Here is a 115,343-nt window from a genome sequence, read left to right on the forward strand (position 1 = left end):
TTCTCGTTGATCTCGCGCGTCGCCGGCGAGCCGCAGATTGGGCAAGTATGCGGGAACTCGTAGGGCACCGCATCAGCAGGTCGCTTGTCGATGACGACGCTGACGATCTGCGGAATGACATCGCCCGCTCGCTGGATGACGACCGTATCGCCGATGCGCACGTCGATGCCGTCGCGGATCGGCTGGCCGGTCGAGTCCAGGCCCTTGATGTAGTCCTCATTGTGCAGCGTGACGTTCTCGACCACGACGCCGCCGACCGTGACCGGCGCCAGCCGCGCAACCGGCGCCAGCGTGCCGGTGCGGCCGACCTGAATGTCGATCTTCTGCACGGTCGTCATCGCCTGTTCGGCCGGAAATTTATGCGCGACCGCCCAGCGCGGCTCGCCGGTGACGAAGCCCCAGCGGCGCTGCAATTCCAGCTGGTCGACCTTGTAGACGACACCGTCAATATCGTAGCCGAGCGCCGAGCGCTGCTCCTCGATCCGATGATAATGCGCGATCAACTCCTCGGCCGATTTCGCCCGCACCATCAGCGGACTGATCTTGAACCCCCACTCGGCGAATTTCTGCACCGAATCATATTGGGTCGGAGCGGGATCCGCCGTCGTGTAACCCCAGGCATAGGCAAAGAATTTGAGGTTGCGGCTGGCGGTGACAGAGGCGTCCTTCTGGCGCAGCGACCCGGCCGCCGTGTTGCGCGGATTGACGTAGTCCTGGCCGCCGGCCGCCGCCGAGCGCTGCTTCAAAGCCTCGAATTCCGCATAGGTCATATAGACCTCGCCGCGGATCTCGATGATTTCGGGCCAGCCCGAGCCTTTGAGCTTCGCTGGAATATCCGCAATCGTCTTCAGATTGGCGGTGATGTCTTCGCCGACGGCGCCGTTGCCACGCGTTGCGCCCTGCACGAACACACCGTTTTCGTAGCGCAGCGACGCCGACAGCCCGTCGATCTTCGGCTCGGCCGTGAAGGCGATATCGAGTTCTTTGTCGCGATCGAAGAACCGCCGCCCGCGTTCGATGAAATCCGTGACGTCATCGTCGGTATAGGCCTTGGCAAGGCTGAGCATCGGCACGGCATGGCGCACCTTGGTAAAGCCTTCCGCGGGCGCCGCTCCGACCCTGAGCGATGGCGAATCCTCGCGCACCAGCGCTGGAAAGCGCTCCTCGATGGCAAGGTTGCGCCGTGCCAGCGCATCATACTCCGCATCGGTGATAACAGGCGCATCTTCGGTATGGTAACGCCGGTCGTGCTCGGCGATCTCTTCCGCCAGCCGTTTCAGCTCGGCTTCGGCCTCGCTTTCGCTGAGCGAATCGACAGGTTTTTCAGCCATGCTTTCCTTCCCCGAACGGTGGTCCGCCACAATAGATCAGGATTTTGGGAAAAGCATTCCTGAACAGCGGGATGCAGCCATATCCTGACTCGATCCCTGACATCCGTTGTTCTTATGCCGCCGTGGTATTTTCACGCAGCAGCCGTTCCGCGGCGGCGCGCGCCTCGTCGGTGATGGTGGCGCCGGCCAGCATGCGTGCGATCTCTTCCTGCCGCGCCGGCCGGTCCATCTCGGCAATGCCGGTGGCGACACGGTCGGTGGTGCCGGATTTGGAGATCAGGAAATGCGTCGCCGCGCGTGCTGCCACCTGTGGCGCATGCGTCACCGACAGCACCTGGACGCGCTTCGACAGCCGCGCCAGCCGCTGGCCGATGGCGTCGGCGACAGCGCCCCCCACGCCGGTATCGATTTCGTCGAACACCAGCGTCGGCGCCGAGCCGCGGTCGGCCAGCGCAACCTTCAGCGCCAGAAGGAAGCGCGAAAGCTCGCCGCCGGACGCCACCTTCATCATCGGTCCGGGCCGCGTGCCGGGATTGGTGCGCACCCAGAACTCGATCTGGTCGATGCCCTCTTCCATGCGGCTCTCGGCCTCGCTTTTCATTTCGACTATAAAGGCGGCGCGTTCGAGCTTCAGCGCCGGCAATTCCGCCATGACCGCCTTGGCCAGGCCGACCGCCGCCGCATGGCGAAGCGAAGACAGCTGCGCGGCGGCAATGTCGTAAGTCTCGCATGCGGCAGTGGCCTGCTTTTCCAGCCCATGCAGGCGTTCCTCGCCGGCATCGAGATCGGCGAGGTCGGCCGACATCGTGTCGCGCAGCTGCGCCAAATCGTCGACGGCGACGCTGTGCTTGCGCGAGGCCGCACGCAGCGAAAACAGCCGCTCCTCCGCCTTTTCCAGCTTCTGCGGATCATATTCGGTGGCGCGCAGTGCGGCCTCGACGCCCGATTGCGCCGCGTCGAGCGACAGCATCGCCTCGTCGAGCGATTTGACGACATCGTCGAGCAGGCCGGGCGCCTCCGTCACCTTGCGCTGCAGCCGCCGCAGCAGGCTGGCCAGTTGCGGCAAGGGCGAGGACGGGCCGGACAGCACATCCTGCGCATCATGGATTTCGGAAGCGATCTTCTCCGCTCGCATCATCGACGCCCTCAGTTCGGCGAGGTCGGTCTCTTCGCCGGGCTGCGGATCGAGCTTCGTCAGCTCCGCCACCGCAGCACGCAAATAGTCGGCTTCGCGCGCAGCCGCCGCCACCTTGGCGCGGTGGCGCGACAGCTCCTGCTCGCAGGCGCGCCAGTGCCGCCATGCCTCGCCCGTCGAGCGGACGGCGCCGAGATGACCGCCGAAAGCGTCGAGAACCTCGCGGTGCGCTCCGGGATCGACCAGCGCGCGCTCGTCATGCTGGCCGTGGATCTCGACCAGCGCGCGCCCGACGTCGCGCATCAGGGTGACGCTCGAAGGCTGATCGTTGACGAAAACACGGGTGCGGCCGTCCGCCGTCTGCAGCCGGCGCAGGATGATGTCGCCATCATCCTCGATCGCATTGTCGGCAAGCAGCGTACGGGCCGGATGATTGCGCGGCACGTCGAAGACGGCGATGACCTGGCCCTGTGCCGCGCCATGGCGCACCAGCGACGCGTCGCCGCGCGCTCCGAGCGCCAGCGACAAGGCATCGAGCAGGATGGACTTGCCGGCACCGGTTTCGCCGGTCAGCACCGAAAGACCCGGCTGGAAGTCGATATCCAGCTTCTCGATCAGGACGATATCGCGGATCGACAGTCTGGAAAGCATCAGAACCCAAATCTAGAACGGCACGCGACCATTTGGAGTCGCAGCGCCGCACTATCTTTTTGTTTGAGCACCGGATCAATCCGAAAAAGCGCACGCTTCGGTCCGAATGCTCCAGGCAGGTTCCGCAAAAGTGTCGTGCGGTTTTGCGACTGGAACCCGCGACAAGCAACGAAACCAGGCAGACGGCGCGTTGGTGAAGCCCGCAACGTCTGCTTGGGGGGTCAGGCGCCGGTGATCATCTTCCCGGCCTTGGATATCCACGACCCGGCATTTTCGCGCGGTGCAAGCCCATTGCTCTGCAAGAGCTTGTAGGAATCCTTGTACCACGGGCTGTCAGGGTAATTGGTGCCGAGCACGGCGGCGGCGGTCTGCGCCTCCGAGGTCAGGCCCATCGCGTAATAGCTTTCGGTCAGGCGGGCGAGCGCCTCCTCGACATGGCGCGTGTTGGAATAGTTCTCGACCACGGTGCGGAAGCGCTTGACGGCGGCGATGTATTCGCGGCGCTCGAGATAGTAGCGGCCGATCTGCATTTCCTTGCCGGCCAACTGATCGGTGGCGAAGCGGATCTTTTCCTTGGCATCGTCGACATATTCCGATGTCGGCCAGCGCGTGACCAGGTCCTGCATCGTCTGAACGGTCTGACGCGCTTCCTTCTGGTCCTGCGTCACGTCCTTGATCTGGCGGTAGTAGCTCAAGCCGATGATGTACTGCGCATAGGCGGCATCATCGGTCGACGGGTAAAGCGTGAGATAGCGCTTGGCCGAGCCGATAGCCTCGTCGTAATTGCCCTGGCGATAGTCGGCGAACGCGCCCATCACCATCGATTTGCGGGCCCACTCCGAATAGGGATGCTGGCGGTCGACGGCGTCGAACTTCTTGCTCGCCTCCTGCAGGCGCCCGGCATTGAGATTGGCAAGGCCCTGATTGTAGAGAACATCGGCCGGCTCGGTCTGGTCGACATAGGTCGACAGGTCGATATCTTTCTCCGACGACATGCAGGCCGACAGGAAGAGCGATGGAACAACTACTGAAAGCGCCAGGAAAACGGCCCTCTGCGGTGCTTTCAATTGACCAACTCGCTTGAAGAACATGATGGGGTCTCGCCCTTTCGGCGCTATTTCAATGCCAGTTGCATGCCATTGTTTCAAAACTGATCCCCACTTTTGAACGACATGCACTAATCGACGGCAGCAGCCATAAACCATAACCGCCTTGCCCGGCAACGCTATCTCCGGCCAATCGCACATTTTTGTGGCGGCCGGACGCTGCTTGGACATCAATGCAATTTCACTGGCGGGTGGTGCATTCCTGCAACATGCGCTATCGCCCATGGAACCTGAAAAACCTGGGAAATCAGATCATCCAAGGCGCGTAGAGTGGCGCGTTGACGGCGTTCATCTCGGCGCTGCGGCCACGCTCACGGCGCGTCGTCTCGACGATCTCGAACGCCGTGCGGTCCGACAGCAGGCGGCGCAGGGCCGCGGCATTCATCCTGTGGCCGCCGCGATAGGAGCGGAAGCAGCCGATGAAGCGGGCACCGGCCAGCGCCAGGTCGCCCATGGCGTCCAGCGTTTTATGGCGCACGAATTCGTTGGGATAGCGCAGGCCGCCCATATTGATGACGCGGTTGTCGTCGCCGATGACCAGCGAGTTCTCCAGCGAGGAGCCGAGTGCGTAGCCTGCAGCCCACAGCCGCTCGACATCCTTCATGAAGCCGAAGGTGCGGGCGCGCGCGATGTCGCGACGGAAAATATCGGCATTGAGGTCGGAGGCAAACAGCTGGCGGCCGATCGCCGGACTTTCGAAGTCGATCTCGATCTCGAAACGGGTCCCGTCATAGGGCCGAAATTCCGCCCACGAGGCGCCGTTCTCGATGCGGACCGGCTTGATGACCCTGATATAGCGGCGCTTGACCGAAAGCGTCTCGATGCCCGCCTGGTCGATGGCTTCGACGAACGCCATGGCGCTGCCATCGAAGATCGGAACCTCGGAACCGTCGATCTCGACAGCGACATTGTCGATGCCGAGCCCAAACAGCGCTGCCATGATGTGCTCGACCGTGGCGATATGCTCGCCGGCGGGATCACCAAGCATGGTGCACAGGTCGGTGGCGCCGACTTCCGAGACCAGGGCACGAAACTCGCGGCCCTGCTCCGCACCGTTGAAAAGCTGGAAAACGATGCCGCTGTCGGCATCCGTCGGCACGAAGCTGATGGACACTTCCTTGCCGCTGTGGACGCCGGTGCCGGTAAGCGACGCGCGCGTCTTCAATGTCGTCTGATAGTCGTGCAAGACAATCCCCATAAGCCCGTAATGCCTAGGTCCGCTTCTCCAGCCCGAGGGCGCGGCTCTTGTGTGAATCGGCTGGCAGGGCGACTTCCCCCGAAATCCCGGCAAACCGATGATGGTAGGCAGCGAAGATAATGTCCCGTCAGGGAGACTCCAAATCACGGTTTCTTACTCTGTGTAACCGCAAAATGGAATGAGTGCGACTTGGTAAGTCGTTGAAATCACATCATTTAAAACATTAACAGGCAAGCGATTCCTCGCTTGCCTGTTAACAAATGTTACAGTCCGTTTACCAATCAGTTGGCCTGGCGGCGCAGGAACGCCGGAATCTCCAGCTGATCGTCTTCCTGAGTCGTCCTCACCTGCGGCGTCAGGCGGCCCTGGTCGTCGAGCTGGCCACGGCGCGGCGCATAGAGCTGCGCATCCTGGCTGGCGAGACGGCGCACTTCGGGCGCTGCCTGGCGCAGCTTGGGCTCGCGCGGCTGCGCCGGCTGCAGTCGTGCAGGCTCCTCCTCGCGGCGGGTCAGACCATTGGTCAGGCGCTTCAGCAGGCCCATCGGTCCGCTGTTGTTCTCGTGATCGACCGGGCGGCTCTTGGCATCCACCTCGGCCTTGACGACCGGCGGAAAGTCCTCGACGCGCGGCATACGCTGAGGCGCCATCGCAACCGGCTGCGGGGCTTCGCGCAGCATCTCGCGCGGCTGCGGGGCCGGCTGCATCTGCTGGACCACGGGATGCGGCATAGGCTGTGCTGGCGGCGCCTGGAAGATCTTGCTCTGCGGGCGGAAATCTTCAGCGTGGGCGACCGGAGCCGGGCGCGCCTGCGCCATTGCCGCGGCATTTGCTTCGGCCAATTGAATGGCTTCCGCGACCGGGTCGACAGTGCGTGGCTCGTATGCCGCCTGCTGAACAGGCGCCGGACGAACCTCCGCGATCTGAGCCGCCGGGCGGCTGACCGGCTTCGGCGGCGCCGTGCGGATCGAGATCGGCGCGGCGGCGATTTCAGCCGCCGACTTGTCGATGCCGGTGGCAACCACCGAGACGCGGATGACGCCTTCGAGTTCCTCGTCGAAGGTGGCGCCCAGGATGATGTTGGCGTCCTGGTCGACTTCCTCGCGGATACGGGTCGCGGCTTCGTCGACTTCGAACAGCGTCAGGTCGCGGCCGCCGGTGATCGAGATCAGCAGGCCCTTGGCGCCCTTCATGGAGGTCTCGTCGAGCAGCGGATTGGCGATCGCGGCTTCGGCGGCGGCCATCGCACGGCCCTCGCCCGAAGCCTCGCCGGTGCCCATCATCGCCTTGCCCATCTCGCGCATGACGGAACGGACGTCGGCGAAGTCGAGATTGATCAGGCCTTCCTTGACCATCAGGTCGGTGATGCAGGCGACACCGGAATAGAGCACCTGGTCGGCCATGGCGAAGGCGTCGGCGAAGGTGGTCTTGTCATTGGCCAGCCGGAACAGGTTCTGGTTGGGGATGACGATCAGCGTATCGACGCATTTCTGCAATTCCTCGATGCCGAAATCCGCGGTCTTCATGCGGCGCTGGCCTTCGAAGTGGAACGGTTTGGTGACGACGCCGACGGTGAGGATGCCCTTTTCGCGCGCTGCGCGGGCAACGACGGGAGCAGCACCCGTACCGGTGCCGCCGCCCATGCCGGCGGTGACGAAGCACATATGGGTGTTGGTCAGGTGATCGAGGATTTCATCGATGCACTCTTCCGCCGCCGCACGGCCGACTTCCGGCTGCGAGCCGGCGCCAAGGCCTTCGGTGACATGCGCGCCGAGCTGGATCAGGCGGCCTGCCTTCGACATGGTCAGCGCCTGCGCGTCGGTGTTGGCCACCACGAACTCGACACCGCGCAGACCGGCGGTGATCATGTTGTTGACGGCATTGCCGCCGCCGCCGCCGACACCGAACACGGTGATGCGCGGCTTAAGCTCGGTGATGTCCGGCTTTTGCAGATTGATGGTCATTGTCTCCGTCCTTTGCCTTTCACGCCGCTTCGCCGCCGCGGCCGCCTATGGGGCTGTCCCCGTCAATTTTAGAAACTGTCTCTCAACCACTGACTCATGCGATGCAGTTTTCCGCCCGTTCCGGTCATTTTGAGACCGGAAATTCCTTTCGCCGGATGGCTCTCGAAGCTCGCCATCTGCGGATAGATCAGAAGCCCCACCGCGGCCGAGAAGGCCGGCCCCTTCGCCGCTTCCGGCAGGCCGGCCACGCCGAGCGGGCGGCCGATGCGCACATTGCGTCCCAGGATGCGGCGCGCCGCCTCCGGCAGGCCGGCAAGCTGGCTGGCACCGCCGGTAAGAACCACACGCTTGCCCACTGCATTGCCATAGCCGGACTTGTTCAGCCGGTCGCGCAGCAGTTCGAGCGTCTCGTCGATGCGGGCGCGCACGATGCGCGTCATCACCGAGCGCGGGATCTGCAAGGGCACGTCGCCATCGTCGCCGATCGGCTGGATCGAGACCAGGTCGCGGTCGTCGGCGCTTCCCGGCAGCGCCGAGCCATGCATCACCTTCAGCCGTTCGGCGGCATCGAGCGAGGTCGACAGCCCCTTGGCCATGTCCATCGTGACGTGGTTGCCGCCGATGGCGATGGCGTCGCCATGGACGAACTTGCCTTCCGAAAACACCGAGATCGTCGTCGTGCCGCCGCCCATGTCGATGCAGGCCGCACCCATTTCCAGCTCGTCGTCGACCAGGGCCGCCAGACCGCTGGCATAGGGCGTCGCCACCATGCGCTCGACCGACAGATGCGAACGGTTGATGGACAGCTCCAGATTGCGCATCGGCGCGGCGTCGCCGGTCAGCACATGCATGTCGACGCCGAGTGCGTCGCCAACCATGCCGCGCGGATCGCGCACGCCGCGTTCGGCATCCAGCGAGAAGCCGACGGGAAGCGAATGGATCACCTCGCGCTCGGCCTTCAGCGCCTGCTTGGCGCCGGCACCGAGAACGCGCTTGATGTCGGCCTCGTCGGCCTCGTGGCCGCCAAGATTGATGGTGGCGGAGAAGGCTTCGCTCTTCAGCCGGCCGGCGGTCATGTTGACGATCAGCGAATCGACCGTCAGCCCGGCCATGCGCTCGGCCGCGTCGACGGAAAGGCGGATGGCATGCTCGGCGCGGTCGAGATCGACCACGACGCCCGACTTCACGCCTTGCGACTTCTGATGGCCGATGCCGATCACCTGGATCCGGTGCGAGCGGCCGCGCAGCAGCTTGCCGTCATCACACGGCTTGAGCTTGGCCACCATGCAGCAGACCTTGCTCGAACCGACATCCAGCACCGTCAGGGTGCCAGACCGGCGCGATGCGGCATCGCCAGGACCGCCAAGCCAGCTCATATCTTCGTCTCCGGCTTGCGCTTCAGGCTCTTGGGTTTCTCGTTGAGGGCGGCTTCGCGCTGCGTCGCCGCTTCCGCCGTCAACTGCACGACCAGCCGGTCCGTCAGGCGCATGTCGACGGCGGCGATGTCGCGCGACAGCAAGCCGGTGTCATGATCCATCTTCACGAGTTCGGCGAGCGCCTGATCCTCGTCGTCCTCGGGAAGCTTGATGGTGATGCCATTGTCCAGCTTCAGGTCCCAGCGCCGTTCGCCGACACGGATATAGCCTTTGATCCGGCTCGCGAGCTCAGGATATTTTTCGACCTTGGCCAGGAAATCGGGCGCACTCGCCGGCGCGCCGGTGCCGATCAGCAGCGGCAGCAGCACCTGCTTGCCGCCCGAGAACGGCGCGATCACGGCGCCATCCTTCTCGATGACGGACAGCTCGTCTCCCTGCTGCCAGAGCGCGAAGGCTTGGCGCTCCTCGACGCGCACTTCCAGCGTGTGCGGATAGACCTTGCGCACCGCCGCGACCTCGATCCACGGCAGACCGGAGATACGCTCGCGCGCCGCCTCGGCATTAAAGCCGATCAGCGACGTCCAGCCGTCAAGTTCAAGCCTGTCGAGTATATCGATTTCCGAGGTCTGGCGATTGCCGACCACCTTGACCTGATCGACGGCAAATCCGGTGCGGGCGGTGATGCTCTGCACGATACCGTCGACATGACCGCCGAGATAGGCGCCATAGGCACTGCTCGATAAAATCAGCACGGCCGACATCATGGCCGCGGAAAAGCGCGGCGCCTGGAATTCCCCGACACCGAGGCGCGCCAGAATGCGCACCGGACGGCGCAGCATGCGCGGCAGAACGAAATGGTCCAACGACAACGACAGGCCGAACAGCGCCGGCCCGGCCGCGCCCCTCTCCCTACCTTGTCCCCATTTCAACGCAGACACGAAGCGTCCTCCACCATCCAACTCAACAAATCGCCAAACGAGTGCCCGGCCTGGGCGGCGATTTCAGGCACCAAGGACGTCGGCGTCATACCCGGCTGGGTGTTAACCTCGAGCCAGACAATCTCGCCGTTTTCGGAATGCCGATCGTCATAACGGAAGTCCGAACGGGAAACGCCGCGACAGCCGATCGCTTGGTGAGCCTTGAGCGCCAGTGTTTGTATTTTTTGGTAAATATTCGGTGAAACTTTTGCGGGGCATTCGTGCTTTGATCCCCCGGCGACATATTTTGAATCATAGTCGTAGAAAGAATGGCCGGTCGGGATGATCTCGCAGACCCCCAGCGCCACATCGCCCATCACCGCGCAGGTCAGCTCCCTGCCGTGGATGTAGCGCTCAACCATGACGGTATCGCCATATTTCCACTCCGACGAGCCAAGAACCTGCGGCGGATGCGACTGGCCTTCATGCACGATGACGACACCAAAGCTCGAGCCCTCATTGACCGGCTTGACCACATAGGGCGGCTTCATCGGATGCTTGTTCTGGATGGCGAAGCGGCTGGCGACCTTCGATTCGGCGACCACGATGCCGACCGACTTGGCAACCCGCTTGGCTTGCTCCTTGTTCATGGCCAGAGCCGAGGCGAGCACGCCGGAATGGGTATAGGGAATGCCGAGATATTCCAGGATGCCCTGAATGGTGCCATCCTCACCAAAAGGGCCGTGCAGCGCATTGAAGGCGACATCAGGTTTGAGCTCGGCAAGCACGGAGCCGACATCGCGGCCAACATCCACGCGGGTGACCTGGTAGCCTTCCCTCTCAAGCTCATCGGCGCAAGCCTTTCCGGAGGACAGGGACACGGGCCGCTCGGACGAAAAACCACCCAGCAGGACGGCCACATGCTTGTTTTTCATTCCCCGGCATCCCCTCTCTCACGGCGGACCAAAACCAGATTTTCCGCAACATTGAGTCAGAGTCTCCCGGCAGGTTGCCCCCCAGACGGAAAACGCTGAAAACGCGTCGAACGACTCAAATCAGGAAACGCTTTCGAGCAGAGAATCAGAGAGTTGATTCACTGGCAAGTGCTTACGATTCCGAGAGATTCACTTTCTGAGAAAATGGATGCGAAAAGCGTGCCGTTGAGTCTTTGCGGCAACGGTCGCGGACCGTTTCGGCCTCGTTGAAGTTCATGCATCACATGAACTTCAACACGCGCCACGCTGCGCTTTAAAGAAGCTGTCCCAGAAACTCCTGAACCGCATGCCCCGGCCGGAAATTGCCGATGCGCTTGATTTCCCATTGCAGCCGGATACCGGAATTCTCCAGCACCCGCGTGCGCACCGTCTCGCCGAGATATTCAAGGTCGTAGCCGGTCGCGGTTCCGGTGTTGATCATGAAATTGCAATGCATCGGAGACATCTGCGCGCCGCCGATCATCAGGCCGCGGCAGCCCGCTCTGTCGATCTCCTTCCAGGCTGACGTGCCTTCCGGATTCTTGAAGGTCGAGCCGCCGGTCTTCTCGCGGATCGGCTGCACGGTCTCGCGGTGGTTCTGCACGGCCTCCATCGCCGCCTTGATCGCCGCTCGGTCCTCGGCAAAGCCCTCGAACACGGCCGAGGTGAAGATCAGCCCGGCAGGCGCCGCCGAATGGCGATAGGCGTAACCCATATCGGCATTGCTCAGCGTCTGCACATTGCCCTTGCGGTCGAGCGCGCGCACTTCGACGACGCGCTCGCGCGTCTCGACACCATTGGCGCCGGCATTCATCCGCAGCGCACCGCCGATTGCACCCGGAATGCCGTGGTAGAAATGAAAGCCGCCAATGCCGGCCTCGAGTGCCACCGCTGCGACGCGCTTGTCGGGGGTCGCGGCTCCCGCCTTGATCCTGATTGGCGAAATCACCTCGGCCTCGCCGAAGCCCTTGGCCGAAAGGCGGATGACAAAGCCCTCAATGCCACCATCCCGAACCAGAAGGTTCGAGCCGACGCCGACGACGGTCAGTGGTATCTCCTCGGGAACGGCTTTGAGGAACGCCGCAAGATCTTCCTCGTCGGCCGGCTGGAACAGCACCTCAGCCAGACCCCCGGCACGGAACCAGGTGATCTTGTCCATCTCGGCGTTCGGCGTCAGGCGGCCGCGCAAGCCGGCAAGCCGGTCCCCCAGTCTGTCGATCAGGGCCTGGCCGTGCATCATGACACGGTCCCGCCAAGCTCCTTGGGCAACGCATAGGCCCATTGGGTGATGTTGCCGGCGCCAAGGAAGACGACGAAATCGCCTGATTTGGCCAGATCGCGGATGATGGGCGCAATCGCCGCCGGGCCCTCGATGTAGCGCGCGTCGCGATGACCGCCGGCGCGGATGCGCGACACCAGCGCGTCCGAGCTGACGCCATCGATCGGCTCTTCGCCGGCCGCGTAGACCGGCGCCACCATCACCGTGTCGGCGTCGTTGAAGCAGGTGGAAAACTCGTTGAACAGATCATGCAGCCGGGTGAAGCGATGCGGCTGGGCAATGGCGATGACGCGACCCTGGGTGGCGCTGCGCGCCGCCTTCAGTACCGCCGAGATCTCGACCGGATGGTGGCCGTAATCGTCGAATATTTCGACGCCGTCCCACGAACCGGTATGGGTGAAGCGGCGCTTGACGCCGGCGAAGGACGACAGGCCCTTCTTGATCGCCTCGGCCGACAGGCCGAGCTCATGCGCGACAGCGATCGCTGCCGTCGCGTTGGAGACGTTGTGGCGGCCGGGCATCGGCAGGCGCAGGCCTGCTATGACAGTCTGGCCGCCTGTCTTGCGGTCGCGGATCATCACGTCGAATTCCGAAATGGCACCTGCCATGCGGTGATTGGTGAAGCGCACGTCGGCCTGCGCATTCTCGCCATAGGTGATGACCCGGCGGTCCTCGATGCGGCTGACCAGGGCCTGCACTTCGGGGTGATCGGTGCACATCACGCCAAAACCATAGAACGGCACGTTCTCGACGAACTGGCGGAACGCCTCGCGCACCTTGTCGAAGCTGCCATAGTGATCGAGATGCTCGGGATCGATGTTGGTGACGACCGCGATCTCGGCCGGCAGTTTCAGGAAAGTGCCGTCGCTTTCGTCGGCCTCGACCACCATCCACTCGCCGTCGCCCATGCGCGCGTTGGTGCCATAGGCATTGATGATGCCGCCATTGATGACGGTCGGATCGAGCCCACCGGCATCGAGCAAGGTCGCCACCATCGAGGTCGTCGTCGTCTTGCCATGCGTGCCGCCGATCGCCACCGCCTGGCGAAAGCGCATCAGCTCGGCCAGCATTTCGGCCCGGCGCACGATCGGCAGCAGCTTTTCGCGCGCGGCCTTGAGTTCCGGGTTGGATTTCTTGATCGCCGTCGAGACGACGACAACCTCGGCATCGCCGAGATTCTCGGCCTTATGGCCGACGAAGCATTCGATGCCCTTGTCGCGCAGCCGCTGCACATTGGCGCTTTCGGCCTGGTCGGACCCTTGCACCTTGTAGCCGAGATTGTGCAGCACTTCGGCAATGCCGCTCATGCCGATGCCGCCAATGCCGATGAAATGCACAAGGCCGATGGTCTGCGGCATCTTCATGCTTGCGTCCCCTTCCTGAAATCCGAAACGGTTTTTTTGGACGCAATAGCCTCTGTAAGATCAGCGAGCAACCGTGCCGCGTCCGGCCTGCCGGCCGATTTCGCACCCGCCGCCATCGCCGTCAGCCGATCGGGGTCGTCCATCAGCTCGCCAATGAGCGCTGCGATGCGTTCGGGCGAGAGCGACGATTGCGGATGCACTTCGCCGCCGCCGGCAGCGGCAAGGGCCGCGGCGTTCGCCGCCTGGTCGTGATCGAGCGCATAGGGGTAAGGCACCAGCAACGCCGGCCGGCCGATGACGGCGATCTCCGAGACGGTCGAGGCGCCGGAACGCGAGATCACCAGGTGCGCAGCCGCCATGCGCTGCGCCATGTCGGTGAAGAAGGGCGAGACCTCGACGGTGACGCCAAGCGCGGCATAGGCCGCCTTGACCCGTGCCACGTCATCCGCGCGCGCTTGTTGGGTAATCACCAGCCGCTTGCGCTGGGCATCGGAAAGCAGCGCGATAGCCCCGGGCACGGCATCGGAAAAGAACTGGGCGCCCTGGCTGCCGCCGAACACCAGCAGGCGGAACGGCTGCTCCCCGGTCGACGCCGCATAAGCCGTCCTGGCCGCTTCCAGCACGGCCGGCCTGACCGGATTGCCTGTCGGCACCGTCTTGACCCCGGCAGCACTGCTGTCCTGCGGCAGGAAGCCGCCGGCGATGGCGTCGACACGGCCGGCCAGCGCCCGGTTGGCGCGCCCCATCACCGCGTTCTGCTCATGGATCAGTGTCGGCACCTTGCGCCGTGTCGCCGCGTAGAGCGGCGGCAAGGTCGGATAGCCACCGAAGCCGACGACCGCATCCGGCTTGATCCTGGCAATGACGGCGGAAGCCTGGCGCACGCCGCGCCAGATTTTCCAGAAGGCGCCAAGCAGGGCAAAAGGATTTTTCGAACCCATCGTCGCCGACTGGATCGGATGGATGGCGGCGGCCGGGAAATGGCCGGCGAAACGCTCGGCACGGTCGTCGGTCGCCAGATGCACCGACCAGCCACGCTCGTTCAGCTCATGCGCCAGCGCCTCGGCCGGGAAAAGATGCCCACCGGTGCCGCCCGCCGCGAGAAGGATGACGCCTCTGGCCATATCACTCCGCCGGCACGGCGCGCTGCGACAAGCCAAAGCCCATCTGCTTGCGTTTTTCCGGCCGCTTGCGTGTCAACGCCAGCACCATGCCCATCGAGATGGCGATGGCGATCTGCGAGGAGCCGCCATAAGAGATGAACGGCAACGTCATACCCTTGGCCGGCACAAGCTGGAGGTTGACGCACATGTTGATGACCGCCTGCAGGCCGAACACGGTGACGAGGCCGCCGACCGCATAGCGGGTGAAATCGTCATGCTCCTTCAGCGCCGTGTTGAGGCCGCGCAGCACAATGAAGGCGAAGATTGACATGATGAAGAAGCACATGATCAGCCCGAACTCTTCGCCCGCGACCGAGAAGACGAAGTCGGCATGGCTATCGGGAATGACCCGCTTGACGGTGCCCTCGCCCGGTCCGACACCGAACCAGCCGCCATTGATCAGCGCTTCGCGCCCCATGTCGACCTGGAACGTGTCGCCCTCGCCGGTGAGGAACTTGTCGATGCGCAAGGCAACGTGCGGGAACACCGTATAGGCGGCAAAGACGCCGCCGACGCCGGCCGCGCCGAGCGCAACGATCCACAGCCAGGGCAGCCCGGCCATGAAGAACATGATGCCCCAGGTGCCGGTCGTCAGCATGGTCTGGCCGAGGTCCGGTTGCGCCACCAGCAGCGACACGACCAGCACCAGCAGCAGCATGGCGAAAAGATTGCCCGGAATGTCGGGCTGGCGCTTGTGTTCGGCGAAAAGCCAGGCGCACATGATGACGAAGGCCGGCTTCAGGAATTCCGACGGCTGGATCGACAGGCCGGCAAGCGACACCCAGCGGCGCGCGCCCTTCACCTCGACGCCGATGTAGAGCACCGCCACCATCAGCACCAGCATCAGGCACAGCATGATCAGCGCCATGCGCCGGATCTGCCTGGAATCGAGGAAGGAGACGGCCAGCATCACGCCGAGCGCCGGCACGGTGAAGATGATCTGCCTGGTGGCGAAGTGGAAACTGTCGAGGCCGATGCGTTCGGCCACCGCCGGGCTGGCGGCGAAGGACAAGACGATGCCAAGCCCCATCAGCGACAGGAACGCCGCCAGGAACCAGCGATCGATCGTCCACCACCAGGTCGCAACCGGACTTTTGTCGAGACGGCTCTGCATTATCGTGCCCCTCCGATGGGTTTCACACCCTCGATAGCATTCGCAGCTTGCCTGAAGGCTTCGCCGCGGACTTCGAAATTCTTGAACTGGTCGAAGCTGGCGCAGGCCGGCGACAGCAGCACTACCGCCTCGCCGCTGTCGTCCTTGGCCGCATCATGCGCGGCGTGCTCGACCGCCGCGGCCAGCGTGCCGGAAATCTCGTAAGGCACCGCCTCCCCCAGCGTCGCCGAAAAGGCCGGCGCGGCCTCGCCGATAAGATAGGCCTTGGCGATGCGCGGAAAGAAGCCGCGCAACGGCTCGATGCCGCCTTCCTTGGGCAGGCCGCCGGCGATCCAGTAGATGCGCGTAAAGCTGGATAGCGCGGGTGCTGCCGCATCGGCGTTGGTCGCCTTGGAATCGTTGATGAACAGCACATGGTCCTTGCGGCCGACTTGCTCCATGCGATGCGCGAGGCCGGGAAAGCTTTCCAGCCCGGACTGGATTTCGCCAAGCTCAAGCCCGACCTTGAGGCAAGCGGCGACCGCCGCCAGAGCGTTCTGGGCATTGTGCTGGCCACGCAACGAGCCGATGCCTTCGAGGAAGGCGACACGGCTGTAACGGCCGTGCACCGCTTCCATCAAATTGCCGCCATCGGCGAAATAGCCATCGGTCAGCGGCAGCCGCTTGGAAATGCGGATGACAGGCCGGCCCGCCCGCTCCAGCCGCTCGGCGATCTGCGCGCACCAGGAATCGTCGATGCCGACGATCGCCGTCTCGCTGCCGGCCACCAGCCGCTCCTTGATCGCGGCGTAGTGCTGCATGGTGCCGTGGCGGTCGAGATGATCGGGCGTCAGGTTGAGCAGGATGCCCGCCGTCGGATTGATCGAGGGCGCGAGGTCGATCTGGTAAGACGAGCATTCGACCACATAGTGCCGATCGGGCTCGGGCGGATCGAGCGTCATCACCGCGCGGCCGATATTGCCGCCCATCTGGGTGTCGCGTCCCGCGGCCTTCAGGATATGCGCGGTCAGCGCGGTGGTCGTCGACTTGCCGTTGGTGCCGGTGATGGCGATGAAAGGCGATGTCGGCGCGCTCAGCATCCGCTCGCGGCAGAAAAGCTCGACGTCGCCGATGATCTCGACGCCTGAACCGCGCGCCAGCTCCACCGTCCAATGCGGCTTGGGATGCGTCAGCGGCACGCCTGGCGACAGCACGAAAGCCGAGAATTTCGTCCAGTCGGCGCCGCGCAAATCAGCGGTCGCGATACCGGCAACGGCGGCCTTGGCCACGCTGTCGGGATTGTCGTCCCAGGCCAGCACGTCCGCGCCGCCCTCGATCAGCGCGCGCGCCGTCGCAATCCCCGAGCCACCGAGCCCGAAGAGCGAAACGCGCTTGCCTGAAAAGGATGCGGCGGGGATCAAAGGGCTTCCTATCTCAGCTTGAGGGTCGACAGGCCGACCAGCGCCAGGATGACGGCGATGATCCAGAAGCGGATCACCACCTGGCTTTCGGTCCAGCCGAGCTTTTCGAAATGATGGTGGATCGGCGCCATCAGGAACACCCGCTTGCCGGTCATCTTGAAGTAGCCGACCTGGATGATGACCGACAGGATTTCGACGACAAACAATCCGCCGACGATGACCAGCACGATCTCGTGCTTGGTGGCGACGGCGACCGTGCCGATCAGGCCGCCCATGGCCAGCGAGCCGGTGTCGCCCATGAAGATCGCCGCAGGCGGCGCGTTGAACCAGAGGAAGCCGAGGCCGGCGCCGATGACCGCGCCGAGCACGACCGCCAGTTCACCGGTGCCGGGCACGAAATGGATCTGCAGATATTCAGCGAACACCGCATTGCCCGAGAGATAGGCGATGACGCCGAAGGAGGCCGCCGCGATCATGATCGGCACGATCGCCAGTCCGTCCAGGCCGTCGGTGAGGTTCACAGCATTGCCTGCTCCGACGATGACGAAGCAGGAGAACGGGATGAAGAACCAGCCGAGATTGACGATGAATTCCTTGGCGAAGGGAAATGTCAGCGAAGAAGAGAACGGCGCCTGGCCATTGTGCATGATCACCCAGGCGGCGATGCCGGCAATGACAAATTCAAGCGCAAGGCGTGCCTTGCCGGAAAAGCCGAGATGCGACTGTTTGGTCACCTTCAGATAGTCGTCGTAGAAGCCGATCGAGCCGAAGCCCAGCGTCACCAGCAGCACCACCCAGACATAGATGCTCGACAGGTTGGCCCACAGAAGCGACGAGCCGATGATGCCCGACAGGATCATCAGTCCGCCCATGGTCGGCGTGCCGGCCTTCTTGAAATGCGTCTGCGGTCCGTCGGCTCGGATCGGCTGGCCCTTGCCTTGCCGCAGCCGCAGCGAATTGATGATGGTCGGCCCGAAGATGAAGACGATCAGCGCCGACGTGATCAGCGCCCCGCCGGTGCGGAAGGTGATGTAGCGGAAGACGTTGAAGACCGAGACCTTGTCCGCAAAATCGACGAGCAGTGTGAACATGCGCTTTTCGTCCCCCGACCTAGGTCTGTTTTCTGGCTGTCGATTCAGCCGGGAATTTGCCCAGCAGCGCATCGACCAGTTTTGCAAAACCGATGCCCTTCGACGATTTGATCATCACCACGTCGCCCGGCTTCAGCGCGGCAAGCAGCACCGGCTTCAGTTCCTCGACACCGGCGCGGTATTCCGTCTTGATCTCAGCCGGCAGCGCTTCGGCCAGCACCCGCATTTCCGGGCCGCCGAGAAAGACGGTCTGCGTGCCCGTGCCTACGATGAGATCGGCAAGGGCTGCATGCAGCTTGGCCGAGTGGTCGCCAAGTTCGAGCATATCGCCGAGCACGGCGATGCGGCGGCCCTCGCCCGTCACCGGCGTCGCGTTGAGCAATGCCATGGCAGCAGCCATCGACGCCGGATTGGCGTTGTAGCTTTCGTCGATCAGCGTGATCAGTCCGCCTGGGTGGTTCGAAGTCGAGCCACCGGGGTGACTCGAAATCGAGCCACCGGGGTGGCGCAGCACATGGCGCTTGCCGCGTCCGCGTTCGGCGGAGAGATCGGCCAGTGCTGAAGCCACCTTGTCGAGATCGGCGCCGACCAGATGCGCCGCACCCAGCACCGCCAGCACGTTCTGCACCATATGGCGGCCGGGCGCGCCGATCCGCGCCAGCACTTCGTGACCGCCGATCCGGGCGGCGATGTCGGAATGATCCGCATGCAGTTCGCATTTGGTGAGCTTGAAGGTAGAGCGTGCATTCTCGCCGAAGCCGTAGACGTGCTCGACACCGGCGGCATGCGCCATCTTGTCAAGCAGCTTGAAGCGCGCATCGTCGCGGTTGAGGACGGCGGCCCCCTCAGGCTCCAGCCCCTCGAAAATCTCGGCCTTGGCCTTGGCGATCTCGTCCAGATTGCGGAAGAAGCCAAGGTGGGCGGCCGCGATCATGGTGACGATGGCGACATGCGGCCTCACCATCTTGACCAGCGGACGGATCTCGTCGGGATGGTTCATGCCGATCTCGAATACGGCGTAGTCGCAATCATCAGGCATGCGCGCCAAGGTCAGCGGCACGCCCCAGTGATTGTTGAAGGACTGCGCCGAGGCATGCACCTTGCCGACGGCTTGCAGCACATGGCGCAGCGCTTCCTTGGTCGTGGTCTTGCCGGCCGAACCGGTCACAGCGATGATTTTCGCGCTCGAGCGGGCGCGCGACGCAACGCCAAGCTTTTCCAGTGCGACCAGCACATCCTCGACGACGATGATCGGCGCTGTCAGCCGGCCGAGCGACGGCAGCTTGCCTTCGGCCACCACCAGCACGCCGGCGCCAGCCTTGATGGCTGATGTTGCGAAGTCATGGCCGTCCATCGCCTCGCCCTTGATGGCGAAGAAGGCGTCACCCGGCTGCAGGCTGCGGCTGTCGATCGAAATGCCTGAAATGCCTTCCGGCATCGGCCCGAGCGGCCGCCCGTCCATGGCGGCAACCAGCGCCTCGGAGGTCCACAGCAAGCTCATGCGGCACGCTCCGTGAGTGCCGCGCGGACTTCCTCGTGATCGGAGAAATGCAAGGTCTCGGAGCCGATCGTCTGGCCCTCCTCATGGCCCTTGCCGGCCACGATCAGCGTGTCGCCGGCATGCAGCATGGCGACCGCGTCGTGGATCGCCTGGCGCCGGTCGCCGATCTCGATGGCACCGGGGGCAGCGGCCAAAATAGCGGCGCGGATCGTTTCCGGCACTTCCGAGCGCGGATTGTCGTCGGTGACGATGACGACATCTGCAAGCCGCGTCGCAATCTCGCCCATGATCGGTCGCTTGCCGCGGTCGCGGTCGCCGCCACAGCCGAAGACGACGATGACGCGGCCGGTGGTGAATGGGCGCACCGAGGACAGCACGTTTTCGAGCGCATCGGGCTTGTGGGCATAATCGACATAGACGGGCGCGCCATTGGCGGTGGTGCCGACGAGGTCGAGCCGGCCCGGCGCGCCCTTCAGTTTCTCCAACGCCATCAAGGCCTTGGCGACAGGTGTTCCCGTGGAAATGGCAAGACCCGCCGAAACCAGCGCGTTCGAAATCTGGAAATCACCGGCCAGCGGCAGGTCGATCTCGTAGAGCACGCCATCGGCCTCGACCTCGGCCCGCTGGCGATGGCGCTCGTGCTCGACCCGCTTCAGCCTGAGGAAATCGCCATGGCGGCCAACCGTCAGCACATTGAGCCCGGCAGCCTGTGCTGCCTGAATCGTCGGTGCCGACCACGGATCGTCGGCGAAGATGACGGCCGGCGCACCCTTCGGCAGCAGGGCGTCGAACAGGCGCAATTTGGCGCGGTGATAGTCCTCGATGGTCGGATGATAGTCCATATGGTCGCGGCCGAGATTGGTGAAGCCGCCGGCCGCCAGCCTCACGCCGTCGAGACGGCGCTGGTCGAGCCCATGGCTGGAGGCTTCCATCGAGGCGTGGGTGACGCCGGCATCCGCCAATTCCCGCAGCAATTGATGCAAGGCGACCGGATCGGGCGTCGTCAGCGAGCCATAGTCGTTGCGCCCAGGCGCCACCACGCCGGTGGTGCCGATAGAAGCGGCGGCATAACCGGCCTGCTCCCAGATCTGCCTGGTGAAGGCGGCGACCGAGGTCTTGCCGCTGGTGCCGGTCACCGCGACCATGATCTCAGGCTGATTGCCGAAATAGCGTGCCGCACTCAGCGCCAGCGCCAGGCGCGGATCGTCGACCGCCAGCACCGGCACAGGAAGCCCGGCGATGGTGCTGCCCTTGCCCGCCACGATCGCGGCCGCACCGCGCGCGGCGGCATCGGCGGCATAAACGGCACCGTCGGCCTTGGTTCCCGCGAGCGCAAAGAAGACAACACCCGCTTTTACCTGGCGGGAATCCGAAGAAATCCCTGTAACCTCCAGATCGACGGAAGCTATTCCCTCGACGGGCAGGATACCGGCTAGATCTCTGAGCTTCATCGAGTCCCGTTCACCGCAACAAAATAGCGCGCTGTTGCCGGCGCGCCCTAAGAATCACTGATAGGAAACCAGCGTTGCACCATTTTCATGGCTGAAATCTGGCTTCACGCCAAGCATGGCAGCTGAACGCCTGATGATATTGCCGGCCATAACCCCGGCATTCGCGGCCGCGACATCCGTCATGCCGGGCTTTTCCGGGTGCGGGGCATCGGCAATGGTAAACACCAGATACTGTGGATCGTCCATCGGGAAGGCGGCAACGAAGGTGTTGAAATTCAAGTCCTTCGAGTAGCGGCCATTGACGACCTTCTCCGCCGTTCCGGTCTTGCCGCCAACGCGGTAGCCGGGGACTCTGGCGTTTCGGGCAGAGCCCTTCTCAGCATTGAGCGAATAGAGGTAGCGCATGCCTTCGACGGTCTTTTCGCTCACCACTTTCTTGGCTGTGGCCATCGCTTCCGCCTGCGTACGCACCAAAAAGGTAGGGTTCATCAGGAAGCCGCCATTCATCAACGCCGCGCAGCCCACAGCCGCTTGCAGCGGCGTCGTCGACACACCGTGGCCGAAGGCGATGGTGAATGAATTGACCTGTTTCCAGACCTTCGGTTCAGTCGGACGGGCAGTCTCCGGCAATTCGGTCTGCATCCTGTCCAGAAGGCCAAGGCGATGCAGGAATTCGCGATGCCCTTCGATGCCGACCATCTCGGCTTCCCTGGCCGATCCGATGTTGGACGAATAGAGGAACACCTCCGGCAAGGACAGCACACGGTTCTTGCCGTGGAAATCGTGAATGGCCTGATGGCCGACCCGGATTGGATGCGAAGCATCGAAGCGGCTCGCCATCGTCGCCTTGCCGGAATCGAGCGCCATGGCTGAGGTGAAGCTCTTGAAGGTCGAGCCCATCTCGTAGAGGCCCGCCGACATGCGATTCAGCCGGTCCTTGTCCTGTGCATTGTAGGGATTGTTCGGATCGAAATCCGGCACCGAGGCCATCGCCACCACTTCGCCGGTCTTGACGTTGAGCACGACGGCGCCGGCGCCCATGGCACGATAGCGCTCCAGGCCGGCGGCGATCTCGTCGCGCACGACATGCTGCACGCGCAGATCGATCGAAAGCTTTACCGGCTTGAGATCCTTGGCAATGGCAAGGCCCGATGCCTGCAGATCGCTCAAGCCTTGCTCGTCGACATATTTCTCCATGCCGGAGATGCCCTGGTTGTCGATGTTGGTGAGGCCGACAATGTAGGACGAGGTCTCGCCGCTCGGATAGAAGCGGCGCTTTTCGGTACGGAAGCCGAAACCGGGAATGCCGAGCTGCATGATGTCGGACTGTTGCTTGGGCGTCAGCTGCCGCTGCAGCCAGACGAAACCGGCGCCGCTCTTCAGCTTGTGGTAGGTCTGCTCATAGTCGATGTCCGGAAGCACCGTCGACAGCTTCTCGATCGCCTCGTCGGCGTCGACAATGCGGCGCGGCTCTGCAAACAGCGACGCCGTCTTGATGTCCGTGGCCAGCACTTCGCCGTTGCGGTCGACGATGTCGGGCCGCGATGCCGTCACCCGGCTCTGCGGACCGCCCGACATGTCGGGGGTCTGGAAGCCGAGATAGACCAGCCGCCCTGATATGGTCGAGAAGATACCGAAGAACACCGCCATCGTCATGACGATGCGCGTCCTGCCCTTGCCGCCGGTCGCCTTGCGGGCGCCCTCGACCACGATCGATCCATCTTCACTCGTCCTGGCGCGACGCTTCAGCAGTTTGCCGATCATCGGGCGATGCCTCCGGTCACGACGGGATCCTTACTGTCCGAAGGCGCTTGACCGGAATTGTCGGCCATACCACCCTGGCGTCCGTTCAGGATGTCCTGGATGTCCAGGGATTTGGCCGGCAGGTCGCCGATGCCGCCTATCTGGCGGGCGCTGACCGGCTCGAGTTCGAGCTGCGACTTGTAGAGTTCGGCGAGCTTCTGCAGCCGCGACGGCTGGGTAAGCAGGCTCCAGTCGGCCTTCAGCAGGTCGATCGTGTCCTCCTCATAGCGTATCTGCGCATGGATCTTCTGCACCGAAGCCAATTGTTCCTCGGCCTCGCGCTTGGCCTTGTAGGTAAGGGCCGCGACCGCAACCATGACGGCGATCAGGACAATGTCGCTGGTACGAAACACGTGTTACCTCTCCCCCGGCCGGTCGATACCGGGAAGCTTTGGAAGGCCGAAAATCGAAAAATCACTGCCGCGCACCGAGGCCTCGGTGCGGATCGCCGCGCGCAGCCTGGCCGAACGGGCGCGCGGATTGGCCGCCACCTCGGCGTCGCCGGCCGTCACGCCGCCGCCCGCCTTGCGGAACGTCGCGATGCGCGCATGCGCCTCGGGCAGGTGACGCGAGCCGGTCGCAACATCGGCCCGGTCGGCGATGAAGCGCTTGACGATGCGGTCTTCCAGCGAATGGAACGTCACCACGGCGAGCCGACCGCCCGGCTTCAGCGCGCGTTCGGCCGCGAACAGGGCCTTGGCCAGTTCGCCAAGCTCGTCGTTGACGAAAATGCGCAGCGCCTGGAAGACGCGCGTCGCCGGATGGATCTTGTCCTTCGGCGCCCGGCCGATATGCGTCTCGATAGCATCGGCGAGTTCCAGCGTGCGCTCGAACGGGCGCTTTTCGCGGCGAGCCTCGATCATGCGGGCGATGCGCCCGGCATGACGCTCCTCGCCGAGGAATCCGAAGATACGGGCAAGGTCGCCTGGCTTGAAGGAATTGACGACGTCGGCGGCGCTGAGGCCCGATTGCGCCATGCGCATGTCGAGCGGCCCGTCGGCGCGGAACGAAAACCCGCGCTCGGCCTGGTCGAGCTGCATCGAGGACACACCGATGTCGAGCACGATCCCGTCGGCGCTCTCGACATGCTCGTCCAGCGTCGAGAACGGCGCCTGCACCAGCCGCAGCCGGCCGCCCGACTGCGCTTCCAGATCGCGCCCGGCCGCGATCGCATCCGGATCGCGGTCGATCGCCACCACGGAGGCGCCCGGCGCCAGAATGGCCCTGGTGTAGCCGCCAGCGCCGAACGTGCCGTCGATGATGATGTCGCCTTCAGCCGGCGCCAGCGCTTCGAGCACTTCGGCAAGGAGGACCGGAATGTGGCGGGCCGATCCGCCAACGGCGTGCCCACCTACGGCGTGAGGAAGGTCATCGCCGTGGCCTGCCGTCATTCCGGTCGCTCCCCAGGCTTCGTCCCCTGCCGAAGCTGCAAAAGCCGTACCCGCGCCTGCGCCCCATAGGCGGCAAGCCGTCCCGGCTCCCAGATCTGAAAGAAGTTGCCGCGCCCGACAAAGGCCACTTCCGCCGAAATGCCGGTGTGTTCGCGAAGGAAATCGCTCATCGTGATGCGGCCGTCCTGGTCGAGTTTCAAGAAGGCTCCGTCGCCATGGCAGAAGAACGACATATCGTCCGCCGTCTGCAGGAAGGGATCCTCGAGCGCTATGCGCTGCTCGTAGCGGTCGAGCAGGTCGAGCCCGCCGACATCCATCGCCGGCAGGTCCAGGCAGCGCAGCGCATAGAGTTCCGAATAGCCGCGCTTCTGCACGACGGCACGGAAATGCGCGGGAACGGACACCCGCCCCTTCGCATCGATCCTGCTCACCGAGTTTGACAGAAACCGGTCCATTAAACGCTACAGCCGCTTGCGCCGCCGCACCCCTCTCCATCTTGTCGAACGCGCCGCCGCAGCGCGCTCCCTGCCCCGTATCAGCCTCGTCCGCACGGGCAAAAACCGGCAAACGCACAGCCGCCGCGGCTGCCCGATTGGCGTACGCTTTACCCTGACACGGAACGAAGGCTTTGATGTCTAGATGGGATATCATGGGGCACTATGGGCGTCAACGGGAATGGACTTCACAAACACGCGCGCCGCGACCAATGAGAGCAGCCTCGACGACACGTCTCGTCTTTATGGTCTATTAAGCCTAACGAAGCGTTTAGAGCCGTCTGGCCCAACCGGACGCGCCTTGCCGCGAACCGCTGCCGGGCATAGCGTCTCGCCGCATCTCGTCGGTCGCAAACAGGGTTGGAAATTCGATGTCTGAAACAGCAAAGTCACGCGCTGCAGCGCTTCCCCATCTGCGTCGCAGCGGGTTTGCCATGGGCGATTCCATTCCCCTGCCCCTGACCATGGCCGCCATTTTTCATGCGCCCGGCGACGCCACCGGTTTCAACCAGTACGGGCGTTTCAGCAACCCGACCTGGGACGCGGTCGAACATATGCTGGCTCATCTGGAGGACGCGCCTTGCGTCGGGTTCCCTTCAGGAATGGCGGCAATCTCGGCGGCGTTCTTTGCCGTGCTCAAAACTGGCGACCGTATCCTGCTGCCTTCCGACGGTTATCACACGACGCGGGCTTTGGCCGATCGTTTCCTCAAGCCGCTCGGCATCACCTACGACGTCAGGCCGACCTCGACTTTCCTCGATGGCGGCTTCGATGGCTGTCGGCTGGCGTTTGTCGAAACCCCTGCCAATCCGGGGCTGGATATCTGCGATATCGCCGCCGTTGCCGATGCTGTTCACAAAGCCGGCGCGATCCTTGTCGTCGACAACACGACCATGACACCCTTCGGCCAACGGCCGCTCGACCATGGCGCCGATATCGTCGTTGCCGCCGACACCAAGGCACCCAATGGCCACTCCGACGTGCTGTTCGGCCATGTGGCCAGCCGCAATGCCGATATCATAGCCGCCGTGACCGGCTGGCGCGAAGTTTCCGGCAGCATTCCCGGACCGTTCGAAGCCTGGCTGGTGCATCGCGGCCTGGAGACACTGGATGTGCGCTTCGATCGCATGTGTTCCTCGGCGGAAGTCATCGCGCGGCGGCTGCAGGGCCACCGGGCAATCAGCGGCCTGCGTTATCCCGGACTGGAAGGCGATCCGTCGCACAACCTTGCCCGCGCCCAGATGGAGCGCTTCGGCTTTCTCATTTCTTTCGAGCTCGCCTCGGAGAACAAGGCCGAGGATTTCATCAACAATTGCGACCTGATGCAGGCCGCGACATCCTTCGGCGGCGTCCACACCTCCGCCGAGCGGCGCTTGAAGCGAGGCGATGCTGTCCCTGCCGGCTTCGTTCGCCTCTCGGTCGGCTGCGAGCCGGTGGAAGAGCTTTGGAAGGCGATCGAGGCGTCACTGGACAAGATCAGCGGCTGACCGGACCGATCCCGGGCCGAGATCGTCGGCTTCTATGTTGCGATGGCCGTGCAGTACACGAATGATCTCGATCGCGTCGTCACCTACACGATACAAGGTGAGATAGTCGCCAACGAGCAGATGACGGATGCCGGGCGCGATGTCATCGCGCGGCGCGCCGGAGAAGGGATAGGTCTCCAGTTGCTGCCACCGTGCCTCGATGCGATCGAGCAACCTATCCGCTGCGACCTCGCTATCGCGTGCAACATGAAGCCAGATCGCGATCAAATCGTCTTCTGCGCGCGCGTTCCGGACGATGGGCAGCGAATTCATGCTGCGTCGTCAGATCGCAAGCGTCTCCGCGCCTCGGCCTTGATTTCATCCATCGACGCAAATCGTCCAGGCCCGCTGTCTATCCCCTCCTGCACCAGCTTGCGCAACTCATCGAGCGTATAGCCGAAGAGGTCGCGGCGGTCCTTCCATTGCCGCAGCGCATCGCGGATCACTTCGCTGGCCGACGCATATTCGCCAGCGGCGACGACATCGTCCACCGCCTGCGCCAGTTCCGGCGACAGCGTGATGCTGCGTTTGTCAACCTGTCCCATGAGAGACTCCCGATACCATTTCTCGATCATGGTACGATTTAATCGCACCAGTTTCAAGCAATGGCCGTCCTCACTCGTATGGATGAATGGCCGAACAAGCTTGAATCAACAGGCGCGCCCGAGGGCGCAACCTGCTGATCTCAAGAGCCTTCTCTTGATATCGGGAGAGAATTGCCAGCTGGCCTGTAAGCCGGGTTCTGTATGGCCCCCGCCCCTTGCGGGACGAGAACGTGGCGGCCATTCATCTTGGGCGCATGTTGCCATGCGCCTCGCGCAACCTACCCGGACGGTGAGCCGGAAACAGCCCTCGAGGGTTTCCCCTCGCACCGCCCCTATTCGGTCTTGCTCCCGGTGGGGTTTACCGTGCCGCTCCTGTTGCCAGTCGCGCGGTGGGCTCTTACCCCACCCTTTCACCCTTGCCCCGAATCCGGCAAGCCGGATCGTGGCGGTTTGCTTTCTGTGGCACTTTCCCTGGGGTCGCCCCCGCCGGCCATTAACCGGCACCGTGTTTCCATGGAGCCCGGACTTTCCTCACCCGCGGCCTTTCGGCGTTTGCGGGTGCGGCCGCCCAGCCAGCTGGCAGAGCGTATAAAGGGGTTCACGCCCGAAAACGCAAACGAAAAAGCAGATTTATGCGGGCGATCCAAGCGCAGCCATCTGCACCTTGACCTTGCCGCAATAGGCTGCCGACACCGGGTTCATCCGCGTTGCGGCGTGGCCGGCATTGTATTTGAGGATCGTGCCGCAGGTCGTGCCGCCGCCGAGGCTGCGCGCCATGGCAAGGTATTTCATGCCGTATTTGATGTTGGTGTCGGGATCGAACAGGCCCTTGGCGGAGCCGCTATAGCCCATCATCCGAGCTGTGGCCGGCTTGATCTGCATCAGGCCGATCTCGCCGGCGCTGCCGACGATGTTGGGCCGGTAGTTGCTTTCGATCTTGATGACCGCCGTGGCGAGCGACACCGGCACGCCTTCGATCGCCGCATAGCGGGCAACGATAGCGGAATACTGCCCACTGCTGGCCACCGCCGCCGTCGATGCCGCCGCGTTCTGGACTCCGATCGACGCTGTTCTCGTCATGTCGATGGTCTTTCGGCCACGCTTCGTCTGCTTTCTGGCGGACTTCTTCGGCTTGGACCAGCTTGCTTTTTCCATTTTCGCGGAAGCCCGCTTCGTCTCCGCTTTGGCGGAAGCCCGCTTTGTTGCCTTGGCGTCGTGGCCTGCCTTGCCGCTTTTCGCGGATACCACGGGAAACCCTTGATCGGCCCGCGGGCTGAATGATGCTGCATGCGCCGCACTGAAGGCAAAAGTCATTACACCGGCAGCAAGAGCTGCCGTTAAAACGGTAAATTTCTGCATGTGATCCTGTTCTGTCTGAACCGCGCGAAGATGTTCGCGCAGCAACGCCTAACCAACGTCGGAACAACCCGGGGGGCTTGGGGTCCGACATCTACACGTCAGCCGTTTGACGCCCGAATTGGTGTCAAACAAGGCCAGGCAAGTCACTTTGAGTGACAGCTTGTAACTTAAGGATGGGAAAGAATTGCTTGAGAGAGGCCTCCCAAGGGGTCAGCGCCTCACGGAAGCAAGCAGCCTTTGCAGCGTCCGCAGCGTCGAGCCGTCGGCAACGCCGTCCACCTTGCGCGGCCGGAAATGCCGTTGGAAGGCTTCGACCACCGCCTCCGTCTGCCGGTCGAAAACGCCGGATATTTCAACGCCATAGCCGTAGAGGGCCAGCATCGACTGCAACGCCTCGACATCGCCGCCGGTATCGCCGGTTGTCAGAGTGGCGCCTCGCCTGACGGGTGCGGCCGCAACGAGATGGCCGACACCGACCTCGAACAGCGTCCGCCACGGAAACTTCTCGCCGGGATCGATTTTGCGCCCCGGCGCAACATCGGAATGCGCGAGTACCCGCTCGGCGGCGATCGAATGCCGACCGGCGATCCCCCGGCACAGCCCGATCACCGCATCGATCTGCCGCCGGGGAAAACCGGGATAGCCCAGCGAATGCCCCGGATTGACGATCTCTATGCCGACCGAACAGGAATTGATGTCGGCCCGTCCGAACCACGAACTCTTGCCGGCATGCCAGGCGCGGTCGCTTTCCCTGACCATCTGCACGATATGGCCATTCTCGTGGACGAGATAATGTGACGAGACCTCGCTGGCCGGGTCGCAAAGCCAGGCCTCGGCCCCGGCGCCGGTCGCCATACCGGTGTAGTGCAGCACGATCATGTCAGGCCTGGGCGTCTCGCGCCGCGGGCCGAAATTCGGCGATACCCTGACTTCGGCACGTGGCTCGTCGGGCAGAAAGCCGCTCATGCGTGGCGCAGGCCCCGCTCGATCATCTCATAGGCGGCATTGATCGCGGCCACCCTGGAGGTCGCGATCTTGATGAATTCCTGAGGCAGGCCGCGCGCGATCAGCCGGTCGGGATGATTGTCGGAAACCAGCTTGCGATAGCGTTTCCTGACCTCTTCGAACGGCTTGCCGCGCTCGATGCCGAGCACGACATAGGGATCCCCGGCGCCGAGATTGACGTGCCGCGCCATGATGGCCTCGTAATGCGCTTCGTCGATGCGGAAAATCTCGGCGATGCGGTGCAGGAAGAGCCCTTCGTGCTCGTGCACCAGCCCGTCGGCCTTGGCGATGTGGAACAGACCGTCGAGTATGTCTTCCAGCATCACGCAATTGGAATGCCCGGAACCGCACATCTGCGCCATCCGCTCGGCATAGGTCTCGAAACCGGCCACGTCGCGCTGGGCGAGATCGAACAGCCGCGCCACATTGCGCGTCTCCTTCGGCGGCACTTCGAATATTTCCTGGAAGGCGCGCACCTCGTCCTGGGTGACGATGCCGTCGGCCTTGGCCATCTTGGCCGACAGCGCGATCATCGCCACCGAAAAGGCGACACGCCGGCGCAAATCCGCATCGCCGGCGAAAACCGTGCGCACCGCCTCGACCACGTCGGCGACACCCGACGAGGCTGAGGATGAAACGCGGGTGATGAATTCGCCGAGGCGATCCCAAATCGACATGCCTGCTTCTTAGAGCCACCGCCCCCTCCTATCAAGCCGGGACAGTGCCGCAGGCCTTGCGCGACAAATCGATCCGACGCGCAAGAGGGGATTAGCCACGGCGCTCGGACAATGTGAGGAAGGCCGGCGCGAGCCGGCCTTTCTCATTCATCACACGAAGTACTGCTTGCTCGCTACTGCGCGGGCGCTGGTGTTGCCGGAGCCGGCTCGGCAGGCTTCTCGGGTGTGATGCTCTTCGTGGTCGAATTATCCGTTGCCGGAGGCGTCGCGGCCGGCGGCGTGGCTTCCGGGGTGGCCGGCTTCATCGGTTCCTCGGCGGCCGGCGGATTGGTGCTCTGGGTGGTGGTATTATCCGTACCGCTGTCACTGCAGGCGGCGACGCCAAGCAAGGCCAAACCGGAAACGGACGCGAGAATGAGCTTTTTCATTTTGTCTCTCCTTCAACACACGCTCACGTTGCCGTGAGCGGTCGAAGGACAAATGCGCCAGACGACCATGAGTTTCGTAACGTTGCGTTTCGAGATGTAACATCGTCTGGTCCATTTGCGATTGCCGCTCAGGCCGTGGCGCACTAACAGAATGTGCCGAACCACCGATCGAACGGAAAAGCGCCAGGGGCTGTCATGACCGAAAAATGGGATTTCTGGATCGACCGCGGCGGCACATTCACCGATGTCATCGGCCGAGATCCGGAAGGCGGGCTGCACCCGCGCAAGCTTCTCTCCGAAAACCCCGAAGCCTATAACGATGCTGCCATCCAGGGCATTCGCGATCTTCTTGGCTTGTCGTCCGGAGACACGATCCCAAGCGGCCTGATCGGCGACATCAAGATGGGCACCACGGTCGCCACCAATGCGCTGCTGGAGCGCAAGGGCGACCGCGTGCTTTTGCTCATCACCAAGGGCTTTCGTGATGCGCTGAAGATCGCCTATCAGGCGCGTCCGGACATCTTCGCCAAGGAGATCATCCTTCCCGAACAGCTGTACGAGCGGGTCATCGAAATCAACGAGCGTGTGCGCGCCGATGGCGGCGTCGAACAATTGCTCGACATCGCCGCCTGCCGGCCGGCGATCGAACAGGCCAGGGCCGATGGCATCGATGCGGTCGCCATCGTCTTCATGCACGCCTGGAAATACCCTGACCACGAGAAGGCTGTGGCGAAAGTCTGCCGCAAACTTGGTTTCGCCCAAGTCTCGGTCAGCCATGAGGTCTCGCCATTGATCAAGCTGGTCGGCCGCGGCGACACCGCGGTGGTCGATGCCTATCTGTCGCCAATCCTGTCGCGCTACGTGCAAAGGGTGGCGGGAGAGTTGGGCGCGGCGCCGATCTCCCCCCTCGTGGGGGAGATCGGCCAATCGCCCCGCCTCATGTTCATGATGTCGTCGGGCGGTCTCACCGCCGCCGACATGTTCCAGGGCAAGGACGCACTGCTGTCGGGGCCCGCCGGTGGCGTCGTCGGCATGGTCGAGACAGCCAGGCTCGCCGGCTTCGACAAGGTCATCGGCTTCGACATGGGCGGCACCTCCACCGACGTCGCCCACTATGACGGCGAATACGAACGCGCCTTCGACACCGAGGTGGCCGGCGTGCGCATCCGCGCGCCGATGATGCGCATCCACACCGTCGCCGCCGGCGGCGGCTCGATCCTGCATTACGAGGCCGGCCGCTTCCGGGCCGGGCCGGATTCCGCTGGCGCCAATCCCGGCCCGGCCGCCTACCGGCGCGGCGGCCCGCTCGCCGTCACCGACGCCAACGTCATGCTGGGCAAGCTGCAGCCCGATTTCTTCCCGGCGATTTTTGGGCCCGGCCAGGACCAGCCGCTCGATGTCGAGACGGTGCGCGAAAAATTCTCCGCGCTCGCCGCTGAAATCGGCGATGGCCGGTCGCCCGAGACTGTCGCCGAAGGGTTCGTCACCATCGCCGTGGAGAACATGGCCAATGCCGTCAAGAAGATCTCCGTCCAGCGCGGCTACGACGTCACCGAATATCTCTTGAACTGTTTTGGCGGCGCCGGCGGCCAGCACGCTTGCCTGGTCGCCGATGCGCTCGGCATGGAAGCGGTGCTGATCCATCCCTTCTCAGGTCTGCTGTCGGCCTATGGTATCGGCCTGTCCTCGGTCTTTGCCTCGCGCCAGCAGGCGCTGCTGAAGCCGCTTGCCGAAGAGTCCAGAACAGAGATCGGCAGCCTCATTGCCATCTTGAGAGAAGCCGTCATCGCCGAACTCGCGGCGCAAGGCATCGGCGAGGATACGGTCGCCACGAAGCCGGTGCTGCACATTCGCTATGACGGCACCGACACGACCCTGCCGGTGAATTTCGAGGCGGATTCGATTTTCCAGGCCAGGCGCGATTTTGAAATCGCCCACAAGGCACAGTTCGGTTTCGTCTATGACGACAAGCCGATGATCGTCGAGACCGTCGGCGTCGAGGGCACCGATACCGGCGGCACCGGCCGCGACGAAACTGAATCGCAAACCGAAGACCTTGCCGTAAGCCCTTCGCAAACCCGCGAAATCTTCACCGAGGGAGAGTGGCGTACGTCACCCATCTTCCGCCGCGAGGCGCTGAAGCCGGGAAACAGGGTTGCCGGACCTGCCTTGATTATCGAGCCGAACCAGACAATCGTCATCGAGCCGGGCTGGCAGGCCGAAATCACCGCCAGGAACCATGTGCTCCTGCGCCGTGTCGAGAAAAAGCGCCGGCAGGCAGCGCTCGGCACCGAGGCCGATCCGGTCATGCTGGAGGTCTTCAACAACCTCTTCATGTCGATCGCAGAGCAGATGGGCGTGACGCTGCAGAACACCGCCTATTCCGTCAACATCAAGGAACGGCTGGATTTCTCCTGCGCCGTCTTCGACCGCCATGGCGCGCTGGTCGCCAATGCGCCGCACATGCCGGTGCATCTGGGCTCGATGGACCGGTCGGTCGAAACCATCATCCGGCTGAATTCCGGCGACATCCACCCCGGCGACGTCTTTGCCCTCAACGCGCCCTACAATGGCGGCACGCATCTGCCCGACATCACTGTCGTGACGCCGGTCTTCGACGATGCCCAGGATAAAATCCTGTTCTGGGCCGCCTCGCGCGGCCATCATGCCGATATCGGCGGCACGGCACCCGGCTCGATGACACCGCTCGCCACCACGGTCGACGAGGAAGGCGTGCTGTTCGACAATTTCCGCATCGTCGACCGCGGAAAATTCCGCGAGAAGGAGCTGGAAACGCTGCTCACCGACCACCGCTATCCGGCCCGCAATCCGCACCAGAACATCGCCGACCTCAAGGCGCAGATCGCCGCCAACGAGAAGGGCGTAGCCGAACTGCGCAAGATGGTCACGCATTTCGGCCTCGATGTCGTCGAGGCCTATATGGGCCATGTTCAGGACAATGCCGCCGAAAGCGTGCGCCGCGTGCTGGAGCGGCTGCCCGATAGTTCGCAGTACGAATACCCGACCGACACCGGCCAGATCATCAAGGTGAAGATCACGGTCGACCGGCAAAAGCGCGAGGCGACCGTCGACTTCACCGGCACCTCGCCGGTGATGAAGAACAATTTCAACGCGCCCGAGCCGGTCGCCCGAGCCGCCGTGCTCTATGCCTTCCGCGTCATGGTCGAGGACATGATCCCGATGAATGCCGGGTGCCTGCGGCCAATCAACATCATCATTCCCGATGGCTGCATGCTGAAACCCGCCTACCCCGCCGCCGTCGTTGCCGGCAATGTCGAGACCTCGCAGCATGTCACCAACGCACTGTTCGGCGCCATGGGCGCCATGGCCAACGCGCAAGGCACGATGAACAACCTGACCTTCGGCAACAAGACGTATCAATATTACGAGACGATCTGCTCCGGCTCGCCGGCCGGCCGGATGAACTCCGGCCGCGGCTTTGCCGGCACTTCCGGCGTCCACACCCACATGACCAATTCGCGCCTCACCGACCCGGAAGTGCTGGAGCTGCGCTTTCCCGTGCTGCTCGAGGATTTCCACATTCGGGAAGATTCCGGCGGCAAGGGCAAATGGAGCGCCGGCGACGGCACCAAACGCACCATCCGCTTCCTCGAAAAAATGGAATGCGCGATCCTGTCCTCGCACCGCAACCGGCCTCCCAAGGGGCTGGACGGAGGCAGCGATGGCGAGGTCGGCTCGACCAAAATCCGCCGCAAGGACGGCACGATCGACCTGCTGAAAGCCTGCGACCAAACTGTGCTGCAGGCCGGAGACGCCATCATCCTGACGACGCCGACGCCGGGGGGATTTGGCCGGCAATGATGGAGGCTTGCTAGACGCCCTTCAACGGCCAACGGCGCTAGGCTGGAAGGCGTGTGCATCACCAATCGGGCTCGAAGCAACGACGCTTCGAGAGAATGCTCTATAGCTATTCTCTACACAGTCGCCAGCGCACTTGAAACTCGGTCGTCGGCTCAAGAGTTCTCTGAAACTCGGGAATTGCACGAAATGCGAGTGCATCCTCCACACGCAGAGCGTCTTCCACTATTGGGCGAAGCTCCGTATGTCGTGGCGAGTCAATGGCAAGCGCTGGATGCTTATCGTTTGATTGGAGGTTTCTCGCGTGAAAACTCGCTTCGTATCGTCGCCAAATCAGCCAGTCTTCTTTCACGGCATCCAACTGTTCATCGGTGATCGGAGAAAGCAAGAAGCTTGCACTCCAATCGTCGGCCTCATCGTCCCACTCACATTTGTATGCATGTGCCTTACCACGATATTCAGCGACGCCTTTGCGCGGCCCATCGTAGTAGTCGTGAACGGTGTAAACCGTTTCCCATTCATAAATTGGTTCGTTCTCCATCCACCAGATGTAAGGCGACTTCAGGAGTGTCTGCAAGACTCGTTCGCCACCTCGATCTGCTGCACCCACCGCTCTTGAGTGCGCTGGTTGCTTAAGGGCCACTTCCAAACCAAAACGTGATTTGAAAGCATGCAAATTGTTATCAAATGAAGTTGCGCGGAGGTGTCAAACGATCTTGCACGCCACAGCTTCGATGAGCCGCTAGCCGGCTGCTGTCATCCATCTGTCATCGCTGAGCGCTACCCGCTTGCGGCAAAGCAAATGGGGAATCACTTTGCCATGACGGACGTTTCCGCAGATCTGGTTTTTCGCCGCGGCAAGGAAGTTGGAAAGGCCGTCTACCAGAACCGCCCGCTGTCGAAGGCCGGCATTTCGGAGCGGCTGTTCGCCTTCCTGTTTTCCGGCCTCGTTTATCCGCAGATCTGGGAAGACCCCGATGTCGACATGGAGGCGATGCAGCTTGGCCAGGGTCACCGCGTCGTCACCATCGCCTCGGGCGGCTGCAACATCCTGGCCTACCTCACCCGTTCGCCGGCACGGGTCGACGCCGTCGACCTCAACGCCGCGCACATCGCGCTGAACCGCATGAAGCTGGAGGCGGTGCGTCATTTGCCTTCGCAGGGCGACCTGTTCCGCTTCTTCGGCGCCGCCGACACCAGTCACAATTCGGCAGCCTATGACCGTTTCATCGCACCGCATCTCGATCCGGTCAGCCGTCACTATTGGGAGCGTCGCAGTTGGCGCGGTCGCCGGCGTATCGGTGTTTTCGACCGCAATTTCTACCAGACCGGCCTGCTTGGCCTGTTCATCGCCATGGGCCATCGCGCGGCAAAATTCTTCGGCGTCGACCCTGCCGGCATCATGCAGGCCAAAAGCGTCGGCGAGCAGCGCCGTTTCTTCCAAGATGAGCTGGCGCCGGTTTTCGACAAGAAGCTTTTGAAATGGGCGACATCGCGCAAGGCCTCGCTGTTCGGCCTCGGCATTCCGCCAGCGCAGTACGATTCGCTGATCACTTCCGGTGACGGCACCATGGCCAGTGTGCTGAAAGCCCGGCTGGAAAAGCTCGCTTGCGATTTTCCGCTGCAGAATAATTACTTCGCCTGGCAGGCCTTCGCCCGGCGCTATCCGAACCCCGGTGAGGCCGCCCTGCCCGCCTATCTCGAAAAACAGAATTACCAGACCATCCGCGGCAATGTCGACCGCGTCGCCATCCACCACGCCAATCTGATCGAATTCCTCGCCGGCAAGGACGCCGGCTCGGTCGACCGCTTCGTCCTGCTCGATGCGCAGGACTGGATGACCGACGATCAGCTCAACGCCCTGTGGGCAGAAATCACCCGCACCGCATCGGCCGGCGCCCGCGTCATCTTCCGCACCGCCGCCGAGCCCAGCCTGCTGCCGGGCCGCGTCTCCAGCTCGTTGCTCGACCAGTGGGACTATCAGGACGAGGCATCGCGGGAATTTTCGGCCCGCGACCGCTCGGCCATCTATGGCGGCTTCCACCTCTATGTGAAGCGCGCCTGATGAGCACCACCGAGCTGCCGGCCAGCCCCGAATTCAAGGCTAACCATGCCGAACTGATGGACGGCGTCTACCGCTGGCAGCGCCACATCTACGACCTGACCCGCAAATACTACCTTCTCGGCCGCGACCGGCTGATATCAGGGCTCGACGTGCCTGTCGGTGGCGCCGTGCTTGAACTCGGCTGCGGCACCGGCCGCAACATCATCCTGGCTGCCCGCCGCTATCCCGACGCCCGCTTCTACGGCCTCGATATTTCGGCCGAAATGCTGGAGACGGCCAGCGCTGCGATTGCCCGCGAGGGCCTGTTCGATCGTGTCACGCTCGCCCAGGGCGACGCCACGGCATTCGATGCCAAGGCGCTGTTCGGACGCAATGACTTCGATCGCGTCTTCGTATCCTATTCGCTGTCGATGATCCCCGGCTGGGAAAAGACGGTGTCGGCAGCGCTTGCCGCGCTGTCCCCGAATGGTTCGCTGCACATCGTCGATTTCGGCCAGCAGGAAGGCTTGCCGCGCTGGTTCCGCGCGCTGCTGCGCGGCTGGCTCAAAAAATTCCACGTCGCGCCGCGTGAATCGCTGCGCGAAGTGCTGGAATCGGAATCTCGGCGAACCGGCGCAAGCTTCCGTTTCCGCACGCTTTATCGCGGCTATGCCTGGCTGGCCGTCATCGGGCCGCGCACCCTCACCTCCCCCTTGATGGGGGAGGTCGCGCCGAAGGCGCGGGTGGGGGTGAAGCGCTAGGCACCCCACCCCGGCGCTACGCGCCGACCCTCCCCATCAAGGGGAGGGTAAAGAAGTTAATGCAGCGCCTTGACAAGCGCGCCCACCATCGTCTGCGGCCGGTAGCCGAGCTTGGCCGGCGTTAGTCCCAGCCGCACCACCACCAGCTGCTCCGAGGGAATGATGGCGACCGTCTGCCCGTCATGGCCTTCCATCCAGTAGGTGTCCTTTGGCAGGCCTGCCGCCACGCCGGCGCCGGGGTTTTCCTCGTCGCCAGGAGCCTCGATCCACAACTGGCCCTTGCCGTAGACCTTCGAGGCCGATGCCGGCTCCCGCATCCAGTCGACGAAGCCTGCCGGCAGGATCTGGTTGCCGTTCCACACCCCGCCTTGCAGCAGGAATTGGCCGAAGCGCGCCCAGTCATGCGCGGTTGCATAGAGATAGGACGAGCCGACGAAGGTGCCCTGCTCATCCGTTTCAAGCACCGCGCTGTGCATGCCGAGCGGCTCGAACAGGGCCGTGCGCGGCCACATCAGCGCCTTGGCCTTGTCGCCGACCGCGTCCTGCCAGAGGCGCGACAGCATCACCGCCGTGCCGCTCGAATAGGAAAACACTTTGCCCACCTCGGCCGCCAGCGGCTTGGATTCGGCAAAGTCCGCCATGTCTGGCTCGAGATAGAGCATGCGCGTGACGTCGGCGACGTCGCCATAATCCTCGTTGAACTCCAGCCCGCTCGACATCGCCATCATGTTGGCAAGGCTGATCGCCGCGCGGCCATCCGCCTTCCACGGTGCGAACAGGCCTTTGTTGTCGACCGCCATCTTGCCGTCCTTGACCAGCGTGCCGAGGATGGCGGCATTCACCGTCTTGGTCATCGACCAGCCGAGTAGCGGCGTCTTGGCGGAAAAGCCGGCGCCATAGCGCTCGGCGACGACCCGGCCGTTCTTGACCACCACCACCGCGCGCATGCCGGTGCCGGTCAGCGCCGCATCGTCCAGCAGCTTGGCAACAACCGGATCCTGTGATGCCTCGACCCGCTCGCCTTCCGGCCACAGGTCGCCCATGGTGGCTGCCGACGGCTCCGCCTGGATCGCGGTCCGCCGCGCCTTGCCGACATCGCCGTCCGGAACCGAAGCGCAGCCAAGCCCGTCGCGGGCGACAGCGACGCTCTTGCCGAGGAAACCGAACAGGCCGGCAGACACCGTTCCCCTGTTCTTGTCCACCGAAACCCGCATCAACCGCAGCAGGGGATGCCCGGGCGCCTGCACGTCGACGGCGAGCACCTCATTGGGATCGCGGCCGGCAATGAAGACGTTCGAACAGACGATCTTGGCCGAGTAGCCCGAGCCGACCCTGATCAACTCCGGCGGCGCGATATAAAGCCAGGCAAAAAGCGCGGCGACCGCCAGAACGATCAGGCCAAGCAGCCATTTGACGATCTTGACCACGATCCGCATTTATTTCCCTCCGGGCCCTGCGCGACCCTTATGTCATCGATTTGCCGCCATTGCTTCCGCAAATCACAAAGCTTGTCGAGCGCCATCAACGGATTATCAATCATGATCGGCGATCACAGGATATGCTGAGCGATGCTGTGGGGCGATCGCTCGGAGGGGCCCAATCACAAGCCGGCCATCAGGTATAGACCCATCAGCGACCGGCTGAATCCGGCTCGGGAATTGCGATGCGCCGTCTTGCGGGCCTCATTCTGCTAGCGCTGCTTGGCGGTTGCTCGACGGTGGACGATCTCTCGCCGCTGTCGCCGTCCGCTTCGAGCAGCCCGACGGTTGCCGTGCGCGCGCCGCGCTTCGCCGATTCCAAGCCGCATGAGTGGGAAAGCGGAGCGCCCTGGAACTACGCCATTCACGGCACCGACGTCTCCAAATACCAGACCTCGGTCGACTGGCCGGCGGCCAGGGCCAGCGGCATCTCCTTCGCCTTCATCAAGGCGACCGAGGGCGGCGATCGCTTCGACGAGTATTTCAACGAGCATTGGGCGCGCACGAAGGCCAACGGGATTCCGCGAGCCGCATACCATTTCTACTATTTCTGCACCCCGGCTGCGGTGCAGGCGCGCTGGTTCATCCGCAACGTTCCTATCGATCGCTCGGCGATGCCGCCGGTTCTCGACATGGAATGGAACCCGCAATCGCCGACCTGCAGGTTGCGTCCAGACGCTGCCACGGTGCGCGCGGAGATGACCACCTTCCTTGAAATCGTCGAACGGCACTACGGTAAGAAGCCGATCATCTACACTTCGGTCGACTTCTTCGACGACAACGAGCTGTCGAGTTTCCGCGGCTACCACTACTGGCTGCGCTCAGTCGCCGGCCATCCGCGTCAGAAATACGGCAGCCACCCCTTCACCTTCTGGCAGTACACCGGAACCGGCATCATTCCGGGCATGACCGGCAAGGCCGACATCAACGTCTTCAACGGCAGTGAAGCCACCTGGAACAAGTGGCTGCGGCAGAACACCCGTTGAACCGGCGCAACGGCAGCACCGCCCTGCACCAAATCACTCCAGCAGAGCTTCCGTTGAACCGGTGCAACGGCAGAGAAGCCGGCGGAATAAAGGGCTGCGGCAGAAGAACCGTTGACACCGGACCTGCCGCCTGCTTTTCGACACAGCCAGCGGTGAAAAGTGCAACCGCCGGCAATTCAGGGCGTTGGGCTTCCGGGGGAGCACAACAACTGCCCGCTATTCGTTTCGAGAGGAAGCTGATGCGACTGCGTTCCAAAGTCCTCGCGGCTGCGCTGACCCTGTGCGCCACGGCCTTGCCGGCGATGGCGCAGGAATGCGGGGGCGACTTCGAATCCTGGAAGCAGGGCGTCGCTGCGGAAGCCAAGGCGGCTGGCGTAGGTACAGCGGGTCTCGACGCCCTTGAAGCGGCAACCTTCGACGACAAGGTGTTGGCACGCGACCGCGCCCAGGGCGTTTTCACCCAGACCTTCGTCGAATTCTCCAACCGCATGATCTCGGCCTACCGGCTGAAGCAAGGCGCGGCAAACCTGAAGAAATACGCCGATGTCTTCGCCCGTGCCGATCAGCAGTTCGGTGTCCAGGCGCCGATCATCGCTGCCTTCTGGGCGCTGGAGACCGATTTCGGTGCCGTGCAGGGCGATTTCCACACGCTGAGCGCGCTGGTGACGCTTTCCCACGATTGCCGCCGCCCGCAACTGTTCCGGCCTCAGTTGATACCGCTTCTGCAATTGATCGATCGCGGCGTGCTGCCGGCCAACGTCACGGGTGCCTGGGCCGGCGAGATCGGCCAGACGCAGATCCTGCCTTCCGACTATCTGGCGCGCGGCGTCGATGGCGATGGCGACGGCAAGGTCGACCTGCGCGGCAGCGTGCCGGACGTGATCATGACCACCGCCAACAAGGTGCTGTCGCGCGGCTGGAAACGCGACCAGCCCTGGATCGAGGAAGTCCGTGTGCCCGAAGACATGCCGTGGGACCAGACCGGCCGCACCAACAAGCTGCCGTTGACGCAATGGGCGCAATGGGGCGTCACCAACCCCGACGGCACGCCGCTGATCGACAATGGCCTCAAGGCCGGCCTTGCGCTGCCCATGGGCCGCAAGGGCCCCGCCTTCCTCGCCTATGACAATTTCGACGTCTACCTCGAGTGGAACCAGTCCTTTACCTATGCGCTGACCGCAGCCAACCTCGCCGCCCGGTTGGCGGGCGCAAAACAGTTCGACCCGCGCAATCCCGAGACCGGTCTCAACAACGATCAGATGAAGGCTCTGCAGACCAAGCTCGAAGCCAGGGGCTACGACGTCGGCACCGTCGACGGCATTCTGGGCACCAACACCCGCGAAGCCATCCGCAAGGAACAGATGCGCCTCGGCATGGCCGTGGACGGCTGGCCGACACCGGAGCTTTTGGGGAAACTTTAGCGCCTCTTCCTTCTCCCCCTTGTGGGAGAAGGTGGATCGGCGCGTTAGCGCCGAGACGGTTGAGGGGTGTTCCAGCGGAGTGAGGCGTTGGCGCTCCCTGGACCACCCTCATCCGACCTCGCGAGGCCACCTTCTCCCGCAAGGGGAGAAGGAAGAAACTTAGTCCGCCATCGTCTCCAAACTCGCAAACCCCTGCGGCGCATCGCCCTCGTCGAACGGCGTCGTCACCTCGACGAAGGTGTCAGGGTAAAAGCCGTTGAAGCGGGTCCTCAGCGACAGCGAATAGGCGCCGATATGGCCGATTTCGATCCAGTCGCCGGTATCGACCGTTTCCGGCAGCCAGAACGGACGCGACAGGATGTCGACGGAATCGCAGGTCGCGCCGCAGACCTTGAACGGCACGATGTTCTTCTCCTCGCCATTGCGCGAGCGGATCGCCGGGTCGGGGATGAACCGCGCCGGCAACGTGATCTTGCCGGTCCATGAATCCGACAGCGACGCCCAGATGCCGTCATTGATGTAGAGCCGCTTGCCCTTGCGCAGCAGCACCCGCACGATCAGCGACAGGCAGCGCGCCACGATCACCCTGCCCGGCTCGGCCACCAGCGGCATCTTGTCGAACTGATACTCCTTCAGATCGCCCGACAGCCGCGACATGATCTGGCCGAGCGACGGCATCTCGATCTGCTTGCGATTGGGATCGTGGCCGTATTCGGCGGGGAAACCGCCGCCGACATCGAGCCCGGCAATATCGAAGGTCAGCCGGTTGCGCACCCAGTCGGCGGAGGCCAGCGCCCGCTCATAGGTGTCGGGATCCTCGATCTGACTGCCGACATGGAAACACAGGCCAACCTTGTAGCCAGTGCGGTTCAGCCGCTCGGCGAGTTCGACGGCATAGGCCGGCCCGGCGCCGAACTTCTTCGACAGTTCGTAGGCGGCCGATCCTTTCGTCTGGATGCGCACGAACACGCTGATCGAGCCCGGATCGATGTCGAGTGCTCGCACCACTCGCGTCAGCTTGGTGATCTCGTCTTCATGGTCGAGGGAAATGACGCGGATGGCATATTTCTCCAGCGCCAGCTTGATGTCCGACTGCGCCTTGACGGGGTGCATGTAGAGCATCTCGGCATCGGGGGAGACGGCACGCACGGCGGCGAATTCACCCGGCGAAGCGACATCGAAAGCGGTGACGCCGGCCTCGACCAGGGTCTTCAGCACGATCTGCTCGCCATTGGTCTTGACCGCATAGGCGGTCTTGCCGGGGAACATGCCCATAAACTGCCTGGCATCCACCATCAGCACTTGCGGGCGGAAGCAATAGACCGGATCGTCCGGGCGAAGCGCCAGTGCCGCCTCGCGGGCATTCTCGAATCGCTGCATGGACGAATCCTCACTTCGGCTGCGCACAATTAATCCAAGCTAGCGGCTAATGAAAACAATTCTGTGTCTCGCGGCGCTGACGCAGCGGCGCTAGGTCCTTGCCAGCAACGTTTGCCAGCGATCAGGTTTCGGGTGGCCCTTGTCACTGAGTGCGATATGGCTTCTGCCTAACTGGCATACAGTCCGTCGGGGAGGGCGACTCACATGGCAATAGCCGCGACATCAGCACCACGTGGGCCGATGGTGCTCAAGGACTGGGGGCAGCTCCTGCTGCTCGGTGCGATCTGGGGCGGCTCGTTCTTCTTTGCGCGCATCGCGGTAGCGGAACTTCATCCGTTGGTGCTGGTGCTATTTCGCGTCGCCATCGCGGCGATCGCCCTGCAGATCTATCTCGGCCTGCGCGGTCCGTCCTTCCGCCTCGCGCTTCCGCATGCCGGCCTGTTCTTCCTGCTGGCGCTCACCAACAACGTCGTCCCCTTCTCGCTGATCTTCGCCGGCCAGACAGAGCTTGGCGCCGGTGTCGCCTCGGTACTCAACGCAACGACACCGTTCTGGACATTGATTCTCGCCAACGCGCTGACATCAGACGAAAAGCTCTCCTGGAACAAGCTGGCCGGCATTGCGCTCGGCATCGCCGGCACGGCGGTGATGATCGGCCCCGGCCTGCTTGCCGGGCTCGGCGGCCCGGTTTGGGCCAAATTCGCGCTGATCGGCGCTTCACTGTCCTATGGCGTTGCGCTGATGGTCGCCCGCCGCTTCAAGGGCGTGCCCTCGCCGGTCATCGCCACCGGACAATTGACGGCTTCGACCATCATCATGATCCCGATCGTGCTCTTCACCTACGGTCCATCCGGCCTGTTCTCGGCCTCGCCGCCGGTCTGGGCAGCGGTGCTGGCGCTGGCGCTGCTGTCGACCGCTTTCGCCTACATCCTCTATTTCAACCTCGTCGCCTCGGCCGGCGCCACCAACGCCTCGCTGGTCACGCTTGTCGTGCCGGCCAGTGCCATGCTGCTCGGTTTTCTCTTCCTTGGCGAACGGCTGGAGTTGTTCGAGATTGGCGGCGTGTTGCTGATCGGACTCGGCCTCGTCACCATCGACGGACGTGTCCTTGGAAGACGGTAGCGCTGCCATGACATGGTAACGACACACCGCCGCCATAATTTATTCACAGGTCTAAAGCCGGTTTTTGCTTAGGAGTTTCAATACCTAACGGCAAAAGCCAGGTCGCAAAATCCACAATCACGTCGCAATGCAGCACATTTTCCGCTTGCCTGTGGCACAAATGAACCTAGACTCCATCACATAGCTCTTTAAGAGGAGGCTATGTCATGGGACTTACGAGGCCTATCAACGCATTGATGATCTGTGCTGCGTTCGCCTTTATCGGAGCCCTTATTATGGGCTTCCTTCCCTGACCGCCAAAGCGGGGAAGACCAGCACCCAAATAGTCCAACCAATTCAAAAGGCCGGGTTTTTCCCGGCCTTTTGTCGTTCAACCCACTCTCATGCCGCGGCTGATCCGGCGGCGGCCGCTTCGTGCGAGCGGATGCCGATCATATGACAGATGGCAAAGACCAGATCGGCGCGGTTCATGGTGTAGAAGTGGAAATCGCCGACACCGCGCTCCACAAGGTCCATGACCTGTTCGGCCGCCACCGCCGACGCCACCAGCGCATGCGTCTGCGGGTCCCGGTCGAGGCCTTCGAAACGCTCCGCCAGCCAGCCGGGCACATGCGCGCCCGCCCTCGCGGAAAAGTTCGCGACCTGCCTGAAACTGTGAACCGGCTGGATACCCGGCACGATCGGGATGTAGATGCCGGCGCGGCGGACGCGTTCGACATAGCGCTCGTAGAGATCGTTGTCGAAGAAGAACTGGGTAATCGCCCGCGTCGCGCCATTGTCGACCTTGCGTTTCAGCATCTCGATGTCGGTGGCGAAATCGGGGCTTTGCGGATGCTTTTCCGGATAAGCCGCAACGGAGATGTCGAAATCCGCGATTGCCTTGAGCCCGGCGACCAGTTCCGCGCCATTCTCGTAGCCACCGGGATGCGGCCGGTAGGCCTCGCCGACGCCGGAAGCCGGATCGCCGCGCAGCGCCACGAACCGGTTGATGCCGATCGATTTGTAATCCTGGATGACCGCGTCGACCTCGTCGCGCGTGGCCCCGACACAGGTCAGATGCGCCGCTGCAGGAATACCGGTTTCCGTCAGGATGCGCTTTACAGTGCGCGCGGTGCGCTCTCGCGTCGAGCCGCCGGCGCCGTAGGTCACCGAGACGAATTTCGGCTTCAGCGGCTCCAGCCTTGTCACCGTCTCCCACAGCCTCGCTTCCATCTCGTCCGTCTTCGGCGGGAAGAATTCGAAGGAAACCCGGACCTTGTCGCCGATGTCGGGGCGGCGGGAAAAGCGGAACTGGTTCATCAGGCGGTTTCCCTTATCTGCCTTGTGTCGTTGGAAGGATCGGCGATCAAGAGGCGCCGGTCGCGGCCAAGCCAGAGTTTGACGGTGAGCCTGGCCTCGTTGCCGCCGCGTGGCTCGAATTCCTGGCTGTCTTCAAGATCGAGGCCGGCTTCCGAAAACCAGTCGGCGATCTGCCGGTCGGAAAAGCCAAGCCGCATATGCGCGTGCTCCTCGCGCAGGAATTCCAGCGCATGCGGCGCGAAATCGACGATGATCAGGCGCCCTGCCGGACGCAAAAGCCGCGCCGCCTCGTGGATGGCGCGGGCGGGATCGTCGAGATAGTGCAGCACCTGATGGATGGTGACGAGATCGAAGGCATCGCGCTCGACCGGCGGCGCGAAGATGTCGCCCTGCCGAACCTGCGCGTTTGAAACGCCGGCCTTGTCGAGATTGGCCCGCGCCACAGTCAGCATCTCGCGCGACATGTCGATGCCGACACCGCGCCGATAGAGCGGCGAGAAGATTTCGAGCAGCCGCCCGGTGCCGGTGCCAAGATCGAGCATCGACTGGAACGGCCGCTTGCCGACCAGTTTCAGCATTGCGGCTTCGACGGCGCGGTCCGGCACATGCAGCGAGCGGATATGGTCCCAGCTTGCCGCATTCACGGAAAAATACGCGACCGCCCGGTCCTGCCGCTTGCGCTTGACCGATGCCAGACGCTCAAGGTCGCGCTCGACCTGCGGATCGGCGCCGCGAATGCCGGAAACCAGCCCCATGACGAAGTCCCGCGCGGAATCCGCATCCGACAGGCGGAAGAAGGCCCACGACCCCTCCTGGTAGCGGCCGATCAGTCCGGCCTCCAGAAGCAGCTTCAGGTGTCGCGAAACGCGCGGCTGCGACTGGCCGAGAATTTCGGTAAGATCGGAAACGGTGAGGTCACCGCGCGACAGAAGTGCCAGTATGCGCAATCGGCTGGATTCGGCCGCCGCCTTTAACGTATCCACCATAGTGTCGAGCGAGACATGCATCAGCGTATTCTCTTTGAAAAGATATAAACATATGTTTATGTCGATTTTCGAGACCTTGCAAGCGCAATGTCGCTTGCGGACAAGAAAATGCCGTTTGTGTGGCGCTTTAAGAGACGTGGACCATGACTGAAACGTGTGAGATGTTCGAGGCGCGCGACGGCGAGCAGAGGCTGGAGAACGATCCGACCTTGATGCCGCCTGATGGCGGGATCGTCTTCATCGGCCGCATTGCCTCGCCATGGACGACGCGCGAAACCTGCCCGAAGAACATGCGCGCAGCGCGCGAGACCGGGCAGAAGGCGGTGCTGACCGTCGACGCAGCTTACCGAAGTGGCCTGCAGGGGCTGGAGCGCGCCAGCCACGTCATCATCCTGTCCTGGCTGCATCATGCGCCGCGGGACCTGATTGTGCAGAAACCGCGCCATGCGGCTGAAGCGAAAGGCGTATTTTCGCTGCGCTCCCCTGCCCGCCCCAACCCCATCGGGCTGCATGTGGCCAGGCTCATCGGGCTTGACCAACACACCGGCCGCATCGACCTCGACGCCATCGATGTGCTCGATGGCACGCCGGTCATCGACATCAAGCCTTATTTCGCCTCGACCGACGCTATTGTTGAGGCGACCATCGAAGGGCGCGACGAGCCCGATCGGATTCGGCGATGACAGCGCCGACCGGCCGCCGCCGCGCCATCGCCAAGGCGCTGACGGCACTTCTGCCGCTGGCGCCCTACGCCGACATTGAGAAGATCCGCAGCGACGCCGGCGCGGTCCACATGAAGACCTTGCCGCCGGGCATCGCCGTATGGCTGGCGACCATTGCCCATATCCGCCACATGCACACCGATTACGAGAAACTGCTGAGCGAGGGCTATGACCGCGACTCGGCACGTTTCTTCGTCATCGAGCAGACCAACATCGTGCTCACCCGCTGGCGCGCAACCCGCCTGCTCGACGCGGATGACGAGGAGGAATGACCACGGCTACTTCCGCTTTAGCACTGCGACCGCATTGTAGGGCTGGCCGTCGGCGTGGCCGACCCAGGTCCAGGACAGATTTCCCTTGTAAAATCTGACGGTGATGTTGCCGCCATCGATGCACTTGTCCTGACCGTAGGTGATGCTCTCGTGGATTGCGCCGAAATGTCGTCCCTGGACATTTGCGATAGGGATCCGCCGCAGCCGAGCGACGGATAGTCGATCGACGCGCTGCCATCGTTGATGGTCATGGCGATCGCCCAGTCGGCGCCGGTATCGCCAGCCGGACTCTGGTGGCCGTTGCCGAGCCAGGTGCCGCTCAGCGACGGCACGTTCACCGCACAAGGCAGGTTCTGGAAGATCGGTGTCAATTCGCTGCCGGTTTTCTCGCAACGATAGGTCTGGCCGCCCTGGCACAATTCCTCGCCTTCGCGCGCGCACTGGGCGCTGGCTTCGCCCGCAGCGGCGAACATCATCATTGCCGCTGTGACGGCCCCAAGCCTGCCCATCTTCCCCTCCCGTTCAGAGCGCGCAATCTAAGGCAATTCCGATCCAATGTATCGGCGAGATCGTCATCGAGGCCGAACCGGCACCGGGCGGGTGGCTCTATGCCTTCTGCCCAGCGCCGCTAGCCTCTCGCCTGCGTGACAGGAGGCCCCGATGAGCCGGACAATGGCAACACAGGACGAGAAGCAACTGCCCGTGGTTGGCGACCGCCATGTCGACCCGCACTCCTATCCCGAGGGGGTCGCTTTCCTCGACGGCCAATACCTGCCGATGTCGCAGGCCAAGATCTCGGTGCTGGACTGGGGTTTTCTGCATTCCGACGCAACCTACGACACCGTGCATGTCTGGAACGGCCGCTTCTTCCGCCTCGATTTGCATCTCGACCGCTTCTTCGACGGGCTGGAAAAGCTGCGCATGACCATCCCCTTCGACCGCGACGGCGTGGCCGAAATCCTGCACAATTGCGTGGCGCTGTCGGGTCATCGCGCCGCCTATGTCGAAATGCTGTGCACGCGCGGCGCCTCGCCGACCTTCAGCCGCGACCCGCGCCAGGCGGTCAACCGCTTCATGGCGTTCGCCGTGCCGTTCGGCTCGGTCGCCAATGCCGAGCAATTGCAGCGCGGCCTGCGGGTCGCCATCAGCGACAAGGTGCGCATTCCGCCGGCCTCGATCGACCCGGCGATCAAGAACTACCACTGGCTCGATCTGGTGCGCGGTCTCTACGACGCCTATGACCGCGGCGCCGAGACCGCGCTCATTCTCGACTTCAACGGCAATGTCGCCGAAGGCCCGGGCTTCAACGTCTTCTGCGTCAGGGATGGCAAACTGTCGACGCCTTCCATCGGTGTGCTGCCCGGCATCACCCGCCGCACTGTCTTTGACCTGTGCGCAGAAGAAGGTCTTGCCGCCACCGCGACCGATGTCAGCGTCACCGCATTGCGCGAGGCCGACGAGGTGTTCATCACCTCGACGGCGGGCGGCATCATGCCGGTGACGGAGATCGACGGCGCGGCGATCGCCAACGGCAAGGTCGGACCGATCACCAGCCGGCTGATGGCGCGCTACTGGCAAAAGCATGATGACCCGGCCTGGTCGTCTCAGGTGAATTATCCCCGATAATTCAGGCGTCTTTTTCAAAAGATTCCCGTCACCTCTGGAAAATCAGAGGATGGACCGTATATGCCTGAAAGCGGAGAAGCCTCCGCTTTCACTAGAAAATCACGCCCGCAGGGGCAAGGACTCCAAGATCATGACATCAAAGGTTTGGTTCATCACCGGATCGTCGAAGGGCTTTGGCCGCGTCTGGGCCGAGGCCGCACTCGCACGCGGCGACAGCGTCGCGGCGACCGCCCGCGATGCCGGCACGCTCGCCGATCTCGTCGAGAAATACGGCGACAGGATTGCCGCGATAAAGCTCGACGTCACCGACAAGAAAGCCGTCGATGCCGCTGTCGCCGAGGCGCACAAGCGTTTTGGCCGACTCGACGTCGTCATCAACAATGCCGGCTACGGCCATTTCGGCGCCATCGAGGAGGTCAGCGAACAAGAAGCTCGCGACCAGATCGAAACCAATGTCTTCGGCGCGCTGTGGGTCACTCAGGCCGCACTGCCGATCATGCGGGCGCAGCGTTCCGGCCACATCATCCAGATTTCGTCGATCGGCGGCGTCAATGCCTTTGCCTCGCTCGGCCTCTACCACGCCTCGAAATGGGCGCTGGAGGCCTTCAGCCAGTCGCTGAGCATCGAGGTCGCGGAATTCGGCATCCATGTGACGCTGGTCGAACCGGGTGGCTTCTCCACCGACTGGGCCGGCCCGTCGGCCAAGATCTCTCAGCCGATCGAGGCCTATGCGCCCGCCCGTGCGAAGATGGCAGAGCGCCGCGCCAATTCCGTTGCCGGCGATCCAGAGGCCACCGGTCCGGCGATGCTGGCCATTGTCGATGCGGCCGAGCCACCGCTCAGGGTGTTCTTCGGCGACGGCGGCCTGCCGATGATACGCCAGGAATACGCCAACCGACTCGCCACATGGGACAAGTGGGACCACGTTTCCGTTATGGCGCAAGGCGCCAAGAAGAACCGCAAAGCTAACGCCTAGTGAGCTTGGCTACGCCGCCACGGCGGCTTAGCCCCTGCCCTCTGGTTGCCGCACAGCTATGCCGAATAGATCCACTGCTCCGGCACGCGCACCGAGATTTCTTCGCCGTCCCTGACCGTTCCCGGCTTCTCGACCCAGGCGACGACGCCGCGCAGCCGCTTCGCCGCTTTTGGGAACAACAGCGCGCCGGCTTCGACGTCGGCCATTCCAGCGTTTTCGGCGATCGACCGGCCGGCGATGCGGCAAGGTCCGTTCTGTGCGTCGACCTTGATGGTGACGCCGCCCTTGAAGAACAGCAGCGTGCCGGCCGGCAGCATGGAGAGGTTCGGCACCCCTTCGATCACAAGATTGGCGCCGATCCACTCCGGCCTGATCTCGGCCAGGCCCATGCGTTGGGCAACAACCGCCAGTTCGTCCGCTGCCACTATGGACAATTGCCGTTCGTTGCGCATTTCGGTGCCGCGCGGATACCAGGGCTCGCGCCCGCCCGAGCGGCGTGTCTGTCCGGCATGAAAATCGCCTGCTATGCCATCGAAATCCAGCAGCAATTCGTCCACCGGGCGCGTCTGAAAATGATCCGCCGGCGCCACGTAAAGCGCTGCCGCCTTGGCGGCAAGCTTTCGCGCGGGGATGATTTCAACCGGCTTTTCAGCCTCGGGGAAGAGGTCAAGCATAGCGTCATTCCTTGGATGCCGCTTGGTTTTGCCCTTCGGCAGGCAAGGCCGCAAGAGTCGTTTGGGCCAAAACGCGCAACTCTTCGACCGAAGCACCGTCCCGCGCCTGGATCGACATGCCGTTCATGACGCCAGCAAGGTATTTAGCGAAGCCGTCGACCGAGAGGTCCGCCGGCAGGTCGCCCACCACCCTGCCCCTGGCCAACCGGTCTGCGATCGCCGCTTCACTCGCCTTGCGATAGGTTCTGAGTTCATCGGCAATGGCTTGCGCCTGTGGCGAGGCTGCCAGCGCGCCGCTGACGAACAGACAGCCGCCAGGCTTGCCGGGTCGGGAATATGCTTCCGCCGCACCGAGCAGCAATCGCCGGATCGCCTCCCGCGTCGAAACCGGTGCGCTCAGCGCTTCCAGCGCAAAGCCAATCTCGGTCTCGTGGTAGCGCTTCAGCGCCTTGCGGAACAAAGTCTCCTTGTCGGTGAAGGCGTTGTAGATCTGCGGCGGCGTCAGCCCCATCGCCTCGCGCAGCATGGCCAGCGACGTCGCCTCATAACCATGCTCCCAGAACAGATGCATCGCCGCATCCAGCGCCCGGTCGGGGTCGAAAGCGCGCGGCCGGCCGCCGCGAGGCTTTTCCAAATTATCCATAGCGATCGATACGAAACCTATTGACTCACCTTCTCTATGTAGCGTAACAATTGATACGAAACATGGCAAGCCGGAAGATATGTCCGGCGGAAAGCCCATGGAGAACCAGCAAGATGGAGAGCCAAATGCCAATTACAGTGACAGCACCGGAAGGCGTACTGACCCCGACGGGTGAGCGCGAGATCCTGCCGCGTCTCAGCGCCGCCCTCATAGAAGCCTCCGGCGCCACCGGCAATTCGTTCTTCACCGCAATCGTCGGCGGCACGGTCCACATCTTGCCGCCTCACCACGTCTATGCGGGCGGCGCCAATCGGCCTGTCGTCATGGTGGAATTGAAATTGCCCAACATCGGACTTGGCTCGGTCGAAGCCCGCAAGACCTTCATCACCGCAGCCGCAGGGATTGTTGCAGAACTCTGCGTGCCGGGGCACCGGCCTGAGAACACCTGGATCAACATCGTCAACACGCCCGACGGTGGCTGGGGCATCGGTGACAGGCAATATTCAGGCGAAGCGCTCATCGCCGCCGCGACCGCCGCCGCGCACTGACTTGGCCGCTCAATGACAGGAAGCGAACCGATGCGGCTCTCCCCTTCGCTGTTCTTCACCACCAATTGCGAGCCCGCACTGGCCTTCTACGAACAGTGCGGCCTTGGCCGGGCAACGATCCTGCTGCGCTGGGGCGACAATGACATGCCGGTGCGGACCGAAGCCATGCGCGGAAAGATCCTGCATGCGCGGTTCGAAGGCTCCGGCGTGCTGTTTCATGCCTCCGACAATGACGATGCGGAGCCGATGAAAGGCTCCGCCATGATGCTGGAGTTCGACGACCTGGCCGCCATGCGGGAGCTTTTCGGCAAGATGAGTTCAGGCGGCCGCATCACCGTACCCCTGGCGCGGCAGGTTTGGGGAACCAGCTTCGGCATGCTCGTCGACGCCTTCGGCGTGCAGTGGATGTTCAGCTGTTCCAGGGAATAGGCCCGCGGATCACGATCTTCTTACCAGGAATGGAGCCCGTCCGGCGTCGCGCCGCATTGCCGCCGCGCTGTGCCGGTTTCATGGTGATATCAGGACAGCTTGCGGAGGCTGATCATGCGACCTGTGACGGCAATCACGTTGCTTTGGTTGATCTGGGCAGGAAGCTGGGCGGTCGCCGCTTTGTGGTCCGACCCTGCCCAGAAGCGCGCCGGATTGAAGGCGGAGGCCCGCTATCGGGGTCTCTGGCTGGCCGGGGCGGTGCTGCTGTTCATTCCGGCGCACGGCTATGAAGGCCGGCTCAGGCTGTGGATGCCTGATCTCCCCGAAGCCTGGATCTGTGTCGCCCTGATCGCCATCGGCATCGCCTTTGCCTGGTGGGCGCGCCTGCATCTCGGCAGGCTGTGGTCGGGCACCATCACCGCCAAGGCCGGGCACCGTGTCGTCAACACCGGCCCGTATGGCCTTGTCCGGCATCCGATCTACACTGGATTGCTGCTGGCGATCCTCGCCACCATGGCGGCCAAGGGCACCGTCTGGGGCATAGCCGGAACCGCCCTGCTCATCATCGGCATCGTGACCAAGGCAAGACTGGAAGAAAGCTTCCTGCGCGGCGAACTGGGCAGCGCCTATGACGACTATGCCAGGCGCGTGCCGATGCTGGTGCCGTTCGCACCAGCCTGACGCAACAAGATGTGTTGAGCGCCAAGGTGTGTTGAGATTCAGGTCAGGCCGAGTCGAGAGTGGTGGATTCCGAGAACCGGAACGGAGCGTACTTTTGGGTACGTGAGTACCGGAAGCGCAGGAAGCTGCCATTCGCAGGCCGGCCTCACCTGAATATCGACATACCTAGAGCATCCGCAATAGCGCGCCGCCTATCGAATACCCCGCGCCAAAGGCGCAGATCAGGCCGAAATCGCCGGGTTTCATGTCGGCATGGTTTTCCGACAGCGCGACGATGGCGCCGGCGCCCGCCGTGTTGCCAAGCCGCTCCAGCACCATCGGCGCGCGATCGTGGTCGACCTCGTGGCCGAACGACAGCTTCAGGATCATCGCATTCATGCGCGCATTGGCCTGATGCAGCCAGAAGCGCCTGATCGCCTGCGGCGTCAACCCGTGCTCGGCCAGGAATTCGACGATGAATTTCTGTCCGGCGACGGTGACTTCCTTGAACACCTTGTTACCGACCTGCTTGATCAGATTGCCTTCCAGATTGATCATGTAAGGATCATCCTGGGCGGTGCGGGTGTGGTAGCCCAGATTGGTGCGGATGTTGTTCGACATCTGCGTCCAGACGCGCGTGTCGAGCACCTCGAAGCGCCCCGGCCGCTTGTCGCCCTTGGCCAGGCCTTCGACCACCATCGACACCGAAGCGTCGCCGAAGATGAAATGCGTCTGCCGGTCGCGGAAATTGAGATGGCCGGTGATGATCTCCGGCGTCGTCACCAGAATTCGTTTGTGCGCGCCCGACCGCACCAGGTTGACGGCGATGTGCAAGGCTGCCGCCGCCGAAGAGCAGCCAAGCCCCATGTCGAAGCCGGCACCCTTGGTGCCCAGCGCCTCCTGCATTTCGATGGCGATCGCCGGATAGGGCCGCTGGTGATGCGAGGCCGAACAGATCACCAAATCGATATCGGACGGTTTCAGCCCGGCATGGTCGAGAGCCTTTTTGGCCGAGGCGATGCCGAACTCGGCCTGCAGCGACAGCGCATCGTCGGGCCGTGCCGGAATGCGCGGTGCCATGCGGGTCGGGTCGAGAATGCCTTCGCGCTCGATGACATGACGGGTGCGCACGCCCGAGGCGTGGACGATGAAGTCGCTGTCCGATTTCGGCAGCGGCGGCTCGTCGGTGGCCAGGCGACGCGCATTCTCCATGTCGACCCAGGCATTGAAGCTGGCGACCAGTTCTTCATTGGTGATTGTGGCTTCAGGGATTTCAACGCCGATACCGCTGATGATGACGCGATGCATATATCCAGTCCGTCCCATCCGCAGGCGTTGCGGGCTTCATGTGGGCGCCGGAACGCTCCGGCGCAACAGTTTTCTCACTGCGGCGGTTTACGCCGGCTTAAACCGAAGGTTTAGCCACCTTGAACCAGATTTCACCAGGCGCACGGCTTGCTGCTGGTCCACGGGTTGCGTGGACAATCAGGCCCGTTTGGCGACGATGAAGATGCGCGGAAAGCGCAAAAGCACCTTGCCGCTTGTCGTCTTCGGATAGGCCTTGGCGATCCTGGCCGTGTAGCTGTCGAGGAACATCGTCCGCTCGTCGGCGCCCAGCGGATCGAGGAACGGTTTCAGGCCCGTCGATTTCACCCACTCGACGATCGCCTGCGCGTCGGCAAGCGGATGGTTGTAGATTGTGTGCCAGATATCAAGCCGGTCGCTGAGCGGCGACAGCAGGTCATAATAGAACGACACCGGCGGCAACGGCCCGCGTGCCACGCCCTTCAGCTTTTCGGCAAACGGCATTTCGGCGGCGGTTTCACGCATCAGGCGGTGCGAATCCTCGCCCATATTGTCGGGCATCTGGACGGCCAGAGCGCCGCCTGGCGCGAGAAAACCCATCAGCCGCTGGAACACAGCGGGATGCTCGGGCAGCCACTGGAACACCGCATTGGCGAAGATCACGTCGACCGGCTCCGCCGGCTGCCATTTGGAGGCATCGGCGAGATCAAAGGTGACCTCGGGCAAACGTGCCCTCGCCTTCTCGATCATGTCGGGAGAGGTGTCGAAGCCGCTCACTTGCGCATCCGGCCAGCGCTCGACGAGCAGCGCGGTCGAATTGCCCGGCCCGCAGCCGATGTCGACGACCCGGCGCGGGAAGTCGACGGGGACCTGCGCCACCAGATCCCGCGCGGGCCGCGTGCGCTCATCCTCGAATTTCAGATATTGGGCGGCGGACCAATCAGCCATGTGAACTCCTCATGCCTTCTTGAGAATTCGCCGCCCGGAAAACCCCTTACCGCGTCAGCCTCTTGTAGGTCATGCGGTGCGGGTTGACGGCATCAGGTCCGAGGCGGCGGATCTTGTCCTGCTCATAGTCCTCGAAATTGCCCTCGAACCATTCGACATGGCTGTCGCCCTCGAAGGCGAGGATGTGCGTCGCCAGGCGGTCGAGGAACATGCGATCGTGCGAGATGATGACGGCGCAGCCGCCGAAGTTTTCCAGCGCGTCTTCGAGTGCGGCCAGCGTTTCCGTATCGAGATCGTTGGTCGGTTCGTCGAGCAGCAGCACATTGCCGCCGGTCTTCAGCATCTTTGCCAGATGCACGCGGTTGCGCTGGCCGCCGGAGAGGTTGCCGACCTTCTGCTGCTGGTCGCCGCCACGGAAGTTGAACGACGCGCAATAGGCGCGCGTATTGGCTTCGAACTTGCCGAGCTTGACCACTTCGGCGCCGCCGGAAATCTCTTCCCACACCGTCTTTGACGGATCGAGCGCATCGCGGCTCTGGTCGACATAGCCGAGTTTCACTGTTTCGCCGACGCGGACAGAACCCGCATCCGGCTTTTCCTGGCCGGTGATCATGCGAAACAGCGTCGTCTTGCCGGCGCCGTTCGGACCGATGACGCCGACGATGCCGCCGGGCGGCAGCTTGAATTCCAGGCCGTCGATGAGCAGCGTGTCGCCAAAGCCCTTCGACAGGCCTTCCGCCTCGATCACCACATTGCCGAGCCGCTCGCCATGCGGGATGACGATCTGCGTATCGCTCGGACGCCGCTTGTCGGCTGCATCCAAAAGATCCTGGAACGCCTGGATACGCGCCTTGGACTTGGTCTGGCGAGCCTTCGGGCTCGACTGGATCCATTCGCGCTCGCGGCCAATGGCGCGCTGGCGGGCATCGTCCTCGCGGCCTTCCTGTTTGAGCCGCTTGGCCTTGGCTTCGAGGTATTTGGTGTAGTTGCCCTCATAGGGAATGCCGCGGCCGCGATCGAGTTCGAGGATCCAGCCGGTGACATTGTCGAGGAAGTAGCGATCGTGGGTGATGATCATCACGGCGCCCGGATAGGCACGCAGATGCTTTTCCAGCCACGCCGTGGTTTCGGCGTCGAGATGGTTGGTCGGTTCGTCGAGCAGCAGAAGGTCGGGCTGGCGCAGCAGGAGCTGGCAAAGCGCGACGCGGCGGCGCTCGCCGCCTGAAAGCTTGGTGACTTCCGAATCCTTGGGCGGGCAGCCCAGCGCTTCCATCGCCATCTCGACCTGCTGTTCGAGATCCCAGAGGTTGAGCCGGTCCATTTCGTCCTGGAGCTTGGCCGACTCATCGGCCGTCTCGTCGGAGTAGTTCATCATCAATTCGTTGTAGCGTTCGATGACGGCGGTCTTGGCGGCGACGCCTTCCATGATGTTTTCGAACACGGTCTTGTCCGGATCGAGCGCCGGCTCCTGCGCCAGGTAGCCGACTGTGGCGCCTTCGGCCAGCCACGCCTCGCCGTTCCACTCCTTGTCGAGCCCGGCCATGATCTTGAGGATCGTCGACTTGCCCGAGCCATTGGGGCCGAGGATGCCGATCTTGGCGTCGGGATAGAAGGAGAGATGGACATTCTCGAGCACCTTCTTGGTGCCATAGGCCTTGTTGAGGCCGGCCATGTGATAGATGAACTGGCGTGCCACGCGCGCTTTCCCTGAAAAAACTGACTGGCCCAGTAAACTGACTGGATCTGTCGAATTGAGTGGAGGTTGGCCGCTATGTAGGCGATGCGGCGGCGAACGGCAATCGCTTTTGCCATATCTGCCCGGTCACACGCGGAAGTGTCCGCCAATCGCCGAAGTTTTCCACCAGCACGAAGCGTGCTGAAATCTCCGGTTAACTCTTCGGCGTCAAAACAGGATCGGAGTGGAATCGCTCGCTATCCGCGATTTCGAGAAAGAGATCGGGTCGACGGCATTGCTGAACAGTTTCCTGCTCCTTGCCGAAGCGGTCGTCTACTTCAGCGTCATGGTGACGCTTTTCCGCTTCAGACGGCGTATCGGCCTTGGCGTCTTCGTCTGCGCGCTCGGCGTCATGCACTTCCTCGAGACCTATCTCGCCAGCGTTTTTTACGTCGCTCTGCCGTTCGGCATGGTCTCTCCGGGCTCGGCGGTGCTGTTTTCCGGCAAGCTGGTCATGCTTTTGCTGCTCTACATGAAGGAGGACGCCGCCACCGTGCGTCAGCCGATCTACGGCCTGCTGCTCGGCAATGCGCTGATGATCGGGCTGGTGCTGCTGCTGCGCCTGCACGTCATCGCGGCACTTCCCGACGGCAGGCTTCCAGACATCGGCTTCATCGACCAGATGGGCTGGCTGATGGTGTGGGGCACGACGCTGCTGTTCGTCGATGCCATCCTGATCATCCTGCTCTACGAAAAGCTTGGTCGGTATCTGCGCAAGGCGCCGTTCGCGCGCATCCTGATTTCGGTCGCCTGCGTGCTGACCTTCGACCAGGCCGGTTTTTTCACCGCCCTGCATTTCGTTGCCGGCGCGCCGATAGCCGTCTTTTTCGGCGGCTGGTTCGCCAAGATGGCGGCGGCGCTGACTTTCAGCACCATGCTTGTTGCCTATCTCAAATGGTTCGAGGAGCGCCAGGTCACGGCACCGCGCGGACTGACTGATATCTTCGATACGCTGACCTATCGCGAACGCTACGAAGCGCTGGTCGAACATGTCGGCCGCGACGGGCTGACCGGCCTGCTGCACCGCGGGCGCTTCGACGCCGACGGTGAAGCCGCCGTCCAGACCAGCCTGCGTACCGCCAGGCCGCTCAGCCTGCTGATCATCGATGTCGACCATTTCAAGTCGATCAACGACCGTTTCGGCCATGCCGAAGGCGACAAGGTGCTGAAGGCGGTCGCTGCCCTGCTTGGCGAGGCGGCAAGCGCTGAGGACCAGGTGTTCCGCATCGGCGGCGAGGAATTCGCCATCCTCAGTTCTCGTCCGCACCCGGTCGCCAGGCTGTTCGGCGAAAGCATTCGCCATGCGATCAAGGCTTCAGCCGCCACCAGCCGCTTCGAGCTCACCGTCAGCGCCGGCGTTTCCAGCGTCGGCGAAACCACGCGCTGCCTTGCCGACCTGTTCGCGCTTGCCGACCAGCGTCTCTACAAGGCGAAGTCGACCGGCCGCGATCGCGTCGTCGGCGAGCCAGGCGACCACGAAGCCGACACGGCCGCTGCGTGGACCAAATCCGCACAGATTTAGGTCGTTACGACTTCCTCTGCCGTCGAAAGCCCGTCACGGTCGAAACCGCCATCAGCGCGATCGCCAGCCATTTCAGCGCCGTGAGGATCGGCCCGGCCTCGATATCGTAGGCAATGAACACCAGGATGCCCGGCACCAGCAGGCCGCATAGGATCAGCATGATGCGGTTGATCTGCCAGGACACCTTTGACGCCAACGCCTCGTCGCCGAGTGCTGGAACCAGCGCCGCACGCATCGTCTTGCCGCCCACCAGCATGGCCGAAAGGCGCATCGAGATCGGCAGGCCGAGCCCGATGATCAGGAAAGCGCAAGCGGCCAGCAGCGAGGAGAATTTCAACGCGCTGGTCTCCGCCGGCACGGGAAACAGCAACGTCGCCAGCGGCAGGAAGACACCGAAAATGCCGATCGCCGCGATGATGATGAAGATCGCCGCATTGACGATGGTGAACAGCTGGTACGTGCCGACGCCGATCGGTTCGGAGAGCGTTCGCATGCGTGCCCACTCGGCGTCGGTATACGAAAAGCCCGGCCATTCCATGCGGGCATCGTTTATCGAGACCATGCCCCTGGCCCAGAAAGCCAGCCGTGCCAGCGCGCTGCTCGTCATGCCATTCATTGCCGCCCCCGCTAGAATGATGCACTCGCAGCATAGCACCAGGGCACGGCAGGGCGACAGTCCGGTACCTCTGTTGAGAGTTACTGGAACCCGATCGCGTCGACATTGCCTGTCGGGCAACCGGCCTTGTTGGTCGGCACCGAAGCCAGCAGCAGGTCCTTGAGCGAGCTGTTCGGGCCGATCGGGCCGGCAAGGCCGAGCGTCAGTTCGCCGATCAGCCGCCTGCCGCTCGACGGATCGATAACGCAAGACACGCGCACCCGGTCGCCTGCCCCCGCCCCGAAGGCAGTGTCGAAGGCGCCGCGGATCTGGTCGGCCGTCAGCTTGCCGCCGATATTCTTGGCGAAGAGATCGCGCACCGGCGAGCTGTTCACCGCGCGCATCAAATTGAGCGCGTCGGAGAAATAGTCCTGCTGGCTCTTGCCGTAGCAGGTGCCGTGCTTGATCCATTCATGCCGCTCGAGGTGGGAGGCCGTTCCAGGCATCACCTGATCGAGCTCCGTGCGGGTGTTGGCGTCAAGATTGACCGGCGGCAGGTCTTTCCAGTGGGCCGGATTGTCATTGGCCTTGTCGCTAGCCGTCGCCTGGCAATAGAAATTGCCGTTCGGCTGCGGCCACAGCCCGTGCAAGGTGAAATGCGTGGCGTCGAAATCACCGGCACTTTGCGCCCTGCATTCGGTCTTGTTCGACTTTGTCTCGCAAAACGCCGGCTGCCAGCTCAGCGCGAAGACATATTCGGGTTTTCCCGACGTCGCCGGCTTGCCTTGCCCGTCAGGCGCGGCCGGCACGGTCGCCGCGCTGCTGCCGGAAACGTGGCCGCAGCTGACCTTCACCCAACGGCGCTCCGGATCGGCGCCCGGCACCAGGATGAGATAATGCGTCGGCGTGTCCTTGTTGCCGGCAAGCAGCTGATAGCTCTGCCCGGCATCGGTCGAGACATTGCCGGGGTTCTTGCCGTTCTTGATGGCTTGCGTTGCCGGACAGGCAGCGTCGGCGACGAAGCTGCCGCTCAGCTTGACGTCGGCACGCGCGGCGCCGGCCAGCGACGCGGCCAGCATGGCCAATCCGAAAACGACAGCAATACGCATGGAAAATCCCCGGCTGGACAAGTGGGCGACAGACTGAAGCTGTCTCCATGTCAGAATTGCGATATTTTGCTGACCGAACGCAAGAAACATCGTCGCGAAAAGCGGGGTTGCCGGATTGACGCATAATGTGGGCCGGCGCAAACAAAGCCAACGACGATAATGCAAGGGCGGGACCAGGCGGCATGTCATTCAGCCAGCAGCGCGTGGTTCGCTCCCCAACCGGTGCCGAGCTCAATCTTTTCGTCAGGCAGGCCGATGGCCGGGCACGCGCCGTCGTCCAGATCAATCATGGACTGGCCGAGCACGCAGCGCGCTATGCCCGCTTTGCCGATTTTCTTGGCTCCCGCGGCTTCCATGTCTATGTCCACGATCATCGCGGCCATGGCGCGACCAAGGCCCCCGACGCGCCGCTGGGCAGGTTCGCCGACAAGGACGGCTCGGCCAAGGTGATCGCCGACGTCGGCGCCATCCATGAACTTATCGCCAGCGAACAGCCAAACAGACCGGTCATCCTGTTTGGTCATTCGATGGGCGCATCCGTGGCGTTGAATTTCCTTTTAAGTCATTCGCCACGCGTCCATGCCGCCGCTATCTGGAACGGCAATTTCTCCCAAGGCCTGCTCGGACAGCTGGCGCTCGGTATCCTTGCCTGGGAGCGGTTCCGGCTCGGCTCGGACGTGCCGTCGCGCCTGCTGCCAAAGCTCACCTTCCAGGCCTGGGGCAAGGCGGTGCCCAATCACCGCACATTGTTCGACTGGCTGTCGCGCGACGAAGCGGAAGTGGCGAAATACATTGCCGATCCCTTGTGCGGCTGGGACGCTTCGGTGTCGATGTGGCGAGACGTCGTCGGCACGGCGCTGAACGGCGGCAAGGATGCCGGCTTTGCCAACATCCGGCGCGACCTGCCCATCAGCATCGTCGGCGGCGAAAGGGATCCGGCTTCCGACTATGGCAAAGGGATCACGCATCTTGCCAGCCGCATGCGCGCGATGGGCTTTTCGAATCTGGTTTCAAAGGTTTACGCCGACACCCGCCATGAAAGCCTGAACGAGGTGAATCGCGACATCATCATGGATGATTTCGCCATTTGGGCCGACGAAGTCCTCAAAGCGTGACGGATTGGCCCATTGCAAGAGCCGTGACAGCCGTTGCAGGGCTTGATAGAGGCTCTGCTTTCGCAGCAATCACGGTGATTGCGGCAACCACGGTGATCCATGGCTGAGCCCCCGCTGAAAGGCGTCCGCGTCGTCGAACTCGCCCGCATCCTTGCCGGGCCATGGGCCGGGCAGTTGCTTGCCGATCTCGGCGCCGATGTCATCAAGGTCGAAAGCCCCGATGGCGGCGACGACACCCGCAAATGGGGCCCGCCCTTCGTCATGGGCAAGGACGGCGAGAACCTGTCGGCCGCCTATTATCATTCCTGCAATCGCGGCAAGCGCTCCATCGCCATCGATTTCTCGACGCCGGAAGGCGCGGAGACCGTGCGCCGGCTGGTCGCCACCTCGGACGTGCTGATCGAGAACTTCAAGCTCGGCGGCCTGAAGAAATACGGCCTCGACTATGACAGCCTGCGCAAGATCAATCCGCGCCTCGTCTATTGCTCGATCACCGGCTTCGGCCAGGACGGCCCGTATGCACCACGCGCCGGTTACGACTTCATCATCCAGGCCATGGCCGGCATGATGTCGATCACCGGCGAGGTCGGCCGCGAGCCGCAAAAGGCGGGCGTCGCCATCTCCGACATCTTCACCGGCCTCTATTCGGTCATCGCCATCCAGGCGGCACTGCGCCACGCCGAACAGACCGGCGAAGGCCAGCACGTCGACATGGCGCTCTTCGACACCCAGATCTCGGCGCTCGGCAACCAGAATTTGAACTATCTCGTCTCCGGCAAGTCGCCGGTGCAGATGGGCAATGCGCATATGAACATCGCCCCGTATGAGGTGGTGCCGGTCCGGGATGGGCATATCATCCTGGCGGTCGGCAATGACGGCCAGTTCGCCAAATTCTGCGCCGCTGTCGGACTGGACGACCTGCCTGCCAATCCCGACTTTGCCACCAACCCCGCCCGGGTCGCCAACCGGGTCAGGCTGCGTGAGCGCATGATCGAGGCGCTGAAGGTTTTTGACCGCGATCCGCTGCTGGCCAAGCTGGAAGCGGCCAGCGTGCCGGCGAGCCCGATCAACACGATCGGCCAGATGTTTGCCGACCCGCAGACCATCGCGCGCGGCATGCGGCTCGACCTCGACGACGGCCATGGCAATCTTCTTCCTTCGGTGCGTGCGCCGATGGTGATGTCGGGCACGCCGCTGGTCTATGAGCGCCCCTCGCCACGCCTGGGCGAGCACACGCAAGAAATCCTTGCCGAACTGGAGAAGTCTGGACAATGAAGACCGGCGGACAACTTATCGTCGACGCGCTCGAAGCCAATGGCACCGACCGCATCTATTGCGTGCCGGGTGAATCCTATCTGGCGGTGCTGGACGCGCTGCACGATTCAGCGATCCGCACCATCGTCTGCCGCCAGGAAGGCGGTGCCGCCATGATGGCCGATTGCCACGGCCGCCTGACCGGCAAGCCTGGCATCTGCTTCGTCACCCGCGGCCCCGGCGCCACCAACGCCTCGGCCGGCATCCACATCGCCATGCAGGATTCGATACCCGTCATCCTGTTCATCGGCCAGGTCGCCAGCCACGCCAAGGAGCGCGAGGCTTTTCAGGAAGTGGACTACAAGAGGTTCTTCGGCGATATCGCCAAATGGGTGGTCGAGATCGCCGACGCCTCGCGCATCCCCGAATTCGTCACCCGCGCCTTCGCGGTGGCGACATCGGGCCGTCCCGGCCCGGTGGTGATCTCGCTGCCCGAAGACATGCTCACCAGCATCGTCGAAGCACCTATCGCCTTGCCGCACACGCCGGTTGAGACACGGCCGGGCGAAGCGGAGCTCCATGCGCTGGAAAAGCTGCTGGCTAAGGCCAAGCGGCCGTTCGTCATCCTCGGCGGCACGCGCTGGGACGCCGATGCCGTGGCACAGATGCGCACGATCGCCGAGGCCTGGTCACTGCCGGTCGGCTGCTCCTTCCGCCGCCAGATGCTGTTCGATCATCTGCATCCGAACTATGCCGGCGATGTCGGCATCGGCATCAACCCGAAGCTGGCGACAGCGATCAAGCAGGCCGATCTCGTGCTGCTGATCGGCGGCCGCATGGGCGAAATGCCCTCTTCGGACTACACGCTGCTGAAAAGCCCCTACCCCGACCAGACGCTGGTGCATATCCATGCCGATGCCGGCGAACTCGGCCGCGTCTACCGGCCGACACTGGCGATCAACGCCTCGCCGTCCGCCTTCATCGACGCTTTCGCCAGGCGCAAGCCGGCCTCCGCACCCGTCTGGGCAGCCGAAACGCCAAAGCTGCATGCCGCCTATCTCGACTGGTCGACGCCACCGGAAGGCGGCCCCGGCTCGGTCCAGATGGGGCCGATCATGAACTACCTCGAAAAGATGCTGCCCGACGATGCCATCCTGACCAACGGCGCCGGCAATTACGCCACCTGGGTGCATCGCTTCCACCGCTTCCGCCGCTTCGCCACTCAAGGTGCGCCGACATCGGGCTCGATGGGCTATGGCACGCCTGCGGCCGTCGCCGCCAAGGAGCTGTTTCCGGAGCGCACTGTGGTCGCTTTTGCCGGCGACGGCTGCTTCCTGATGAACGGGCAGGAATTCGCCACCGCCGTGCAGTATGACCTGCCGATCGTCGTCGTCGTCGTCAACAACGGCATCTACGGCACCATCCGCATGCATCAGGAGCGCGAATATCCCGGCCGCGTCGTCGCCACCGATCTCAAGAACCCCGACTTCGCGGCCTTGGCCCGTGCTTATGGCGGCCATGGCGAGACGGTCGAGAAGACCGCCGATTTCGCTCCCGCCTTCGAACGTGCCCGCGCCAGCGGCAAGCCGGCGATCGTGGAAATCCGCCTCGACCCCGAAGCGATCACGCCGACCAAGACGATGACGCAGATACGCGACAAGGCGTAGTCCAAACAAAAAAGAGGCGGTCGCCCGCCCCTTTTTGTCATGCGGCTTGCGCTATTTCGCGGCCTCGACCTGGCCACGGATTTCGCCGTCCTTGTTGGCCGCAGTGTGCACGTTGACATAGTCCTTGCCGGCCATCAGGTCGGCGGCCTGCGCGTCGGTCAGCACAGCCGATCCCTTGATCGGGCTCTTGAGCTTGCCCTTGAACGGGATCGCCACCCCGGCGTTTTCACCCATCGCGGCTGGGCCGTGAATATGCCCGGCGGTCGCCGGCCCGCTGAGGCCGGAATATTTGACGTTCCAGCTGAGTTTCTTCGTGGCCGTGTCGAAGGTAAGAGCTGCGGTGCCCTTGCCTTTCGTGGTCACCGGCGGGTTCTGCTGGGCGCCGTCGAGCGTCGCTTTCAGCTTCACCGTCTCGGCCAGGGCCGGCGCTGCCGTAAGGAAGGACGCCGAGATGGCCAGTGCCGAAAGCATCGGCGCCAAGGATTGGATACGCATGAGAATCTCCGTTTGCTGATCACATCCAGCCACGGCTCCCCGGCGCGCGAATGCATCGGCACAAGGCTTATAAGAGCGAATGGCTGCGCGCGAGTAACACTTACGTGCAACCTAATGGACCGCGCGATACCGGCGGCGTCAGACGGCTGCCAGCGCCTGGGTCAGGTCGGCGATGAGATCATCCGGGTGCTCGACGCCGATGGACAGCCTGACCGTGGTCTCCAGCACGCCGATGCGCTGGCGCACCTCGAAGGGTATGCCCGAATGCGTCATGGCCGCCGGGTGGCTGGCCAAGGATTCCGTTCCGCCCAGGCTCACCGCCAGCTTGAAGATCTGCAGGTTGTTGAGAAAGGCGAAAGCCGCCTTCTCCCCGCCCTTGATATCGAAGGAGAAGGTCGAGCCGGCACCAGTGCATTGCGCTCTGTAGGTGCGGCCCGCCGGCGTGTCCTCGCCCAGGAACGGCAGGTAATGCACCTTCTCGACCTTGGCATGGTCGCGCAGGAATTCGGCGACCAGCCGCGCATTGTCGTTGGCCCGTTCCATGCGGATCGACAGCGTCTCCAGCGAGCGGCCAAGCATCCAGCAGGAATGCGGGTCGAGTTGCGTGCCGATCGCGCCGCGCAGCGCCTTGATCGGCTTGGTGACCCCCTTGCTGCCCATGGCGGCGCCCGCGATCAGGTCGGAATGGCCGCCGACATATTTGGTCAGCGAATAAACGGAGACATCGGCGCCATGTTCGATCGGCCGCTGGAACACCGGGCCGAGCAATGTGTTGTCGCAGACAACGATCGGTGTCGACCCTTGGCTCGCACCGATCTCGTCAGCGATCGTCCGCATCAGCGCGATATCGACCAGGCTGTTGGTCGGATTTGACGGCGTCTCGATCAGGATGACCGACACGCGGCCCTTGCGCGTTGCCGCGTCGGCGGCTGCGCGCACCGCCGTCTCGTCGACGCCGTCCGCGAAGCCGACGGCGCCGATGCCGAAACCGGAAAGCGTGCGCGTCAAAAGCGTCTCCGTGCCGCCGTAAAGCGGCTGCGAATGCAGGATCACGTCGCCCGGCCTGATATAGGCGAGCAGTGTCGTGGCGATCGCCGACATGCCTGATGAAAACAGGATGCAGGCATCCGTCCCTTCGTAGATTGCCAGACGGTCCTCGACGATCTCGCTGTTGGGATGGTTGAAGCGCGAATAGACCAGGCCGGACGCCGTGCCGCTCGGCGGCTCCTTACGGCCGGAGGTGTAATCGAAGAAGTCGCGTCCCTCCTCCGCCGACTTGAACACGAAGGTCGAGGTCAGGAACACCGGTGGCTTGACCGCGCCCTCCGACAGCTGCGGATCGAAGCCATAGCTCAGCATCAGCGTCTCCGGGTGGAGCTTGTGGTTGCCAATATGGGTTTTCGACGGGCGTGGCGCGGTCATGGCTTTTCCTGCCTGTTCGAGTGAAATAGTGAACGGCAATTTATGCGATCCCGTTCCACCAGTCCTTGCTATTTTTGGCCTCGCATGGCTGCATTCCCGCAACTAATTGCCTGGAGAGACCGAAAGTGCAGCAGAAGATAGCCGACGATTTCGACCTGAAAATCCTGCGTGAGCTGCAGGCCGACGCCCGCATCACCAACAACGAGCTTGCCGAGCGCATCGGCCTGTCGCCGTCGCCCTGCCTGCGGCGGGTGCGGCGGCTGGAGGAGACCGGCGTCATTAGAGGCTACACCACGCTGGTTGATCCCTCAGCCTTCGGCTGGAGCATGGTCGCCATCGCCACCATCCGGCTCAGCCGCCAGAACGAAGACGAGATCGTCATGTTCGAGGACGCGATACGCGGCTGGGAAGAGGTGCTGGAATGCCACCTCGTCACCGGCTCGCGCGACTATGTGCTGAAGGTGGTGACGGGAAGCCTCGAACAATACGAGCGCTTCATCAAGGAAAAGATCGCGCGGCTGAAATGCGTCGCCTCGATCGAAACCAGCTTCGTTATGAACACCATAAAGGAACGGCGCCTCTAGCATTTCTGCCGGAGGCGCCGTTTCGAGATCGATTGTTACCGGCTAGGCTTACTTGACCGCCTTGTCGGTGATGGCGGTGGTGTAGGCGCCGGTCGGCTCCTTGGTGATGATCTTCTGGTCGAGCAGCGCCTTGGCGGTGCGCTCGTAGGTCGCCGGATCGAGCTTGCCGTCGGCATTGTCGATCAGCTTGGCGACTTCGCTCATCATGCGCTTCTGGTGGTTCTCGTCCTGGCCGCCGCCGTCCATGACGATGCCTGCGGCTTCGTCATTGTTGTCGATTGCGTATTTCCAGCCCTTCATCGAGGCACGCACGAAACGCACCATCTTGTCTTCGAAGGCCGGATCCTTGAGCTTGTCTTCCGACGCATAGAGCCCGTCCTCGAGCAGGTCGTTGCCCATCGCCGAGTAGTTGAACACGGTCAGCTGTTCCGGCTTGTAGCCGGCGTCGATCAGCTGCCAGTACTCGTTGTAGGTCATGACCGAGATGCAGTCCGCCTGCTTCTGGATCAGCGGCTGCACGTCGAAGCTCTGCTTCAACACGGTGACGCCGTCCGGGCCGCCTTCGGTCTTCAGGCCGAGCTTGTTCATCCAGGCATAGAACGGGTACTCGTTGCCGAAGAACCAGACGCCCAGCGTGTGACCCTTGAAGTCGGCTTCGGTCTTGATCGGGCCGTCCTTCGGGCAGACCAGCTCCATGCCGGCCTTCTTGAACGGCTGGGCGATGTTGACCAGCGGCACGCCCTTTTCGCGGGCAGCCAGCGCACCGCCCATCCAGTCGACGATGACGTCGGCGCCGCCACCCGCGATCACCTGCTCGGGCGCGATATCGGGACCGCCCGGCTTGATGTCGACGTCGAGACCCTCGGCCTCATAGAAACCCTTGGCCTTGGCGACATAGTAGCCGGCAAACTGGGCCTGCGTGACCCATTTCAGCTGCAACGTCACCTTGTCGGCGGCCATTGCCTGGAAAGCGGCCAACGACATCGCGCCGGCCAGAACGGGAATAATCAGTCTTTTCATTTTATTACCCTCTGAAGTTAGTGCCCTAAACCCACCGCCCCTATCCACCACGGACAGAGGGATGCCAAAACGTGACGGCTCTTTCGACAAGAGCGACCACGCCATAAAAGACCGAACCCGCAAGTGCTGCAACTGCGATTTCGGCCCAGACCATGTCGATGTTCATCCGCCCGACCTCGGTCGAGATGCGGAAACCCATGCCGACGACGGGCGTGCCGAAGAACTCGGCAACGATGGCGCCGATCAGCGCCAGCGTCGAGTTGATCTTCAGCGCGTTGAAGATGAAGGGAGCGGCGGCCGGCAGCCTAAGCTTCAGCAGCGTCGGCCAGTAGCCCGACGCATAGGTGCGCATCAGGTCGCGCTCCATATGGCCGGAGGCGGCAAGGCCGGCCACCGTGTTCACCAGCATCGGGAAGAAGGTCATGATGATGACAACAGCCGCCTTGGACTGCCAGTCGAAGCCGAACCACATCACCATGATCGGGGCGACGCCGATGATCGGCAGCGCCGAGACCATGTTGCCGATCGGCAGCAGCCCGCGCCGCAGGAACGGCACACGGTCGGCGAGGATCGCGGTGATGAAGCCGGCGCCGCTGCCCACGACATACCCAAAGATCACCGCCTTGAAGATGGTCTGCCGGACATCGGCGCCGAGCACCGGCAGCGAACCGGCGATGCGTGCGCCGATCGCGCTTGGCGGCGGCAACAGGATGAAGGGAATGCCGGCGCCCCGTGTCACGGCTTCCCAGATGATCAGTATCCAGGCGCCGAAGATGGCCGGGATGATCAGGCGAAGCGCGGTGCGAGCCCATTTGGCGAAGGGACGCAACGATGACAGCACCGCCACGCAACGCCAGCCGAGCAGCCAGGCGGCGGTGAGCAGCAGGAAAAACGGCGCCCGCGCCAGACCTTCGAAACCGGCGATGCCTCCAATCAGCAGCCAGGCGACCAGATGCGCGCCGATGAAAAGCACAACAGCTTCGACGATGGACGGTATTCTGGCCATCGAGATCAAGGCAACAAGAAGCAGCACGCCGAAGATCAGCCAGGTCGTCGCCACATAGGGGTATATCAACGTCCCTGCAGGCTGCGCCAGTGCATCGACTTTCGGCGCGGCGATCGGGCCGAGCGCCACTGCGATCAGGCACAGCACGATCGCCAGCACCGCTTGCCAGGAGGGTTTCAGCCAGTTCATGCCGGCCTCCCGCCCATGGCGCGGTCGACGAGGCGCCCGGCAATGCCGACAACCATGACCAGAAGTGCGGCCACCACCGACCCGGCGACCAGCGCCGACCAGATGTCGATGGACTGGCTGTAATAGGCGCCGGCGAGCAGCTTGGCGCCGATGCCGGCGACCGCACCGGTCGGCAGTTCGCCGACGATGGCGCCGACCAGGCTTGCCGCCACCGCCACCTTCATCGAGGTGAACAGGAACGGCACCGAGGCCGGCACGCGCAATCTCCAGAAGGTTTGCGCACGACTGGCATTGTAGGTGTGCATCAGGTCGAGATGCATGATCTCGGGCGAGCGCAGCCCCTTCACCATGCCGACAGTCACCGGGAAGAACGACAGATAGGTCGAGATCATCGCCTTCGGGATCAGGCCGCTGATGCCGATCGCCCCAAGCACAACGATGATCATCGGCGCCACCGCCAGGATGGGAATGGTCTGCGAGGCGATGATCCACGGCATCAGGCTGCGGTCGAGCGTTGCCACATGGACAATACCGACCGCGATGATGATGCCGAGCGCGGTGCCGAAAGCGAAGCCGAGCAGCGTCGACGACAGCGTCACCCAGGCATTGTAGACGAGGCTGCGGTTCGAGGTGATGGGCCGCAGGAAGGTGTTCTCGAAGAAATTCACCGCCACCTGGTGCGGCGCCGGCAATGTCGGCTTCGGCTGCGACAGCGTCTTGCCGATGAGTTCGCTGAACGTGGAGGTTTCACCGGCACGGCGGTCGAGATCGCGCTGGAACGGCGCGTTGAGGACGACGGCGAAGACATACCAGAGCACGACCACGCCGGCGAGGATCGAGGTCACGGGAACGAGCTTGTCGCGGAAGGTGTCCATCTAGCGGCCCTCGCAGGACAGGCGCCCTCCTCTCCCCAACGGGGAGAGGGTGGCCGGAGCGAAGCGGAGGTCCTTTCTCTTCGTCATCCTAGGGCGAAGCAAGGAGCGAAGCGACGCGGCGCAGACCCTAGGATCCATGCCGTTCCCTCTGTGGTTCGCAACGTTGCGGAACACGGCTCCCTTCGCCTCGCTGTGTTGGGTGCGTATTCTCAACCGCTTGCGCCCTTCGACTGATGTCACGGCATGGATCCTAGGGTCTACGCAGGCCGCTTCGCGCCTGCTCCGCCCTAGGATGACGAAGGCGTGGGTGGCCGCTCGCATGCCAAGGCGCTCAATCATCATAACTATGCCCTGCCCGCAGCCCGTCCCGCACGCGCGCTGCGATCGCCAGAAACTCCGGCGTCTCGCGGATGTCGAGTGGCCGCTCTCTCGGCAGCGTCGATTCGATGATGTCGCTGACGCGGCCCGGCCGCGGTGACATGACGACGATGCGCGTCGACAGATAGACGGCCTCCGGAATGGAGTGGGTGACGAAGCAGATGGTCTTGTTGGTGCGTCCCCACAATTCCAGCAACTGCTCATTGAGATGGTCGCGCACGATCTCGTCCAGCGCACCGAACGGCTCGTCCATCAGCAGCAGGTCGGCATCGAAGGCCAGCGCACGGGCAATCGAGGCCCGCTGCTGCATGCCGCCCGAAAGCTGCCAGGGATATTTCTTCTCGAAACCAGAGAGGTTGACGAGGTCGAGCGTGCGCTTGATCCGCTCGCCTTGCTCCGCCCTGGACAGGCCCATGATCTCGAGCGGCAACCCGACATTGCGCTCGATGGTGCGCCACGGAAACAGGGCGGCGGCCTGAAAGACATAGCCATAGGCGCGTTTCTCGCGCGCCTGCTCTGCTGTCATGCCGTTGACGGAAATCGTCCCCGAGGTCGGCTTCTCCAGATCGGCGATGACGCGCAGCAGCGTGGTCTTGCCGCAGCCCGAAGGCCCGATGAAGGAGACGAACTCGCCCTTGCCGATGGTGAGATCGACATTGGACAACGCCTGCACCGGCCCGTCATTGGTCTGGAAGGTCAGTCCGAGTTTGCTTGCCGCGACGACGGCTGGCGAATTCCCCGTCATCGGCCGCCGCCTGCCTGTTTCCGTCCCTGCGGCGGCTGGAATCCGATTGCTTTTATCGCGATGTTGTTTTCCACTTACCCTGTCCCATTTGGCCCTGTCCCACTGACCTTGTCCCACTCGATCGACGCCCGGAGTTTCCCCGATGTCGCCCAAACCGACTTGTCATCTTATCCGCCCTGAAAGCACTTATGAAGGCAAACAGGGATTGACCTATTTCGCCGGCATCGCCGCCGAGACCGTCGGCGCTTCCGGCATCTGCATGCACATGCTCACCATGCCGCCCGGCGCGCGCGCCAAAGCGCATATGCATGAGAGCCACGAGACGGCGATCTATGTGCTCTCCGGCGAAGTCCACACCTGGTATGGCGACCGGCTCGAGCACCATATCGTCGTCAAGGCCGGCGACCTCTTCTACATTCCCGCCGGCGTGCCGCATCTGCCGGCCAATCTGAGCGGCGCCCCGTCTTCGGCCGTCATTGCGCGCACCGATCCCAACGAACAGGAAAGCGTCGTCCTGCTGCCGGAACTGGATGCGCTGGTCGGGTGAGGCCAGCATCGACGGGCTAGGATCCCACCGGTCAATTGCCCGAGGTTTGCGCTGCCCCTCATCGCCCTGCCGGGCACTTCTCCCCGTATAGTGACGGGGAGAAGGACGATTTCGCGGAGGATTTCGCCAATCTCCGACGTTACCAAAAAGGGCGGCGAGGTTGCGTTCATCTCCCTTCTCCCCGTCACTATACGGGGAGAAGGTGCCGGCAGGCGGATGAGGGGCGGCGCCGAGTTCGGCAATTATCGGCACTGCGACACATCCCCAAAGGCGGCGCCGTGTTTGTCGGCAATCATCCGTTTCTTGGAGTTCTTCGAGCCTCGCAAGCTCAAACCCCGGTCGCCGGGATGCCGGTGCGTTCCACCTTGCGCGGTGCGGAGATTTCCTTCCACGTCGACAGCGCCCGGTTGACCGCCGCATTCGGCTCGCGGCCGACGAATTCTCCATGCCCGGGCTCGGCCTTGATTTCGGCCTCCTGGATCGACAGTTCGCCGCGCGAGAACACGAACCGCGGCAGACCGGTCACCTCGAAGCCTTCGAAGACGTTGTAGTCGATCACCGACTGCTGCTTCTTCGAGGTGATCTTCTTCTTCCGCTTCGGATCCCAGACGACGATGTCGGCGTCGGCGCCCTCTACGATGGCGCCCTTCTTCGGATACATGTTGAGGATCTTGGCGATGTTGGTCGAGGTCACCGCGACGAACTCGTTCATCGTCAGCCGGCCGGTGTTGACGCCGGTGGTCCACAGCACCGGCATGCGGTCTTCAAGCCCGCCGGTGCCGTTCGGGATCTTGGTGAAATCGCCGACGCCGTTGCGCTTCTGCTTGGTCGTGAAAGCGCAATGATCGGTCGCCACCACCTGAAGCGAGCCCGCCTGCAGGCCGGCCCACAGCGAGTCCTGGTGCAGTTTGTTGCGGAAGGGCGGGCTCATCACGCGGCGCGCCGCATGATCCCAGTCCTTGTCGAAATACTCGCTCTCGTCCAGCGTCAGGTGCTGGATCAGCGGTTCGCCGAACACCCGCATGCCCTTCTGCCGCGCCCGGCGGATCGCCTCGTGGCTCTGCTCGCAGGAGACATGCACGACATAGAGCGGCACGCCCGCTATGTCGGCGATCATGATGGCGCGGTTGGTCGCCTCGCCTTCCACTTCGGGTGGCCGCGAATAGGCGTGGCCCTCGGGGCCGTTGTTGCCGGCAGCCAGCAGCTTCTGCGACAAGGCGGCAACGACATCGCCATTCTCGGCATGCACCAGCGGCAGCGCGCCGAGATCGGCGCAACGCTGGAACGACGCATACATCTCGTCGTCATCGACCATCAGCGCGCCCTTGTAGGCCATGAAATGCTTGAACGAGGTGATGCCCTTGTCGACGACAGTGGCCATCTCGTCGAACACCTGCTTGCCCCACCAGGTGATCGCCATGTGGAAGGAGTAGTCGCAGGACGCTTTCGAGGTCTTGTTGTCCCACATCTGCAAGGCTTCGAGCAGCGACTGCTGTGGCGCCGGCAGGCAGAAATCGACCACCATGGTGGTGCCGCCGGAGAGCGCGGCGCGGGTGCCGGATTCGAAATCATCGGCCGAATAGGTGCCCATGAACGGCATTTCGAGATGGGTGTGCGGGTCGATGCCGCCCGGCATGATGTAGCAGCCGGTGGCATCGAACTCATGGTCGCCATGCAGGTCCGAACCGATGGCGACGATCTTGCCGTGCTGCATCAGCACATCGGCCTTCCACGTGCGGTCAGCGGTGACGATGGTGCCGTTCTTGATGACTTTGGTCATTTTCTTGTTCCCTTGTTCTAACCGGCGCGACTTCTTCTGATCGCTGCCGTATCAATCTTCACATCGCCAGATAACAACCGACCGCATCACCTCGGACGCCAATCGACACACAGCTCTCTCCCGTTCGATAAACCAGAAGAAATTCTTGCTTCTGAGGTTCGTAGGCCAAAAGGTAACCGTCGCGATCGTCTGTCACCACTGTGCATCTCTCGACAACCGGTGTCTCGCTTTCCATATCCGCGAGGGTGTCGCGGCGATCAACGTCGATCCAGTAGGGCTTCACCAATGCTGCGCGGAATCGAGCAAGGTCAGCTATGACGACGTCTTCGGCTAACGGCACACCCACCAAATCAGTCCGATCCTTCATGAGCGCTGGATAGTCGTATTCGTCGATTTCTTTGCGAATGAATGCGACTAGAGCATCAAAATCCAGATCGTTTTTATCCTCCATAACTCACTCCACGATGACAGCCGTCTCCACCACCGCGTGGAACAAGACATCGGCACCCGCCGAAGCCCATTCCTTGGTGATCTCCTCGGCCTCGTTGTGGCTGAGGCCATCGACGCAGGGGCACATCACCATGGCGGTGGGCGCGACGCGGTTGATCCAGCAGGCGTCGTGGCCGGCGCCGGAGACGATGTTGCGATGCGAATAGCCAAGACGTTCGGCGGCATCACGGATCGCCTTGACGCAGCCGGCATCGAAGGTCACCGGATCGAAAGCGCCGACCTGTTCGATCTCGTAGCGGATGTCGAGTGCATCGCAGATCGTGTCGATGCCTTCGCGGATGCGGCCATCCATCGCGTCCAGCACTTCCTTTTCCGGCGAGCGGATGTCGACGGTGAAGACGGTGCGCCCGGCGATGATGTTGCGCGAATTGGGATAGACCTCCATGTGGCCGACCGCGCCGACGGCATCGGGCTGGTAGTCCATGGCGATCTCGTGCACCAGTTCGATCACCCGCGCCATGCCGAGCCCGGCATTGCGGCGCTTGGGCATCGGCGTCGAGCCGGTATGGGCTTCCTTGCCGGTCAGCGTCACCTGCAGCCATTTAAGGCCCTGGCCATGGGTGACGACACCGATGTCGATATCTTCGTCCTCGAGGATCGGACCCTGTTCGATGTGCAGTTCGAAGAAGGCGTGGATCTTGCGATCGCCTACCTTCTCGCTGCCTTTCCAACCGATACGCTCGAGCTCCTCACCGAATTTCTTGCCCTGCTTGTCGACATGCCCGTACACATCGGCTTGGTCAAGCACGCCGGCAAACACGCCGGACGCCATCATCGCCGGCGCAAAGCGCGAGCCCTCCTCGTTCGTCCAGTTGGTGACGACGATCGGATGTTTGGTCTTGATGCCGAGATCATTGAGCGAGCGCACCACTTCAAGCCCGCCCAGCACGCCGAGCACGCCGTCATACTTGCCGCCGGTCGGCTGCGTATCGAGATGGCTGCCGACATAGACCGGCGGCAGGCTGGGGTCTGTGCCTTCGCGGCGGGCAAACATGGTGCCCATTTCATCGACGCCCATTTCGAGCCCGGCCGCATCGCACCAGCGCTTGAAAAGATGCCGCCCTTCGCCGTCCTCGTCGGTCACGGTCTGGCGATTGTTGCCGCCGGCGACGCCGGGGCCGATCTTCGCCATCTCCATGATGGAATCCCACAAACGGTCTGAATTGATTCGCAGATTTTCGCCGGGTGCGGCCATCTCGAGTTCCCATCTACACCAGGGGTCTTGTCGCCCCTTGAGTGATTTACAGCTTGACCGTATGGTCAGCTTTTAAACTACACAACCTGACCAAGCGGTCAACTAGAATCTTGGGGTAGACATGGCAGAACCCACCCGCCCCATGCGGCGACAGGAGATCCGACGAGAGAATGAAAAAACCATTCTCGTCGCTGCCGAGAAGGTGTTTGCGGAGGCGGGGTTCGGCGGCGCCACGATGCAGTTGATCGCGGATCTGGCGGGACTGCCAAAGGCAAATCTCCACTACTATTTCGCCACCAAGGAAGAGCTTTACCGGTCGGTCGTTCAAAACATCTTTGAAATCTGGCTACAGGCGGCCAATTGCTTCGACGCGGCGCGCGGCCCCATAGACGGCATCAGTGCCTATATCGACGCCAAGATGGAAATATCACGCCGCCATCCTGACGGCTCGAAGGTCTGGGCCTCTGAAGTGATGCACGGGGCGCCGGTGCTTCAGGACTATATGGAATCGACGCTGCGCGAATGGACCGACGGCCGCGTCGAGATCATCAGGCGCTGGATCGAGGAAGCCAAGATGGATCCGGTGGATCCGCGCCATCTGCTCTATATGCTTTGGGCCACGACCCAGCACTACGCCGATTTCGGTCACCAGATCGAGACGCTCAATGGCGGCAAGCCGCTGTCCGACCGGCAATGGCGGGAAGCCAAGGAAAATATCAAGCGGGTGATCCTGACCGGGATCGGCGCGTTGCCCGCCTGACTGTAACCGTTCGTTGCAGCAAAGATCAGGTCGGCGCGCTGCCGCACCGACCCCACCCGACCGCTTCGCGGCGACCCTCTCCTCCAGGGCGAGGGATATCCGTGTCAGTCCGTCAATCGATGGACCTCAGCACTTCGCGCACATGGTCGATCAATTCGTTGATCTGGCCCTTGGTGATGATCAGCGGCGGCGACAGCGCGATGATGTCGCCGGTGGTGCGGATCAGCGCGCCGCGCTCGAACGCCTTGACGAAGGCCGAGAAGGCCCGTTTGGTCGGCTGACCGGCGATCGGCGCCAGCTCGATCGCACCGATCAGGCCGATGTTCCTGATATCGATGACGTTCGGCTCCCCCTTCAGCGAATGCAGCGCGTCTTCCCAGTACGGCGCCAGTTCCTCGCCACGGGTCAGCAGGCCCTCTTCCTTGTAGGTGTCGAGCGTGCCGAGTGCGGCCGCGCAGGCGATCGGGTTGCCCGAATAGGTGTAGCCGTGGAAGAACTCGATCATGTGCTCGGGGCCGGTCATGAAGGCGTCGTGGATCTCCTTCTTCACAAACACCGCGCCCATGGGGACGACGCCGTTGGAGACGCCCTTGGCGGTGGTCATGATGTCGGGCGTCACACCGAAATAATCGGCGGCGAAAGGCTTGCCGAGACGGCCGAAACCGGTGATGACCTCGTCGAAGATCAACAGGATGCCGTGCTTGGTGCAGATTTCACGCAGCTTCTCGAGATAGCCCTTCGGCGGCAGGATGACGCCGGTGGAGCCTGCGACCGGTTCGACGATGACGGCGGCGATGGTCGAAGCGTCATGCAGGGCGACGATGCGCTCCAGTTCGTTGGCAAGTTCCGCGCCATACTCCGGGACGCCCTTGGTGAAGGCGTTCTTTTCCGGCAGATGCGTGTGCGGCATATGGTCGACGCCGCCGAGCAGCGTGCCGAACATCTTGCGGTTGGTGACGATGCCGCCGACCGAGATGCCGCCGAAATTGACGCCGTGATAGCCGCGCTCGCGGCCGATCAGCCGGGTGCGCGAGCCCTCGCCCTTCACACGATGGTAGGCGATCGCCATCTTGAGCGCCGTCTCGACCGATTCCGAGCCGGAATTGGTGAAGAAGACATGGTCCATGCCCTTGGGCGCCAGGTCGACCAGGCGGTTGGCCAGTTCGAAGACGATCGGATGGCCCATCTGGAAGGCGGGCGCATAGTCGAGCTCGGCGGCCTGGTGCTGGATCGCCTCGGTGATCTTCGGCCGGCAGTGGCCGGCATTGACGCACCACAGGCCGGCGGTGCCGTCGAGAACCTTGCGGCCGTCGCTGGTCGTGTAATGCATGTCCTTGGCCGACACCATCATGCGCGGCGCCTGCTTGAACTGCCGGTTTGCCGTGAACGGCATCCAGAATGCGCTGAGATCGTTCGGCGTGACTTTCAGCCGGTTGGACATGACCAGGACTTCCCCTTGTAAACTGTTTCGCTGCGCCCAACGCTTGGTCTTTGCCGCGTTTTCATGCTACGCAAATTTTTGACCGATTGGACAAACGTTAGCACCGCCCTGTCGGCGGTCAAGGATTACTAGCGGAAATGCGGCACCTGAAGTGCGTTCCACAGGCTAGGGAAAAACTGGTCCAGAGAATTGGTCCAGATGACCTTGAATCCCAGGTTTGGCAACACGAGGGCTTGCAACGGTGACCATCGGCACGGACGCCCCTCGCCGCACCCGCATCCAGCAGGAAAAGCGCGAACTCATCCTGGAGGCGGCGCTTGAGGTCTTCTCGACCAACGGCTTTCGCGGCTCGACCATCGACCAGATCGCCGAAGCCGCCGGCATGTCGAAGCCGAACCTGCTCTATTATTTCCGCCGCAAGGAGGACATCCACGAAACGCTGATGCAGCGCCTGCTCGACACCTGGCTGGCGCCGCTGCGCGAACTCGATGACATTGGCGATCCCCTCACCGAATTGCGCAGCTACATCAGGCGCAAGCTGGAGATGGCGCGCGATTTTCCGCGCGAGAGCCGGCTGTTCGCCAACGAGATCCTGCAAGGCGCGCCGCGCATTATGCCGCTGCTGGCCGGAGAGTTGAAGACGCTGGTCGACGAGAAGGCGACCGTCATCAAGGGCTGGATGCGCGCCGGCAAGATCGCCAAGACCGATCCGTGGCACCTGATCTTCTCGATCTGGGCGACGACGCAGCATTATGCCGATTTCGACGTCCAGGTCCGCGCCGTGCTCGGACCGAACCGCGGCGGCGACGGCCGCTTCGAGGATGCGGCCCGCTTCCTGGAACAACTGTTTCTTGATGGGCTCAAGCCGAAGACCTGACGCCTCAGGCTCTGCGCCGCTCGGCCGGCAAGGCGTCCAGCAATGCCTGCAGCTTGGCGATCGAATTCTGCTCGGCGAGCGGCGTGTAGACGATCAGCTTCATGTCCGAGCCGTCGCCGATCGACAGGCTCATATGCTCGAAGGTCATGGCGCCCGCGCTCGGGTGCCGGACATGCTTCACCCCCGACAATCGGTGCGCGACGTCGCGCTGCGGCCACCAGGCACGAAATTCGGGGCTCGAACGCGTCATCAACTCGATCAGCCGCTCGAAATCCGGATCGCCGACATAGCGGGCGCTCGCCGCCCGAAACGAGGCCAGCACGGTGCGCGCCAGTTGCTCCCAGTCGACCAGCAGGCGCCGGTGGTGCGGGCTCGTGAACACCATGTGGACGATGTTGCGGGCATCCCCTTCCAGCAGGCCATAGTCGCCGAACACCGCCACCGCCGCCGGGTTCCAGGCCAGCACGTCCCAGCGCCGCCCGACCACATAGGCCGGCTGCAGCACCAGGCTCTGCAGCATGTGCAGCAAGGGGCCATCGACCTTTTCCGGCGCCACGGCACGGCGCTCAGGCTGCTGGCGGTTAGCGAGGATGAACAGATGCTGTTTTTCGGCCGCGTCGAGGCGCAGTGCTTCGGCAAGTGCCGTCAGCACCTCGACCGAGGGCCTGACCTCCCGCCCCTGCTCCAGCCATGTGTACCAGGTCGTGCCGACACCGGCGATCATCGCCACCTCCTCGCGCCGCAAGCCGGGCGTACGCCGCCTGAGACCAGCGGCGATGCCGGTGGCCGAGGGCGTCAGCCTTTCGCGGCGCGAGCGCAGGAAGGCGCCGAGTTCGCGCCGGCGGCTGTCTTCAGCCGAATGTGTGGGGGCCGCGTGGGGTTGGGACTCCATGCACGTATTATAGCAGTATTGATACCAGGATAAAGTTTGAACTGTTTGGCCCGCGCCAACTGCCCCATCTTCCGTTCAGAGCAACAGAACGGAGGCTCTGAACATGGAACTCAAAGACAAGACAATCCTCATCACCGGCTCGACCGATAGAGTCGGCCGCGTCGTCGCGCAACGGCTCGGCGCCGCGGGCGCCCGTGTGCTGGTGCATGGCCGCGATGCAACGCGCGGCAAGGCTGTTGTCACCGAGATCGAAGCCGCCGGCGGCAAGGCGGAGCTTCTGGTCGCCGACCTCTCTTCGCTGGCCGAAGTGCGCCGCCTAGCCGAGGCGGTGCGCGCCAGGACGGACCGGCTCGACATCCTCATCAACAATGCCGGCATCGGCACGGCAGGCCAGGGCGCCAAAAGGCAGGTCAGCGCCGACGGCTATGAGCTGCGCTTCGCCGTCAATTATCTCGCCGGTTTCCTGCTCACCAGCGAGCTTTTGCCATTGCTGAAGGCGAGCATGCCGGCCCGCATCGTCAATGTCGCCTCTGCGGGGCAGCAGGCGATCGATTTCAGCGATGTCATGCTGACCCGCTCCTATGACGGCGTGCGTGCCTATTGCCAGAGCAAGCTGGCGCAAATCCTGTTCACCGTCGATTTGGCCGAGCAGTTGAAAGGCACCGGCGTCACCGTCAACGCGCTGCCACCCGGCGAGCTACATGAACACCACCATGGTCCGGCAGGCAGGCGTAACGCCGTGGAGCTCGGTCGAGACCGGCGCCGACGCTATCCTCAACCTCGCCACTTCGACCGCGCTCGACGGAAAAGGCGGCCTCTATTTCGATGGCCTGCAGGAATCCCGTGCCGACGCTCAGGCCTATGACGCCAAGGCAAGGCAACAGCTGCGAGCCTTGAGCCTTGATCTCATCGGTACGGCCTCACCCACATCGAAGGAAGACCATTCATGACCAAGACAATCGAACACACCGTCATCATCGGCGGCTCGTCCGGCATCGGCCTGGCGACAGCGCGCAAGCTGCTTGGCTCGGGCATGAAGGTGACCATCACCGGGCGCAACGAGGAGAAACTGAAGAGCGCTTGGAAAAGCCTTGGCGGGGCTGCCGGGAAGGCTGCTTTCGACGCCGCGAAGCCGGATGAGGTCCGCCAGTTCTTCGAGAGCCTCGGTCCTTTCGACCATCTGGTGCTGGCGGCCAGCGGCGGCAGGGGCCTTGGCCCCTTCCCGACACTTGACCTCAGCGACATCGGCAGTGGCGTCGAGGAAAAGGTTCGCCCACAGCTGTCCTGCCTGCAGGCGGCCCTGCCGACGCTGAACAAGGCCGGATCGGTGACCTTCATCTCCGCGGTCTCGGCGCAGCTCGCGACGCCCGGCGTCGCCGGTATCGCTGCCATCAACGGCATGCTGTTGACCGTGGTGCCGATCCTGGCCCTGGAACTGAAACCGCTCCGCGTCAATGTCGTGGCGCCCGGCGTCATCGACACGCCCTGGTGGGATTTTCTGGCCGAGGATCAGAAGCAAACGATCTTTGCCGACTATGCCGGCAAGACCCCGGTCGGCCGCGTCGGCCGGGCCGAAGACGTGGCCGACGCAATCGCCTTCCTCGTCTCCAACGGCTTCATGACCGGCCAGGTGCTGACCTGCGACGGCGGCCTGCGATTTGCGGCGTAGGACAGGAGCGTCAATTGGCCTTCTTTGGAACGTGGTCGTTCTCGTCCGCCGGCCTGTCGCCTGCCGGTTTTGCCGAAAGAGGCTTTGCCGGAACATGGGAGTAGTCGGATGTATCCGCCCCATACATCTTGTTGTCGATCGCTTCTTGCCAGCTGAAATCCGCGTCGGACGGTGAAACGTCGGCAATCTCATGGCGGGAGGAGCGAGAGTGCAGCCAGTTCGGAGTGATCTCTCGAACCAATTGTGCAAAGCGTCCCATCGAAACCGTTCCTTTCCTTGTCCTTTCCAGGACGCGCGATCGCGGTTGCGTCAGTTGGACCTAAAGTTGACCTCTCAGCCAGGCCAGCGTCTCGGCGACGCCGGCCAGCCCGTACCGCGCGGTGGTTTGCGCCGGGGGCTTGACCCGGATCGATATGCCGCCGGCGTCATTGACGGTTTCGAAGCCGTTTTCATCCGACGTGTCGTCGCCCAGGAAGACCGGGCGGCGACCTGCGAATGGCGCAATCTCCATGAAACGCCGGATCGCGGCGCCCTTGGCGGCCTCCAGCGGCAGCAATTCCACGCCGGCATTGCCGGGAACCACCCGGTAGCCCTTTGGCAGGCTGGCCAGCGCCTGCTCGACAAGCTGCGTCGCGCGGGGAAGCAGATGCGGGGCGGCGCGCGTGTGGATGGCCAGCACCCGCCCTTTGCGCTCGATATAGGCCCCACGACCGAGCTCGGCCTCGATCTCGTCGGCAAGGGCCGCGATATCCGCCGGCTCGTCCGCGACTTCGACGTCGTCGCCCGGCAGAAGCCGGTGCTCCAATCCATAGAGCCCGGCGGCGCGCAGTTTCAAAGGCTGAAACAGATGGTCGACGGCCGCAACGGACCGGCCCGTGATGAACGCCACCGCCCCGTTCAGCTTGCGGTCCAGGCCTTGCAGCAAGGAGCGAAGCTCGTCGCTGACCGAGACGGCGTCCGGGTGCTCGGCATGTTCCAGCAGCGTGCCATCAATGTCGAGAAACAATGCCCATTCGCCGGCCAGCACAGGCTGCGGTTTCTCCATGACGGCCGGCGGCTTTTGCAGGGTCTCGCCAACCATCTTCTGCAGCGCATCGCTCATGACATCGCCATCCGTCTGCGCTCAAAGATGGAGACGACATTGTCGACTCTGGGCGGCGGGTCGCCGATGGCACCGGTTACCCGATCGAGGTCTCCGCGCTTGCGCAAACGCGCCGCATCCAGAAGCATGCTGCCGGCCCAGCGATAGACGTTGTTGTTGCGGATCGTCTCGCGCATGGGGCGCATGCGCTCGCGCTGTTCTTCGGGCGACATGGTCAGTGCCTGCAACAGCGCTCCGCTCATCATGGCGGCATCGTAAGGGTTGACGATCAGCGCCTCCAGCAATTCGCGCGAGGCGCCGGCGAATGTGCTGAGCATCAAAACGCCCTGCTCGTCGTCGCGCGCGGCGACGAATTCCTTTGCGACGAGGTTCATGCCGTCATGCAGGCTGGTGACCATGCATATGTCGGCGGCCCGATAGATCTCGTACACCTGGTCCTGCGAATGATGTTCGGCCACCATGATCACCGGCCTGTAACCCTCGCTGCCATAACGCCGGTTGAGCTCTTCGGCATAACGGTGGCACTCGTCATGGAGCAATTTGTAGGCCGGCAGCGTGCCGCGGCTGGGTGCCGCGACCTGCAGGAAGACCAGTTTTCCGATCCATTCAGGCTGTCGCTTGAACAATTCGTTCAAAGCGTGAAACCGATCAAGAATGCCCTTGGTGTAATCGAGGCGCTCGACCCCAACGGCCAGCTTCACATCCGCTTTAAGGCCGAACCTCTCGCGCATGCGAGCGCGGCAATCGTCGACAGCAGGAAGTTTCGCCAGCAAGTCCGCCGGCCATTCGATCGAGATCGGATAGGCGTGCACCAATGTGGTCCGTCCGCCGTAGGAGATGGCCGCATCGGCCCGCTCGATACGGCTTTCCAGGAAGCGATCGACGCTTTCGGTGAAATTGTTGGCATGGAACTGGGTGTGGAAGCCGATGATCGAACTGCCGAGCAGCCCCTCGAGGATGCGTTCACGCCAGGGACAGATGCTGTACACTTCCGAATTCGGCCACGGGATGTGCCAGAAAGTGATGACGATCGCCTCCGGCAGGCGCTCGCGGATCATGCGCGGCAGCAGCGCGAAATGGTAATCCTGGACCAGCACGATCGGCCGCTCGTTGCGGGCCTCGGCAACCACCGTATCGGCAAACTTCCGGTTGACGGCTTCATAGGCAGCCCAGTCGGAGGCGCGAAAAATCGGCCGGGTGAAGGCGATATGGCAAAGCGGCCAAAGGCCCTCATTGGCGAAACCGAGATAATAGCCCTGGTGCTCTTCCTCCGTCAGCCAGACCCGGCGCAACGTATAGGACGGATTGCCAGGCGGCACCTGCACACGGTCATGGTCGTCGACGGTGAGGCGGTCCGCCGTCCCGCCGCCATAGGCGATCCAGGTTCCGGCACAGGCGCGGGTGATCGGCTCGAGCGCCGACACCAGCCCGCTTGCCGGGACGAGCAGTTCGACACCGTCGTCTTTTACATTGTGGATGTACGGCTCGCGATTGGACACCACGATGACCTGCGCATCGGGCAGATCGTCGGCCAGGATCTTGCGCAATGTTTCGGGCGACCACGTCACCAGCGCGGCATCAGCCGATTGGCCATTCTTTTCGAACTCCCGTATGACCTTGCGCGCGGCTTCCGCGGCCACATCTTCCCCTGCCGTATGTGCGACCGCGGGAGGATGGCGGCGACGGTGCCGCGATATGGAAAGGAAAACGGCAAGAGCGGAAAAACCGAGGCTCGCGAAGATCAGAACCCAGAGCAGGTCCGCACCGTAGTTTGTCATTGAACGTCAACTCACCCCGGCCGTCGGCGACCGTTTGTTCGTGTTTCCTATTTGAAATGGTCCGCCGACCACGTGGTCGGCGTTCGGACCTTTGTTTTTGCAACGCACAAAGCTCGGATCGGTTCCGCCAATTTTGTCCAGATCATGTCCTTACGATGAGCGGCACCAGCCCCTCATGGCGATCGGCAAGGAAAGCGACGACCCGGTCGCCGACGCGCTGGAAGGTGAGATCGACGACCCGGTCGCCGACTCCCAGGTGCCGCAGTGTCAGCGTGTCGATGCCGATTGGCAGCCTGGGACGGCCAACGCGAATCTCACCCTCCCAGCCGTCGATCTCCAGGCCAAGGCAGGCCTGCATCAGCATGAAAGCGGAGCCGGCCGACCACGCTTGCGGCAGGCAGGCGACGGGATAGGCGATGGGTGCTTCGCCCGGCGCGCGGGTAAAACCGCAGAACAGTTCGGGCAGCCGCATGTTGAAATGGACCGCGGATTCGAATGTTCCGCTCATCAGGCGAACCACGCTTTCACGCTCGCCATAACGCGCTAGGCCGGCACCGCACAGGGCGGTGTCGTGCGGCCAGATCGAACCATTGTGGTACGACATCGGATTGAAGAACACGGCATCGTCGGCAAGCGTCCGCAGTCCCCAGCCGGAATGGAAGGAGGCGGAAAGCAGCTGGTCGGCGACCATCTGGGCCCGCGCCGGCTCAGGCAATCCGACAAAGAGCAGATGCCCGGCATTCGAGGTCCGCACCTTGCAGGGCTCGCCGGCACCGTCGATCGCCAGCGCATAGAAGCCGAGATCATCAAGCCAGAAATCGCGTTCCACCGCCACCCGCATCGCCTCGGCGCGGTCCTCCCAGTGATCGGCTTTGTCGTCCTCGCCACGGCGGCGGGCAAGCTTGGCCAGCCCGCGGAAGGCGGCAAAGACATAGCCCTGCACTTCGACCAGGGCGATCGGGCCCTTGGGAATGCGGCCATCGGCATGGAAGACCGAATCGAAACTGTCCTTCCATCCCTGGTTTGCGAGGCCGGACTCGGCCGCTCGCTGGTAAGTCACGAATCCGGTCTCCCGGCCCGCCTCCTCCGTCCATTCGGCCGCCGCGCACAGCGACGGCCAAAGTCCATCGATGAACGCCATGTCACCGGTCCGATCGGCGTAGGCGCAAGCAAGGTAGATGTAGAGCGGTGTCGTATCGACGCCACCGTAGTAGCGGCCGAAGGGAAGCTCACGCAGCGCCACCATTTCGCCCTTGCGGGTCTCGTGCATGATCTTGCCCGGCTGCGAATCGCTGAACGGCGATGTCTCGGTCGCCTGGTGCTGGGCCAGAAAGGCCAACACGCCCCGCGCCAGGCCCGGATTGAGCCACAGCATCTGCAGTGCCGAGATGACGCCGTCACGACCGAACGCCGTCGAGAACCAGGGGATGCCGGCATAGGGATAGGGGCCGGTCGCCAGTTCGGTGGTCAGCAGCGCGACATCGGCGCGGGCGCGCTCGACCCAGTCGTTGAAGACACGGCCCGAGCTGCGCACCGTCGCGCCATGACGACGTTTGGCCCGCATGCCAAAGCGGGCGCGTGCGGCAGCGGCGCGGAACCGGTCGCGGTCGGGCTTGTCGGCCACCTCGGGACCGACCTCGACATAGAGCACCTTCCTGCTGCGCTTGGTCACGGCGATCAGGAAATCGGCACGATTGGCACTCAGTTGGTCCGGCGCCTGCGAGAACGATATCGCCGAGAGACGGGCCAGGCCATCGAGCCCGTCATAGCGCAGCAGGACCGACGTCGCGTCTGTTTCGGCGGCATGGGCCAGCCCGCGCTTCAGCCGTGTCGAGCCACGCACTTCGAACATGTCGCGGAAATCGGCGGAATAGTGCAGGGAAACGCTGATCGTCGAGTGTTCCCGGCTGTAATTGGAAAGGGTGATGCGTTCAAACAGCCTGTCCTGCCAAAGCAGCCTGACGCGTTCGATGTGAATGGCTCCCTGCGGGATGTCGCGTCCACCAGCGCTCTGTATCGGCAGATTGGTCAAATTGGTGGTGAACAGCACATTGTCCTGGCTGAGCGAGGCGCCGAGCAGCGATGTCTGCCTGCCGCCGACGGTCAGCCGGAACTCGGAAAGAACCCGTGTGTCGTCGCGAAAGAAACCGTCGCCGGCTCCGCGTATGTCGCCATAGGCGTCGGCAACCGCAAAGCAATCGCCCTGCTTGAGCGCAAACAACCGATGCGGCTCGCGAGGGGCGGTGGCGTCGAGCGATGCAAGCGCAACCGCAGGATCGAGCTGGCGCTCATCGAGTTGGGCCATTCGTCAAAGATCCCTGTTGTTTCGTTGTCGTGGCTCGAGCACGTCGCCGCTCAAGACGCCTTCGCGGCGCTCGGGATGCCGATGAGGTGCGCATAGGCGGCCAGATAGTCACCGGCCATTCTTCGGGCGGAAAAGCGCTTTTCGAAAACGGCCCTCACCTTGCGCCTATCGAGCTGCAGCAAATCAGGCACCGCGGCGACTGCTCCGTCCATTGTGTCAGCGATAAAACCGGTCACGCCTTGATCGATGATCTCGGGCAGCGCACCGCAATTCCAGGCGATCACCGGCGTGCCGCAGGCCATGGCCTCGATGGCAGCGAGCCCGAACGGCTCCGGCCAATCGATCGGGAACAGCAGGCCAGCCGCCTTGCCGAGAAATTCCGCCTTCTGGTCCTCCTCGATCTCACCGACATAGACGACGCGATCGCCGTCGATCAACGGTTCGACCACCTCGTGGAAATAGGCGCGATCGTCGTCGCCGATCTTTGCCGCAAGCTTCAGCCTCAGCCCCGACCGCAAGGCGATCTCAATGGCGCGATCCGGGCGCTTGTCGCGTGAGAACCGGCCGAGGAAGGCAAGGTAGGGTTCTTCCACCGTCGTCTCGAACGTCGGTTCGTAGAGAGCGGTCGGCAGTCCGTGATGGATCGTCGCCAGCCAGTTGGCCTTGGCAAGGCCCGCCTTCTGGCTATGCGAAATGGAAATCAGGGGAAAGCGCGGGAACCGTTCATAGGCCGGCGCCAGGTCGACATAGTCCAGCCTGCCATGCGGCGTCGTCACCGTGCGGTCGGCGAGATCCTCGAAGAAGGAAAAGTGCAGGAAGTGGCTGAGGTGGAAGTGGATGACATCGAACTCCGGCGCCCGGTCCCTCACCTGCGAAAGCATCGAAAGATGCGCCGCGATCTCGGATTTGAGCGGACGCGGATCGAGGCGCAGCGCGCGTTCCCGGCTGGGTACCAGCGTCGCGGAAGTCTGGCTGTCGCCACTGGCGAACAGCGTCACCTCGTGGCCAAGATCGACCAGCGCTTCGGTTAGATACGAGACAATACGCTCGGTGCCGCCATAGAGCCTTGGCGGCACCGATTCATAAAGCGGCGCGACATGGGCGATTTTCATATTCCATCCTGGATGCTGGGCATGCAGGTGTGAAATGCGTCAACGCCTCGATTGGTTCCGATTTTATGGTCGAGCCGTCGGCACCAGAGGCCGCAGTCGGCATGCAACTGTGCGTCAAACGGATTGCGCGATCAGGGTCAGAAAGCCACCGCTCAGGGCGACATTGCCGACGAAGCCATTGATGCGGGACGCACGGTCCGGACCCTGATGGTCCCAGAAATTGTGGAACATCGGCGTGGCGACGATGAGGAACACCAGCAGCACCGCGGCCGCGAGTGCCGTCCACAATCCTGCGATGACCAGCACGCCGGCGGCGATCTGAAGCACGATGCCGAGCCGCAGCGCCAATCTTGCCTGCGGCACGCCGCGCGCAGCCATCATCTGGGTCAGGAAGGCCGCGTTCTGGATGTTGCGCAGGCCGGCGAAGACGAAGGCGCCGCCGAGCAACAGGCGAGCGAGAAACAACAAGGTCGAAGGCAAATCGGCAGGCATCAAACGCTCCCTTGGAAAGTGGAGCGCCGCCTTTCGACGGCGCTCCCAACATAACCGGACAATCAGGCGGCCTTGGCCGCCGGCATCGGGTGAATGGCCTGGAACGGGATGCACAGCCGGTTCCAGGTGTTTATCATGCCGAGCGCAACGGACAGCTTGACCAGTTCCTCTTCCGAGAAATGCTCGAGCGTCTTTGCATAAAGTTCGTCCGGCACGCCATTGTTGGCGATCAGGGTGACGGCCTCGGTCCAGGCAAGGGCGGCGCGTTCGCGCAGGGAAAACAGCGGCGATTCCTTCCAGGCCGAAACCAGATAGAGCCGCTGCTCGGTCTCGCCGTCGCGCCTCGCCTCGCGGCTATGCATTTCGACGCAATAGGAGCAGCCGTTGATCTGCGACGCCCTGAGCTTGATCAGGTGCAGCAGGCTCACCTCGAGTCCGCATTCGTCCACCGCCTTGTTGAGCGCCGACACAGCCTTCATGATCTCCGGCGCCTTGGCGAAAAATTGCAGCCTCTGTTTCATCTTGATGTCCTTTCATGTCTGCTTTGGGTTTGGGTCTGCGGGGTTAACTGGATTTCTGCGGCCGCTGGTGGCGCTCGACGAAGGCGCAGCTCGCAGCAAGCGACCTGGGATCGCCTTCTGCCGCATAGGTGGCCACGATATCGGACAGTTTGGTCTCGGCGAGCGCGGCGCGATAGGCGCGCTCGGCCTTCAGCATCGCGGCGTTGATGCCGCAGGGTTTCACATAGGCCGACGCATCGAGTTTCACCGGACCGCGCTGGCGGATCTCGCCGCATCGGAAGGCCGGCTCGCGACCCTCGACGGCCAGCACGATGTCGAGCAGCGTGATGCGCTCGGCCGGCCGCGCCAGCCGATAGCCACCGGCAGGCCCGGGCACCGATTCGAGGATACGCGCGGCGCTCAGCATGTTGAGATGCTTCAACAGATAGCTAGGCGACAGGCCAAACGCCTCAGCCAGAGCAGCGCCCGGCATGGTGCTGTTCCCCTCCACACTCGCCAGCGTGGCAGCGCAATGGATGGCCGCTTCGACGCCCTCGCCCAGCTTCATTGGATCGGCTCCTTTATCATGGATACATACTATCGTGGATAATTATTATCTGCAATAGGAAAATGCGAATTCCACATGTTGGCGATAGCTTCACAAGACGTGGGTTCCTCGCACCCCGCGAAGCGGGGGAGAGGTGGCCCGGCGAAGCCGGGACGGAGAGGGGGACGACCTTTGTGAAGACAAAACCGGTGAGGGAGAAGGCGCGAGTAAGTTAAAGCGCGATCAGGGGCCTCGGCTAGCTCCCAGTCGCCCCGAAGGCCCCTCTCCGTCCCGGCTTCGCCGGGCCACCTCTCCCCACTTCGTGGGGCGAGGAACCTAAGTTCTGCCAAGCACGGCACTTGGACCGGAGCGTGCCCCTACTCCGCAGCCACCTTGGCCATCGGATTGTTCGGGTGTGTCGTCCAGTTGGCATAGACGGGCGATACCGGCCTGCCGGTGCGCTGGTCCATCACGCCGGCTGCGAGCGGCTCCATGGTGATGCAGTTCTCGACTGGGCAGACATTGACGCAGAGATTGCAGCCGACGCATTCGGCCTCGATCACCTCGAAGTGCCTGACGCCATCGACCATACTTGTGATCGCCTGGTGCGAAGTGTCCTCGCAGGCGATGTGGCAGCGGCCGCATTTGATGCAGGCATCCTGGTCGATACGCGCCTTGGCGACGTAGTTCAGGTTGAGATACTGCCAATCGGTCACATTGGGCGTGGCGCGGCCGACGATGTCGTTGAGCGAGGCGTGGCCCTTCTCGTCCATCCAGTTTTCGAGGCCGGCGATCATCTCCTGCACGATCTTGAAACCGTACGTCATCGCCGCCGTGCAGACCTGCACATTGCCGGCGCCGAGCGCCATGAATTCGGCAGCGTCACGCCAGGTGGTGATGCCGCCGATGCCGGAAATCGGCAGGCCGCGGGTTTCGGGATCGCGCGCGATCTCGGCCACCATGTTCATGGCGATCGGCTTCACCGCCGGGCCGCAATAGCCGCCATGCGAGCCCTTGCCGTCGATGGTCGGCTGCGGCGCGAAACTGTCGAGGTCGACACCGGTGATTGAATTGATGGTGTTGATCAGCGACACCGCATCGGTGCCGCCGGCATGTGCCGCCCGCGCGGGCTTGCGCACATCGGTGATGTTGGGCGTCAGCTTGGTGATGACGGGCATGCGGGTGTTCTGCTTGCACCAGCGCACCACCATTTCGATATATTCCGGCACCTGGCCGACAGCGGCACCCATGCCGCGTTCCGACATGCCGTGCGGACAGCCGAAATTCAGCTCGATGCCGTCGGCTTCGGTCTCCTCGACCACCGGCAGGATCGCCTTCCAGGCTTCCTCGACGCAAGGCACCATCAGCGAGACGACGATGGCGCGGTCGGGCCAGTCCTTCTTGACCTGCTTGATCTCGCGCAAATTGACCTGCAGGTCGCGGTCGGTGATCAACTCGATGTTGTTGAGGCCGAGCAGTCGGCGGTCGGCGCCCCAGATCGCGCCATAGCGCGGGCCGTTGACGTTGACCACCGGTGGGCCTTCCTCGCCCAGCGTCTTCCACACCACGCCGCCCCAGCCGGCCTTGAAGGCGCGGATGACGTTGTAGGCCTTGTCGGTCGGCGGCGCCGAGGCCAGCCAGAACGGATTGGGCGACTTGATGCCGACGAAATTGTTTCTGATGTCTGCCATGCTCATGCCCTCCCGTTCGAGGTCAGTGCCCGATTGATGCTCTCCGCCGCGTCACGGCCTTGCGCGACCGCCGAGACGGTGAGATCGTCGCCACCGAAGATGCAGTCACCGCCGGCCCAGACCCTGTCGAGCGACGTACGCCCTTCCGCGTCGACCTTGATGCGGCCAGCTTCGAGATCGATCGACGCACCGCTGCCGTTGAGGGCTGCCGGCACGAAACTCTGTCCAATCGCCTTGAACACCTGGTCGGCAACGAGCGTCAGTGTCTCGCCGGTGCCGGCAAGCCTGTCGCCGTTGAGGGCGGTGTATTCGAGTTCGACGGCGGTAACCTTGCCGCCTTCCGCGATCACCCGCTTCGGCTGCAGCCAGTGGCGGATGGTGACGCCGTTGGCGGCCGCCAGATCCTGCTCGAATTCGGAAGCGTTCATGTGCTCCTGGCCGCGCCGGTAGCAGATCGTCACCTCCTCGGCGCCGAGCAGCTTCGACTGCACGGCCGCGTCGATGGCGGTCATGCCGCCACCGATGACGACGACACGACGGCCAACCGGCAAGCCGGAAAGGTCGCTGGCCTGGCGCAGCTCGGCAATGAACTCGACGGCGTTGATGACGCCGTCGGCGTCCTCGCCATCGGCACGCAGCGCATTGACGCCGCCAAGGCCCATGCCAAGAAACACCGCGTCGTAATTGCGGATCAGATCCGACAGCTGATAGTCGCGGCCGAGCGCCTTGCCGTTCTGGATGTCGATACCGCCGATCGCGGTCACGTAGTCGACTTCGGCCTGGGCGAAATCGTCGACGCTCTTGTAGGCGGCGATGCCGTATTCGTTGAGGCCGCCGGCCTTCGCGCGCGCCTCCAGGATGGTCACGTCATGGCCGTGGCGGGCGAGCCGGTGCGCAGCGGCAAGGCCGGCCGGCCCGGCGCCGACCACGGCAACCGTCTTGCCGGTCGGCTCGGCGCGCGGATAAAACTGCTTGTTCTCGCCCATGGCGACATCGGTGGCGTAGCGCTGGAGGCGGCCGATCTGCACCGGCTTGCCTTCCGCCACCTCGCGCACGCAGACTTCTTCGCACAGCGTTTCGGTCGGACAGACGCGGGCGCACATGCCGCCCAATATGTTCTGGTCGAAGATGGTCTTGGCCGAACCGATCGGATTGCCGGTCGAGATCTGGCGGATGAACAGCGGAATGTCGATCGAGGTCGGGCATGCATTCATGCACGGCGCGTCGTAGCAGAAATAGCAGCGATCGGATTCGACCAACGCTTCGTGATGATCGAGCGGCGGGTGCAGGTCGGAAAAATTGTCCGCATACTGGTCGGCCGAGAGCCTGCCGCCCGCAATGCCTTCCCTGAATTGGCCTTCTGGCATCGTCAGTTCCCCATGTTTTCTTTTGAGGAAGGCTAGCACGTTTTATTTTTTTATCAATTGGTCAATTTTCGGCGCAAGTCACTGAAAAGGCTCGACAATAACATGATTTTTTTACTCATGTTATTGTCAGCGGCGGTTGCGTTTGCAGCGCGAGCGAATGGCCGGTCTCAAGCTTACGGCTATGGATATCCCTGACCTCTTCCGCCACCAATTCCTGCAGCCGCCACAGATTGCGGTCGTGGATGCCGAACGCTTCCAGGTGGCTGACCGTGTTGTAGAGATACTCGGCCCCGGATCCGATATGCCCGCAGGCTCTGGCCAGAACGCTCGCCACTCTGTCCAGCGGCTGGTTCAGCGACGTTCCCCTGCCCTTCACGCCGACCCAGAAACCGAGCGCGCGCAGCTTACCTTGCGGCGTATGCACCGGCAGCCAGCGGACCGTCTCGATGCTTTCGTGGTCGCTGATCTCGCGCCGCAGCAGCCTTTCGATCTGCGCCGGCTTCTCGCCCTCCGGCAAGCGATAGATCACGCCGTTGCAGCGTCCGCCCCGCTCGAGCGCCATCATCAATCCAGGCTGCTCGGCGCTGCCGCGCCACCGCACCATGTCGAGGCAGAAGGACCGGTGCCAGCCAAAGGCCGTGGCGAGCTGTTGCTCGACCGACTCGAATTCCGGCTTCCAGATCAGCGACCCATAGGCGAACACCCATAACGGTCCCTCATCGGCTTCATTGGACAGCCGCAAGGCAAGGCTTTGAAAGTCCTCGTCGTTCATGTCTGTCCAGCTCGGGTCCGGGCCGGGATCGGCCTCTTCCCGATGGCACAGTGCGACAAGCTCGGGCGTGAGCGACATCAAGCGCATGGACGACAACCCCTCATCACCGCAGAGAAATCGAAAACCGCTGGGGGCGCAACCAGGGAACGCTTGGCACACACACCCATTGTTGTCCGGGCGGTGTCGGATTTCCGTCGTGAGGATCGTCCTATGATGGACAACGATCACGCATGAAAGGTGAGGAGACCGAAAATGCCAAAAGCCCCGATGCCCTTCTTCTGGTACGAATTGATGACATCAGATCTCGACGCCGCCGAGGCGTTCTACCCCAAAGTGGTCGGCTGGAAGGCGCAGCCTTTCGACGTGGCGCCGGGTATGCCGCGCTATGTCGTGATGAATGTCGGCGAACGTGGCGTCGGCGGCCTGATGACCTTGCCCGAGGATGCCGCCAAGATGGGCATGCCGCCTGCCTGGCTTGGCTATATCCACACCAGGGATGTCGACGCTGCCACGGCATCGCTGGAGAAAGCCGGCGGCACCGTTCATCGCCGGCCCGACGACATTCCAGGCGTCGGCCGCTTTGCCGTCGTCGCCGATCCGCAAGGCGCGACGTTCATGCTCCTGCAGCCGAACGGCCCTGACCAACCCCCTGTGCCGGCCGGCACGCCGGGTCACATCGGCTGGCACGAGCTTTATACGAGCGACTGGAAAGCTGCGTTCGATTTCTATTCCGAGCAGTTCGCCTGGGTCGACGCCGGCGATTTCGACATGGGCCCGATGGGCACTTACCAGACCTTTACGGCCGGCCCCGAATCCGGCGGCGGCATCATGAACAAGCCGGAGCAGATCCCGGTGCCGGTCTGGCAATTCTACTTCAACGTTGCGGCCATCGACGCGGCGGCCAAACGGGTCACCGATAGTGGCGGCAAGATCCTGATGGGGCCGATGGAGGTCCCCGGCGGCAGCTGGGTCGTGCAGTGCCAAGACCCGCAAGGCGCACACTTTGCCTTGATGGCGCCGGTCCGCTGACCGCGATAAGGCGCCGCTGACACAAAGCGCGGGCCTTCATCGGATCACCGATGAAGGCCTCCACCCCTCTGCCTGGCGCCGTCTCATTCCGGCGCCAGCACGGCGACCTTCAGCTCAGCTTTTTTCGCGCCGCTGAACTGGACGGTGGCCGGGCCGGGCGCAAGCTTGAAGCGCACGCTCTTGCGGATGCCAGGGCATGTTTTCACGCCACTATAGCCCGCCGACTTGATGGCCTGGCCATCCTGGATGACATCGATCCAGGCCTCGCCCGAGAGACTTATCTGGATGGCTCCCTCGGACGGCACCTCCACGCTGGCGACGGCCCCAAACGTGTCTGATGCCGGCGCACGTTCGGGCGCTACCGCAAAACCGGCTTTCTCTACCGGCACCAGCTCCAGGTCCGCAGCCGCACCGACCGCCAGCGCCGTTCCGGACGGCGTTGCCGGTGCTGCGGCAAACAGGGTCTGCTCCCGCGTCACCGGCCACTTGAACGCCTCACAGCCGGCGTCCTCGGCCATGGCGAAGCTGGTGCCTGCAAGGATTGCGAAGAGGCTGATGGCGGCTTTTTTCATGGCAAAGGGAACCCACATTTCTAGAGTGTCCGCACCATACAACCATAACGATAGGAATGCAACCCTTGCGGGAAAAATATGAAAGGTCAATTGGGGAACATTCCAATCACCGATTGTTGACGGCAGGCCGTGGGAAGTGAATGGTCCATTCCTGGGTGATAATCTATGGCCGGGCGGATTGAAAAATGGAGTCATTATGAAGCTTTTCGAAAGCCTCTCCAGATACCAGCCGCAGGCGCTCGGCGTGTTGCGCATCATGACCGCGCTGCAGTTCATCGAGCATGGCAGCCAGAAACTGTTCAACTTCCCCGTCAGCGCCGATCCCCATGCCCTTTCCGGGCTGACCATGACCGCCGCCATCCTCGAATTCGCTGGCGGCATCCTGCTGGCGCTCGGCCTGTTCACGCGGCCCGTAGCCTTCCTTCTGGCCGGCGAAATGGCGATCGCCTATTTCATGGCGCACATGCCGCGCGACTTCTTCCCCGTCAACAACGGCGGCGATTCGGCGATCTCGTTCTGCTTCATCTTCCTCTATCTGGTGTTTGCCGGCGCCGGTGCCTTCGCGCTGGACAACCGTCGCAGCGTCTGACGCCGGAAAGAGGATGCGGGCCTAGAGCAATTCTAGGAAAAGCGTGAAGCGGTTTTCCGTCTAGAGTTGCGTTAAAACAAAGAGTTAGAGCAGATCGCCGTTTCCGTGAAACGGTGAAATGCTCTAGTGCATGTCGCCCAAAAGTGCCCAGCGGCTTGGGACAACGACATGCACAACAGGAATCTGAAGCGCATCGGCGAAGCCGAAGCGCTTCAAGCACGCATCCGTTCGAAATTGGCGTCGAAAAGCGGCGCCGCCTGAATGCGCGCCGCATGGCGCTTGCCCAGCAGCTCGATTTCGAAGCCGTCGCTCTCATCGGCGATCTCCTTCGGCACATAGCCGACGGCGACGGATTTCTTCGAATGATGCGCATAGCCGCCCGACGTCACCCAGCCGCGCACCGCGCCATCGAACCAGATCGGCTCATCGCCAATGACATCGGCATCGTCGGCATCGACGATAAAGGCGCGCAGGCGCAATTTGCCGCCCTGCCTGCGCTCGGCCAGAGCCCCGGCCTTGCCAATGAAATCGGCGTCCTTGCCGTAGGCAACGAAGCGGTCGAGCCCCGCTTCCAGCGGCCCGTAGATCGGTCGGTACTCGCGCCCCCATGAGCCGTAATTCTTGTCCAGCCGCAGCGCATTGAGCGCGCGCGAGCCGAACAGGCCGATGCCGAATTCCTCGCCCGCCGCCATCAGCGCTTGATAGGCGGCGCGCTGATATTCCGGCGCCACCCAGATCTCGTAGCCGAGATCGCCGGTATAGCTCACGCGGCCGACCAGGCACGGCGCCATGCCGACATCCATCCGGCCAATGGCCATGAAGGAAAATGCCGCATTGGAGACATCCGAGCGCGTAGCCTTTGCCAGCACATCCCGCGCCTTCGGGCCGGCGACCGACAGACCGGTGAGCTTCGCGCCCAGCGCCTCGATGCGGACCGATCCATCGTCGGGCAGGTGCTTCTCGAACCAGCGCATATGGTATTGCTCGGCGATGCCGGAGCCGGCGAGGAACCAGCCGTCCTCCCCCAGATTGGCCAGCGTGAAGTCGCCGATCAGCCTGCCGTCCTGCTTCAGCATCGGCGCCAGCGTCATGCGGCCGGGTTTCGGCAGTTTGCAGGCCAGCATCCGGTCGAGCCAGGCGGCCGCCTCCTCGCCCGTCACCTTGTATTTGGCGAAGCTCGAAATCTCGGACAGGCCGACACTGTCCCGAACCGTCGCGACCTCCTTGGCGACCTGCGTGAAGTCGCTCGAACGGCGCCACGAGAATTCGTCCTTGACGCCTTCCGGCGCATACCACAGCGGCACTTCCAGCCCATAGGCAACGCCCCATTGCGCACCCTTGGCCGACAGCAGGTCATAGACCGGTGTCGTCTTCAGCGGCCGCCCGGCGGGCAGCTCCTCATTGGGGAAGCGGATCGAAAAGCGCCTGGAATAATTCTCGCGCACTTTGGCGTTGGTATAGGCCATCGTCGCCCAGTCGCCGTAGCGCGCGACATCCATCGCCCAGATATCGGCGCCGGGATCGCCCTCGATCATCCAGTTCGACAAAGCGAGGCCGACGCCGCCGCCTTGCGAAAAACCGGCCATGACACCGCAGGCGACCCAGAAGCCCGGCAGGCCGCGCACCGGCCCGACCAGCGGGTTGCCGTCAGGGGCGAAAGTGAAGGGGCCGTTGATGATTTGCTTGATGCCGGTGTTCTGGAAGGCGGGGAAATGGCGGAAGCCGACCTCCAGCGACGGCGCGATGCGGTCGATGTCCGGCTCCAGCAATTCATGACCGAAATTCCATGGCGTCTGGTATTCGGACCACGGCTTGTTGGCCTTCTCATAGGTGCCCATCAGCATGCCGCCGCGCTCCTGGCGCAGGTAAAGCTCGCCGTCGAAATCGACCGCGTGGATGATCTCGGTGCCGGTCTTGGCGTTCCAGGCGGCGACCTCCGGCATGTCCTCGGTGATCAGGTACATGTGCTCCATGGCCAGCACAGGCAGTTCGAGACCAACCATGCGGCCGACCTCGCGCGCCCACAGCCCGCCGGCATTGACGACATGCTCGGCCACCACCTCCCCCTTGTTGGTGATGACCCGCCACAGCCCGTCGGGACGCCGCACGATGTCCTCGACCTTTGTGAAGCGCTCCACTTCCGCCCCAAGTTTCCGCGCGGCCTTGGCATAGGCATGGGTGACGCCGGAGGGATCGAGATGGCCGTCCTCCTTGTTTCTGACGGCGCCGACGAACTGCTTGGGATCGAGCAGCGGCATCAGCTCGGCCGCTTCGCTGGGCGAGATTTCCTCAAGCTCGATACCGAGATAACGCCCCTTGGCTACGACGCCACGCAGCCAGTCGAGCCGCGCTTCGGTCGCCGCCAGTAGCACGCCGCCGGTCAGGTGCACGCCGGTCGCCTGGCCGGACAGCTCCTCGATCTCCTTGTAGAGATTGATCGTGTATTTCTGCAGCTTGGCGACGTTGGGGTCGCCATTGATGGTGTGCATGCCGCCGGCCGCGTGCCAGGTCGAGCCCGATGTCAATTCGTCGCGCTCCAGCAGGACAACATCGGTCCAGCCGTGGCGGGCGAGATGGAACAGCACGGAGCACCCGACGACACCGCCGCCAACGACCACGACCTTTGCATGCGATTTCATGGATTTTTCTCTGATATCAGTGAGTTGGATGGGTGAATGGATTCAAGCTGGGAGGCATCACGGCTCGCCCTGCCCGATCGCTTCCTTGCGCCTGGCCATGTAAGCCTCCAGCGCCTCGCGCACGGCGATATCCATCACCGGCTCGACATAGTCTTCCAGCGCCTTCTTCCAAAGCCGCGTCGCGCGCGCCGTGGCGTCGAGGCCGCCGGCTTCCTGCCAGGCTTCGTAATTCTGCCAGTTGGACAGCATCGGCTGGTAGAAAGCGGTGGCATAGCGCTCCAGCGTGTGCGGTTCGCCGAAGAAATGGCCGCCGGTCGGCACCGCGCCCAAAGCCTCAACGGCGAGCTCGGCCTCATTGACCTCAATCGGGCGCAGGAACTCCATCATGTGCTGGATCATCTCGACATCGATGATGAGTTTTTCGAACGACGCCGTCAGCCCGCCCTCCTGCCAGCCGGCGGCGTGATAGACGAGGTTGCCGTGGCCGAGCACCGCGCCCCACAGCGCCATCAGCGTCTCATAGGCGCCTTGCGCGTCGGCGGCGTTGGAAGCCGAGCCCGGTGTCGTGCGGTAGGGCAGCCCGTATCGCCGCGCCAGTTGCCCCGACGCAATATTGGCCTTGGTGTTCTCAGGCGTGCCGAAGGCCGGCGCGCCGGACTTCATGTCGACATTGGAGGTGAAGGCGCCATACATGACCGGCGCGCCCGGACGGACAAGCTGCGTCAGCACGACGCCGAACAGCGCCTCGGCGTTCTGCTGCGCCAGCGCCCCGGCCAGCGTCACCGGGCTCATCGCCCCCATCAGCGTGAACGGCGTCACCGCCACCGACTGGCCGAACTCGGCCATGGTCATCAGCCCTTCGGCCATCATCTCGTCGAAGCGGCGCGGCGAGTTGACCGAGATGATCGTGGTGATGCCGGGATCGTCGCGCATCTGGTCGAGCGTCAGCCCGCGCGAAATCGCCATCATCTCGATGCCGTCAAGCGCCCTGCCCCGGCCGATCGCCGAGACGTGGAAACTCTTGTCGGTCAGCGTCAGATTGGTGAAGTAGGTGTCGAGATGGCGGGAGTTTGCCGGCAGCTCCACCGGTGCGCAGACCTGGTTGCCGAGCATGTGGATGCAGTTGAAATGCTGCGCCAACCGAGTCAGATCCGAATAATCGCGCAAATTGCCGGCACGGCGGCCGCGCTCCATATCGTGCACATTCGGCGGCCCGGCAACGAGCGTGAAATTGATGGTGTTGCCGCCCAGATGAACCGCGTTGGCCGGGTTGCGCGGCGTCAACACATAGCTGGACTGCGTGGTCTTCAGCACGTCTTCGATCAGACCGCGATCGACGCGGACATTCGCCGATGCATGATCGACCCTGGCGCCAGCCTTCTCGAACAGCGACAGCGCCCGCGGGCTCATCACCTCGATGCCGAAATTCTCCAATATGTGCATCGAGGCCAGATGGATCTGCTCGATCTGGTCGGGCGACAGCATGGCCATCGGCGGATAGGGATTTGTCACCCGCCTGAGCGGCAGTTGCGGAATGGCCGACGGCCCCCTGTTGCTGGTGCGCTCGGCCCCGCGTTTGCGTCTCGGTTCGTTCATGCCTGGCATCAAAGCCTTGGCAAACCAGGCAAGCTGTCAGAAATACGCCGTTTGCGGGCGTGATTTTAGCCACGGCGGCATTTCCCCTATGTCTGTTTAGAAAAACCGACGAAGTGCGTCGGATTATCAATACTGGATTTCCTTGAGAGACTGCGCCGGCGAACCGTTAACGGATGCCGCAAGATTCCCTTTATGAATTCGGCCTATTGCTGCGCCAATGCGTAGCTCGAGTTTTAGTAAAATTGGTGCGGTTTGCGTGCTGCTGGCGCTTTCGGCCTGCGCCACGCCGCCCAATCACATCAACAATGTCTGCGCCGTCTTCGACCAGAATGACGGCTGGTTCGACAACTGGCAGTCAGCCGCCGAGCGCGCCCAGCAGAAATACGGTATCCCCGTTCCCGTGCTGATGGCGACGGTGCGCAAGGAATCCGGTTTCAAGAGCAATGCACGGCCGCCACGCACCAAGCTGCTCGGCTTCATTCCGTGGAAGCATGTCTCGTCGGCCACCGGCTTCTCGCAGGCACTGGACGGCACCTGGTCGCAATATCAGCGCGAGACCGGCAACTGGGCGGCGCGGCGGACGAAATTCGCCGATGCGGTCGATTTCGTCGGCTGGTATCATTCCAAGACCGCAGACACGTATGGCGTCGCCCGCAACGACACCTACAATCTCTACCTCGCCTACTATCTCGGCTGGACCGCCTATGGCCGCGGCAACCGCGGCGATGCCGGTGTCCAAGGCTATGCCCGGGCCACCGACAAGATGGCGCGGGACTATGCGCAGCAACTGAGCGAGTGCGGCAACTGAACGCTCTGCATTATTGATCTCGACTTTCCGTCCGTCAGCTCGGCTTCTTGCCGCGCGGACGCTTCGGTGGCGTGCCGGCAAAACCAGGGCCGTCGCCATGCGGCGCGTCTTCCGGCACGCCCTCATGCGCAGCGTGTTCCTTGTCGAACTTGATCACCGGCTCCATCTTGGCCAGCACGTCGTCGGAGAGCCAGCACAGGCTCATATGGCCGCCGCCGAGATGCTTGACCGGGGGCACCTTGGTCTCGCAGAGATTGTCCGGCACCAGCTTCTTGTAGCCGCAGCGGGTCTGGAACGGGCAGCCGGACGGCGGATTCATCGCCGACGGGATGTCGCCTTCCAGCACGATGTGCCGCTTGACCACGCTGGTGTCGGCGATCGGGATCGCCGACAGCAGTGCCTCGGTATAGGGATGGTAGGGCGGCGCGAAGATCTGGTCGGTCGTGCCTTGCTCGACGATATAGCCGAGATACATGACGACGACGCGGTCGGCGATGTAGCGCACGACGGACAGATCATGGCTGATGAACAGCATTGTCGTCTTGTTCTTGCGCTGGATGTCCATCAGCAGTTCGGTCACCGCCGCCTGCACGGACACATCCAATGCCGAGACCGGCTCGTCGGCGACCACCACCTTGGCGTCGCCGGCAAAGGCGCGCGCCACGCCGATGCGCTGCTTCTGGCCGCCCGAAAGCTGGCGCGGCTTGCGGGTCTCGAAGGCCCTGGGCAGCTTCACCAGGTCGAGCAGCTCCAGCATGCGCTTGCGGCGATCGGCAACCGTCTTGCCGACGTTGAACTTCTCCAGCGTGCGGATGATCTGCGAACCGACCGAATGGCTGGGATTGAGCGTATCGAACGGATTCTGGAACACCATCTGGATCGACGACACCGTGTCGACGCTCCGTTTCTCGATGCCCGTCGACTGGATTTCCGTGTTGCCCAGCGTCACCGTGCCGGCACTTGCCGTCTCCAGCCCGAGCAGCACCTTGGCCAGCGTCGACTTTCCGCAGCCGGATTCGCCAACGATGGCGACCGTCTCGGATTCGCGCGCCATGAACGAGATCGTCTCATTGGCCTTGACGACGCGGCCCTCGCCCGAGCCGAACACCTCGCTGCCGCCGACCCTGTAGTATTTTCTCAGATCCTCGATCTTGAGCACCGGCGCGCCGGGCACGACGCGCTCATTGACCTTCTTGGCGCCGGGCGGCAGCGCCTCCCAGTCGATCTCGTTGAAGCGCACGCAGCGCGAGTAATGGCCTTCGTGACCCGCGACCTCGATCATCGGGATTTCGGCGGCGTTGCAGACGCCCTCGACGAAATGGTGGCAGCGAGGGCCGAAATTGCAGCCCTTGGGCCGCTCGTGCGGCAGCGGCAGCTGCCCGGGGATGGAGATCAGCGGCCGTGAATTCTTGTCGGCGCCGGGCAGCGGGATCGAGCGGAACAGCCCTTGCGTATAGGGATGGCGCATCCGGTCGAACACGTCCTTGATCTTGCCGGTCTCGACCGCCTCGCCCGAATACATCACCGTGATGCGGTCGCAGGTTTCCAGGATCAAGCCGAGATTGTGCGACACGAAGATCATCGATGTGCCGAACTTCTCGCCCAGCCCCTTGACCAGATCGACGATGCCCGCTTCCACCGTCACGTCGAGCGCCGTCGTCGGTTCGTCCAGCAAAAGCAGCGCCGGCTTCGACAGCAGCGCCATGGCAATGACAATGCGCTGTTGCTGGCCGCCGGAGAGTTGGTGCGGATAGGAGCGCATCATGCGCTCGGGATCGGGCAGCTTGACCGAGCGCACCATGTCGAGTGCGCGTTTGTAGGCCTCTTCCTTCGACACCTTGTCGTGGATCAGCGGCACTTCCATCAGCTGCTGGCCGACCTTCATTGCCGGGTTCAGGCTCGCCATCGGCTCCTGGTAGATCATCGCGATCTTGTTGCCGCGAATGGAGCGCAACTCCTCGTCGGAGAGCTCGCCCATATCCTTGCCCTGGAACTTGATCTTGCCGCCGACGATTTTTCCGATGTTGGAGAGGTCGCGCATGATGCCGAGCGACACGGTCGACTTGCCGCAGCCGGATTCGCCGACGATGCCCATCGCCTCCCCCGGCATGACGGTGCAGGAAAAATCCATGACGGCCGGGATCTCGCCCTTGCGGGTGAAGAAGGAGATCGACAGGTTCTCGATCTCGATGATCGGCCCATTGGTCGGCCCATTGGTCGGCTTGGCGGGATTTCGAACTGCCTCGTTCATGGGTCGCTCCAATCCTGGTTCTTCTAGGCCTGTTTCTCTCAGGCGCATCGGGTCGAAACCCGCGATATCAGTCTTTCATCGATTGTTCGCGCAGCGAGTCGGCGAGCAGGTTCAAGCCCAGCACGAACGACATCAGTGCGATGGTCGGCGGCAGCGCCGGGTGGATGAAGGAGCGCAGCAGGCGGCTGGCGTCCTTGATCGCGGTGCCCCAGTCCGGACTTTCCGGCGCCAGGCCAAGGCCGAAATAACCGAGCGTGCCGAGCAGGATGGTGGTGTAGCCGATGCGCAGGCAGGCGTCGACGATTAGCGGCCCGCGCGCATTGGGCAGGATCTCCCACAGCATGATGTACCAGGGCGATTCACCGCGTGTCTGCGCCGCCGCCACATAATCGCGCGTCTTGATGTCCATCACCAGGCCACGCACGATGCGGAACACGCCGGGGCTGGAGGCGAACACCACCGCCACGAAGATGTTGAGCTGGTTGGGGTCGATATGCACGATCTTCAGCGGATCGGCGTCGAAGACCAGGCCGGCATAGATCCAGCCGCCGAGGATCAGGGTGATGCCGAGCAGGATGTATAGCCGGTCGGGCCGGTTCTTGTAGCGGGTCCAGAACAGCACGCTGAAGAAGATGATCGGGAACAGGAAGAACACGCCGGCCATGCCATAGGGGATCGGCGTATCCATGATGCCCGGCGTCACCAAAAGATAGAACAGCAGGATGACCGGGAAGGCCAGCACGAGATTGGCCAGGAACGACAGCACGGTGTCGATCTTGCCGCCGTAATAGCCGGCGGGCAGGCCGAGCGTGATGCCGACCATCAGCGCGAAGCCGGTTGCCGCAGGCGCGATGATCAACACGATCTGGCTGCCATAGACCATGCGCGAAAACACGTCGCGCGCCAGCTTGTCGCCGCCGAACAGATAGGTCAGCCCCGATTTCGGTTCGACGGCGCCCGGCAGCACATCCTTCATGATGGGAATCTGGGCCAGCGGGTCGAAGGGCGAAATGGTCGCGGCGAAGATCGCCGTGAACAGCCAGAACAGGCAGATGCCGACGCCGACGATGCCGACACCGCTGTCGAACAGCTGGCCGTAGAGCGCCAGCTTCTTCTTGTAGGCGAAGCTCGCGCCCATGACGATGACGAGCGCGATCCAGACCGGCCAGAAGCGCGACAGCACTTCGAGAACGATGGTGAAGCCACTGATATATTGAACCGGCATCCGCTTCGCTCCCTACTGAACTCTGATACGCGGATTGAGAAATGCGTAGCCGACATCGGAAATGAGCTGCGTGATCAAGACGATGAACACCGAGACCAGCGAGCAGCCGAGCAAAAGGTCGATGTCGTTGTTGCCGGCCGCCTCGACCAGCGTGTAGCCGAAGCCCTGGTAACGGAACATCACCTCGACGATGACGACGCCGGTGAGCAGCCAGGGGAACTGCAGCATGATGACGGTGAACGGTGCGATCAGCGCGTTGCGCAAGGCATGTTTGACCACGACGCTGCCGAAGGAAAGACCCTTCAACCTGGCAGTGCGGATATATTGCTGCGTCATCACTTCGACCATCGACGCGCGGGTCATCCTCGCAATATAGCCGATGCCGTAGATCGCCAGCGTCATCACCGGCAAAGTGAAATTGTAGAAGGTGATGCCCTGGCTGGCCGAAGCCGCCGAGCCGTTCAGCCAGCCTAGCCATGAGGCGAAGATGACGGTGAAGATGACGCCCGACACATATTCAGGCGTCGCCGTCGAGGCGATCGACGCCACGGACAGCACCCGGTCGGTTCGCGACCCCTCGCGCATGCCGGCCAGAATGCCGATCAGCAGCGAGATCGGCACCATCACCACCAGCACCCAGAACATCAGGATCCCCGTAGCGCCGAGTGCCGGAAACAGTTTTGAGGCGACGGTCGCCTTGAACTTGGTCGAGCAGCCGAAATCGCCCTGGAAAACGCCGGCGAAGGTCGGCACGAGCGGATCGTTGCAGAACGAGAAACGCTGCGCCGGCTTGCCGGTCGCCGGGTCTGTCACAGGTTGCTTGGGCACCACGCCCAGCCACTGTCCATAACGGACGAAGAAGTTCTGCCGATAGCCATGGTTGACCAGCCAGCTCTCGAGCTGCTCGGCCGACGTATGCATTTCGGTCTGGCTGATCGCCAGCTTCTTCAGATTGGGTTCGAGGTTGATCAGGAAGAAGACGACCATGGTCAGGCACAGCATCGTCAATGCCATGGTGCCAAGACGCCTGATAACGAAGGAAAGCATGGCGGCCCCCTGCCGATGGGTTGGGGTTTGAGCCGGCTATGAAAGCCAACCCCTGCCGTGACCGGCGGGGCTGGCTGTCAAACAGGCCTTCGGATGCGATCAACCCTGTTTTTGTTGCACGGCCTTGCCCGCGAGTCCGTAAGTTTTTTGAGAAAGCGCGGACCAACAGGGACGGACGATGCAAAGAGCGGGAGAAGGGAGCGAGCCCCTTCCCCCATGTCGATGCGATCAAGCCTGTTCGAGCCAGACCTTGCCGTAGTCGCGCTCGAAGGTCGGATGCATCTTGTAGTTCTGCACCGCCTTGACCGAGTGGCTGTAGAGCTTGCGCCAGTACGGCTGAATCATGATGCCGGAATCCTGCAGGATCTGCTCGATGTCCTTCATCATTTCCTTGCGCTTGGCGGCGTCGGCAACGGCGAGCGCCGCATTGAGCTTGGCATCCCATTCCGGATTCGACCAGCCGGCCTCGTTCCAGGCCTCGCCGGTGCGATAGGCGATGGCCAGAACTTGGACGCCGAGCGGGCGCATGTTCCAGTTGGTCATCGACAGCGGATACTTCGTCCAGTCGTTCCAGAACGTCGAACCCGGCAGAACGGTGCGCTTGACCTTGATGCCGGCGTCGCGCAGCTGGGCGGCGATCGCATCGCCGGTGTTCTTGTGCCAGTCTTCGTCGACCGTGATCAGCTCGTGTTCGAAGTCGGCCTGGCCGGCTTCCGCCATCAGCGCCTTCGCCTTGGCCGGATCACGGGCAACCTTGGGCAGCTCGTAATATTCCGGATGGATCGAGCAGACATGGTGGTTTTCGGCGACCGAGCCGGCGTTGCCGTAGCCGAGCTGCAAGACGACGTTGTTGTCGACCGCAAGCTGCAGCGCGTTGCGCACCTTCTGGTCGCCATAGGGCTTGTTGTTGACGTTGGTGCGGCAGACGATGGTCGACGCGGTGACGATTTCCGACTTCACCAGGTCCATGCCGTCGAGGATCGACACGTAGTCGGCCGAAGTCTCGAAATTGGTGTGCACTTCGCCGGCTTCGAAAGCGCTGACCATGGCTGCCGGATCGGTGCCGTAGTCGATGAATTCCAGGCCGTCGAGGAACACTTCGCCGTCCCACCACTTGTTGTCGGTGCGGCGCTTGTAGACCACCTTCTGACCGACATCGTAGGAGACGAGTTCGAACGGGCCGGTGCCGATCGGGCAGGCCTTGAAGTCGCCGCCCTTCTCATCGAAGGTCTTGTGGACGATGAGGCCGGGATAGTCGCACATGTTCGGAATCAGGGCGATGTCCGGCTTGGTGAGCTTCAGCACGACCGTGTGGTCGTCCGGCTTGGTCACGGCGCTTTCGTCGAGCTTGTCGTCCTTGACCAGCGAGCCGAGACGGCCGGGCATGGAATTGCCTTCGGCTTTCTTGTCGGCCCAGCGCTTCAGGTTGAAGATGACGTCATCGGCGGTGAAGGCATCGCCATTCGACCAGGTGACACCCTTGCGCACATGCAGCGTGTACTGCGTGGCATCGTCGTTGACGTCCCAGCTTTCCAGCAGATAGGGGCGGAACGTGTATTCGGAGGTGTACTTGACCAGCGGCTCGAGCGCCTGGCGCTCGGCATTGGCGATTTCCGACCAGTCGGCCTTGCGTGGGTCCTTGGGATCCTTGATCCACTGGGCGATCTTCAGCGTGCCGCCCTTCTTGCCCTTTACCTCTTCGGCCTTCGCCGGCGTCGGATCGGCGAGGCCGAGCAAGCCGTAAGCCATTGCCGTCGATGCGCCGAAGACGCTGGCCATGGCCAGGAATTCGCGACGGTCCACCTTGCCTGCCTTGGCTTCTTCGGCCATTGCCAGGATGTGATCCGGAACGCGATCGCCATTACTCTTATAAATTGTCATGACTTAACTCCCATTGTTGGCTTTCCGCCTTTTAACATTCCGCATCCAGGCCATGATGTCAAAGACGGCGTGGATTGAGAACATGTTAGGGAATGTGCAACTTTGAAAGGGGAGCGGTTCGCGTGATAACGACAGTCTTGGCGCAAATTTGCTACTGTCCGACGGATTCTTCTGGAATCTCGATAGTCGATTAAACTGAGACATTTACTCCAGCCCGGACAGCGCCAGAATCGATCCATCATGAGGCCAAAAGTCCCGCCGAACTATCAGTATTCCTTCTCGTAGAAGATGCCGCCCTTGGCTTCGCCGGCATCGTTGGCCTCGCCGCGCAGCTTGACGCCGCGCCCGACATTGAGGTCGATCGTCGCCTTCCCCGAGCCCGGCTTGTCACCCTTCTGGATCGTGACATAGGTGCGGTCGTTGAGGTATTTGCCGGCCGAAACCGCCGTGCCGCCCTGGTCGTCGGTGGTGACGTCGAGATCGTCGACGCCAATGGCGCTGCGCAGGTTTTCCAGCAGCGACGTCGAGCCGCCGACGCCGGCCAGTTGCCCGGCGGCCTCGGCCAACTGGGCGATCTGGAGCGGCGACAGGTTCGACATCGAGCGCCCGAAGATCAATTGCGCCAGCACCTCGTCCTCGGGCAGCGCCGGCACCGAGGAGAAGGTGAACTTCGGATTGGTCGCCTCGCCCGACACCACGATGGTGACGGTGGCGCCGGTCGTCGTCGTGGTCGCCGTCAAATTGAGATAGGGCACCAGCGAGCCGGAAAATCCGACCGTGCCTTCGGTGAAGGTCAGCCGCTTGCCGAGGATCGACAGCCGTCCGCGCTGCAGGGTGAAGGTGCCGACCGCTTGCGGCGACGAGGCCGGGCCAGTCAACTTCAGCGAGCCGCCAAGTTCGGCATCGACGCCCCTGCCCTGGATGAAGATCTGGTTCGGCGCGTTGACCGTGACATCGAGCGCAAGGCCGCTACCGCCGCCCTTGCCGCTGGTCGTCGGCGGCCGCAGCGCCTTGTCCTGTGCCTTGACCGCACCCGGCGCGTTCTTGTGCTTGACGTCGAGCGCTGCCAGCGAGCCCGGCAACTTGTCCGGAACGGTGATCACCGTCTTGGCAAGATTGACGGTGCCGGCAATCACCGGTGCGGAGGTCAGCGGTCCCTTGATCGTCAGGTCGCCGCCGAGATTGGCGGTCACCACCCTGCCGTCCGTATAGCGGCCGTCGACCAGCTTGATCGACAAATCGGCCGGGAAACCCTGCGCCGGGTTGATGCCGACCGTGCCGCTGGCCGACAGGCTGCCGCGCGTCGACAGCGTTCCGGTCACCCGGTTTATCCTGGCGACGCCGCCGGCAATCGAGATATCGGCGGCGAGATCGTTGACGGCGAGGCCCGAACGCGCATCGACCAGGCGCGCACCGGAGGTGGTAACGCTGCCGCCGATGACAGGCGACGAAGCGGGACCACGCACCTGCACGTTGACATTGGCGGTTCCAGACAGCGACAGGCCCTGCGCGGCAAGCTTCTGGCTGAGCAGGCCGAACGGCACGACGCCATTGAAGTCGAGCGCCAGTGCCGGCGTGCCGGCCGTCGTCACGCTGCCGCCACCCTTGAGGCCAAGGCCGGCGCCATCGCCGACATTGGCATTGAACGTCAGCTTGTTGGCGCCGAAGGTGCCCGACGAGGAGATACTGACCGCACCGACACCGGCACCGCGGGTCTGTGAGGTCTGCACGCCGGCGGCGTCGAGATTGAAGGCAATGGCGGGATTTGCCGGCGCGCCCGTCACCTTGACCGTGCCCGAAATCGAGCCGGCGGCGTCGAGCCCCGGCGAGAAACTGTTGGCCAGCGACATCGGCACCCGCGCCAGCGTCGCATTGATGTCGAGCGCCGTGCCGACCTTGCCGGTCACCGTCGCCGTGCCACCGCCAAGGTTGAGCACCAGCCTGTCCAGCGTCGTCGTGCCATTGGCGATGCTGACGGTCGAGGCCTGGGCAATGGCCGCCTTGATGCCCTGGACGGTCGCCTGGCCGGAGGCAAGCTCGATGGTCGTCGTGCCGTTTGCCACTTTCACCCGGCCCGCGGCCTGTGCGGGAATGCCCTTGACGGTTGCGCCGCCGGAAAAGCCGGTCCAGTCGCCGTCGCGCTTCAAATCGACATCGATGCCGCTGATCACGGTGCCGCCCGAAATGACGGTGTCGGCGCGGATCTTTCCGGAGATCACGGGCGCCGCCAGATAGTTGGCGACAAGCGCATCGATCGAGACGGCTTTCGCCTGCAGGTCGCCCCGCGTAATCGACGCGGTCGCCGCCTTGATGGCGACCTGGGGTGCTGCGCCATTCTTCGAAAAGGCGATCGTGCCACGTACGTCGCCTTCGGCCTTCTCCAGGGCAAGTGCCGCCAGCGGGCCGATATCGGGCAGGTCGAGCGCGATGGTGCCGACCGGCACGAACTTCTCGTCCAGCGCCAGATCGCCGGAAATCCTGTTCTTGCCGAGCGACAGCAGCAGGCCGTTGATGGCGCTCTTGCCGTCAGCCGTCGCCAGCACCGCGCTGCCTTGCAGCGCCTGGCCGGCGACATTGCCGGTCAGCTGCACATTCGCCGCCGGATTGGCGGCATCGGCCTTGCCGGTGGCGGTCAGCTTCAGCCCGGTGATCTCTCGCGCCGCCACGAGAAGGCGGTCGCTGTCGACCGTCAGTGACAGATTCGGCGCGGTGGCCGGCCCCTGTGCGTTCAACGCAAAGGCGATGGCGCCCTTGGCGTCTTTCGACAGCAGCGAAATGTCGCTCAGCGCGCCCTTGATGTCGGCGGCGACCTTGTTGTCGGCAAGGCTGGCTTGCCCGTCGGCGGTCAGCGCGCCCGAGGTCAGCTTCAATCCGCCTATGTTGATACTGCCATTGGGGTCGCGCTTCAGCGTGGCGCTGATCTCAGCGCGCTCGCCAAGCATGCCGCGCGCCGCCGCCGGCAAGGCCGATGATGGGGCGTCCGCCTTCAGATTGAGGTCGATGGCACCGTCACGCAGCGATACCTGGCCGGCGACCTGGCTGTTCAGGGCATCGCTCTTGAGCGAGCCGCTGTCTATGGCAACCGCATCGGCTGTCAGCCGACCGCTGAGCGCTGCCGTGACCTTGCCGGCGATCAGCGGCGCAATCACCGGATTGTCGAGACCGACCTTGTCCACCGACACTGTGCCGGAAACCGGCCCTGCACGGTTCTTGAGGTCGAACGCATCCGAGTGCAACGCCAGGGCAAGCCCCTCCACCCTCGCCGGACTGGTGACGATCGAGGGCAGGATCGCGGAGATATCCAGGCGGGCCCGCGTGCTCTCGCCCGCCACCTTTGCCGACAAGGACTGGATCTCGATTTTAACCGGGCTCTCGGCGCTGCCGACAGTCAGGGGCAGGCTGGGGCCGGATGATATGAGATCGAGCGCAAAATCGCTGGCGCCGTTCGGATTGAGGGTGCCGGTCGCCTTGCCGGAAATCTTGTCGCCGGTCAGCGTCGCCTGATCGAGCATCACGCCGCCGGCCAAGGTGTAGCTGCCGGCCGCATCGACGGCGAGCGGCCCGAGCCCGGCCTGCCGGGTCTGGCTGGTTTCGATACCGGCCAGTTGCGCATTGAAGCGGACATCGGGCGCGGCCGGCGGTCCGGTCACACCAGCCGTGCCGCTGAGCGTGCCCACGGCATCGAGGCCGGGCGAAAATTCATTGGCGAGCGCCGCCGGCAGTGCCGAAAATTCCGCCGCGAGGTCGAGCGTCTGACCGGCAGTGCCCGACAGCGTCACCGAACCGCCGCCGACATCGAGCGCCAGTTTCTCGATGCTGGCCGTGCCGTTGGCGATGCTCAGTGTCGACGCCTGGGCGATTGCCGCCTTGATGCCGCGAACCGTCGCCTCGCCCGAGGCAATCTCGACACTCGTCGTGCCGTCGGCGATCTTCACCCGGCCGGCAGCGGTCGCCGGAATGCCCGCTATGGTGGCGCCACCGGTAAAATTGGTCCAGTCGCCGTCGCGCTTCAGGTCGACGGCGATGCCGCCGATTTCGGTGGTTCCGGAGGTGACACTGTCGGCCTTGATTGAACCCGCGATCGCCGGCGCCTTGAGATAATTGGCGATCAGTGCATTGACGGTGATGGCCTTGGCCGTCACGTCGCCACGCGCGATCGACGTGCTCTTGGCATCGATCGCGACGGAGGGCACGTCGCCCTCCTTGGCAAAGCGGATAATGCCGTCGATGTCGCCCGTCACCGCCTGGCCGGCCAGTGCGGCCAACTGGTCGATGGCGGGCGCGTCGAGCGTCAGCGTGCCCAGCGGCATATACTTGTCGTCCAGCGCAAGATCGCCCGAGACCTTGTTGTCGCCCAGCGAGACCAGGAATCCGTTGATCGAACGCTTGCCTTCGCTCGTCACCAGTGCTGCCTTGATGTCGAGCGGCTGGTCGTCGACGGAGCCGGTCAGCGAGACATTGGCGGCGGGACTGGTGATATCGGCCTTGCCGCCCGCCGTCAGCTTGATGCTCTTCACCGTGCGGCCCGATGCCGTCAGGCTGTCGCTATCGGCGGTAACCGTGAAATCCGGCGCCGTCATGGCGCCACTTGCCGACAGCGCGAAATCGATGCCACCGGCAACCGGCACGCCGACCGTCGGCGACAGCACGGAAACGTCGCCCAATTTGCCCTTGATGTCGGCCTGGATGTCGGTGCCCTGCATGCTGGCCGTGCCGGCGGCGCTGAGCGTGCCGGACGTGAACTCGATCGAATTGGCGGCGAAGGACCCTTGTGGATCGCGGGCCGCGCTGGCCGAGAATTTCACCCGGGCGCCGAGTACCGAGGCGATCTGCGGCGGAAAGGCCGTCGCCACGGCATCCGCGTTCATTTTCAACTGCATCGACAGGTCGGCAAGCGCCACCGTCGCCGTCAGCGAGGCGTTGAGCGCGTCGGAACGCAGCGTGCCCTGGTCGATGGCAATGGCATCCTTGCTGACCGACCCGGCCAGATCGACATCGATCTTGCCGGTGATCAGCGGCGCCAGCGTCGCCACGTCGGTCTTGAGGCCGCCCGCCTGCAGCTTGACGGTGACCGGCCCGGCGCGGTTCTGGATGTCAAAACCATCGGAATGGATCTGGGCCGTCAGATCGTCCAGCCGCGTGCCGCCGGCGACGATGGAAACGAAGGAGGCACCGATGTCGATGATCGGCGCCTTGCCGTCGCCGAAGGCGCGGGCGGTGGCATTGCTGATCGCCAGCGTGATGGGCTGCGCCTTGCTGCCGACGCTGATCACCACGGGCGGCCCCTTGGCGGCGAGTTCGACCGAGAGGTCGCTGGCGCCGGCAGGATCGACAATGCCGGTCGCGGTGCCGTGGACCGCATCGCTGTCGATGTTGGCGCGGTCGACACTGACGCCACCGGCCGATGTGGCGGTGCCGGCAATGTCGAAACTGGTCTTGCCGGCAAACAGCGGCTTCAAATTCTCAGGCAGGAAGCGAGCGAAATCGCCGTCGCCCTTGGCCTCGATATGATTGCCCTTGTCGGTCAGTTGGTGGCGACCCGTCAGCTGGGTGACGATCTTGCCGTCGACCGAGAACGTGCCGATGCCGTTCCAATTGGCGAGCGGACCCGTGCCCGAAACATTTATGTCGACCGGTGGCGTATCGGGCAGCTTGAGCAGATTGGCGATGATGCCGCCTGCCGGCTCCGAGGCCTTCAGGTCGAGATCGAGCCTGTTGTCCGCCGGCGCAAAGTGGATCTTGGCGTCGACATTGCCTTGCTTGCCGTCATGGCGGGTGATGTTGAGCGCCGTCTCGACCGCCAGTGGTGCGGCATCGGCCTTGACCGATCCCTTTGCCGCAAGCTCGGCGATGCCGCTGCCGGCAAGGTCTTGGCCAAGCGCGATCTCGGGCAGGTCGATCTGCTTGATGTCGATGGAAACCGGCAGCGTCGTCGTGCCGCCGCTCGGCGCGGGCTGCGTGCTGGCCACCGGCAATCGCGCCAGTTCAATACGCTCGGCAGCGATACGGTCGGCGCTGAAGTTTTTCGACAGCAGGGCCAGTGGCGACCAGTCCAAGGCGACCTTGCGCGCCACCAGCCAGGCGCCCTCGCGGTCCTCCAGCACGACATGGTCGACGCTGAGCGCTCCGGACCAGATGCCGTCTATGCCACTGACCGTGATCTTGCGGTCGTCGTTCGAAGCCAGCCGCGAAATGATGCCGGCGAGATTGTCGCGGCCGCGCTCGGTCTTGGTCAGCACCACCAGCGCGCCGATCGCTCCCGCAACCACGATCAGCAGGGTGTAGAGAACAATGCGGAGGATGCGCCAGACTGTTTTCATCGCTCAGAATGCCTGTCCGATGCCGGCATAGATGCCGAAATGCGGGTCACCCGGATCGCGATTGAGCGGCACCGCGGCATCGATGCGCAGCGGCCCGAACGGCGTGACATAGCGCAGGCCGACGCCGGCGCCGACCTTGACATCGGAGAAATCGGGAACCGATTTGGTCGACACGGTGCCGGCGTCGACGAACGGCACGATGCCGATCGTGTCGGTGATGGCGATGCGCATCTCGACCGAGGTTTCGAAGAAGGACAGGCCGCCGATCGGCTGGCCGGTGAAATCCTTCGGACCGATGCCCTGATAGGCGTAGCCGCGCACCGAACCGCCGCCACCGGAATAGAAGCGCCGGTCGGCCGGCACATGTTCGAGGCTGGTGCCGACGATCGAACCGATGGCGACACGTTCGGCCAGCACGAACTTCGAAGCCGAATCCAGCGACTGATAGGCCGACCCTTCGCCCTTCAGCTTCAGGAACGCCGCACCGCTCAAAATGTCGTAGCTCGGCTCGGCATAGGCCAGCACCCGGAAGCCGCTGGTCGAGTTCAGCCGGTTATCCCGGTTGTCGTAGACATATTGCAGCGGAATGCTGGCGATCAGGTATTTGTGCTTGCCGAAGGCGTCGTGGATGCGTGAATAGTCGAGTGCTACCTCGGCGGAAACCGTCTGCTTCTTGGTGAGTTCGTAGGACAGCCCGGTGCTGCCCTTGACCGAGAAATGGTCATAGGCATCAGGATGTTCGAGCACCGTCTTGACGCCGGCGAAGAACTTCGATGCCGGTCCGATCACGCCCGGCTTTTCGAACATGATGCCGGCATTGTAGTTGAGTTCGCCGAGATCGTTGCTGCCAATGCCGCTGATCTTGCCCTCGATGCGCAGCTTCTCGGCCCGGCCGAACAAATTGCGGTGGCCCCAATAGCCCTCAAGGCCCAGCCCCTCGGTGTTGGAAAAAGTACCGCCGACGCCGAAATAGCGTGGCTTGCGCTCGCTGACCTGGACGCCGATGGGAATGTTGCCGGCGGCATCGAGCGCGTCGGCTTCCTTGAACGTCACGCTGTTGAAGACCTCGAGCGCCAGCAGCCGGTCGCGCGCGTCGTCGATCTCTTGCGGCGAGTATTGCCGGCCGCGCTTGAGGCCGGTCATGTATTCGGTGAAGTCGCGGTCGACCTTTTCGGTGCCTTCCACCGTGGTGTCACCATAGCCGGCGACCGGCCCGGCGGCGACCGTCAGCGTCACGTCGAGCGTCGAGGTGGCATGGTCGGCGACGATCTGGCGGTCGGTCACCTTGGCCAGCGGTCTGCCCTCCTCCTTCAGCGCCCGCACGATCAGGGCCTCAGCCTTGAGCACAGCGCCGGATCCGGCATCGCCGCCTGAAATCAGGCCGTAATCGGCGCTCATCAGCCCTGCCGCATCGCCCTCAAGGTGGATATTGCCCAAGGTGAATTTCGGCCCGGTGGCAATGTCGATGACCACGGGAACCGGCTGCGGCCCCTTGAATTCGGCATCCGGCGGCAAATCGTCGAGCGGCTTGCCGTCGATGGTGACGGTGACGACGCCTTCGTAACGGGCATCGGCATAGAGCGCGGCGACAAGCTGTTCGCGGTCGCTGCGCGCCTTGGCCATCAGCCCGAGCGAGCCTGAAACCGGACGCTCCTCGTCACTCTTCAGCGCAGAGGCATTTTCGAGCTTCTTGACCAGATCCTTGTCGGCGTCGGGGGCGGAAATGGTCACGGCGTAGCGCAGGGGATCGACGATATCGGCATCCTCGTCGCTGGACGACCCCCACAGCTTGATGCCGAAAAGCTCGAAAGCGGCCGCCGGGCGCGATTCGGCGACGAGCACGGTCGAGCACATCATGGCCAGCAGCAGGGCGCGCGGAAGCGCACGCCCTGGCGCGCGACCTCCTGACATCTGCTCTTCATGCGCCGGCATTAAGACAACCTAGATTACAAAACTAAAATTGGAATGAAGTTCTGAAGCGCTCGTAAAGGGGCCACAATCCAATTGTCTGAAATAGGGCGGGCTTGGAATTCACACCTTTTGCGTCGCCGCAAGAAAGCGTGATCCCCTGTCCTATGGAGGTACTACCGGTCATCGGCCGGAAAGGAAACCGTTGGCAGGCGGAACCCTGCCGCGTCCTCGTGTTGACAAGCCTGACTGAAGCTTGATCATGCCCGGACGTCAGCTGTGTCTGGAGGGGTGTTATGGCAATGCGCGCGGCTCGTGGTCTTTCGATTCTGATTCTCCTGTTTTTTGCCTGGGCCAATGTCCTGGCCTGGAGCAGCGCCGCGCAAGCGGCCGAGGCCCGGCGAATAGCGACAACTGACAATTCCGATTATTTCGGCTTTGATCTCAGGTCCGACCAGAATGTGACAATTGACCAGTGCAAGACGACATGCCTGGGAGACCCGGCCTGCCGCGCCTTCACTTACAACAAAAAAGCCAAATGGTGCTTCCTCAAATCCGACTACAACCAGTTGAAAACCTTCAACGGCGCGGTCGCGGGCAAGATCGTCAACATCGATGGCGACCCTGATATCGGCGCGCCGCCGGAACTCGCCTTCTTCCCCAACTGGATGTCCGATCAGGCCCAGCAATACCGCAACAAGCTGCTCGGCCCGGCCTATGACAGACCGACAGAAGGCATGGCTGCCTTGCTGAGCGCCGCCGAACAGGCCGTACTGACCGGCGACCACCGCTCCGCCATGCTGAAATACGAGGCCGCGGTCTCGGTGCTGCCCGATGATGGCCAGCTCTGGCTCAACCTGGCGCGTGAAACGCTGGCCGTGCAGCCCGCCGCCAGCACATCCGAAGCTTCCACTTTGCCGACGAACGGCACTTCAGCCGCATTCAACGCCTATAAATTACTGCGCACCACCAAGACGCGCGCCGAAGTGCTTGCGCTGCTCGGCAACGGCCTCGACAAGCGCGATCTCTACCGGCCGGCGCTGCAGGCCTATGAGGCCAGCCTTGCCCTGAACCCTTCGCCGGCGGTCCAGGCCGACTATGCGGATCTCAAGGCGCGCAAGGGTTTCCGCGTTATCGACCACACCATCGACGCCGACACCAGCGCGCCGCGCATCTGCGCGCAATTCTCCGAGGATCTGGTCAAGACCGGCGTCGACTACGCGCAATTCGTCACCGTCGACAATGCACCGCCCAAGGGCGTCGAGGCCAAGGACAAGCAGATCTGCGTCGAAGGGCTGGAGCATGGCCAGCACTACGACGTCACTTTCCGCGCCGGCCTGCCGGCGGCAATCGGCGAAGTGACCGCGGCTCCCGTGGTGCTGTCGATCTATGTCCAGGACCGCGCACCGTCCGCCCGCTTCACCGGTGACAGCTTCGTGCTGCCGGCTGGCGCGCGCCGTGGCATTCCGATCGTCACCGTCAACATGAACGCCGCCGAGATGAAGCTCTATCGCATCGGCGATCGTTCGCTCGCCCAGCTTCTGTCCGGCTACCAGTTCCTGCACCAGCTCGACGGCTATGACATCTCCAACATTTCCGAGCAGATGGGCGCGCCGGTCTGGCAAGGCCAGCTCGACATCGCCAATGATCTCAACAAGGAGGTCACCACCTCCTTCCCGGTCGACGAGGCGGTGCCGCAGCGCAAGCCCGGCGTCTATGTGCTGACCGCCCAGGCCGTCAACGACAAGAGCGACGACTACAATTCGATGGCCACGCAATGGTTCGTCGTCTCCGACATCGGCCTGTCGACCTATACCGGCCAGGACGGGTTGAATGTCTTTGCCCGTTCGCTGGGCAGCGCCAAGCCGATCGCCGGCGCCGAACTGACGCTGGTTGCCAGGAACAACGAGGTTCTCGGCACGGCGACGTCGGATGCCGACGGCCATGCCGTCTTCAACCCCGGCCTGACGCGCGGCGACGGCGGCATGGTGCCGGCCGTGCTGATGGCCAAGCAGGGCGACAATGACTTCGTCTTCCTCGACATGGGCCGGGCCGGCTTCGACCTGTCCG

General features: G+C 63.2%; 97 protein-coding genes, 1 other RNA gene and 1 pseudogene (2 of these 99 running past the window's edge). 28 read left to right on the forward strand and 71 right to left on the reverse strand.

The features are described 5' to 3' along the window. From ligA to mraZ, 20 genes are all read right to left on the reverse strand, one after another. Positions 1-1,331 carry the 5' portion of an NAD-dependent DNA ligase LigA gene (ligA, locus tag MESCI2_RS0101095; RefSeq protein ID WP_027034929.1) on the reverse strand. It extends 874 nt beyond the left edge of the window, so only the first 1,331 of its 2,205 coding nucleotides appear in the window; its start codon is at positions 1,329-1,331; the stop codon falls past the left edge of the window. Positions 1,332-1,443: 112 nt separating this feature from the next. Then, positions 1,444-3,117: a DNA repair protein RecN gene (gene recN, locus MESCI2_RS0101100; protein WP_027034930.1), complete on the reverse strand. Its 1,674-nt coding sequence runs from the start codon at positions 3,115-3,117 to the stop codon at positions 1,444-1,446. A gap of 221 nt (positions 3,118-3,338) precedes the next feature. Next, entirely contained in the window at positions 3,339-4,208 is an 870-nt protein-coding gene (locus MESCI2_RS0101105) for an outer membrane protein assembly factor BamD (protein ID WP_027034931.1), read from the reverse strand. 262 nt (positions 4,209-4,470) lie between these two features. After that, positions 4,471-5,421, reverse strand: coding sequence for a UDP-3-O-acyl-N-acetylglucosamine deacetylase (gene lpxC, locus MESCI2_RS0101110; RefSeq protein WP_027034932.1), 951 nt, complete (start codon positions 5,419-5,421; stop codon positions 4,471-4,473). Positions 5,422-5,702: 281 nt separating this feature from the next. Further along, positions 5,703-7,382, reverse strand: a complete 1,680-nt coding sequence (ftsZ, locus tag MESCI2_RS0101115; protein ID WP_027034933.1) for a cell division protein FtsZ — start codon at positions 7,380-7,382, stop codon at positions 5,703-5,705. 68 nt (positions 7,383-7,450) lie between these two features. Continuing rightward, positions 7,451-8,758: a cell division protein FtsA gene (ftsA, locus tag MESCI2_RS0101120; protein ID WP_027034934.1), complete on the reverse strand. Its 1,308-nt coding sequence runs from the start codon at positions 8,756-8,758 to the stop codon at positions 7,451-7,453. Next, positions 8,755-9,696 carry a cell division protein FtsQ/DivIB gene (locus tag MESCI2_RS0101125; protein ID WP_027034935.1) on the reverse strand — a complete coding sequence of 314 codons (942 nt, stop codon included), beginning with the start codon at positions 9,694-9,696 and terminating at the stop codon, positions 8,755-8,757. Before MESCI2_RS0101125 ends, ftsA begins: the two co-directional genes overlap by 4 nt. Next, entirely contained in the window at positions 9,684-10,610 is a 927-nt protein-coding gene (locus MESCI2_RS0101130; protein ID WP_027034936.1) for a D-alanine--D-alanine ligase, read from the reverse strand. The genes MESCI2_RS0101125 and MESCI2_RS0101130 overlap by 13 nt, the downstream gene beginning before the upstream one ends. Before the next feature lie 313 nt (positions 10,611-10,923). Continuing rightward, a complete protein-coding gene (murB, locus tag MESCI2_RS0101135; RefSeq protein WP_027034937.1) occupies positions 10,924-11,889 on the reverse strand; it encodes a UDP-N-acetylmuramate dehydrogenase in 966 nt (321 codons plus the stop codon). After that, positions 11,886-13,292, reverse strand: coding sequence for a UDP-N-acetylmuramate--L-alanine ligase (murC, locus tag MESCI2_RS0101140; protein WP_027034938.1), 1,407 nt, complete (start codon positions 13,290-13,292; stop codon positions 11,886-11,888). The genes murB and murC overlap by 4 nt, the downstream gene beginning before the upstream one ends. Beyond that, positions 13,289-14,416 (reverse strand): undecaprenyldiphospho-muramoylpentapeptide beta-N-acetylglucosaminyltransferase, encoded by a 1,128-nt coding sequence (murG, locus tag MESCI2_RS0101145; protein ID WP_027034939.1) that lies wholly within the window; start codon positions 14,414-14,416, stop codon positions 13,289-13,291. Before murG ends, murC begins: the two co-directional genes overlap by 4 nt. Before the next feature lies 1 nt (position 14,417). Beyond that, positions 14,418-15,569, reverse strand: a complete 1,152-nt coding sequence (gene ftsW, locus MESCI2_RS0101150; RefSeq protein WP_027034940.1) for a putative lipid II flippase FtsW — start codon at positions 15,567-15,569, stop codon at positions 14,418-14,420. Beyond that, the gene (murD, locus tag MESCI2_RS0101155) at positions 15,569-16,969 is read right to left on the reverse strand and encodes a UDP-N-acetylmuramoyl-L-alanine--D-glutamate ligase (RefSeq protein ID WP_027034941.1); all 1,401 of its coding nucleotides are present in this window, start codon (positions 16,967-16,969) and stop codon (positions 15,569-15,571) included. The genes ftsW and murD overlap by 1 nt, the downstream gene beginning before the upstream one ends. An 8-nt stretch (positions 16,970-16,977) precedes the next feature. Next, complete coding sequence (mraY, locus tag MESCI2_RS0101160; RefSeq protein WP_013530954.1) at positions 16,978-18,060, reverse strand: phospho-N-acetylmuramoyl-pentapeptide-transferase; 1,083 nt, start codon at positions 18,058-18,060, stop codon at positions 16,978-16,980. Between the two features lie 19 nt (positions 18,061-18,079). Then, positions 18,080-19,561 carry a UDP-N-acetylmuramoylalanyl-D-glutamyl-2,6-diaminopimelate--D-alanyl-D-alanine ligase gene (locus MESCI2_RS0101165; protein WP_027034942.1) on the reverse strand — a complete coding sequence of 494 codons (1,482 nt, stop codon included), beginning with the start codon at positions 19,559-19,561 and terminating at the stop codon, positions 18,080-18,082. After that, the gene (locus MESCI2_RS0101170; RefSeq protein ID WP_027034943.1) at positions 19,558-21,012 is read right to left on the reverse strand and encodes a UDP-N-acetylmuramoyl-L-alanyl-D-glutamate--2,6-diaminopimelate ligase; all 1,455 of its coding nucleotides are present in this window, start codon (positions 21,010-21,012) and stop codon (positions 19,558-19,560) included. The genes MESCI2_RS0101165 and MESCI2_RS0101170 overlap by 4 nt, the downstream gene beginning before the upstream one ends. A 54-nt stretch (positions 21,013-21,066) precedes the next feature. Further along, positions 21,067-22,776, reverse strand: coding sequence for a peptidoglycan D,D-transpeptidase FtsI family protein (locus MESCI2_RS0101175; protein WP_027034944.1), 1,710 nt, complete (start codon positions 22,774-22,776; stop codon positions 21,067-21,069). Then, positions 22,773-23,168 (reverse strand): cell division protein FtsL, encoded by a 396-nt coding sequence (gene ftsL / locus MESCI2_RS0101180; protein WP_027034945.1) that lies wholly within the window; start codon positions 23,166-23,168, stop codon positions 22,773-22,775. The genes MESCI2_RS0101175 and ftsL overlap by 4 nt, the downstream gene beginning before the upstream one ends. 3 nt (positions 23,169-23,171) lie before the next feature. Continuing rightward, a complete protein-coding gene (gene rsmH, locus MESCI2_RS0101185; RefSeq protein WP_027034946.1) occupies positions 23,172-24,206 on the reverse strand; it encodes a 16S rRNA (cytosine(1402)-N(4))-methyltransferase RsmH in 1,035 nt (344 codons plus the stop codon). Further along, positions 24,203-24,661, reverse strand: a complete 459-nt coding sequence (gene mraZ / locus MESCI2_RS0101190) for a division/cell wall cluster transcriptional repressor MraZ (RefSeq protein WP_027034947.1) — start codon at positions 24,659-24,661, stop codon at positions 24,203-24,205. The genes rsmH and mraZ overlap by 4 nt, the downstream gene beginning before the upstream one ends. A gap of 410 nt (positions 24,662-25,071) precedes the next feature. Between mraZ and MESCI2_RS0101195 the strand changes: the two genes are divergently transcribed. Beyond that, entirely contained in the window at positions 25,072-26,187 is a 1,116-nt protein-coding gene (locus MESCI2_RS0101195; RefSeq protein WP_027034948.1) for a cystathionine gamma-lyase, read from the forward strand. Here MESCI2_RS0101195 and MESCI2_RS01000000134030 read toward each other — a convergent pair. From MESCI2_RS01000000134030 to MESCI2_RS01000000134035, 7 genes are all read right to left on the reverse strand, one after another. Next, positions 26,164-26,499: a type II toxin-antitoxin system RelE/ParE family toxin gene (locus MESCI2_RS01000000134030; RefSeq protein WP_050596425.1), complete on the reverse strand. Its 336-nt coding sequence runs from the start codon at positions 26,497-26,499 to the stop codon at positions 26,164-26,166. The genes MESCI2_RS0101195 and MESCI2_RS01000000134030 overlap by 24 nt on opposite strands. Continuing rightward, complete coding sequence (locus MESCI2_RS0101205; protein ID WP_027034949.1) at positions 26,496-26,771, reverse strand: type II toxin-antitoxin system ParD family antitoxin; 276 nt, start codon at positions 26,769-26,771, stop codon at positions 26,496-26,498. Before MESCI2_RS0101205 ends, MESCI2_RS01000000134030 begins: the two co-directional genes overlap by 4 nt. A 170-nt stretch (positions 26,772-26,941) precedes the next feature. Next, positions 26,942-27,351, reverse strand: an RNA gene (gene rnpB / locus MESCI2_RS1000000136095) — RNase P RNA component class A. Between the two features lie 50 nt (positions 27,352-27,401). Then, complete coding sequence (locus MESCI2_RS0101210; protein ID WP_027034950.1) at positions 27,402-28,130, reverse strand: lytic transglycosylase domain-containing protein; 729 nt, start codon at positions 28,128-28,130, stop codon at positions 27,402-27,404. Between the two features lie 210 nt (positions 28,131-28,340). After that, on the reverse strand, positions 28,341-29,096 hold the full coding sequence (locus MESCI2_RS0101215; RefSeq protein WP_027034951.1) for an N-acetylmuramoyl-L-alanine amidase: 756 nt from the start codon (positions 29,094-29,096) through the stop codon (positions 28,341-28,343). Then, positions 29,093-29,812: a J domain-containing protein gene (locus MESCI2_RS0101220; RefSeq protein WP_027034952.1), complete on the reverse strand. Its 720-nt coding sequence runs from the start codon at positions 29,810-29,812 to the stop codon at positions 29,093-29,095. Before MESCI2_RS0101220 ends, MESCI2_RS0101215 begins: the two co-directional genes overlap by 4 nt. A gap of 173 nt (positions 29,813-29,985) precedes the next feature. Further along, complete coding sequence (locus MESCI2_RS01000000134035; RefSeq protein WP_032900279.1) at positions 29,986-30,240, reverse strand: hypothetical protein; 255 nt, start codon at positions 30,238-30,240, stop codon at positions 29,986-29,988. A 195-nt stretch (positions 30,241-30,435) separates the two neighbouring features. Here MESCI2_RS01000000134035 and MESCI2_RS0101230 point away from each other — a divergent pair, with 195 nt between their 5' ends. Further along, entirely contained in the window at positions 30,436-34,083 is a 3,648-nt protein-coding gene (locus MESCI2_RS0101230) for a hydantoinase B/oxoprolinase family protein (protein WP_027034954.1), read from the forward strand. A gap of 106 nt (positions 34,084-34,189) precedes the next feature. Here MESCI2_RS0101230 and MESCI2_RS1000000137785 read toward each other — a convergent pair whose 3' ends face one another. Next, positions 34,190-34,657: a hypothetical protein gene (locus MESCI2_RS1000000137785; RefSeq protein ID WP_155936560.1), complete on the reverse strand. Its 468-nt coding sequence runs from the start codon at positions 34,655-34,657 to the stop codon at positions 34,190-34,192. Positions 34,658-34,900: 243 nt separating this feature from the next. Here MESCI2_RS1000000137785 and MESCI2_RS0101235 point away from each other — a divergent pair, with 243 nt between their 5' ends. Continuing rightward, positions 34,901-36,145: a DUF3419 family protein gene (locus tag MESCI2_RS0101235; protein ID WP_050596426.1), complete on the forward strand. Its 1,245-nt coding sequence runs from the start codon at positions 34,901-34,903 to the stop codon at positions 36,143-36,145. Beyond that, positions 36,145-36,885: a class I SAM-dependent methyltransferase gene (locus tag MESCI2_RS01000000134040; protein WP_032900280.1), complete on the forward strand. Its 741-nt coding sequence runs from the start codon at positions 36,145-36,147 to the stop codon at positions 36,883-36,885. The genes MESCI2_RS0101235 and MESCI2_RS01000000134040 overlap by 1 nt, the downstream gene beginning before the upstream one ends. A gap of 56 nt (positions 36,886-36,941) precedes the next feature. Here the strand turns inward: MESCI2_RS01000000134040 and MESCI2_RS0101245 are convergent, their stop codons facing one another. Then, entirely contained in the window at positions 36,942-38,321 is a 1,380-nt protein-coding gene (locus MESCI2_RS0101245; RefSeq protein ID WP_027034956.1) for a serine hydrolase domain-containing protein, read from the reverse strand. Between the two features lie 227 nt (positions 38,322-38,548). On the opposite strand from MESCI2_RS0101245, the gene MESCI2_RS0101250 reads away from it, so the two are divergent. Beyond that, positions 38,549-39,349 (forward strand): glycoside hydrolase family 25 protein, encoded by an 801-nt coding sequence (locus MESCI2_RS0101250; RefSeq protein ID WP_027034957.1) that lies wholly within the window; start codon positions 38,549-38,551, stop codon positions 39,347-39,349. A gap of 239 nt (positions 39,350-39,588) precedes the next feature. Next, on the forward strand, positions 39,589-40,770 hold the full coding sequence (locus MESCI2_RS0101255) for a lytic murein transglycosylase (protein WP_027034958.1): 1,182 nt from the start codon (positions 39,589-39,591) through the stop codon (positions 40,768-40,770). A 159-nt stretch (positions 40,771-40,929) separates the two neighbouring features. Here the strand turns inward: MESCI2_RS0101255 and MESCI2_RS0101260 are convergent, their stop codons facing one another. Beyond that, positions 40,930-42,150: an alanine racemase gene (locus tag MESCI2_RS0101260; protein WP_027034959.1), complete on the reverse strand. Its 1,221-nt coding sequence runs from the start codon at positions 42,148-42,150 to the stop codon at positions 40,930-40,932. 204 nt (positions 42,151-42,354) lie between these two features. On the opposite strand from MESCI2_RS0101260, the gene MESCI2_RS0101265 reads away from it, so the two are divergent. Next, a complete protein-coding gene (locus tag MESCI2_RS0101265) occupies positions 42,355-43,272 on the forward strand; it encodes a DMT family transporter (protein WP_027034960.1) in 918 nt (305 codons plus the stop codon). A gap of 381 nt (positions 43,273-43,653) precedes the next feature. Here MESCI2_RS0101265 and metF read toward each other — a convergent pair whose 3' ends face one another. Beyond that, the gene (metF, locus tag MESCI2_RS0101270; protein ID WP_027034961.1) at positions 43,654-44,571 is read right to left on the reverse strand and encodes a methylenetetrahydrofolate reductase [NAD(P)H]; all 918 of its coding nucleotides are present in this window, start codon (positions 44,569-44,571) and stop codon (positions 43,654-43,656) included. Further along, positions 44,571-45,578, reverse strand: coding sequence for an ArsR/SmtB family transcription factor (locus MESCI2_RS0101275; protein ID WP_027034962.1), 1,008 nt, complete (start codon positions 45,576-45,578; stop codon positions 44,571-44,573). Before MESCI2_RS0101275 ends, metF begins: the two co-directional genes overlap by 1 nt. 122 nt (positions 45,579-45,700) lie before the next feature. Between MESCI2_RS0101275 and tsaA the strand changes: the two genes are divergently transcribed. Then, complete coding sequence (gene tsaA / locus MESCI2_RS0101280; RefSeq protein ID WP_027034963.1) at positions 45,701-46,240, forward strand: tRNA (N6-threonylcarbamoyladenosine(37)-N6)-methyltransferase TrmO; 540 nt, start codon at positions 45,701-45,703, stop codon at positions 46,238-46,240. Then, positions 46,237-46,551 carry a DUF2293 domain-containing protein gene (locus tag MESCI2_RS0101285; protein WP_027034964.1) on the forward strand — a complete coding sequence of 105 codons (315 nt, stop codon included), beginning with the start codon at positions 46,237-46,239 and terminating at the stop codon, positions 46,549-46,551. Before tsaA ends, MESCI2_RS0101285 begins: the two co-directional genes overlap by 4 nt. 17 nt (positions 46,552-46,568) lie before the next feature. On the opposite strand, the gene MESCI2_RS01000000134045 is transcribed toward MESCI2_RS0101285, so the two are convergent. After that, positions 46,569-47,060, reverse strand: a complete 492-nt coding sequence (locus tag MESCI2_RS01000000134045) for a hypothetical protein (RefSeq protein WP_245270181.1) — start codon at positions 47,058-47,060, stop codon at positions 46,569-46,571. Between the two features lie 151 nt (positions 47,061-47,211). Between MESCI2_RS01000000134045 and MESCI2_RS0101295 the strand changes: the two genes are divergently transcribed. Then, positions 47,212-48,177, forward strand: a complete 966-nt coding sequence (locus MESCI2_RS0101295) for a D-amino acid aminotransferase (RefSeq protein ID WP_027034965.1) — start codon at positions 47,212-47,214, stop codon at positions 48,175-48,177. A 130-nt stretch (positions 48,178-48,307) separates the two neighbouring features. Continuing rightward, complete coding sequence (locus tag MESCI2_RS0101300) at positions 48,308-49,153, forward strand: SDR family oxidoreductase (protein WP_027034966.1); 846 nt, start codon at positions 48,308-48,310, stop codon at positions 49,151-49,153. Positions 49,154-49,209: 56 nt separating this feature from the next. Here MESCI2_RS0101300 and MESCI2_RS0101305 read toward each other — a convergent pair whose 3' ends face one another. Together MESCI2_RS0101305 and MESCI2_RS0101310 are read right to left on the reverse strand one after the other, a co-directional pair. Next, the gene (locus MESCI2_RS0101305) at positions 49,210-49,827 is read right to left on the reverse strand and encodes an MOSC domain-containing protein (protein ID WP_027034967.1); all 618 of its coding nucleotides are present in this window, start codon (positions 49,825-49,827) and stop codon (positions 49,210-49,212) included. Positions 49,828-49,831: 4 nt separating this feature from the next. Further along, entirely contained in the window at positions 49,832-50,470 is a 639-nt protein-coding gene (locus MESCI2_RS0101310) for a TetR/AcrR family transcriptional regulator (protein ID WP_027034968.1), read from the reverse strand. 125 nt (positions 50,471-50,595) lie between these two features. On the opposite strand from MESCI2_RS0101310, the gene MESCI2_RS0101315 reads away from it, so the two are divergent. The 3 genes from MESCI2_RS0101315 to MESCI2_RS0101325 all read left to right on the forward strand — a co-directional run bounded on the left by MESCI2_RS0101315 (position 50,596) and on the right by MESCI2_RS0101325 (position 52,128). Then, positions 50,596-51,018, forward strand: coding sequence for a hypothetical protein (locus MESCI2_RS0101315; RefSeq protein ID WP_027034969.1), 423 nt, complete (start codon positions 50,596-50,598; stop codon positions 51,016-51,018). 30 nt (positions 51,019-51,048) lie between these two features. Beyond that, complete coding sequence (locus MESCI2_RS0101320; protein WP_027034970.1) at positions 51,049-51,447, forward strand: VOC family protein; 399 nt, start codon at positions 51,049-51,051, stop codon at positions 51,445-51,447. Between the two features lie 114 nt (positions 51,448-51,561). Continuing rightward, on the forward strand, positions 51,562-52,128 hold the full coding sequence (locus tag MESCI2_RS0101325; protein ID WP_027034971.1) for a methyltransferase family protein: 567 nt from the start codon (positions 51,562-51,564) through the stop codon (positions 52,126-52,128). A 165-nt stretch (positions 52,129-52,293) separates the two neighbouring features. Here MESCI2_RS0101325 and MESCI2_RS0101330 read toward each other — a convergent pair whose 3' ends face one another. The 3 genes from MESCI2_RS0101330 to ettA all read right to left on the reverse strand — a co-directional run bounded on the left by MESCI2_RS0101330 (position 52,294) and on the right by ettA (position 56,056). After that, positions 52,294-53,415 (reverse strand): beta-ketoacyl-ACP synthase III, encoded by a 1,122-nt coding sequence (locus MESCI2_RS0101330; protein WP_027034972.1) that lies wholly within the window; start codon positions 53,413-53,415, stop codon positions 52,294-52,296. A gap of 177 nt (positions 53,416-53,592) precedes the next feature. Continuing rightward, positions 53,593-54,360, reverse strand: coding sequence for a trans-aconitate 2-methyltransferase (gene tam, locus MESCI2_RS0101335; RefSeq protein WP_027034973.1), 768 nt, complete (start codon positions 54,358-54,360; stop codon positions 53,593-53,595). A gap of 46 nt (positions 54,361-54,406) precedes the next feature. Continuing rightward, positions 54,407-56,056: an energy-dependent translational throttle protein EttA gene (gene ettA, locus MESCI2_RS0101340; RefSeq protein WP_027034974.1), complete on the reverse strand. Its 1,650-nt coding sequence runs from the start codon at positions 56,054-56,056 to the stop codon at positions 54,407-54,409. 274 nt (positions 56,057-56,330) lie between these two features. Between ettA and MESCI2_RS0101345 the strand changes: the two genes are divergently transcribed. Then, positions 56,331-57,617, forward strand: coding sequence for a GGDEF domain-containing protein (locus MESCI2_RS0101345; protein WP_032900351.1), 1,287 nt, complete (start codon positions 56,331-56,333; stop codon positions 57,615-57,617). A 4-nt stretch (positions 57,618-57,621) separates the two neighbouring features. On the opposite strand, the gene MESCI2_RS0101350 is transcribed toward MESCI2_RS0101345, so the two are convergent. Together MESCI2_RS0101350 and MESCI2_RS0101360 are read right to left on the reverse strand one after the other, a co-directional pair. After that, positions 57,622-58,233, reverse strand: a complete 612-nt coding sequence (locus tag MESCI2_RS0101350) for a hypothetical protein (protein ID WP_050596428.1) — start codon at positions 58,231-58,233, stop codon at positions 57,622-57,624. Between the two features lie 80 nt (positions 58,234-58,313). Continuing rightward, on the reverse strand, positions 58,314-59,321 hold the full coding sequence (locus MESCI2_RS0101360) for a ribonuclease T2 family protein (protein ID WP_027034977.1): 1,008 nt from the start codon (positions 59,319-59,321) through the stop codon (positions 58,314-58,316). A 182-nt stretch (positions 59,322-59,503) separates the two neighbouring features. On the opposite strand from MESCI2_RS0101360, the gene MESCI2_RS0101365 reads away from it, so the two are divergent. From MESCI2_RS0101365 to MESCI2_RS0101375, 3 genes are all read left to right on the forward strand, one after another. After that, on the forward strand, positions 59,504-60,436 hold the full coding sequence (locus MESCI2_RS0101365) for an alpha/beta fold hydrolase (RefSeq protein ID WP_027034978.1): 933 nt from the start codon (positions 59,504-59,506) through the stop codon (positions 60,434-60,436). 99 nt (positions 60,437-60,535) lie between these two features. Further along, positions 60,536-61,711 (forward strand): CaiB/BaiF CoA transferase family protein, encoded by a 1,176-nt coding sequence (locus tag MESCI2_RS0101370; protein WP_027034979.1) that lies wholly within the window; start codon positions 60,536-60,538, stop codon positions 61,709-61,711. Next, positions 61,708-63,357 (forward strand): thiamine pyrophosphate-binding protein, encoded by a 1,650-nt coding sequence (locus MESCI2_RS0101375; protein ID WP_027034980.1) that lies wholly within the window; start codon positions 61,708-61,710, stop codon positions 63,355-63,357. Before MESCI2_RS0101370 ends, MESCI2_RS0101375 begins: the two co-directional genes overlap by 4 nt. Before the next feature lie 51 nt (positions 63,358-63,408). Here the strand turns inward: MESCI2_RS0101375 and MESCI2_RS0101380 are convergent, their stop codons facing one another. Together MESCI2_RS0101380 and MESCI2_RS0101385 are read right to left on the reverse strand one after the other, a co-directional pair. Beyond that, positions 63,409-63,852, reverse strand: coding sequence for a CHRD domain-containing protein (locus MESCI2_RS0101380; RefSeq protein WP_027034981.1), 444 nt, complete (start codon positions 63,850-63,852; stop codon positions 63,409-63,411). Positions 63,853-63,990: 138 nt separating this feature from the next. Further along, positions 63,991-65,274 carry a cystathionine gamma-synthase family protein gene (locus MESCI2_RS0101385; protein ID WP_027034982.1) on the reverse strand — a complete coding sequence of 428 codons (1,284 nt, stop codon included), beginning with the start codon at positions 65,272-65,274 and terminating at the stop codon, positions 63,991-63,993. Positions 65,275-65,399: 125 nt separating this feature from the next. Here MESCI2_RS0101385 and MESCI2_RS0101390 point away from each other — a divergent pair, with 125 nt between their 5' ends. Beyond that, complete coding sequence (locus tag MESCI2_RS0101390; RefSeq protein WP_027034983.1) at positions 65,400-65,858, forward strand: Lrp/AsnC family transcriptional regulator; 459 nt, start codon at positions 65,400-65,402, stop codon at positions 65,856-65,858. Positions 65,859-65,906: 48 nt separating this feature from the next. On the opposite strand, the gene MESCI2_RS0101395 is transcribed toward MESCI2_RS0101390, so the two are convergent. The 4 genes from MESCI2_RS0101395 to MESCI2_RS0101415 form a co-directional block, all read right to left on the reverse strand. After that, on the reverse strand, positions 65,907-66,878 hold the full coding sequence (locus tag MESCI2_RS0101395; RefSeq protein ID WP_013530916.1) for an ABC transporter substrate-binding protein: 972 nt from the start codon (positions 66,876-66,878) through the stop codon (positions 65,907-65,909). A gap of 40 nt (positions 66,879-66,918) precedes the next feature. Continuing rightward, on the reverse strand, positions 66,919-68,073 hold the full coding sequence (locus MESCI2_RS0101400; RefSeq protein ID WP_027034984.1) for an ABC transporter permease: 1,155 nt from the start codon (positions 68,071-68,073) through the stop codon (positions 66,919-66,921). Next, positions 68,070-68,948, reverse strand: coding sequence for an ABC transporter permease (locus MESCI2_RS0101405; RefSeq protein WP_027034985.1), 879 nt, complete (start codon positions 68,946-68,948; stop codon positions 68,070-68,072). The genes MESCI2_RS0101400 and MESCI2_RS0101405 overlap by 4 nt, the downstream gene beginning before the upstream one ends. A gap of 331 nt (positions 68,949-69,279) precedes the next feature. Further along, on the reverse strand, positions 69,280-70,071 hold the full coding sequence (locus tag MESCI2_RS0101415; RefSeq protein WP_027034987.1) for an ABC transporter ATP-binding protein: 792 nt from the start codon (positions 70,069-70,071) through the stop codon (positions 69,280-69,282). 142 nt (positions 70,072-70,213) lie between these two features. Between MESCI2_RS0101415 and MESCI2_RS0101420 the strand changes: the two genes are divergently transcribed. Further along, a complete protein-coding gene (locus MESCI2_RS0101420; protein ID WP_027034988.1) occupies positions 70,214-70,618 on the forward strand; it encodes a cupin domain-containing protein in 405 nt (134 codons plus the stop codon). A gap of 328 nt (positions 70,619-70,946) precedes the next feature. Here MESCI2_RS0101420 and hydA read toward each other — a convergent pair whose 3' ends face one another. The 3 genes from hydA to MESCI2_RS0101435 are packed head-to-tail and all read right to left on the reverse strand — an operon-like array spanning position 70,947 to position 74,103. Continuing rightward, positions 70,947-72,398: a dihydropyrimidinase gene (gene hydA, locus MESCI2_RS0101425; RefSeq protein ID WP_027034989.1), complete on the reverse strand. Its 1,452-nt coding sequence runs from the start codon at positions 72,396-72,398 to the stop codon at positions 70,947-70,949. 58 nt (positions 72,399-72,456) lie between these two features. After that, positions 72,457-72,849: a hypothetical protein gene (locus tag MESCI2_RS0101430; RefSeq protein WP_027034990.1), complete on the reverse strand. Its 393-nt coding sequence runs from the start codon at positions 72,847-72,849 to the stop codon at positions 72,457-72,459. Positions 72,850-72,852: 3 nt separating this feature from the next. Further along, positions 72,853-74,103, reverse strand: coding sequence for a Zn-dependent hydrolase (locus MESCI2_RS0101435; protein ID WP_027034991.1), 1,251 nt, complete (start codon positions 74,101-74,103; stop codon positions 72,853-72,855). Between the two features lie 121 nt (positions 74,104-74,224). On the opposite strand from MESCI2_RS0101435, the gene MESCI2_RS0101440 reads away from it, so the two are divergent. Further along, positions 74,225-74,863, forward strand: coding sequence for a TetR/AcrR family transcriptional regulator (locus tag MESCI2_RS0101440; RefSeq protein ID WP_013530908.1), 639 nt, complete (start codon positions 74,225-74,227; stop codon positions 74,861-74,863). A 112-nt stretch (positions 74,864-74,975) separates the two neighbouring features. Here the strand turns inward: MESCI2_RS0101440 and MESCI2_RS0101445 are convergent, their stop codons facing one another. Beyond that, positions 74,976-76,304: an aspartate aminotransferase family protein gene (locus MESCI2_RS0101445; RefSeq protein WP_027034992.1), complete on the reverse strand. Its 1,329-nt coding sequence runs from the start codon at positions 76,302-76,304 to the stop codon at positions 74,976-74,978. 241 nt (positions 76,305-76,545) lie between these two features. Between MESCI2_RS0101445 and MESCI2_RS0101450 the strand changes: the two genes are divergently transcribed. After that, complete coding sequence (locus tag MESCI2_RS0101450) at positions 76,546-77,181, forward strand: TetR family transcriptional regulator C-terminal domain-containing protein (RefSeq protein ID WP_027034993.1); 636 nt, start codon at positions 76,546-76,548, stop codon at positions 77,179-77,181. Between the two features lie 4 nt (positions 77,182-77,185). Here MESCI2_RS0101450 and MESCI2_RS0101455 read toward each other — a convergent pair whose 3' ends face one another. After that, positions 77,186-78,073: a helix-turn-helix transcriptional regulator gene (locus tag MESCI2_RS0101455; protein ID WP_027034994.1), complete on the reverse strand. Its 888-nt coding sequence runs from the start codon at positions 78,071-78,073 to the stop codon at positions 77,186-77,188. Between the two features lie 103 nt (positions 78,074-78,176). Between MESCI2_RS0101455 and MESCI2_RS01000000134050 the strand changes: the two are divergent. Together MESCI2_RS01000000134050 and MESCI2_RS0101465 are read left to right on the forward strand one after the other, a co-directional pair. Continuing rightward, positions 78,177-79,023, forward strand: a pseudogene (locus MESCI2_RS01000000134050) (SDR family NAD(P)-dependent oxidoreductase). Beyond that, positions 79,020-79,742, forward strand: a complete 723-nt coding sequence (locus MESCI2_RS0101465; protein WP_027034995.1) for an SDR family oxidoreductase — start codon at positions 79,020-79,022, stop codon at positions 79,740-79,742. The pseudogene MESCI2_RS01000000134050 and the gene MESCI2_RS0101465 overlap by 4 nt, the downstream one beginning before the upstream one ends. A 10-nt stretch (positions 79,743-79,752) precedes the next feature. On the opposite strand, the gene MESCI2_RS0101470 is transcribed toward MESCI2_RS0101465, so the two are convergent. From MESCI2_RS0101470 to MESCI2_RS0101520, 11 genes are all read right to left on the reverse strand, one after another. After that, positions 79,753-80,001 carry a hypothetical protein gene (locus MESCI2_RS0101470; RefSeq protein WP_027034996.1) on the reverse strand — a complete coding sequence of 83 codons (249 nt, stop codon included), beginning with the start codon at positions 79,999-80,001 and terminating at the stop codon, positions 79,753-79,755. A gap of 60 nt (positions 80,002-80,061) precedes the next feature. Continuing rightward, positions 80,062-80,844, reverse strand: coding sequence for a trehalose-phosphatase (otsB, locus tag MESCI2_RS0101475; protein WP_081738556.1), 783 nt, complete (start codon positions 80,842-80,844; stop codon positions 80,062-80,064). Continuing rightward, the gene (locus MESCI2_RS0101480) at positions 80,841-82,622 is read right to left on the reverse strand and encodes an alpha,alpha-trehalose-phosphate synthase (UDP-forming) (RefSeq protein WP_027034998.1); all 1,782 of its coding nucleotides are present in this window, start codon (positions 82,620-82,622) and stop codon (positions 80,841-80,843) included. Before MESCI2_RS0101480 ends, otsB begins: the two co-directional genes overlap by 4 nt. Before the next feature lie 142 nt (positions 82,623-82,764). Then, a complete protein-coding gene (locus tag MESCI2_RS0101485) occupies positions 82,765-84,927 on the reverse strand; it encodes an amylo-alpha-1,6-glucosidase (protein WP_027034999.1) in 2,163 nt (720 codons plus the stop codon). Positions 84,928-84,977: 50 nt separating this feature from the next. After that, positions 84,978-86,039 (reverse strand): glycosyltransferase family 4 protein, encoded by a 1,062-nt coding sequence (locus MESCI2_RS0101490; RefSeq protein WP_027035000.1) that lies wholly within the window; start codon positions 86,037-86,039, stop codon positions 84,978-84,980. Positions 86,040-86,153: 114 nt separating this feature from the next. Then, positions 86,154-86,531, reverse strand: coding sequence for a DoxX family protein (locus tag MESCI2_RS0101495; RefSeq protein ID WP_027035001.1), 378 nt, complete (start codon positions 86,529-86,531; stop codon positions 86,154-86,156). 62 nt (positions 86,532-86,593) lie between these two features. Next, positions 86,594-87,052, reverse strand: a complete 459-nt coding sequence (locus MESCI2_RS0101500; RefSeq protein ID WP_027035002.1) for a carboxymuconolactone decarboxylase family protein — start codon at positions 87,050-87,052, stop codon at positions 86,594-86,596. 43 nt (positions 87,053-87,095) lie between these two features. Beyond that, positions 87,096-87,599 (reverse strand): RrF2 family transcriptional regulator, encoded by a 504-nt coding sequence (locus tag MESCI2_RS0101505; RefSeq protein ID WP_024501511.1) that lies wholly within the window; start codon positions 87,597-87,599, stop codon positions 87,096-87,098. 356 nt (positions 87,600-87,955) lie between these two features. After that, positions 87,956-89,269: an NAD-dependent dihydropyrimidine dehydrogenase subunit PreA gene (gene preA, locus MESCI2_RS0101510; protein WP_027035003.1), complete on the reverse strand. Its 1,314-nt coding sequence runs from the start codon at positions 89,267-89,269 to the stop codon at positions 87,956-87,958. 2 nt (positions 89,270-89,271) lie between these two features. Next, positions 89,272-90,636 (reverse strand): NAD(P)-dependent oxidoreductase, encoded by a 1,365-nt coding sequence (locus MESCI2_RS0101515; RefSeq protein ID WP_027035004.1) that lies wholly within the window; start codon positions 90,634-90,636, stop codon positions 89,272-89,274. Between the two features lie 115 nt (positions 90,637-90,751). Next, complete coding sequence (locus MESCI2_RS0101520; RefSeq protein ID WP_027035005.1) at positions 90,752-91,495, reverse strand: gamma-glutamylcyclotransferase; 744 nt, start codon at positions 91,493-91,495, stop codon at positions 90,752-90,754. Positions 91,496-91,660: 165 nt separating this feature from the next. Here MESCI2_RS0101520 and MESCI2_RS0101525 point away from each other — a divergent pair, with 165 nt between their 5' ends. Beyond that, a complete protein-coding gene (locus tag MESCI2_RS0101525; protein ID WP_027035006.1) occupies positions 91,661-92,437 on the forward strand; it encodes a VOC family protein in 777 nt (258 codons plus the stop codon). Positions 92,438-92,520: 83 nt separating this feature from the next. Here MESCI2_RS0101525 and MESCI2_RS0101530 read toward each other — a convergent pair whose 3' ends face one another. Further along, the gene (locus MESCI2_RS0101530) at positions 92,521-93,009 is read right to left on the reverse strand and encodes a hypothetical protein (RefSeq protein WP_027035007.1); all 489 of its coding nucleotides are present in this window, start codon (positions 93,007-93,009) and stop codon (positions 92,521-92,523) included. A 196-nt stretch (positions 93,010-93,205) separates the two neighbouring features. On the opposite strand from MESCI2_RS0101530, the gene MESCI2_RS0101535 reads away from it, so the two are divergent. After that, positions 93,206-93,598 (forward strand): DoxX family protein, encoded by a 393-nt coding sequence (locus MESCI2_RS0101535; RefSeq protein WP_027035008.1) that lies wholly within the window; start codon positions 93,206-93,208, stop codon positions 93,596-93,598. Between the two features lie 212 nt (positions 93,599-93,810). Here the strand turns inward: MESCI2_RS0101535 and MESCI2_RS0101545 are convergent, their stop codons facing one another. Further along, positions 93,811-96,237: a GcvT family protein gene (locus MESCI2_RS0101545; RefSeq protein WP_027035009.1), complete on the reverse strand. Its 2,427-nt coding sequence runs from the start codon at positions 96,235-96,237 to the stop codon at positions 93,811-93,813. A gap of 57 nt (positions 96,238-96,294) precedes the next feature. Next, positions 96,295-97,833 carry a trimethylamine methyltransferase family protein gene (locus MESCI2_RS0101550; RefSeq protein WP_027035010.1) on the reverse strand — a complete coding sequence of 513 codons (1,539 nt, stop codon included), beginning with the start codon at positions 97,831-97,833 and terminating at the stop codon, positions 96,295-96,297. Between the two features lie 217 nt (positions 97,834-98,050). On the opposite strand from MESCI2_RS0101550, the gene MESCI2_RS0101555 reads away from it, so the two are divergent. Then, positions 98,051-98,641: a transglycosylase SLT domain-containing protein gene (locus MESCI2_RS0101555; protein ID WP_027035011.1), complete on the forward strand. Its 591-nt coding sequence runs from the start codon at positions 98,051-98,053 to the stop codon at positions 98,639-98,641. Between the two features lie 34 nt (positions 98,642-98,675). Here the strand turns inward: MESCI2_RS0101555 and MESCI2_RS0101560 are convergent, their stop codons facing one another. The 6 genes from MESCI2_RS0101560 to MESCI2_RS0101585 form a co-directional block, all read right to left on the reverse strand. Continuing rightward, positions 98,676-100,892, reverse strand: coding sequence for a dipeptide ABC transporter ATP-binding protein (locus MESCI2_RS0101560; RefSeq protein WP_027035012.1), 2,217 nt, complete (start codon positions 100,890-100,892; stop codon positions 98,676-98,678). Between the two features lie 67 nt (positions 100,893-100,959). After that, positions 100,960-102,117: an ABC transporter permease gene (locus MESCI2_RS0101565; RefSeq protein ID WP_027035013.1), complete on the reverse strand. Its 1,158-nt coding sequence runs from the start codon at positions 102,115-102,117 to the stop codon at positions 100,960-100,962. A 12-nt stretch (positions 102,118-102,129) separates the two neighbouring features. After that, complete coding sequence (locus tag MESCI2_RS0101570; RefSeq protein WP_027035014.1) at positions 102,130-103,164, reverse strand: ABC transporter permease; 1,035 nt, start codon at positions 103,162-103,164, stop codon at positions 102,130-102,132. Between the two features lie 228 nt (positions 103,165-103,392). Continuing rightward, a complete protein-coding gene (locus MESCI2_RS0101575) occupies positions 103,393-105,045 on the reverse strand; it encodes an ABC transporter substrate-binding protein (protein ID WP_027035015.1) in 1,653 nt (550 codons plus the stop codon). 266 nt (positions 105,046-105,311) lie between these two features. Further along, complete coding sequence (locus MESCI2_RS0101580; RefSeq protein ID WP_027035016.1) at positions 105,312-111,365, reverse strand: translocation/assembly module TamB domain-containing protein; 6,054 nt, start codon at positions 111,363-111,365, stop codon at positions 105,312-105,314. Between the two features lie 3 nt (positions 111,366-111,368). Then, on the reverse strand, positions 111,369-113,297 hold the full coding sequence (locus MESCI2_RS0101585; protein ID WP_027035017.1) for an autotransporter assembly complex protein TamA: 1,929 nt from the start codon (positions 113,295-113,297) through the stop codon (positions 111,369-111,371). Between the two features lie 272 nt (positions 113,298-113,569). Between MESCI2_RS0101585 and MESCI2_RS0101590 the strand changes: the two genes are divergently transcribed. Next, positions 113,570-115,343: the beginning of an alpha-2-macroglobulin family protein gene (locus MESCI2_RS0101590; RefSeq protein ID WP_027035018.1), read on the forward strand. Its footprint extends 3,725 nt past the window's final position; the window shows 1,774 of its 5,499 coding nt (coding positions 1-1,774); it begins with the start codon at positions 113,570-113,572; the stop codon falls past the right edge of the window.

Source organism: Mesorhizobium ciceri WSM4083 (genome assembly GCF_000519305.1).
Lineage (GTDB): Bacteria > Pseudomonadota > Alphaproteobacteria > Rhizobiales > Rhizobiaceae > Mesorhizobium > Mesorhizobium ciceri_B.

Excerpts from the sequence above, each read along its gene's own strand:
- recN (WP_027034930.1), bottom strand. The coding sequence starts at position 3,117 with ATGCTTTCCAGACTGTCGATCCGCGATATCGTCCTGATCGAGAAGCTG.
- MESCI2_RS0101105 (WP_027034931.1), bottom strand. The coding sequence starts at position 4,208 with ATGTTCTTCAAGCGAGTTGGTCAATTGAAAGCACCGCAGAGGGCCGTT.
- lpxC (WP_027034932.1), bottom strand. The coding sequence starts at position 5,421 with ATGGGGATTGTCTTGCACGACTATCAGACGACATTGAAGACGCGCGCG.
- ftsZ (WP_027034933.1), bottom strand. The coding sequence starts at position 7,382 with ATGACCATCAATCTGCAAAAGCCGGACATCACCGAGCTTAAGCCGCGC.
- ftsA (WP_027034934.1), bottom strand. The coding sequence starts at position 8,758 with ATGAGCTGGCTTGGCGGTCCTGGCGATGCCGCATCGCGCCGGTCTGGC.
- MESCI2_RS0101130 (WP_027034936.1), bottom strand. The coding sequence starts at position 10,610 with ATGAAAAACAAGCATGTGGCCGTCCTGCTGGGTGGTTTTTCGTCCGAG.
- murB (WP_027034937.1), bottom strand. The coding sequence starts at position 11,889 with ATGATGCACGGCCAGGCCCTGATCGACAGACTGGGGGACCGGCTTGCC.
- murC (WP_027034938.1), bottom strand. The coding sequence starts at position 13,292 with ATGAAGATGCCGCAGACCATCGGCCTTGTGCATTTCATCGGCATTGGC.
- murG (WP_027034939.1), bottom strand. The coding sequence starts at position 14,416 with ATGGCCAGAGGCGTCATCCTTCTCGCGGCGGGCGGCACCGGTGGGCAT.
- ftsW (WP_027034940.1), bottom strand. The coding sequence starts at position 15,569 with ATGCAGAGCCGTCTCGACAAAAGTCCGGTTGCGACCTGGTGGTGGACG.
- mraY (WP_013530954.1), bottom strand. The coding sequence starts at position 18,060 with ATGTTCACACTGCTCGTCGATTTTGCGGACAAGGTCTCGGTCTTCAAC.
- MESCI2_RS0101165 (WP_027034942.1), bottom strand. The coding sequence starts at position 19,561 with ATGAGCTTGCTGTGGACCTCCGAGGCGCTGGTTGCCGCCATGGACGGG.
- MESCI2_RS0101170 (WP_027034943.1), bottom strand. The coding sequence starts at position 21,012 with ATGAAGCTCAGAGATCTAGCCGGTATCCTGCCCGTCGAGGGAATAGCT.
- MESCI2_RS0101175 (WP_027034944.1), bottom strand. The coding sequence starts at position 22,776 with ATGATCGGCAAACTGCTGAAGCGTCGCGCCAGGACGAGTGAAGATGGA.
- rsmH (WP_027034946.1), bottom strand. The coding sequence starts at position 24,206 with ATGACGGCAGGCCACGGCGATGACCTTCCTCACGCCGTAGGTGGGCAC.
- mraZ (WP_027034947.1), bottom strand. The coding sequence starts at position 24,661 with ATGGACCGGTTTCTGTCAAACTCGGTGAGCAGGATCGATGCGAAGGGG.
- MESCI2_RS0101195 (WP_027034948.1), top strand. The coding sequence starts at position 25,072 with ATGTCTGAAACAGCAAAGTCACGCGCTGCAGCGCTTCCCCATCTGCGT.
- MESCI2_RS01000000134030 (WP_050596425.1), bottom strand. The coding sequence starts at position 26,499 with ATGAATTCGCTGCCCATCGTCCGGAACGCGCGCGCAGAAGACGATTTG.
- MESCI2_RS0101205 (WP_027034949.1), bottom strand. The coding sequence starts at position 26,771 with ATGGGACAGGTTGACAAACGCAGCATCACGCTGTCGCCGGAACTGGCG.
- MESCI2_RS0101210 (WP_027034950.1), bottom strand. The coding sequence starts at position 28,130 with ATGCAGAAATTTACCGTTTTAACGGCAGCTCTTGCTGCCGGTGTAATG.
- MESCI2_RS0101215 (WP_027034951.1), bottom strand. The coding sequence starts at position 29,096 with ATGAGCGGCTTTCTGCCCGACGAGCCACGTGCCGAAGTCAGGGTATCG.
- MESCI2_RS0101220 (WP_027034952.1), bottom strand. The coding sequence starts at position 29,812 with ATGTCGATTTGGGATCGCCTCGGCGAATTCATCACCCGCGTTTCATCC.
- MESCI2_RS01000000134035 (WP_032900279.1), bottom strand. The coding sequence starts at position 30,240 with ATGAAAAAGCTCATTCTCGCGTCCGTTTCCGGTTTGGCCTTGCTTGGC.
- MESCI2_RS0101230 (WP_027034954.1), top strand. The coding sequence starts at position 30,436 with ATGACCGAAAAATGGGATTTCTGGATCGACCGCGGCGGCACATTCACC.
- MESCI2_RS0101235 (WP_050596426.1), top strand. The coding sequence starts at position 34,901 with ATGACGGACGTTTCCGCAGATCTGGTTTTTCGCCGCGGCAAGGAAGTT.
- MESCI2_RS01000000134040 (WP_032900280.1), top strand. The coding sequence starts at position 36,145 with ATGAGCACCACCGAGCTGCCGGCCAGCCCCGAATTCAAGGCTAACCAT.
- MESCI2_RS0101245 (WP_027034956.1), bottom strand. The coding sequence starts at position 38,321 with ATGCGGATCGTGGTCAAGATCGTCAAATGGCTGCTTGGCCTGATCGTT.
- MESCI2_RS0101250 (WP_027034957.1), top strand. The coding sequence starts at position 38,549 with ATGCGCCGTCTTGCGGGCCTCATTCTGCTAGCGCTGCTTGGCGGTTGC.
- MESCI2_RS0101255 (WP_027034958.1), top strand. The coding sequence starts at position 39,589 with ATGCGACTGCGTTCCAAAGTCCTCGCGGCTGCGCTGACCCTGTGCGCC.
- MESCI2_RS0101260 (WP_027034959.1), bottom strand. The coding sequence starts at position 42,150 with ATGCAGCGATTCGAGAATGCCCGCGAGGCGGCACTGGCGCTTCGCCCG.
- MESCI2_RS0101265 (WP_027034960.1), top strand. The coding sequence starts at position 42,355 with ATGGCAATAGCCGCGACATCAGCACCACGTGGGCCGATGGTGCTCAAG.
- metF (WP_027034961.1), bottom strand. The coding sequence starts at position 44,571 with ATGAACCAGTTCCGCTTTTCCCGCCGCCCCGACATCGGCGACAAGGTC.
- MESCI2_RS0101275 (WP_027034962.1), bottom strand. The coding sequence starts at position 45,578 with ATGCATGTCTCGCTCGACACTATGGTGGATACGTTAAAGGCGGCGGCC.
- tsaA (WP_027034963.1), top strand. The coding sequence starts at position 45,701 with ATGACTGAAACGTGTGAGATGTTCGAGGCGCGCGACGGCGAGCAGAGG.
- MESCI2_RS0101285 (WP_027034964.1), top strand. The coding sequence starts at position 46,237 with ATGACAGCGCCGACCGGCCGCCGCCGCGCCATCGCCAAGGCGCTGACG.
- MESCI2_RS01000000134045 (WP_245270181.1), bottom strand. The coding sequence starts at position 47,060 with ATGGGCAGGCTTGGGGCCGTCACAGCGGCAATGATGATGTTCGCCGCT.
- MESCI2_RS0101295 (WP_027034965.1), top strand. The coding sequence starts at position 47,212 with ATGAGCCGGACAATGGCAACACAGGACGAGAAGCAACTGCCCGTGGTT.
- MESCI2_RS0101300 (WP_027034966.1), top strand. The coding sequence starts at position 48,308 with ATGACATCAAAGGTTTGGTTCATCACCGGATCGTCGAAGGGCTTTGGC.
- MESCI2_RS0101305 (WP_027034967.1), bottom strand. The coding sequence starts at position 49,827 with ATGCTTGACCTCTTCCCCGAGGCTGAAAAGCCGGTTGAAATCATCCCC.
- MESCI2_RS0101310 (WP_027034968.1), bottom strand. The coding sequence starts at position 50,470 with ATGGATAATTTGGAAAAGCCTCGCGGCGGCCGGCCGCGCGCTTTCGAC.
- MESCI2_RS0101315 (WP_027034969.1), top strand. The coding sequence starts at position 50,596 with ATGCCAATTACAGTGACAGCACCGGAAGGCGTACTGACCCCGACGGGT.
- MESCI2_RS0101320 (WP_027034970.1), top strand. The coding sequence starts at position 51,049 with ATGCGGCTCTCCCCTTCGCTGTTCTTCACCACCAATTGCGAGCCCGCA.
- MESCI2_RS0101325 (WP_027034971.1), top strand. The coding sequence starts at position 51,562 with ATGCGACCTGTGACGGCAATCACGTTGCTTTGGTTGATCTGGGCAGGA.
- MESCI2_RS0101330 (WP_027034972.1), bottom strand. The coding sequence starts at position 53,415 with ATGCATCGCGTCATCATCAGCGGTATCGGCGTTGAAATCCCTGAAGCC.
- tam (WP_027034973.1), bottom strand. The coding sequence starts at position 54,360 with ATGGCTGATTGGTCCGCCGCCCAATATCTGAAATTCGAGGATGAGCGC.
- MESCI2_RS0101350 (WP_050596428.1), bottom strand. The coding sequence starts at position 58,233 with ATGAATGGCATGACGAGCAGCGCGCTGGCACGGCTGGCTTTCTGGGCC.
- MESCI2_RS0101360 (WP_027034977.1), bottom strand. The coding sequence starts at position 59,321 with ATGCGTATTGCTGTCGTTTTCGGATTGGCCATGCTGGCCGCGTCGCTG.
- MESCI2_RS0101365 (WP_027034978.1), top strand. The coding sequence starts at position 59,504 with ATGTCATTCAGCCAGCAGCGCGTGGTTCGCTCCCCAACCGGTGCCGAG.
- MESCI2_RS0101370 (WP_027034979.1), top strand. The coding sequence starts at position 60,536 with ATGGCTGAGCCCCCGCTGAAAGGCGTCCGCGTCGTCGAACTCGCCCGC.
- MESCI2_RS0101375 (WP_027034980.1), top strand. The coding sequence starts at position 61,708 with ATGAAGACCGGCGGACAACTTATCGTCGACGCGCTCGAAGCCAATGGC.
- MESCI2_RS0101380 (WP_027034981.1), bottom strand. The coding sequence starts at position 63,852 with ATGCGTATCCAATCCTTGGCGCCGATGCTTTCGGCACTGGCCATCTCG.
- MESCI2_RS0101385 (WP_027034982.1), bottom strand. The coding sequence starts at position 65,274 with ATGACCGCGCCACGCCCGTCGAAAACCCATATTGGCAACCACAAGCTC.
- MESCI2_RS0101395 (WP_013530916.1), bottom strand. The coding sequence starts at position 66,878 with ATGAAAAGACTGATTATTCCCGTTCTGGCCGGCGCGATGTCGTTGGCC.
- MESCI2_RS0101400 (WP_027034984.1), bottom strand. The coding sequence starts at position 68,073 with ATGAACTGGCTGAAACCCTCCTGGCAAGCGGTGCTGGCGATCGTGCTG.
- MESCI2_RS0101405 (WP_027034985.1), bottom strand. The coding sequence starts at position 68,948 with ATGGACACCTTCCGCGACAAGCTCGTTCCCGTGACCTCGATCCTCGCC.
- MESCI2_RS0101415 (WP_027034987.1), bottom strand. The coding sequence starts at position 70,071 with ATGACGGGGAATTCGCCAGCCGTCGTCGCGGCAAGCAAACTCGGACTG.
- MESCI2_RS0101420 (WP_027034988.1), top strand. The coding sequence starts at position 70,214 with ATGTCGCCCAAACCGACTTGTCATCTTATCCGCCCTGAAAGCACTTAT.
- hydA (WP_027034989.1), bottom strand. The coding sequence starts at position 72,398 with ATGACCAAAGTCATCAAGAACGGCACCATCGTCACCGCTGACCGCACG.
- MESCI2_RS0101430 (WP_027034990.1), bottom strand. The coding sequence starts at position 72,849 with ATGGAGGATAAAAACGATCTGGATTTTGATGCTCTAGTCGCATTCATT.
- MESCI2_RS0101435 (WP_027034991.1), bottom strand. The coding sequence starts at position 74,103 with ATGGCCGCACCCGGCGAAAATCTGCGAATCAATTCAGACCGTTTGTGG.
- MESCI2_RS0101440 (WP_013530908.1), top strand. The coding sequence starts at position 74,225 with ATGGCAGAACCCACCCGCCCCATGCGGCGACAGGAGATCCGACGAGAG.
- MESCI2_RS0101445 (WP_027034992.1), bottom strand. The coding sequence starts at position 76,304 with ATGTCCAACCGGCTGAAAGTCACGCCGAACGATCTCAGCGCATTCTGG.
- MESCI2_RS0101455 (WP_027034994.1), bottom strand. The coding sequence starts at position 78,073 with ATGGAGTCCCAACCCCACGCGGCCCCCACACATTCGGCTGAAGACAGC.
- MESCI2_RS0101465 (WP_027034995.1), top strand. The coding sequence starts at position 79,020 with ATGACCAAGACAATCGAACACACCGTCATCATCGGCGGCTCGTCCGGC.
- MESCI2_RS0101470 (WP_027034996.1), bottom strand. The coding sequence starts at position 80,001 with ATGGGACGCTTTGCACAATTGGTTCGAGAGATCACTCCGAACTGGCTG.
- otsB (WP_081738556.1), bottom strand. The coding sequence starts at position 80,844 with ATGAGCGATGCGCTGCAGAAGATGGTTGGCGAGACCCTGCAAAAGCCG.
- MESCI2_RS0101480 (WP_027034998.1), bottom strand. The coding sequence starts at position 82,622 with ATGACAAACTACGGTGCGGACCTGCTCTGGGTTCTGATCTTCGCGAGC.
- MESCI2_RS0101485 (WP_027034999.1), bottom strand. The coding sequence starts at position 84,927 with ATGGCCCAACTCGATGAGCGCCAGCTCGATCCTGCGGTTGCGCTTGCA.
- MESCI2_RS0101490 (WP_027035000.1), bottom strand. The coding sequence starts at position 86,039 with ATGAAAATCGCCCATGTCGCGCCGCTTTATGAATCGGTGCCGCCAAGG.
- MESCI2_RS0101495 (WP_027035001.1), bottom strand. The coding sequence starts at position 86,531 with ATGCCTGCCGATTTGCCTTCGACCTTGTTGTTTCTCGCTCGCCTGTTG.
- MESCI2_RS0101500 (WP_027035002.1), bottom strand. The coding sequence starts at position 87,052 with ATGAAACAGAGGCTGCAATTTTTCGCCAAGGCGCCGGAGATCATGAAG.
- MESCI2_RS0101505 (WP_024501511.1), bottom strand. The coding sequence starts at position 87,599 with ATGAAGCTGGGCGAGGGCGTCGAAGCGGCCATCCATTGCGCTGCCACG.
- preA (WP_027035003.1), bottom strand. The coding sequence starts at position 89,269 with ATGGCAGACATCAGAAACAATTTCGTCGGCATCAAGTCGCCCAATCCG.
- MESCI2_RS0101515 (WP_027035004.1), bottom strand. The coding sequence starts at position 90,636 with ATGCCAGAAGGCCAATTCAGGGAAGGCATTGCGGGCGGCAGGCTCTCG.
- MESCI2_RS0101520 (WP_027035005.1), bottom strand. The coding sequence starts at position 91,495 with ATGCGCTTGATGTCGCTCACGCCCGAGCTTGTCGCACTGTGCCATCGG.
- MESCI2_RS0101525 (WP_027035006.1), top strand. The coding sequence starts at position 91,661 with ATGCCAAAAGCCCCGATGCCCTTCTTCTGGTACGAATTGATGACATCA.
- MESCI2_RS0101530 (WP_027035007.1), bottom strand. The coding sequence starts at position 93,009 with ATGAAAAAAGCCGCCATCAGCCTCTTCGCAATCCTTGCAGGCACCAGC.
- MESCI2_RS0101535 (WP_027035008.1), top strand. The coding sequence starts at position 93,206 with ATGAAGCTTTTCGAAAGCCTCTCCAGATACCAGCCGCAGGCGCTCGGC.
- MESCI2_RS0101545 (WP_027035009.1), bottom strand. The coding sequence starts at position 96,237 with ATGAAATCGCATGCAAAGGTCGTGGTCGTTGGCGGCGGTGTCGTCGGG.
- MESCI2_RS0101550 (WP_027035010.1), bottom strand. The coding sequence starts at position 97,833 with ATGAACGAACCGAGACGCAAACGCGGGGCCGAGCGCACCAGCAACAGG.
- MESCI2_RS0101555 (WP_027035011.1), top strand. The coding sequence starts at position 98,051 with ATGCGTAGCTCGAGTTTTAGTAAAATTGGTGCGGTTTGCGTGCTGCTG.
- MESCI2_RS0101560 (WP_027035012.1), bottom strand. The coding sequence starts at position 100,892 with ATGAACGAGGCAGTTCGAAATCCCGCCAAGCCGACCAATGGGCCGACC.
- MESCI2_RS0101565 (WP_027035013.1), bottom strand. The coding sequence starts at position 102,117 with ATGCCGGTTCAATATATCAGTGGCTTCACCATCGTTCTCGAAGTGCTG.
- MESCI2_RS0101570 (WP_027035014.1), bottom strand. The coding sequence starts at position 103,164 with ATGCTTTCCTTCGTTATCAGGCGTCTTGGCACCATGGCATTGACGATG.
- MESCI2_RS0101575 (WP_027035015.1), bottom strand. The coding sequence starts at position 105,045 with ATGACAATTTATAAGAGTAATGGCGATCGCGTTCCGGATCACATCCTG.
- MESCI2_RS0101580 (WP_027035016.1), bottom strand. The coding sequence starts at position 111,365 with ATGAAAACAGTCTGGCGCATCCTCCGCATTGTTCTCTACACCCTGCTG.
- MESCI2_RS0101585 (WP_027035017.1), bottom strand. The coding sequence starts at position 113,297 with ATGCCGGCGCATGAAGAGCAGATGTCAGGAGGTCGCGCGCCAGGGCGT.